Source organism: Shewanella carassii, from assembly GCF_002777975.1.
GTDB lineage: Bacteria > Pseudomonadota > Gammaproteobacteria > Enterobacterales > Shewanellaceae > Shewanella > Shewanella carassii.
Window position 1 is genome coordinate 422 of sequence record NZ_NGVS01000003.1, and the last position, 115343, is coordinate 115764.

The following is a 115343-nucleotide window of genomic DNA, read 5'->3' on the forward strand; positions in this document are numbered from 1 at the left end:
TCATTGGTGCCGGTGATGGTCACCGTGACGGTGTCGGTATCGGTGCCGCCGTTGCCATCATCGACCGTGACATCAAAGCTTAAGGTGATGGTCTCGCCGACGGCGAGGAACTGCACCAGGCTGTTGGCAATGTCATAGCTCCAGCCGGAGTTATCGACACTGAAGCCGGCCGCCAGTGCATCCTGGGTGGCTTGATCTAGGGCGCCGCCGCTCCAGAGTACATCGCCGTTATAGCTGCTGCCGACGCTGTGGCTGTCGTTGATATCGACATCGGTGAAGCTCAAATCGCCGCTGTCGCTGAGCATCCCGGCCACGACATCAACATCCTCGGTGACCGCGCCGCTCATGTCGATGCTCAGCACCGGTGCATCATTGGTGCCGGTGATGGTCACTGTGACGGTATCGGTATCGGTGCCGCCGTTGCCATCATCGACCGTGACATCAAAGCTTAAGGTGATGGTCTCGCCGACGGCGAGGAACTGCACCAGGCTGTTGGCAATGTCATAGCTCCAGCCGGAGTTATCGACACTGAAGCCGGCCGCCAGCGCATCCTGGGTGGCTTGATCCAGGGCGCCGCCGCTCCAGAGTACATCGCCGTTATAGCTGCTGCCGACGCTGTGGCTGTCGTTGATATCAACATCGGTGAAGCTCAAATCGCCGCTGTCGCTGAGCATGCCATTGATGACATCAATATCCTCGGTGACTGCGCCGCTCATGTCGATGGTCAGCACAGGTGCGTCATTGGTGCCGGTGATGGTCACAGTGACGGTGTCGGTATCGGTGCCGCCGTTGCCATCATCGACCGTGACATCAAAGCTCAGGGTGATGGTCTCGCCGACGGCGAGGAACTGCACCAGGCTGTTGGCAATGTCATAGCTCCAGCCGGAGTTATCGACACTGAAGCCGGCCGCCAGTGCATCCTGGGTGGCTTGATCCAGAGCGCCGCCGCTCCAGAGTACATCGCCGTTATAGCTGCTGCCGACGCTGTGGCTGTCGTTGATATCAACATCGGTGAAGCTCAAATCGCCGCTGTCGCTGAGCATCCCGGCCACGACATCAACATCCTCGGTGACTGCGCCGCTCATGTCGATGCTCAGCACCGGCGCATCATTGGTGCCGGTGATGGTCACTGTGACGGTATCGGTATCGGTGCCGCCGTTGCCATCATCGACCGTGACATCAAAGCTCAGGGTGATGGTCTCGCCGACGGCGAGGAACTGCACCAGGCTGTTGGCAATCTCATAGCTCCAGCCGGAGTTATCGACACTGAAGCCGGCCGCCAGCGCATCCTGGGTGGCTTGATCCAGGGCGCCGCCGCTCCAGAGTACATCGCCGTTATAGCTGCTGCCGACGCTGTGGCTGTCGTTGATATCGACATCGGTGAAGCTCAAATCGCCGCTGTCGCTGAGCATCCCGGCCACGACATCAACATCCTCGGTGACCGCGCCGCTCATGTCGATGCTCAGCACCGGTGCATCATTGGTGCCGGTGATGGTCACTGTGACGGTATCGGTATCGGTGCCGCCGTTGCCATCATCGACCGTGACATCAAAGCTTAAGGTGATGGTCTCGCCGACGGCGAGGAACTGCACCAGGCTGTTGGCAATCTCATAGCTCCAGCCGGAGGTATCGACACTGAAGCCGGCCGCCAGTGCATCCTGGGTGGCTTGATCCAGGGCGCCGCCGCTCCAGAGTACATCGCCGTTATAGCTGCTGCCGACACTGTGGCTGTCGTTGATATCAACATCGGTGAAGCTCAAATCGCCGCTGTCGCTGAGCATCCCGGCCAGCACATCAATATCCTCGGTGACTGCGCCGCTCATGTCGATGCTCAGCACAGGTGCGTCATTGGTGCCGGTGATGGTCAAAGTGACGGGTTGTGAATCACTGGCGCCAAAGGCATCGGTGACTGTTAGTGTGAAGCTCAAGGTGATGGTTTCGCCGACGGCGAGGAACTGCACCAGGCTGTTGGCGATATCATAGCTCCAGCCGGAGTTATCGGCACTGAAGCCGGCTGCCAGCGCATCCTGGGTGGCTTGATCCAGGGCGCCGCCACTCCAGCTTGCATCATTGTTGTAGCTGCTGCTGACAACATGGCTGTCACCAATATCCACATCGGTGAAGCTCAAGCTGCCGCTGTCGCTGAGCATGCCATTGATGACATCCAGATCTTCAATGACGGCTCCACTTGCGTCAGCGCTGAGAATGGGGGCGTCATTGGTACCTATGATGGTAATAGTGACCAGTTGTTCGGCGCTGGCGCCATACTCATCCGTTACAGTAACCGTAAAGGTTTCGGTGCGAATTTCGCCTTCCAGTAAACCATCAACGGCGGCGTTATCGAGCTGATAATTCCAGGCGCCGGTGGCGGCATCAACACTGAAGCTGCCCAGTGGGCTGTCGGCACTACCGGACCAAGTCAGATCTGCACCGTTGTCGACATCGCTGGCGCTGAGTTGGCCACTGACACCCGGAGTTCCGGGATCGACGCTGCTATCGTCAAATTGACCGGCTTCACGCACAGTGCCGTCGGCATCGCCCTCGCCAGGAGGGTTAATTATCGGGCCATCGTTGGTGCCATTGATAGTCAGAGTGACTAGCTGTGAATCACTGGCGCCAAAGGCGTCGGTGACCGTCAGTGTGAAGCTTAAGGTGATGGTTTCACCGACGGCGAGGAACTGCACCAGGCTGTTGGCGATGTCATAGCTCCAGCCGGAGTTGTCGGCGCTAAAGCCTTGGGCTAGCGCATCTTGGGTCGCTTGATCTAGGGCGCCGCCGCTCCAGCTTGCATCGCCATTGTAGCTACTGCTGACAACATGGCTGTCACCAATATCCACATCGGTGAAGCTCAAGGCACCACTGTCACTGAGCATACCATTGATGACATCAACGTCTTCGGTGAGGTTGCCACTGCTATCGGCGCTGAGAATGGGGGCGTCATTGGTACCTATGATGGTAATAGTGACCAGTTGCTCGGCGCTGGCGCCAAACTCATCCGTCACATTAACCGTAAAGGTCTCGGTGCGAATTTCGCCTTCCAGTAAACCATCAACGGCGGCGTTATCGAGCTGATAATTCCAGGCGCCGGTGACGGCATCTATGCTGAAGCTGCCAAGTGGGCTGTCGGCACTGCCGGACCAAATAAGCACGGCACCATTATCCACATCGCTGGCGCTCAGTTGTCCGCTGACACTAGGGGTGCCAGGGTCTATGCTGCCGTCATCAAACTGACCGGCTTCTCGTACAACACCATCGGCCTCACCCGGCTGAGGCGTGCTGATCACCGGCACATCATTGGTGCCTGTGATAGTGATAGTCAAGGTCTGGATGCTGGTATCGCCATCGGCATCGGTCAGCAGATAGGAGAAAGTTTCCGTCAGGGATTCTCCCTGAGCGAGCGCTTGAACGGCTTGCGCTGCAGAGTTAATTTGATAGCTGTAACTACCATCGGCATTGAGGGTCAGCAGGCCGTAGCTGCCTGAAACCTGGCTTTGATTGGATACGGCATTATCAAGGTTGCTGCCACTGCCAGCGGCTGTTACCTGTGCGGTATCGCCGCCCTGAACATCGTTGTCGAGCAGATTGCCGCTAATGGCTAGTAGTGAGTCTTCATCTACGCTGTTGATGTCATCCTGGCCGCTTGGAGCGTCATCCAGTACCGAGATGGTAAGGGTATTACCGACACTGTTTCCTTCTAGATCGGTCAATATCAGGTTGAAAGCCTGCGAGAAGTCATCACTTGAGCTGTGGTCAACCGCAGAATTGAGGGTAAAGCTATAGCTGATATTGCCGTTTATCAGGTCAACGGCGTTGATGGTGAGTACACCGTATTCAGTATTGATACTGACAGGGCCGTTAAATACGCCGCCAGAGACAATGGCAATCCCATCTAGGGTCAAGCTTGCCACGCCGGCCGCAGCGCTAAAACTCAAGTTACCGGTTTGGGTCAAGGCGGCGGGTGATGGAGTGGTTCCTGTCGGCAGGTTGGCATCTGAGAGTGTGGCTGCGCTACTGCTGAGTGTTGGGCCAGCCAAGGGGAGATCCTCAAGCAGTATCTCTTCTTGAGTGGTAATGGCGGTTTGATCGAAACCACTGGTGTCATAACCTGCACTTGCCAATAACTCAGAGCCGTCCCTGTCTACGGCGACATAACCGAAATCACCTTGGTTACCTGTTGTCCCGGCACCAGCTGCGGTAGCAGGCAGGTTTGCGGTAGGGTCGTCACCTGCAAGTATTTGTGCCTGCAGTGCGGCTATTTCGGCATCGACCCCTTCATTGGCGAATTGGGCGACATCTGCGGCCACGGCATCTGGCTGAGGTTGAGCGCTGGGTTGTGCATTTTGCTCTGTCAGCCTGGTACCATCGGCATATTCGATAGTGAAGGTATCGTTCGCGGTGAAGATGATCTCTTCACCATTGCGGATGAGATCCCCGATGCTCAGATCGCGGATATTGCCATTTTCGTCCTTGGCCTTGAGTTGTCCAACCAAATTGGTGACAACTGCGTCTTGCTTGCTGATTGCGACGCCCATAACTCATACTCCTTTGCACGCAAATACTGACGGCAAGGTACTCAAGACCATAAGCGTCAGTTATAAGTTCTAATATTAAGTCTGGGGTTGAAACGAAGGCTGTCAAATGCCTGTCTTTAAAGGCTGGCTGCAGATTAATAATGGCTGATTGATTTTAGATATGGGAATTTACCACCCATTCATAAGGTTACAGATGATGAGAAAGTGACTTTGCTTTTCGTAATAAAAAAGCCACTAAAATAGTGGCTTTTTTATTACGAAAAGGTCTAGCGATTAGCTGCTCTTGGCGGCCTGTTTGTAACTATTGAAGGCTCCCTGATGATCGGCCAACTGTTCCTGAAGTTTGGCCAAGGCCAGCCAATACTCCTTGCGCGGCAGCAAGTGACACAAGCGTTCCCATGCGGCTCGGGCCAGACTGAATTCACGGCAGAGCTCATGGATTTGAGCCATGCAGTGTTGGTAGTCGGCATGATTTTCGAGCTTGGGCTCCAAATTTTTCAGCAGCTTCAGGGTTTCGTTGTCTTGGGCTTCAAAAATTTTCGGCAAAACTTCAAGTACAGCGGAGCAAGGCTCTTTCTTTAGGGCCTTATTCAGCAGTTTCAGCGCTTCGTCACGGCGGTTGAAGCCGGCCAGACCCAATGCATATTGCGCCATATTGGGTTGCTGGCTGCGTTCCTGGCGGCTAAGCCAGTGCCAACATTTTTCCAGTTCTTGCTCGCTGCGAAGGGCCGCCTGCGCCAGCAAAGCGTTATTTACCCTCTGGTTCAGGAGCTCGTATTCTTCACTATCGAGGATCTGCTTTTTGCGCAGCGCCGGCAATAACAGTTTTAGAGCCTGCCAGTCCAGCTGGCTCTGGTAAAGCTCCAGTGCCAGCTGCAGTACCGGTGCCTTGCTCTTGCTGCTGGGTTGCAGTTTGTCCAGCTGCTCGCGGGCTTTTTCCAGCTCGCCTTGCTGCATGTAGTAGCGCACTCTGGTGGTGGTGACGGCTTGGGTCGCCAGTGGCAACTGGGCCGCCTTATTCAGGTATTCATCCCGCTGTTCATTCTTGAACTGTCTTTGGGCCGCTCTGGCGGCAGCCAGATAATTAAGAGCAGGCAGTTCACCGGCTTCGGCGCCTTTTTGCATCGCCTTTTCGGCCGCAGGCCAATCTTCTTCTGCCAGTGCCAGGGCACCAGTAAGAGTGTGCTTGCGGGCGGCATTGCGGCGCCAGCGCCGCGGCAGGTAGCGACTGCTAAGCACCAGATTCAGCACAGTGACAAGCAGCCATTCCAGTAGCTGCAACAGGGCAAAGAAGATGATGAGTGCCATAACGGCAAACAGCAGATTGGTTTCCAGTTGCCAGTCCAGAAAGGCGATATAGACATAGCCCGTCTTCCCGGCTAAGAGCGGGCTAAGGCAGGCACCAGCCAGAATAATCACCAGATAGATGAGTACTCTTATCATAGTTCCGCCCCCGGCATGAGTTCACCATAGGTGACCAACTGCTTGAGCTGGGCGCTGGATTCAAATTTGGTCAGATTAACGGGATCCAGTTGCAGACTGGACAAAGCATTGATTGCGGTCAGCACCTCTTCGGTGCGTGGATCGTCGAGATCGAAATATTGCTGGATCCACTTTCGAGCCATGGCCAATGACTGGCGGTAGTTGAGCTCATCATATTGATAGAGGGCCAGTTGCGACTGTAGTAGTTTATTGCGGATATTCTCGAATAAATACCATTCTTGCTGGGGAGACAGCAGCGGAGTGATATCTGAGCTTATCTTGCGAATAGTGAAGAAGTCTTCCTTCAGTGCGCTCCAGGTCTTGGCCAAGTTGCTTTGCCAATCTCCAATGGAGTCAGACATCTTGTTTTCTGTTTCCGGCTCCATTTGCTGGCTGCCGACACGGTTGAGTGGCAGCTTGTCCAGCTTGGTGATAATGCCATCCAGGGTGAACACAGTTCCTGCGATATCGGTATTCTTGATGGCGCTGACCGCTGCAATATCGTTGGCGAGGGCTCGACGCAGTGGCATAAGAGATGGCTCCTGCATGGCGGCAATACGCTCATCGGCGGCTTGTAACAGGCCGGTTGCTGTTTGCGGATCTTTCTCCAGCCACAGCTTACGTCCCGCCATCCGCACCAAGTATTCGGCTTCTGCCGCCATCCAATGGTTGGGACTACGTTGTGCCAGAGTGGCGATACGGTTTTGCATCTGCTGCTGGGCATCGCTCAGTTGGGCTATGGCACCTTGCAGCTGTTGATTTTGCTGCAGGTCGCTTCTCAGTTGCTGCTCCAGTGCCTGTAATCTGGACTCAGGAGCTTGTTTGACCTGTTCGAGGGTAGTTGTCAGTTGCGCATTGGCGGCTTGCTGTTGCTGCAGTTGCCAAAAGAGATAAGCACCTATGGCGCAGGCCAGCAGTGCCAGCAACAGGCTCAATAGCAGCGTCAGTCTCAGTGGCCATGAGCTGCGCTTGGCTGTCTCCGCTGGAGTTTCTTGCTCTGTGGTACCCAAGGTTTGGGTAGGCAGTGCGGGGGTATCGCTCCCGACTTCTGGCTTACTGTTATCCATTAATGCAGTCCTTTAACGCGACAATAGGGCTGGAAATCGGGAGGGGGAAAACTAGAGCCTCAATGCTTTGAGTACGGCCTTACTATTGGCTGCCGTGGCATCGGTCACTTGAGTTAATCCGGCGACCACGGCCTTATCTACCACCCGAATACTGGGAACTATAATATGACATGCTTGCAGCCAAGCAAAATACTCTTTTGGCAGCAGTCGGATAAGGTTCATCAGGCTTTCGGCGCTGCTGAGCACTATGGTGTCTATCCCGAAGGCTTGCCATTCTTTGACCAGTTGTATTGCATCGTAGGCGGGGCAGGTGCGGCGGTAGACTTCCCAGAACTTGACTGAAGCACCATATTGCTGGAGTGTTTGTCCCAGTACTTCCCGGCCACCGTTACCGCGAATTATGACCACTTGCTTGTGTTTTACTGCTTCGGGTTGCAGTCCTGGCAGGGTTAACAGGCCCTCGGTCTGTTGGTTGTCATCCGGAGCCTTATGGCCGTGGATACCATATTGCGCAAAGGCCTCGAAAGTCGCTTCGCCGACGGCAAAATATTGAATGTGTGACGGCCAGGGGGCATTGAGTGCCTGAGTACCGAAATGCACCGCATTGGTGCTGACAAACACAATAATGTCGGCGTCCAGCACCTCGGTAGGGGAAATAGTTTTGTCTTCCATGGCCTCGACTGCCAGCAGAGGGGTCACCATAAAAGGTATCCCTCTTTCTGTCAGCGCTTTTTCCATGGCGTGATTGCGCCCCTCGGGGCGCGTCAACAACACTCTCATGGTGCCGCCTTGTTATTTGCCGTAAACGGCATCCAATATAGTTTTGGCGCCTTTGCTCAGCAGTTCTTCTGCCAGGGCGTTACCCAAGGCTACCGCTTCGTCCTGATGACCACTTACCACTCCAGAGATCACTTCAGAACCGTCTGGATTACCCACCAGACCTCTCAATGTCAGCTGTTGGTCCTGGATCTCGGCATAGGCACCGATAGGTACCTGACAACCGCCTTCCAGACGAGTATTCATGGCCCTTTCTGCCAGTACGCGGTAGCGGGTTTCTTTGTGCTCAAGCGGTGCCAGCAAGGCTTTTACCCGCTCATCGTCAGTGCGGCATTCGATGCCGACAGCGCCTTGGCCGTTGGCCGGCAGTGATTCTTCGGCGCTGATAAAGCTGGCGATACGCTCCGACAGTTTCAGGCGGATAAGCCCGGCAGCGGCCAGAATGATGGCATCATATTCACCGGCGTCCAGCTTACCCAGACGGGTTCCCACGTTACCGCGCAGATCTTTGATTATCAGGTCCGGACGACGGGCTCTGAGTTGGCACTGACGACGTAGGCTTGAAGTACCGACAACCGCACCCTGAGGCAGTTCATCGATGCACTTATACTTATTGGAGACGAAGGCATCACGGGGATCTTCGCGTTCACAGATTACTTCCAGCCCCAAGCCTTCCGGGAAATCGACCGGCACATCTTTCATGGAATGTACGGCGATATCCGCCTGGTCTTCCAGCATGGCGACTTCCAGCTCTTTAACAAACAAACCCTTGCCACCCACTTTGGCCAGAGGGGTATCGAGAATAATGTCCCCCTTGGTGCTCATTGGCAGCAGTTCTACTGTCAGCCCGGGATGAATGCGTTCCAGTTCGGCTTTGACAAATTCTGCCTGCCACATGGCGAGAGGGCTTTTACGTGTTGCTATGCGAATGCGATTTTCTGACATGCCAGTCTTTTCCGTGAGAGTACATTAAATGCGCCAATGCTAACATTGCCTATTGGAGAATGGCACTGAGCGCTGCTCAATCTTTGAAGTGGGCACGTTAAATTTTCGTCAAATAGTGTGATCTTGATCTCATTACTTGCCTGTCGGCATAAAAGTGTTAGCATGATCATCTAACTGCTTCAGGAACAGTGAAATTCTGATGATCGAGCGTCAGCGACAATATGCCGAATGCGCCGAGCGCCTCAACCGAGTGCGTCTGGCCCGTGCTCAAGCGCTGTTCTCTCCCTTACAGCGGCATCTGTTTAATCTTATTCCGCTATTGTTGCATCAACATCACAACCGCTTGCCCGGATACAATGGTCCCATGACGCCTCGTGGTATCAAGGGATTCTCAAATACCATCTCGTTTAAGGAGTCGCTCGCTACCCTCAAGCTGCCACTGCTTGAAGACTCACCGCATGTCAGCCCGGTATTGGAAGGGGTTTACGTGATGGGTAGCACCGCCAGTTTTGGCCAGAATCCCAAGAGTGATGTGGATGTTTGGTTGGTCTATGACGCAGGGCTGACCCTGGAAGAAGTAGAGTTACTGAGGGACAAGAGCCTAAAACTTACCCAGTGGTTTGCTGGTTTTCAATTCGAGGTGAACTTTTATCTGGTACATCCGCGGCAATTTTGCCGTGATGATGCCTGTCATCAGGACGCCGAATGGGAGCTGTTGGGGCATGAGCACAGCGGCAGCGCCCAGCATTGGTTACTGCTAGAAGAGTTCTACCGCAGTCATATTCGCCTAGCAGGCAAGACGGTCGCCTGGTGGCCTAATGCCGAGCCTTGCAGCGATTTTCTGTTTCTTGGTGATGTGCACCAACTACCCGCCAATGAGTATTTTGGTGCCTCTTTATGGCAGCTCTACAAAGGCTTGGACAAGCCGCACAAGGCCCTGCTCAAGGTACTGCTGTTGGAAGCCTATGCCAGTAATTACCCACAAACCAATCTGGTCAGCGAGTGGGTGTGGTTGAGAACTCTGGCCGGTGACTTTTCCAACGCCAACGATGCCTACTTACTCCTGTATCAATATATAGAGTCTTATCTGCTCAAAGTGGGCGATAGGCGGCGACTGGAAATTGTACGGCGTTGCTTTTACCTCAAATGTGGTATCAGGCTGACTGATACAGAACAGTATCACGATTGGCGTTACCACAAACTCAGGCAGTTGGTAGAACAGTGGGAATGGCCTCAGAGTCTACTGACGACCCTGGATGATTGTGAACATTGGCACAGTGGCCAACTGCAGTGGTTCAATGCCCAGCTCAACGAGTTGATGCTGGCCAGCTATCAAACCCTGTTGCATTTCGCTTCGACCCACAGGCTGAGTGAGTACTTTAAAATTGAAGACTTGGGGCTGTTGACCCGCAAGTTACACACCTATTTCAGTGAGGACAAGCAGCAGATCCTACGGCTCAACCGGCTTTGGAGTCAGTCGCTGGCAGAGCCGAATCTGACCATAGTCCGCAGCGAACAGGATGGTCGCTGTCATCTCTATCGTCTGTCGCCGGAGCCGCGGCAGTTTATGGGCGAAGTAGCCATCTATCAGGCCGATGATGCCGCCTCTTTGATGATTTGGGCCTGCCTCAATGGGGTGGCAACCGCCAGCAGTCGTTGGTTTGAATACGGCGCGGGTCGTCTGCGCTGCCGGCGTCTCAATCAAGTGGTCGAACGGCTACTGCCTTACACCGAAGACAAGAAGTGGCGAGTGTCGAAACTGGATCTGTGTCAGCCTTGGCACTATCGCAAATTAGTGTGGATCCTCAATCTGGAGCAGGATCCCAGCGAACATTGGCAGGGCCAAAGCTTGATGCTGGAACTCATGGGCAGCAACCTGTTGGCGACAGGCAAACCGGCAGCTAGCCTGCTGGGTTCGGTGCAACTGATGAGCCTCAACTCCTGGGGCGAATGGCATTGTCACAGCTTTAGCGGTGAACAGGCGCTATTGGAGGCCATCGCCTTTGCCACTCCAGGCATGAGAAGGGCGCCACAACAAGTGGCCTTTGATGTCGTCAGCGCCTCGCAAAAGCTGCAGTCTCAGTTGGAACAAACTGTAGTGGATATTCTCAAGCAGGTGCACCGGCTGATAAGAGATGCCTGTCCTTCAAAGACCCTGGTGCAGCCACTGCAACTGGGTGAAAAGAAATATGGCCTGTTTTTCGATGCCAAGGGCATGAGTTACCGGGATCTTAGCGATGTAAAGTCCCTCTATCGTCAGTTGGCCAGAGGCGAACTACAGAGTTTGCCAAGGCCCGAGCTTGCCGACGACCCTTGGGTCAAGGTGCCCGAGGTTATCCAGAACTATGCGGTGAAGGGGGTGATCCAGTATTTCCTGCGCAGCCGGGAAGACGAGTTGGACGTGTTTGTACTGGATGAAGGAAATGGTCTGAGCCACTATGTGCACAGCAATCCGGATGTCAGTGAATTGGTGAATACTGTTACTCAGCATTACGCCTTCGGTGAAGTCCTGAACCTTAAAAATCAGTTCAACTTTCCGCAGTTTTTCCGCTTGGTGCGTCAAAACGGCAACCTGGACGTGGTGCCTTTCGGGGTCACGGCAAGGGCGGCGCAGACAGAGTTCTGACCGCCCCTAAATCATCAGAACGACAGTTCTATTCCGCCCTGGCGGCTGATGGACTCTCTGACGAAGGGCATAAACTCGCCGCCGTTGCGCTCATCTATCCATTTACCGTCGACATAGCCAAAGTGATAACCACCGAAACGGGTTGCTACCCAGATCTGGTGCAGCGGCTCCTGCTTGTTGATCACGATTTTGGAGCTGTCGGCGAACTCGAGCTGCAGCACATTGCCTGAAGCGTCGATATCAACATCGGCATCCTGCTCATCGATTGCATTCTCAATTGCGGTTTCTATCCGGTCGAACATTTCATCGGCGAGCTGATGATATTCGGTATCTGTCATGGCCATGGAATATCTGTCCTTTGCTTTCATCAAGATGAATGCGATTATAAGGCTAATGTAATCCTGCTGCCCAGATGTTGAGTAAAATGAGACTGTTTTTATCCCTGATGCTTGCTAGCCTGTTGCTGCTTGGTTGTGGTCAAAAAGGCGCGCTATACAAGAGCCCGGATCTGCCGGACAACCAATCCCAGGCGGAACAAACCGAGCAACCCCAGCAATCGACAGAGGAAAACTAATTGGATCATTTTCAGTATCAAGCTCAGGCTCTGTATGCCGAAGACTGCGCCGTAGCCGATTTGGCGGCTCAATATGGTACGCCTTTGTATGTCTATTCGCGGGCGACACTGGAGCGCCATTGGCATGCCTTTGATAGGGCCGTGGCCACTCATCCGCACCTTATCTGCTATGCGGTCAAGGCAAACTCCAATCTGGCGGTGCTCAATGTGTTGGCGCGTCTTGGAAGTGGCTTTGATATTGTCTCAGGCGGAGAACTGACCCGGGTAATCACCGCAGGTGGCGATCCGGCCAAGGTGGTGTTTTCCGGTGTCGGCAAGACAGCGGCGGAAATGAAACTGGCTTTGGAGCTGGGCATATATTGCTTCAATGTCGAGTCTCGCGCCGAGCTTGAACTGCTCAACGAAGTGGCAGGCTCTTTGGGTAAACAGGCGCCGGTTTCGTTGCGGATCAACCCGGATGTGGATGCCGGTACTCACCCCTATATCTCCACCGGCCTGAAAGAAAACAAGTTCGGCATCGCCATGGATGAAGCCGAGGAAGCCTTCCTGCAGGTGCAATCCTTGCCGCACCTGGTCATCAAGGGCGCCGACTGCCATATCGGCTCACAGCTTACTGAACTCAGGCCGTTTCTCGATGCCATGGACAGAATGCTGGCATTGATCGATAGGCTGGCAGAAAAAGGCATAGTGATTGAGCATCTGGACGTGGGCGGCGGTCTGGGAGTTACCTATGGTGAAGAAACCCCGCCACAACCGGACAAGTATGCCGCCGCATTGCTCGAGCGTCTGGGTGAACGACCACTGAAGCTAATTTTCGAACCGGGCAGGGCCATTGCCGCCAATGCCGGGATCTTTGTCACCCAGGTATTGTTCCAGAAAGAGAATGCCGGCAAGCATTTTTCGATAGTGGACGGTGCCATGAATGACCTTATCCGCCCGTCACTCTACAGCGCCTGGCAGCAGATTATCCCGGTGCAGCCAAGAGAGGGTGAAAGCCGGGAATACGACATAGTCGGCCCAGTGTGTGAAACCGGGGATTTTCTGGGTAAATCACGCGCCTTGGTATTGCAAGCTAAAGACCTGCTGGCGGTGCGTTCCAGCGGTGCTTATGGCTTTGTGATGTCCTCCAACTACAACACCCGTCCGCGAGCGGCCGAAGTCATGGTCGATGGCAGTGAACATTATCTGGTGCGTGAACGGGAAAAGCTGGAACAACTGTGGCAAGGTGAGCACTTGCTGCCGTAAACTAGTGTGAGTACTTTCCCGCTGTAGGCGTTGGAACCTAGGAGTAATCTTGATCCACTTCACTAAGATGCATGGTCTGGGCAACGACTTTATGGTCGTCGATGGCGTGACTCAGAATGTGTACTTTTCGCCGGAGCAGATCCGGCGCCTGGCCGACCGCAACTTCGGTATCGGTTTCGATCAACTGCTGCTGGTCGAGCCGCCCTATGATCCGGATCTGGACTTTCATTATCGTATCTTCAATGCCGATGGCAGCGAGGTCGAACAGTGCGGCAACGGCGCCCGCTGCTTTGCCCGCTTTGTTCGCAACAAGGGCCTGACCCAGAAATACAAGATCAAGGTCAGCACTTCATCCGGCAAGATGACCCTGCGCCTGGAGCGCGATGGCAATGTCACCGTCAATATGGGCGTACCTATCTTGGATCCGGCGCGGATCCCCTTTAAAGCCAAAAAGGCCGAAAAGACCTACCTGTTGCCTACCGAAGGGCAAACCTTCCTCTGCGGTGCCGTCTCCATGGGTAATCCCCACTGCGTGCTGGAAGTCGAGGATGTGGCTGCCACGGATGTCGATGTTATCGGCGCGCAGCTGACCAATCACGAACGCTTCCCCAAAGGGGTCAATGTCGGCTTTATGCAGGTGCTCAACAAGGGTCATATCAAGCTCAGGGTTTATGAGCGCGGCGCCGCCGAAACCCTGGCCTGTGGCAGTGGTGCCTGTGCGGCTGCTGTGGTGGGCCAACTGCAGGGTAAGCTGGGCAATACAGTGCGGGTCGACCTGCCCGGCGGCACCCTGACAATCAAATGGGACGGTGAGGGCAAGCCGCTGTGGATGACAGGCCCGGCCGAACAGGTATACGACGGACAGATACAGATATGACAGACGCCAAAGCTAAGCTCAATCCACCTTTCGATGAGCAGATCATCCGTGAATATCTGTTGGATAACCCGGAGTTTTTCTGCCGTCACCCCGAGCTGCTGTTGGCTATGCGTCTGCCCCACGGCGAGCGTGGCACAGTTTCTCTGGTGGAGCGGCGGCAGGAGCTGCTGCGCAGCCGGGTACAGCAGCTGGAAGAGGAGATCACCGCGCTGCTTGGCATGGCCAGCCGCAATGAGAAAATCTTCCGCTTTAACACCCAGCTTTCATTGAAGCTGCTCGATTGCGAAGATATGGGCGAGCTTAGGCAGGTGTTGTGCGCCGAGCTTAAAGAAGCCTTTAACTTCAGCCATGTACGCCTGATTACCGTGCATGATATCGACTCAGAACTCTCGGCCATCTGGCGTAAGCGCCTGCAGCACGGCTATTACTTTGGTCGCTTGACCAAGGAGGAGTCCAAGCGTTTGTTCGGCTCTGAAGTCGGCTCAGTGTCACTGGCACGGCTGTCGGAACAAAATGGCCAGGTGATCTTTGCTATCGCCAGTGCCGATGTGACCCACTTCCATCCGGAGATGGACAATATGCTGCTGGATCAGTTGCGGCAGCTGTTGGACCATCTGCTGCCCAAGCTCTGATGGCCGTTAAACAGGATTCTCCCTGGCTTGGCCGCTTCGAGCGCCATCTCAGTGCCGAGCGGCAACTGTCTCCTTACACAGCCCGCAACTATCTGCGCGAACTGCAACGGGTTGCCGGGCTGTTGCCGCAGGATATTGATTGGGATCAGGTAACCGATCCCCAGTTGAGTGCTGTGTTGGCCAAGTTACACCGTCAGGGGCTCAGCCCCCGCTCTTTGTCCCTGTGCCTGTCGGCGGTCAAGCAGTTCTACGAATTTCTGCTGCTCGAAGAGCTGGTCAAGAGTAATCCCGCCCGGCAACTGAGCGCCCCGAAACAGAATAAGCCGCTGCCCAAGAATCTCGATGCCGATAGCATCAGTCATCTGCTGGATATTGAGGTGACAGATCCCCTCAGTGCCCGTGACAAGGCGATGATGGAGCTGTGTTACTCCTCAGGGCTGCGTCTGGCCGAGTTGGCCTCGCTGGATGTACCGCAACTGGATTTCGCCCAGCAGCAAATTAAGGTGATGGGTAAAGGTGGCAAGGAACGGCTGCTGCCGGTGGGCTCGGTCGCCATTGCCGCATTGCAACAATGGCTGGATTACCGCCGGGATATTCCCTGTGAAGATCAGGCGCTGTTCGTGACCGCCAAGGGCAAGCGCTTGGCGCATCGCAGTATTCAGGCGCGCATGGCGCGCTGGGGGCAGGAGCAGGTGTTATCCGCCAGGGTGCATCCTCACAAACTCAGGCATTCCTTCGCGACCCATATGCTGGAGTCCAGCGGCGACTTGCGGGCGGTGCAGGAGCTACTGGGACACGCCAATCTGGCGACCACCCAAATATATACCAGTCTGGACTTTCAACATCTGGCCAAGGTGTATGACGGCGCTCACCCCAGAGCCAAAAAGGACAAGTGATGCAGGTGTTTCTTCGCCCCGGCGCTATCAAAGCCATCAGTTTTGATCTCGACGATACCCTCTATGATAATCGGCCCATTATCGCCGCCGCCGAAGGCGCATTGCTCGAGTGGCTGGCCAAAGAATACCCCCGGAGCGGCAATTGGCAGGCCGCAGACTGGCGGACATTGAAGCGCCAGCTGTTGCGGCAGCAAGCCGAGCTGACCCATGACACCAGTGCCGCGCGATTGGCGCTATTGCAAACCGGGCTGGAGATGCTGGGATATGAGAAAAACGAGGCAAAACTGGGCGCGAAAGCGGGTCTGGCCTTGTTCCTTGAGCGGCGCAGCGACTTTAGGGTGTCACAGGAAGTGCTCGCCTTACTTGCGCAATTGGCTGAGCGTTTTCGCCTGGTTGGGATCACCAATGGCAATGTGGATGCCGGCAGAATTGGTCTGGGAGAGATGTTGGAATTTGTGCTGCATCCGGGCAATGGCATCAGACGCAAACCTTGGGGAGATATGTTCCTGTTGGCCGCCGAGCGCCTGGCTTTACCCTCTGAGACGCTGCTGCATGTCGGCGACCACCCGCTGACTGATGTCGCAGGTGCCCGTAAGGCCGGTTGTCAGGCTGCTTGGCTCAATCCGGCATTTGCCGGTGACAACTGCAAAGCGGCCAATACCCTGCTGCCTCACATTCGGCTCCATTCTCTGAGTGAATTGGCACTTCTATTGTGATTTTGTTGCGTTTTTGTGTTTTCTGAGTAGATTGGCTGCGCCCGGCCGGGCTGTAACTACCTCTATGGATAAGAAGAAAATGACAAAACGACTCGCCATACTACTGCTTACATCTTTTTTGGGACTCAGTGCTTGCTCCATCAAACAACAGGTCGACCCCGTGGCACTGCATCAAGATGTAGGCCTCTGTATTCTGGAAAACCCGCAGGTGAGGGAAGGTTTCTTGCAGGAAGTAGAGAAGGTGTTGCGTGAAAAACAGATACGCTATCGACTGGTTCAAGAGTTAAACGCCGCCGATCAATGTGATTGGACTGCAACCTACAGCGCGAATTGGGCATGGGACTTGGCGCTTTATATGGTTTACGCCGAGATTAAGGTGTATCACCAGGGTAGACTCGATGGTCAGGCTATCTATGATGCCCGGATGGGCGGAGCCAATATGAACAAGTTCATTGATGCCGAACCTAAGATCCGTGAACTGATCAATCAATTGATCCAACAGAAACAGGCGCGGGTTTCCTGGGCACAGCCACTGACTCTGGCTCCCTGAAACAATTTCTCACCATTAAAGCGCGTATCAAAGCGCGCTTTTTAGTTTCTTATCATTTTTTTAACATTGACTTGATGTTAGTGTATAGCTTCTTGCCGTTGTGCTCTGAGGTTTAACCTATGCCATCCCGAATAATCATGCTGCTATTGCTGCTGTTGAGTCTGCCGATCTCTGCTCACGAGCTGCATGCGGATGGGAGTTTCTGGGATGGTTTCAATCACCCCGTGTTGGGGTTTGATCATCTGTTGGCCATGCTCAGTGTCGGTATTCTCAGTACCCAGTTGGGGCACCGCGCCATCTGGTCTGTACCGCTGGCCTTTCTGTTTTTTATGGGGTTGGGCGCCATCACTGGCATGCTTGCTACACCTATACCCTTCGTTGAACCCGGCATAGCCCTGTCGGTGCTGCTCTTGGGGCTGGCCATAGTGCTCAATCGCGAGATGCCTATCTCTTTTGCTATGGCCTTTGTCGGTGTCTTTGCGCTATTTCATGGTTATGCCCACGGCGTCGAAATGCCCGAGTTGGCCAGGCCGGGTATTTACGCCATGGGCTTTTTGTTGGGAACGGCGGCCATTCATGTGGCCGGGGTGATCATCGGTAGTTTGATAAACCCGGATGGCAAGCGTAAACGTGCGGTGCAACTCATGGGCTCGGCTATCGCTCTGGTGGGAAGTTATTTGATGCTGGATTTGTGGCTGGCTTGAGCACTGTGTCTCTGCTTACGTCTTAACATGCGTTTCACCTGCGCCGGGCTGGCGCGCATATCGGCATCTCCGACCCTGATATAGGTGCCGCCAATCGCTTCTGTTCCTAGATAGATGGGCTGCTGGCTATAGTCGGCCTGAGGTACTCGAAAGCGGATCAACTGCTTACCGGCCAGTTCTATTAGCTGAATGTCGGCCGGGCCAAGAATATTGGCGCTGATCTTTTGCGAATTATTGAGGATCTTCCAGGCTTCATCGATAAGGGGCCTGGGCTCGGCTATCCCTTCGATAAAAAACTCGCCCTTTTCCTCCCTGACACCGAGAATGATCTCGCCACCATTGGTATTGGCAAAGGCGCTGTAGCTTTCCCACAGTGCCTGTGGCAGTGCGCCCTTGCCATGGCGTCCGGCGGCGAGCTTGAACTCCACTGCGGCGGACTCACGCAGATTTTCAATATCGTCCAGAATGAAACCTGTAACCGGCATGACTGACTCCTTGTTTACTGCTGTTACTGCAGTTGTAGCAAGTCAGCCGGGATTTGAACAGCCCTCAATTCACCAGTGCCAGAGCCTTGGGAAATAAGAGGTTATTTTCCAGGTGGATGTGACGGTGCAGATCGGCTTCAAACTCGGCCAAGGTGGCATAACATACCCGCCAGGTAGTACAGGCATGTTCAGGAGCCTGGTAGTGATTGGTCAACTGCTGCAGCTTGGCCAGAATTTGTCCCGCCTCATCATGCTCATATTCCATTGCCCGGATAGGATTGCCTATATGGCCGAAACAGGCGTTGAACTCTTGCCCCTGACTCAGGGCGCGAATGGCCGGAAACAGTATCTGTTCCTCTTTTTGCAGGTGGGGTAAGAGGTCGTCCATCAGGGCGCGGATCCAACCGGCCAAGGGCTTGATCTCTTCATAATGCTCACCGTGGGCTCGTACCATCTTCTGGGCATATTCCAGCAGCAGCGGTGCGGTATCGCGTATGTACTTGTGGTGGGTCGCTTCGATATGCTCGATAAGCTCACCAAGTGGCAATTTGGCCAAGGCATCGTCCGGTGTGCCCTCTGCGGCCAGTTGGCTCAAGGCGTGCAACACCTCGGTAGGCTCGGCGCCGGCTCGCTCGCAGGCCGATGCCAATGAACGGCCACCGCCACAGCAAAAGTCGATACCAAAACGGCTGAAAACATGGGCGTTACGGAAGTCTTCGGCGACCAGTTCGCCGACTCTGCGTTCGAGGAGGATTTGCGCTGACATAGGATGCTCTCTGTATTACCAATTTACATGCATAATAAAAGCATCTTTAAGTACATCCAAGCTTAGGCCAATAAAACTTGACTGTTTTGCTTGGTTAATCACATTTTGCAGCAAATCGGCTAGAGCCTCAGGGGCTGTCCGTGAGGTAGTTTATCTGATTCAGCCACTGAGCCGCCGTCGTCTGGTATTCTCCCTGGTCGATCGCTTTAAGCAAGGTTTTGGCTTGTTGTAACTGCCCGGCTTCGTAGTGGCTCAGGGCTAGCAACAGCTGCCAGTAGCGGTTATCTGCATCTTGCTGCCGTAGCTGTGACAACAGCTGTTGTGCCAGCGGCCATTGCCCTAGGCTGTAAGCCAATTGTGCCCGCAGCGGCAGAGATTTTTGTCCTTGGGTTTCGTTTGATTTCTGCAGCAGGCGCAGCGCCTTGTCTCTTTGGCGTGACAACAGATAAGCCTGAGATAACAGCGGCTTATAGCTGGAGTGTTGTGCCAGTGCCTCGCTGTGTTGCTCCAGTAGATCTGCCGCCCGGCCGGGGGCCTGATGCAGCATCAATAACTGTGCCAGCAGCGGAATGCTGCGTGTGGGTAACTGCCCTGCCTTGTAGGCCGAGCTGAGGACATTGAGTGATTCCCGCTCTTGCCCCTGTTGCTGCAGGTTATGGCCCAGGCGTTCCCAGTAGAGGGGGCGATCCGGATAGGCGGCGATCATCTGCCTCAGCAGTTGTTCTTCTTCCGCCAAACGCTGCTGCCGCTGATACAGAGACTGCAGAAAGTGTTGCCGGGTTTCGGTGACTTCCCAATCCAGTGCCAGACGCATCTGTTCAGTGGCCCTTGGCAGCTGCTGCAACTGAAATTCGGCGTAGGAGGCCAGCGAGTGCATGGTGGCAAATTCAGTGGCGCCGGGTTTGAGCTCTTGTTCTTGCTCTATGATTTTGCTCGCCAGTTGCAGCCATTGCTTGCTGTATTCCAGGCTTTGGCGGTATTCGCTTTGCTGGTAGTTCAGTTGGGCTCCCAGTTTATAGAGATCCCGCTGCTGCAATGGTGTGACGGGTAAAGTCAGCAACAGCCGGGTTTGCTGCGCGGCGCACTGGTAGTCCTTGAGACTGATACAGGCCTGCAGATGCAGGTAGGCCGCCATCTGCTGCTCGTTGTCGCTGCCTTCGGCATACTGACGTTGAAAGCTTTCAATCGCCTTGAGCGCCGCAGCCGGATCCCGATGCAATTGAAACTGCAGTTGTTGGTAACGTTGCAGTGCATTGCTCGCCAGCAGCGGCGCGCTGAACAGAATGCAGCAAAACAACAGGCTATTTTTCAAGTTCATATCTGATCACTATCCGTTGCCATTGAAGCTGCTTGGGCGCCGCGAAGCGCCACCTGAGCACGGCCCTGGAAGCCGAGCGGTAAAACACGCCGCTGGGGGTTTCATCCACCAACTTGATATCTTCCACCCGACCGTCCGGGTTGATCGCTAAATCCAGAGTCACCTGTCCTTCAATGCCCCGCTGTTTGGCTTGCAGCGGGTATTCGGGCGGCATTTGAAACACCACCTGCGCCATGGCGATACTGGCTTGCATGGTATTGCCGGGGGCGCTGCCGCTTGGGCTGAAATTCAGCGTTGGTGGTTGGATTTGATGAATATCATCCGGCGTTGGCCACAGGGGATCCGGCACTGGAATACCCGTGTTGGCATCCAGCGCGCTGAGATCCAGTGTCATGGGTGGAGGCGGTGGCGAGGATGTCAGCGGCGCCGAGCTGAGGCGAACCTCAGGCAAGGGCTCTTGCGGCTTACTATCTTGCCTTTCGGGAAAGTAGACTCCGCCCAATGTGACCCGTTTAGCCGGCGCAGCGCCCTGTCCCAGAGTCAGGGCATAGATCAGGCTGGCCAATGCCAGATTGATCAGTATGGCACTGGTGAAAACCAGTCCTGTTTGGCTAGCTGGGGTCTTGGGTTGCGACGGCCACATTATTGACTCCTGCGATGCGTACTTTGTCGACCACTTCGATGAGCTTGCCGCTGGTGACATGCTTATCTACTTCGATAATGGCCGAACTCTGCTCTGAACTTGCCAGCGTGTGTTTCAGTCTGGCGGGCAGTTCAACCGCCTTGACGGCTTGCTGCTCCAGCCAGATCACATTGTGTTTGTCTATGCTGATTAAGATGGCGCGCTTATCTTGATTGTCTTGTACCTGAGCCGTGGGGCGTTCCAGCTCCAGCGACTGGGTCTTCTGAAATGACGCCGATAAAATAAAGAAGATCAACAGGATAAATACCACGTCTATCAAGGGGGTGAGATCGACATTGGCTTCTGTGCCTTGATCATCTGTGTGTTTGAATTGCATCAGTTACTCCGAAAGTATTCGGCGCAGCTCCGCCAGCAACCGCTGATTGCTCTGCTTGAGCTGATAGGCCAGATAGAGTCCGGACAGAGAGGTCACCAAGCCTGCCAATGTGGTCAGCAGTGCCGAGCTGATCCCGGATGACAGCTGTTTTTGGACATCGAGTTGCCCAAGCTCGGCAAAACTGCTGATCATCCCATCGACAGTGCCCAAGAGCCCCAGCAGCGGCAGTATCCTTATCAATGAATCTATCCAGTCGAGTCCGCGGTTCAAATTCAGGGCGGCGCGGCTGAGAAAGGCCTGTTGCAGCTGTGCCTTTTGCCATAAGTCATAGCGCGTAAGCCTGACGCTCAACTGATTTGCATCATCCAGCCAGCCGGGGCTCAGGCGGCGAATACGGCTAAAGCCCTTCAGCAGCAGATACCACATCAGACAAGAGAGCAGCAGTATCAGCCAAACGATGACGCCGGCTTGCAGCACAAAATCATAGAAGGCGCTCATTGACCGGGGTTACCTGTGTCGCCAAAGCGCTGTAATACCACCAGGGCAGCCGCTTCTTGCTCAAGCATCTGGGTCAGTTGCCGACTCTGGCTCTTGACCGCGCAGTGCAGTAACAGCAGCGGAATGGCTGTCATCAGTCCCAGCTGGGTGGTCAACAGTGCCTCGGCAATGCCACCCGAGAGCAGCTCTGTGTTGTTGCTGCCGAAACGGGTGATCACATCGAAGGTTTCAATCATGCCGCCAACCGTGCCCAGAAGCCCCAGTAGTGGTGGGATCCCCGCCAATACCGCCAGGGTGCCAGTGCCACGGGTCAGGCGGGGGACTTCGCTGAGTACGGCGGCGTTGAGCCGCGCTTCGAGTTGCTCCTCGGGGCAATCGGTTGCCGCCAACATCACCCGGCCGAGGGCATTGTCACTCTTGACTTGCTGGCTGGCCTGCTGTTGGGTCAGCCGCCGTTTTTCGCGGCGCAGTATCCACAGGCGGTTCAGGGCTATGCCTGAGGCTATCAGGGCTATCAGGCCGATAAAGACGCCGACTATTCCTGCCGGTTTGAGCTTGTCGAACCAGCCGTTAGCGTTTGCCGCCTGTTGCAGCAACTTGCCAAATGAGGGGTCGAGCCAGACACTCCCCTGAATGGGCGATAGCTTTGGCTGCTCAGCCAGCAGTTGCCAGCTTTGCTGCGCCGGCAAGTAGCGTACCCAGCCTTTATCGCTGAGGGCATTGAAAGGCCCATATTCGGTGACATTCAATAGCACTGGGGTGCCATCGGCATTGAGGCCTTCGCTGCTTTGCACTATGGGTTTGGCTGCCAATACGCTTTGTTCTGTCAATGCGCTCCAAAGCGCCTGCAGTCGCTGCAGGCCAAGTTGGTCAGTGGGTATCTCAGCAAGGCCGCTGCTGTCGTGGCGCCAGAGGCTGTGGGGTGCCACTGTGGTGAGCAGCAACTGCTCATGTTCCTGGATGGCGCGAAACACCCCGTCGAGACTGGCTTTCTCGGCGTTGAGCTGGGCCTGTTTGTCCTTAAGGCTTTGCTGCAGTGCCAGCAGTTGGTCTTCAAGTTCCAAGTTATTTGCCTGAGTCCGGGTGAGTTGCTGCTGCAGTTTCTTATGGTTACTGCGTACCTGCTCCAGGCTCTGACGACTCAGGTTCTCTTGTCGCTCGGCGGCCACTTGTTCCTGGCGACTGCCACTGCGAACCTGCTCCAGCACCTGTTGCAGACTCTCGGCCTGGCAGGGGAGGGATAATGAGAGCGACAACAGCGATAGCGCCCACAGTAATGCGGGACGCATCATGCTCTGGCGAGTGAGGGAAGACAATAAACTCATAATGCCTCCGTAATCAGAGGCAGTTGCAACAGTGCCGGTATGCCTTCTCCGGAGGCGACTCGGATGGCAGCGGCGACATTGCCAAGCTGCTCAGGCGCCAGCGCCTGCCAATTATCTCCCTGCCAGCGGCCACCGGCCTTGCCATCCAGGGTAAGGAAAAAGTACCCCAGGCGCCCGGTGCGCAGAAAATTCACCAGCCGACCGTCACCGAGTTTGCCCTGCCAGCTCTCCACGCTGTAGCCGTAGCTGAGCTCCACCTGATAGGCGTCCAACAGCCGGGTCAGTTTCTCGCCCTGGTTCAATTCGGCGCTTTGCAGCAGGAGTTGCAAGTTATCGAGACGCTGTTGCCGTTCCTGCTGCTGAAATGGCAGATCGGCCCGCACCAGTTGCGTGAGTGATAGCAGCATTTCGTCCATCATCGGGGCCAGTTGCATCCGGGTCTGGCGCAGCTGCCGACGCTGCTCGCCAAGCTCCTCCAGAGCAGAGTGCAGCTGCCCTATCTGCTGTTGCAACTGCTTTTGGTAATGGCTGGCCAGTTGGATTTCATGCTTGAGTTGGCGGTTTTCCTGGATCAACGATTGCTGCTCATCATCGAGTTTTTCTATGACTTGCTGAGCTTGTTGGCTGGCTTTTAATCCCTGACGGTCGGCCCTGTGGATCTCGTTGAGGTCACTCGGCGTGGCCGCCACCTGTAATACCCAGGCGGCCAAGACAGATACTGCTGTTTTAGTAAACATCTGAATGAAAATATTTTTTGTCTGGAATGCTGTGGTTTTACTCACATGATCACCAGAATGTTGACATGATTTGAGACATTATCAACAAATAGTAATGATAACAATTGTCATTTGTATTTGATCAAGTTATTTTGGCCAACCTCACACTTTAGTGGTGCGGGTTCAGCACCGGCATCGCTGTTTTTTTAACAATAAAGGGATTGAGGATGAAGAAACACGCGGCTGTAGTCTGTGGTCTGGCATTAGTGCCGGTAGCTCAGGCGCAACAGGTTGATGTGGCTGATCAACAGGAGATAATCGTCAGAGAGCAGGCCGACAATGGCCTGACCCAACATGAAACCCTGACCCGGGAAGATATCAAAAAACGCCCAACTGGTGACGGTAATCTGACCGACTTGCTCAGGTCCAATCCGGCGGTGCAGTTTTCCAACAGCGCCAACAGCAGTCTGAATCAGGGGGAGATCAAACCCGCCGACATTTCCATTCACGGCAGCAATGCCTATCAAAATGCCTTCCTGCTCGATGGCATGAGCATCAACAACGACCTGGATCCGGTCGATGGCAGCGTGGTCACCAATGCCCGTCTGTCCAGCGACGAGCAGGGCTTGTATGTCGACAGCCGCCTGATAGACAGCGTGACCCTTTATGATGCCAATATCCCGGTGGAATTCGGTGGCTTTACCGGCGGGGTAGTGGATGCAACAACCCGCAGTTGGCAAGGGGAAACTGCCGCCAGCGTCTATTTCCGCCAAACGGATGCCAGTTGGAACAAGGTGCATATAGATGACAAATTGCAGTTTGACTCGGCCAATAATGATCTGTCACAACCGGCCAGATTCCAGACGGATTACAGCAAGCGCAACTATGGCCTGAGCTTTGAAACCGGCATTACCAACGACTTGGGTTTTGTGGCTTCGGTTTCCCGGCGTGAGTCGAAAATCCCCATGATGAATGTACCTGCTACCGCCGTGGGACTGGATGCCAACGGTGAGTTGGTGGCGTTCAAGACAGGCGGCGGCCTCAAGCATCAGCGGCGCACCTCAGACAACCTGTTCAGCAAGTTTACCTGGTACGCGTCACCACGCACCACGGCGCATCTGTCGCTGGCCTATTCGGCCTATGAGGCGGACATGTTCTTCAACGGGGTGGCCAATTCAGACTACCGCGATGAACACAAGGGCTACAGTTCTACCCTGGAGATAGAGCATGGCTTTGACGCTTCGACACTGGAGTTGTCGCTCAACTATAACCGCATGACAGACAAGCGTGCCGGCGAGCAGACTTACTGGGTGCAATTGATGGACTGGCAGAGCAATCGCTCCTACTCCTCCGGAGGCCCGGGCGATCTGGACTCTACCCAGGAAACCAGTACCGCCAAGCTGAAGTGGAAATGGGATCCCCTCAAATGGGCCGGTATGAGCCACACCTTTACCCTGGGGGGCGAGGCCAGTTACACCGATGCCGAGTTCAACCGGGACAAGACTTACTACCGCAACAACTACGATGGCAGCCTGGAGATGATGGGTTGGTCACAACTGCGCCTCGATGCCTTTTTGGAAGGCAGATACAAGAGCACTCACAGCCAGTACGCCCTCTATGTTGAAGATGTGATCAACTGGGGCGATTTCAGCTTCAGGCCTGGTCTAAGGCTGGATCACGACGGCTTTGTCAATCGCAATAACCTGGCCCCTAGGTTCAGCAGCNTCAGGCCTGGTCTAAGGCTGGATCACGACGGCTTTGTCAATCGCAATAACCTGGCCCCTAGGTTCAGCAGCAGCTGGAACCTGTTTGGCGATGGCAACACCCTGCTGACCGCCGGGGCCAACCGTTACTATGGTCGCTCCATGTTGACTTACGCCCTCTACAGCGGCCAAAACGGTGGCCTGGTACATTGTTACTTTGACTGTAAGCCCAACTCTGCCGACAACGACTGGATGTCGACCCGGGATTATGAGGGAATGGAAGAGCTGCAAACGCCCTATAACGACGAGTTTACTGCCGGTGTTCAACAGATTTGGGGCAACAGCATCTGGAAGCTGAACTATGTGCACCGCAACGGCCGCGATGAAGTGCGCAGCCGTTATAAGTATCCCGGCACTGATGACTATGAACAACGCGCCATTCGAACCTTCGATAACAGCGGCAGCACCAGCCATGACAGCGTGATCTTCACCCTGATGAACCGGGAAACCCTTCAATTTTGGGGTGCCAATCACCAGGCCAAGTTCTCGGTCGCCTGGCAGGAAACCGAGAGCAACACCCCAAAAGATCAGGGTTACAGCTATTTCGAATCTGGTCTCAATGTGGATGCCGATAAGGTTTGGTATGACGGCAAGGTCATTGCCGCGGCCGATTTACCGGCCACCGACTTCAATGCGCCCTGGAAGATAGATCTGGAACTGACCCACGAGTTCGATGACTACGGCCTCACCTGGTATAACCTGCTGCATTGGACCTCCAGCCGTGAGCAGGCCAGCCGCGATCAGAACGGTTATTTCCGCGATCCCGAGACCGGCAAGGATCTGGTTAAGTACGCCAAAGTGGATTACGCCTCGACCTTCCGTTGGGATACCAAGTTGCAATGGCAGCCTGAGTTTGCCAAGGGCGCCTCTGTGTCGGTGGAGATCTACAACCTGCTCAACCGTAAAAATGCCAACGACTCCTTTGTTCACCAGGAACAGCTCTATTTCAACTATGAACCGGGGCGTCAGTTCTGGTTGCAGTTGAACTACGAATACTAAGCAGACCCTTTGGCGGGCGGCCCAGCGGCCGCCCGTTGCTATTGATGGATTTTCCAATATGAAACATCTGGCCATGTTCTGGCATTTGATAAAACCTTTTTGGTGTAATCGGCAACGGCTACCGGCTTTGGCATTGCTGCTGGTGGTGTTGACCTTAAGCCTCTCCTCGGTCTGGTTCAGCGTGCAGCTCAACCAGTGGAACGGCGACTTCTTCAACGCGCTGCAGCAGTTGGATGGCAGCCTGATTTACCCCCTGTTGCAGCAGTTTATGCTGATCATAGTCGCCTTGGTGCTGGTGTTGGTGTACGCCGACTACCTGAAGAAAAAACTCATCATTCAGTGGCGTGAATGGATGACCCGGGATCTCTGTAGCCGTTGGCTGTCGCCGGACAGTCGCCATTACCGAATCCAGCTTGGGCAGCAGGAGCCTGATAACCCGGATCAACGCATCGCCGAGGATGTTTATCTGCTGGTGGACACTTCACTGGATCTGCTGTTGTCCTTCCTGCGCTCTGTACTCACCATAGGTTCTTTTGTGGTGATCCTCTGGACGCTGTCCGGCGAGATCAGCATTCCCTTGGGCGATGCCGAGCTGACCATACCTGGCTACATGGTGTGGGTCTGCCTGCTCTACACCCTGATAGGCACCCTGATCACCCACAAGGTGGGTAGGCCATTGCACCGGCTTAACTTTCAGCAGCAAAAGCGCGAGGCGGATTTCCGTATCGCTCTGGTGCAGCGTCGTAACCATAGTGAGGCCATTGCCGGTCAGCGAGGTGAGGACTGCGAGCAGCAGGCATTGGCGCAAAGCTTCTCCCGGGTAGCCGGTAACTGGTACGCCTTGATGTCCAAGGAGCGTAATCTGGCCTTCTTCACAACAGGGTACAGCCAGGTCACCATGCTGGCGCCGATATTCTTTGCTCTGCCCAAGTTTCTTGCCGGGGCAATTCAGCTCGGCGGTTTGATGCAGATAAAGATGGCTTTCACCCAGGTGGCCAGTGCCCTCAGTTGGTTTATCTACGCCTATAAAGACCTGGCGCGCTGGAGCGCCACAATCGAGCGTCTGAGTCATTTTGAAGCCAGTCTGTTTGCCGATACGCCGCGGCCCGAGGCGGCAGTCGCCGCCAAGCCCTCAGCTGCAACCGATAGTGTCCCAGAGAAAAGTGTTAATGTGCTCGATTCACAGGCCGTGCCGCTGTTGCAGGCCAGTCTGGATCTCTTGTTGCCGGATGGTCGGCCGCTGCTGCAAAGACTGCGCCTTTCACTCTCACCGGGAAAGCTGCTGGTACTGCACGGCCGCTCCGGTATCGGGAAAACCAGTTTACTACGAACCCTGGCTGGCTTCTGGGATGGCTATTGCGGGGAACTGGCAACTCGGGTCAGTCCTTGCTGGATATCCCAGCGCCTTTATCTGCCGGAGGGTTCACTCAAGTCGCTCATCTGTTATCCGGCTGCCACTCAGAAGTTTAGCGACGAACGTTGCCGCCAGGTGTTGCAGCAGGTGGGGCTAGGGGAGCTGCAGGACACGCTCGAACAAACTGATAACTGGCTGCAGCGGTTATCGGGCGGTGAGCAGCAAAGAGTGATGTTTGCCCGGTTGCTACTCAACGCCCCTGAGCTGATCCTGCTGGATGAAACCACCTCGGCGCTGGACATAGCCGCCGCCACTTCGCTGCTGCAGCTATTGCGCGCCGAGTTGCCCAAGGCCGGCATAGTGTTGGTTAGCCATCAATTGCCACTGCATCAGTTGGCCGATGAGATTATCTCTCTGGAACGAGACAATCATTGCTTGTTGCCGCCAGCTACCATTACCCACTTAAGGGAGGTCTGAAATGAAACCCTTGATAGTCTGTTTGCTGGCCGGTTTGCTGCTGGCTTGCCAAAGCACTACTGAGCCGAAACCAGAGTCGCTGCAACAATCACAGCAGCCGCTTGCCGAGGGCAGTTTGCCACTGAGGCCAGAGCTGCAAACTTATACCTTGGAAAATGGTTTGCAGGTGATGCTGCTGCCCAGGAAAGATCCGCGGCAAAATGTGGAACTCAGGCTGCTGGTCAAGGCCGGCTCGCTGCAGGAAACCGACGCCCAGCAGGGCTTGGCCCATTTCGTTGAACATATGGCGTTCAAGGGCACAGAGGCGTTTGCGGATCAGCAAAGCTTTAAACAGTTGGAGCAGCAGGGGATCAGCCTTGGCAGTCATGTCAATGCGGTAACCAGCTTTGCTTCCACCGTCTATAAGTTGTCTTTACCCGCCGCCGATGAGCAACAAGTGGCGTTGGGACTGAAAATCTTATCCCAGTGGGGGCATAAGCTGACGTTCGATCCCCAAGCGTTTGAGCGCGAGCGGGAAGTGATTATCGAAGAGTGGCGTCTGCGTCAGGGGCTAGGGCAGAGGATCAACAGCGCCCTGGAGCAACTGCGTTATCAAGGCAGCGAACTGGCCGAGCGTAATCCCATAGGTCTACCCGAGGTGATCCGCACTGCGCCTGTGACCCTGGCCAAGCAGTATTATCAGGACTGGTATCAACCGCAAAATATGGTGCTGATGATGGCCGGTGAATTCGATGTCGAAGACGCTCGGCAGCATATCGAGCACTTCTTCGGGCCTATGGCGAAGGGCGACAGCAAAGTCACCGCCGACTGGGGTCGTTTCGATGCCTCTGCTGCCGAGGTGCAACTGCAAACTGTGTTGGATCCCGAGCAATCGCAGCGTTTCATCCAACTCATGCTGCAACAGCCCTTGCCCGCGCCGCTCAATAGTGTCAACGGCCAATGGCGGGATCTGCTCGACAGGCTCTGGCTGGCGGTACTGAACCGTCGTCTCGGCCTGATGGTGGATGAACAGCTGTTTGCCAAGGCGCAGCTCGGCGATCAGAGCGCGGTACTATCGCCCTCGCGAATTCAGCATCTGGCGATTCTGCACCCGCTCGATGCCGACTATGGCGCAGCGTTGCAGCGCTTTGCCACCGAGCTTAAACGTTTGGCGAGCCAAGGGGTGAGCCAAGCCGAGCTGGATGCGGTTAAGGGGCCCTTGTTGGCGCGCTTGCAACAGCAGGCGCTGAGCGAGTCGCGCTATGAAAGCGGTTATCTGCTTGAGCAACTGACCAATGCAGTCAGCTTTCAAATGCCTATGCTGAACAAGCAGCAAGAGTGGCAGATGACCCAGACCTTCCTCGCCGAGGTCACACCCGAGCATCTGCAGGCGGCGGTACAGTCTTTGCTGCAACAGGCCGAGGTCAAAATTGCCCTCATAGGGCCGGACACAGACGCCGAAAAGCTCAATAAAAATAGTCTGCTGACCGCCTGGCAGCAAGGGCTGGCGAGCACGCCTGGCGCCTTTGCGCTCAAACCCAGGCAACTGACACTGGACTTAACGCCGCCGGCGATGAATAAGGTTGTGGATAGAGCATCACTGCCGGCGCTTGGCGCCTTGCCCAAGGTGCGCAGCGAGCGCTGGCAACTGGCCAATGGCCTGACCTTGCTGCTGCACAGCGATCCTATGCTGACCGATAATATTCAGCTGGATCTGCGCCTTCCCGGGGGCCGCTCTCTGGAGAACCACAACACCAAGGGCTATGTCAGCCAGGCGCTTTACCTGCCATCCTCCTGCGGTATCGGCGAATATTCGGGCCGGGATCTGCTGGCTTTGCAGAAGCAATACGGCATCAGCATCACCCCCTATGCCGAGCTGCTGCATCATGGCCTGCGTGGTCAGGCATCCGCCGATACCCTGGCGCCGCTGCTCAAGCTATTTGCCCTGCGTTTGACTCAGCCCAAGTATTGCCAAGAGGCTTTGAGCAGGCAGCAGCAGGCCATTCAGCAACAGCGGAATCATATGCCCGCCGAGCGGCGCTTTATGGACGCCATCACACAAGCCGCCTTTGAGAACGGAGAGCTGCTCTTGATGCAGGGCAGTGAACCTGCATCAGAGCTGGCAAGGCTTGAGCAATTAGATAGGCAACTGTTGGGTGACCCGGGCGCCATGGTGCTGAGCATCAGCGGCAATCTGCCGCTCAAGCAATTGGGCGAGCAGGCCAACCTCTGGCTCGGTCATCTTGCCAAACAGGAGGGCAAAACGGCGCAGAGCTGGACTGATCGCAACATTCGCCCCAAGGCCGAGTCCATGGAGCGCCGTTACCCCTGGAGCAGCAGCCCGAAAACCATGGTACAGATCCAATACAGCCAGGATGCGAAGTGGAGTGCGGCAAACAGCATGGCGATGCAACTGATAGAGCAGGTGCTGAACCAAAGGCTGCGGCAGAAACTGCGCACCGAGGCTTCCGGTGTTTATGTGATCCAGATGTCGCAGCTATTGGCGCGTGACCCGGCGGCTTATTATCTGGGACGGCTCAATTTCACCGCGGCGCCTGAGCGGGCCGAGGCGCTGGCCGCAGACGCCGATACTGTAGTGCAGCATCTGGTGCGCGAAGGCATGAGTGTGGCCGAGTTCAAACAGGCCAAGCAAACCCTGGCCGTGTTGCAGCGTCAACAGCGCCAAAGCGCCGCCTTTTGGAGCGCCGCGCTGGCACAGACCATGGCCGATGAAGGGCGACTTCAGGAGCTGGCCGAGACTGATAACACGCTGAATGATCTGACATTGGAGCAGACCAATCAACTGCTGCAACAACTCATTGGACAGCATAAGAAGGTCTTTATGTTGGAGCCGGCAGCAACACAAGCGTAGCGAGAGAGAGCTTATCGATTGGTTCATGCCAAGGCTTAAGCCTTGGTCTTAGATTCTGAATGGAAAAGGCTGGTCGGAAACGATCAGCCTTTTGTTTGCGTGTCGTAGAAATGAGCCTTGCCACCAAGGGAGAGGGCTCAAGGCAGCATGTCTACTCGAAGTAGTCTGCTGGCGCTGCGGCCTTTGTCGTCGCTGACCGACAGTTGGAAGCGTCCTGCTCTGGGCGGGCGCCATTCCAGGGTTTGGCCCGGCAGGCTCTGGCCGAGCAGGCTGTTACCGGCAAACCAGTAGAGTATTTGGCTGTCGGAGGCGGCGTCGGCCTTGAGGGCGATGTGTTCATTGGCCACGCTTTGGCGCAGGCTGTAGGTGACACCCTTCAAGGGGGAGCGGATAAGCGGGGCCGAGTCGCTGACCGCGACTCTTTGGCTGCAGGCGGCCGGAAGCTCCGGTGGCCTCCTGCGGGGTAAACCTGCCTGCTCGAACAGGGCCGCCAAGTCTGATGGCCAGAAGGCAAACACCTCCTGGTGGTGAATTGCCGGATCGTAGGGCGGACAGACGGCGGCGCCGGTTTTGTTATCCAGCCACACCGGGCGATGCAAGGTGGAGACCTTGATGGGGGAAACTCCCGGGATATACCAGCCATCGACCAATTTGGGGCACCAAGGGTTGGGCAGCTCGCCGGAGGCGGCGCAGAAGGCTACCTTTTTTACTGTATCCGGCGGCGTGTTGGCCATGTCGGCCGTGCCGGGCAGCGCGCCCTGCAAGGCATCGCTGAGGGCGAAGAACAGGGGCCCGGCGGTACGGACGCCGACAAAGGCCGGGTTGGGGGTGGCATCGAAGTTGCCCACCCAGACCACCAACACATAGGGGCCTGTGATACCGGCGCTCCAGGCATCGCGATACCCCCAGGAGGTGCCTGTTTTCCAGGCCACTGTCCAGTTGCTGCCGGGCAGGCCGTCGGCGCGGGGGTTGTCCTTGAGTATGTCCCGCACCATAAAGGCGGCGGCCGGGCTCAGCAAGCTCTTTCCTTGCGGGCTGATGGGCTGGCTTTGTTGATCCCGCAGCGGATAGTCATGGCCCTGGCTCGCCAGCATCAGGTACAGCCGCGCCAGCTCAGCCATGGTCAGCTCGCCGCCCCCCAGCGCCAGGGATAAACCATAATGGCTTTCACCCCTGAGCCCCTGAATACCGGCCTGGCGCAGGAAGCCGTAGAGATTGGGTTGGTTTACTTGTCCTGCCAGCCACACGGCCGGCAGATTGCGGCTCTTGACCAGGGCGTCGTGGGCGCTGATGGGACCGGTAAACCTGTGGTCAAAGTTCTCCGGTTGGAAACTGCCAAAGGCGGTGGGCGCATCCTTGAGTATGCTCAGCGGGTGTATGAGCCCCTGATCTATGCCCAGGCCAAACAGAAATGGTTTCAGGGTTGAGCCCGGCGAGCGGCGGGCGCTGACGCCGTCCACCTGCCCTTGGATATCGGTATCGAAGAAGTCTGCCGAGCCTATCCAGGCCTTGATGCTCTGATCGCGGCTGTCCACCAGGATTGCGGCGGCATTTTTGACCCCTAGATGGCGCTGACTTTCGATATACAGCCCAAGGCGCCGCTCCAGCAAGGTCTGCAAGCCGACGTCCAGGGTGCTGTGAATTAGGGTGTCACTATTATCCCGCAGCAGGCGGCGGCTGAAGTGCGGCGCCAGAAATGGCAGCTCAGTGCGGTCATGGCCGATGGCGGTGAGGGTCAATAGGCCGTTGTTGCGGGGATCGTCGCGATAGCTTTGTTGCCAGAGCAACGCCAGACGGTCGCGGGCATCCTGAAAGTCGGCGCCGAAGCGGGCGCGGCGCGCCGGGCTTTGCGGCATGACCGCCAGGCTGAGGGCTTCACTGAGTGACAGTTCACCGGCGTCTTTATGAAAGTAGATGCGGCTGGCAGCGCCGACACCTTCAATATTGCCGCCCATGGGCGCCAGATTGAGATAGGCCTCGAGAATATCATGCTTGGAGTAACGCAGCTCCAGCCAGAGCGCCGCCAGCATCTGCTGCAATTTTCCGGCAACCTGGCGGCTGTTGATGTTGTAAACCCGCCGGGCCAGCTGCATGGTCAGGGTCGAAGCGCCTTGGCGATCATCCTTAAGATAGGTGGCGACTATCGCCCTGGCGGTGGCCGCCGGGTTGATACCGGGATGGAAGTAAAAATAGCGGTCTTCCTTGAGCAAGATGGCTTGCACCATGTTGTCTGAAACCCCTTCCAGGGGTTGCCAGAGCCGATACTGGCCATCACTGGCCAGCGTCAGCCGCAGCAGACTGCCATCGGCGGCCAACACCATGCGGGAGCTGGGTGCCAGCTTGGAAAAAGGTTGTGCCGGCCAGAGTCTCAGCCCCAGCAGCAAGGCTGCCAGGGCCAGCAGGCACAAATAGCGGCGTTTCATGGCGCTTCGATCACCAACTCACCACTTGGGCCCTGAGCCTGAACCAGGGGATCATACAGCCCCTCGGCGTAGGCGGGCGGCACCTGGAACTGGCCAACATTGGTGGCCCTAACCTTGTAGACAAAGGTTTTGGCATCGCGCCAGGCGGTACCGTAGAGCACCAGGCGGTCTTCACGTACATTGAGCCACTGTGGCGACCAGTCGCTGTGCTGAGCCATCCCCACAGGCGGCTGCCAGCCATCGAAGCTGTCATCCTTGTCACGATAAACCGGCTCCACGCCGCCGGGCAGCAGATCTATTAGAACCACCTGCTGCAACTTGTCCATATCTGTGGCGCGCAGCCGCAGCCTGACCAGGAATTCATCCCCGACCTTGACCTTGGCAAGAGGTTGCTGCTCCAGGGTCAGATAGTCGCGGCTCACCTCCAGCCCCTGGCTGAAAGGCTTGGCCGGGCTTTGGTCAAATCCCTGCTGGCTGAGAAGATAGAAGGCATCGTTGCTGCCGGTTTTCTGGTATTTCACCTCTTCACTGCCGAGGGGCAGCTGGGTCTTGGGTAGACTCAGTGCCTGCCAGGCCTTATCGACCAAGGCTTGCATGGCCAGCCCCTGATCGCCGCGGGAGTTATCCAGGGCGGTCAGTGCCCGCATCAGAGTACCGGCAGACAGCGAGCTGTAACGCTGCTCGCTGAGCCACTGGCCCATGCGCGGCAACAGTTGTTCCGGCAGGTCATCCAGGCGCTGTGGCGCCTGACGGGCGATGAGTGTCAGCAGCTGGGCATCGTGCACCATGGGATCCAGGTAGAGGCCGAGGCGCTTGGGCTTGTCCTCAAGCAGCTGCCACTTCTGCGCCTGCCACAGCGGCTCGGCCAACTGTTGCTGCTGCATCAGGGTAAAGCTGGCGGCCAGCCAGGCACTGGCGATGTCCGCTTGCCAATCCTTGGGATAGTAGCGCTGCAAACGCTCGCGGATGTCGGCCAGGGCGCCGCTAACCTGCACGCCCTGGCGGGCCAGCAGATACGCGCCATAGGCACGCTCGCGCAGCTCATCCAGGCCGCTGCTGGGGCCGGAGCTTACGCTCGACAGATAGCTGTTGGCCTTGTCCAGTAGATCCTGGGGCACGGGGTAACCCTGGGCCTTGGCGTCCAGCAGCATGTCTACCACATACAAGGCCACCATAGGCTCGACTATCGGGTTGGCGGCCCAGAGACCGAAGCCGCCGCTGCTGTTCTGGCGGCTACGCAACTGGCCAATGAGTTGGTTAAAGTCATTGAGATTATCCTGGGGCTTGCCCAGCAGCAGCGCCGGTACGGCTTTGGATACCAACTGCTCGGTACAGGCGTGAGGATAGTTGTCCAGATAGTGGCTCAGCCCCTGAGCCCAAACCAGCGGGCTGTTGCCGAGGGCCGCTTCCACCTTGCTGAACGGCGTAAACAGCTGACGGTCAAGTTTGAGCTTGGCTTCGGCACGGTCGAGCACCGCCGTGGCCAGGGTTAAACGGTGGGGCGTTAACGGCCGCACCGAGATGCTCTCACTGATCTTGAGCTCGCCTTCGCTGGTGGCCAGCTTCCAGTGGAGCTCCCCTTGACCCAGATTTTCGCCTGCCTTGACTGCAAAGTGCGCCGTGGCCTCTCGGCCCGGTTCGATATGGAACTGCTGCGGTTGCAGGTCGCTGCGAAGGGCGCCGCTCAGGCTGAGGGTCAGGGTAACATCCTGCGCCTCGGCTTCTGTGTTATAGAGTCCCACAGTCACATCGGCGCTGTCGCCGGGTGCCAGGAAAGCCGGCACATTGGGGCTCATCACCACAGGCGCCTTGACCGCGACACTGGCCTCGCTGGTGCCTATGCCGCTTTCGGTGGCACTGACGGCAAAGAAGCGGATACTGCCGTTGAAGCTGTCGGGCACTGTATATTGCAGCCGCTGCTCTCCGGCGGCCAACTCACGAATACCCGACCAGTAGACCACAGGCTTGGCGCGCTTGCGCTTGAAAGGGTTGAGGTTGGCTGCCAGCAGCGCGGCGGCGTCACCTCCGGGGGCAGCCTGGCGCATCAGCACTTTGAGATCCGGCAGCAGCAGGTCGAGAATTTGGCTCGAATCTACGCTGAGAGCCTTCTTGTCGAAGAAGTGCGCCAGTGGATCCGGCGCTTCATAGCGGGCCACCTGCAAAATACCGGCATCAACCCCGAATACTACGACTCTGGCTTTGCTTGGCAGCTTGAGGTCGATATCCAGTTGCGTCCCGGGTTTAACCTTTTCCGGCAGGCTCAGGGCTATGGCTTGACGCCGCTCACCGAGATCCACCTTAAAGGGTTTCACGGCATAGGACAGCGGGCTCATAAAGACTTCTTCCGAGTCCGGTGCCCGCAGGAACTGCACATTGATATAGGCATTGCCCTCAATGCCTTGCGGCAGGGTAATGCTTTGCAACGAACGAGTGCTGTCGGTCTTGAACCATTTGAAGGCGTAAACCTTGTCTCTCTCTATGGTGACGAGTCCGGCGCCGCTGTAAGGGGCCTGAATCGCCACCTGAATGCTTTCACCCGGCAGATATTCTGCCTTGTTTAGCGTCAGTTCCAGCTCGGCGTTGCGCTCCAGCGTGCGACTGGCGTTGCCGCTGCCGGCAACGCTGTAATCTATTTGGTTCAACTGGCGGCCGTTTTCACCCAGCAGTCGCAGGCGGTAGTCACCCGGCTCCCTGGTGTCGAGTTCCAATTGGCCACCGCTTGCGGCCAGACTCAGGGCGCTGCTGCCCAGCAGTTTGTCTTTGCGGCGCGATTCATAGCGATAGGTGCCGTCATTCTGTTTCACCAACACAGACACCCAGCGCCGGGCGATACGCTCGACTTTGAGCTCGGTAGCCACACCTTGAAGGTCCTGGCCAACGGCTTGCAGGTTGAGCACACGCTTGCCGTCTTTGCTGATGAAGTCCAGATCGCCATCGCTCTTGTAGCCCAGTAACCAGTCGGCATCGGATACCAGTAGCTGGTCTTGGGCGCTGACGCCGTGGCCTGAACCGGCTTCAAATACCCGCGCCAGCAAGTGCAGCTTGTAAGTGCTGCCGGCAAAGCGGTCCAGCGCCAAGTCCAGGCTAGCCTTGCCTTCGCCGTCTGTGGTGGTTTCGCTCAAGTCTTCGCGGAACGATTCCTTGAGCTTGCCCAATACCCCAAAGCGATAGCCGGGCCAGGCTTTGAAGCTGATATCGGTTGGTGACAGCACCATTTCGCCGCTGACTCGACGATCGCTCGCCGGGCCGCCGAAGAGTTGCTCGGCCAAGACCTCGGCCTTGAGTTGCTGCGGCTTGCGCCAGCCTTCAAATTGCTTGTCGGTGCCCAGAGAGACTCGCACCTTAATGCGATCCGGCTCGAAGTCGCGCACCTTGAAGGTGACATCCCCAAGACGCGTGAGGCGGTATCTGTCTTTGATGAGGGATAGAGTGGCGAGATAGTCACCGGCAACCGCGGTTTCACCGGCGCTGAAGTCCAGGCTGTCAAAGCCGCTGCCATCGAGTTTGAAGGTGCGATCCAGCACGGTTACACCGCGGGGGTCGGTGATCTGCATTTTTACCGGCAGACCACCCAGGGCGGTACTCCAGTCCTGCCCCCGCACCAAACTGGCGATATGAGCAGTTTCACCGGGGCGATACAGCCCGCGGTCGGTGAAGAGGTAGGCTCTCAGGGCGCCGGGATCGTCGCTCTCATAGCTGCCGCCGGTGTCGAAACGGGACAGATTGAGCTGGCGACGCCAATCAGCCAGCGGCAGGAAGGAGAGATCGCCATCCTTTTCGACCCGATAGTAGAGCGGGGTCTTTTCCCGGCGCAGATCGCCAAGCTTGGCAAAGCTTGCATGACCGCGTTCATCTGTTAAAGCCTCGGCTACCGGCAAACCGTTGCGGCCGATGACGGCCACACGGGCTCCGGCCACTGGAGTCCCCTTGCCGAGGGATTGCACGAACAGATCCTGGCTGCCATCACGGCTGCGTTTGGCGAGTATCCCCAGATCTGTCACGACCACAAAACGCAGATCGTGGGCCTCGGTTTGGTAATAGTCGAAGGTTTGGCTGTCTCTTTCATCGGCCGGAGTCAGCTTGACCACAAAGATGCCACGCTTGTCCTTGAAGAAGGGCTTGAGGTCGACGCTGCCGTAGAGCGTCTTGCTGGGATCGCGCCCGGCAAGCTGTTGCTTGAACACCTGACGGGTGACCAAACGGTCGAAATCTGTGTTGTTGAGGTAGGGCTCGGCAAAGCTGCCCGAGCTTTGATCTATCAGGGCATTGAGCTGATCAGGCAGCAACTGGGCGACTTCAATCTGTACCTTTTGCACCCCACGGGCCAGATAGCCGAGGCGTTGATCTTCGTCCAGAGTCAGCAAGGAGCCTTCGCCGAGGAAGTTGAGCGCCTTGGGATATTGCGGCATTCGCAGCACAGTCAGCACGGCATCGCGGGACAGATAACCCCCTTGGCCTTCGACTTCCTTATCCACCATTACCGCCACGTAGCGATCGACCGGAGCTTTCAGCTTGAAGCTGTGCAACTGGTTGAGGCCTTCGGCACCGGGGATCTGAGTCAAGGTCAGTTTGTCGGCCTTGGCCAGTACCTGCTCGGTGACATTTTCCTGATACCAGTGACGGCTTCCCTTGGGATTTTTCAGCGGCAGCAACCAGGCATGTACCTTGCCTTGAAGCGCTTCGTCGTTGACCGGACGTGAGCTTTCCATTGTCAGTACCGGCTCGGGTTCATCCTTGTCGTTGTAGGCGAAGTTGACCTGAGCCTGTTTAAAGCTCAGCTGATAACGGCCGGGAACCTCTACTTGCCATTGGCTCTTGTCCGCCTTGTTGCCGCCCTTAGCCGCCTGGATCCCTTTGCTGACTTCCAGGGTTACAGTGCTCTGCTCAAGTGGCGTGGCGAGCGCAGGAGAATGTATGTAAGCGAACAGATGCTTGTCGTCGAAGGTGACTTCGGTATCGCCATTGCCACTGTAGGTCAAGCCGGGGCTCAGCAATATCGCCAGTTGGGGTTTGACCGAGGCCGTGTCCACCGGGTGGCTGAAGGCCAGGGTGGCGACCAGCTTTTGAATACTCGGCTGGGCCGGATCCTGGTACAGACGCCCCTCAGAGATGGTGGCGGTGAAGGCGGCTGTGCTGAATTCGCTCTGGTATTTATCCAGTAAGATATGGTCTGCCAGCAGCTGCTTCTTATCTAGGCTGACCGCGAACTTTTCCGCAATCGGCCAGTCGTTATCCGGAGTAAATTGCAGATGCTTGTCACTGGCCCAGCGCCACTGTCCGGCGAGTTGGGGGCTGAGACTGACGCCCTTGGAGACAGGTTTGCCTATGACATCCAAAGGCGCGACCGAGCCACTGAAGGTCAGGGTCAAGGGAGCGACCTGAGGTTTGGCTTGGTGGTAATCGGTCAGCCGCGGCGCCTTGAGCGTATAATGCAGGGTATAGGGCTTGGGTAAATGCTGGTACCAATACCAGCCGCCCCAGCAAAGCACAGTCAATACAGATAGCAGCAGTAGGCTTGCCAATGCTTTAAAGGGATGTTTTATGCACCAATGCATCCAGGGCGGAGCCTGCCAGTGACCAAAAACGGCAGCGAGAACTCGCCAAACTACCGAGAAGAAATTTCCTATAAGCTGTCCCATCAGTCCATGTCCTTGCTGTGTCTCGTAGCGCTATCGCCAAGTTGGGTGACGTTTTAAAGATGTCAGTCGCCGATGTCAATCAGACCGGGCCGATGCTGTGATGCCCTATTCGATATCGCCTCTGTAACTGTGGCTATATGGTACAACAATCAGGCTGATTTTCATCTGTGTTGCTTTGATAAGTCGGTGAGGATCAACAATATAGTGTCTTCATGGAGGGTAAAACAAAAAAGGCTTACCGTTTTATGGGTAAGCCTTTTTTGTTACAGCATCTAGCGAACTGGTTATCAGTTCATGCCGTATTTTTTCAGCTTCTTGCGCAGTGTGCCGCGGTTGATGCCCAGCATGTTAGCGGCGCGGGTCTGGTTGCCACGAGTGTGCTGCATAATGATATCAAGCAGAGGTGCTTCAACTTCGCATAGCACCATTTCATAAACTTCCTGAGCTTCTTGACCGTCCAACTGAGCGAAGAAGTTGCTGACAGCGCGCTTTACAGCATCGCGCAGTAACTGGGGCTTGATGGTGCCGTTAGCGGTTTCGATTTTGCCTACGGTAAGCTGATGAGCTTCTGTGTGAGTTGTCTGATCAAACATTCGTATTCTGCTCTTTATTTATCTAGTACACATTCATCAAAAAAACGTTCCACCATGGAACATTGTTCTGCAGCGGTTTCCAGCCGGTTAAAGTCGGCACGGAACTGGCGCTGTTCTTCCTGGTCCAGGTACCATCCCATATGTTTTCTGGCGAAGCGGACGCCCTTTACTTCCCCATATAAATCATAAAGTTTGGTTAGATGTTCCAGCATCACTTGACGCTGCTCTGCCATCCCTATGGGCGCTAGCTTGCTACCTGTGTCCAGGTAATGCTGGATCTCTCTGAAAATCCAAGGCCTTCCCTGGGCACCCCGTCCTATCATCAGGGCATCGACACCTGTGTAATCCAGCACAAAACGCGCCTTCTCCGGACTATCGATGTCCCCGTTAGCGATAACAGGAATCGAGACATTCTGTTTGATCGCCTTGATGGTGTCGTACTCGGCATGACCCTTGTACATGCATTGGCGAGTGCGGCCATGAACCGCGAGCGCCGTAATGCCACTCTCTTCGGCAATCCGGGCGATTTGAACACCATTTCTGTGCTCTGGAGCCCAACCCGTGCGAATTTTCAGCGTCACCGGTACATCCACGGCGGCAACCACGGCATCCAGTATTTTCTTTACCAGTTCCGGCGATTGCAGCAGGGCAGAACCCGCGAGCTTTTTATTCACTTTTTTTGCCGGACAACCCATGTTGATATCTATGATCTGGGCGCCTTGCTCTACGTTGTAGCGGGCGGCCCAAGCCATATTATCGGGGTCAGCCCCGGCGATTTGTACTGAGCGTATGCCTTCTTCACCCGAGTGCGTCATTCTCTGGCGGCTCTTGTCTGTGTCCCAAAGGTCGGGATTGGACGAAAGCATCTCTGACACTGCCATGGCAGCACCATAACGGATACAGAGATTGCGGAAGGCCTGATCGGTGACACCTGCCATTGGTGCCACGATCAGCTGATTCATCAGTTGATAGGGTCCAATCTGCATTTTACTGTTTCACCTTGCTCTTCAAAGGGGCGCTATAGTACGCCTTTTTGCCAGCGGTGAAAAGGTCAATAAATGACCTGAGCAAAACTTTTTTACTTGACTTTTGACAGGCAGGAAGTCAGCGCCAGTGCGCTCTGGCGCCGCCTTTAACGCTATTTGCGCACTCCTGTCAAGCGGCTCCAATCTTCTTTGTGAACCGCTTCGTCCATCTCGAACCATTGAGCGTAAAATTCGCGGATTTCTTCGGCTTGTTCCTGCAATAAGCCGGACAGTGCCAGTTTGCCACCCGGGCGCACCAACTCGGCGATCAGGGGGGCCAGTTCCCGCAGCGGTCCTGCCAGAATGTTGGCAACCAACACATCGGCCTGAATGCCTTTGGGTTGATCCTCAGGCAGGTAGAGGCTGAGTCTGTCATCCACGCCGTTGCGTTTGGCATTGTCGCGGGAGGCGTCTATCGCCTGGTAGTCTATGTCTATGCCTATGGCGTTGGTTGCGCCCAGCTTGAGACCGGCGACCGCCAGAATGCCGGAACCACAGCCGAAGTCGACCAGCTGTTTACCCTGCAGATCCAGGCCATCAAGCCACTCAAGGCACAGGGCCGTTGTGGGATGAGTGCCTGTGCCGAAGGCCAGGCCGGGATCCAGGATCACGTTGACGGCTTCGGGATCCGGGATTTCACGCCAGCTGGGACAGATCCACAGACGCTTGCCGAATTGAATGGGGTGGAAGCTGTCCATCCATTCGCGGACCCAGTCTTTATCTTCTATCTGCTCTATCTTGTAGTTCAGCTTGCCTTCGAGGAAGGGCAGTTGCTTGAGCATCTCGACCGTAGGAGTCAGATCTGTGCCGGCATCGAACAAGGCGACTACCACAGTGTCGGCCCACAGCGGGGTTTCGCCCAGTTTGGGCTCAAAAATCGGCGTATCTTTACCATCTTCAAAGGTGATGGACACGCTGCCTTCCTCCAGCAACAGGTCGCTGAGCGTTTCGGCGTGCTCGCTGCTGCTGTGGATGCGTAACTGGATCCAGGGCATGGAATCTTCTCTCGTGGGGGACAATAAAGCGCTATTGTAAGCCATAGGCCATCGGCCTTGCCAGCACGGCGGGGTAAAGAGGGCGGAGTGAAACCCGGTTTCAGCTTTGCTCGGTCAGCGGTTGGATTTACGGTAATTTGCTGTCTTTTTCGTTTCAAATTTTCAAATAAACGTTTGATTTATAGTGGATAATTGGTATTACCTCTGTTTTGCTAAAAGCGGCTTATTTGTGAGCGAGATCGAATTAACCCCTACTTTCGGGTGAGGCAGGTCACACTCAGACTCTTTGGCCATTGGCGCAGTTTGGCTGTGAGTTATGTTGTAGATCCCAAGGATCTGTACCCAAAAAACATGCTGACAAAATATCACATCCCTGAGCGCTGGCTCGGTCATGCCAACAGCCATTACTGGTCGGCCAGAGCCGATCGCCTGCAGAGTGCCACCGGCATTTTGCTGGGCATGTTTCTGTTGGCGCATCTTCACTTCGAATCCAGCATCATGCTGGGCAAAGAGGCTTTCTATAGGGTAGTGCAGGTGCTGGAAGGCGGTTGGTTCAGTGCCAGTGGTCACGGTTACCCACTGCTGACGCAACTCTTCTCTGTGTTCATTCTGCTGGTGGTGATACTGCATGCTGCCATGGCGCTCAGGCGCTTTCCGGCGCAGCTTGGCCAATGGCGGGCGCTGCGCAGCCACCTGCATCTGATCAAACACCGCGATAGTCACGCCTGGTTTTGGCAGTTGGCCACCGGCTTTATCCTGTTCTTCCTGGTGCCCATGCACCTGGTCACCATGATAGCCAATCCGGAAATCGGCCCCAATATGTCGGCCTACCGGGTTTGGCACGACAACACCTGGCTGCTGTATATCCTGCTGCTGCCTGCGGTGGTGATCCACGCCATGATAGGCCTGTATCGGGTGGCGGTGAAATGGGGCCTCAGCTTTAACCGCAGTGGCCTGAGAAAAATAGCCAAGCTATTGATTGTATACCTTATTGTGCTTGGTTTAGGCAGTTTGGTGACCTATATGCTGCTAGGTAATGATCTGAGCCTGCCGCTACAGCCGTTCGTTCCCGGTTAACTCAATATCAGTTAAAGGTAAATTAAGCGGCAGAAGTTTGATCTGCCTCAGGGTTCGTTCGCCCTTTGTGATCCACATTGGTTTGACTATCTTTAAGCGGTTAAGCCATTGGATGACAGGGAGAATATGGATGATACGACTGAATGAGCGCTGGGGAGGTTGGTTGGATCTGGGGCAGAGTGCTTCAGGCGTGTTGTTGGCGCTGTTTTTGTGGACCCACCTGTTGCTGGTCTCTTCAATACTGCTGGGGGCGCCGGCAATGGAGTGGGTGGCCCGCAATATGGAGCTGAGTTTTCTCAGTGACGATGGCCACGGCTATCCCTGGGTGGTGAGTCTGATAGCCATAGCCGTTGCCGGGTTGGCGTTGCTGCACGTGCTGGTGGCTTTGCACAAGTTGCCTCTATCGCTCCGGCAGCAAAAGGTTCTGAAACAGCAACTAGTGCAAATTGATCATGGCGATACCCGCTTGTGGGTGTGGCAGGCCGCGACCGGAGTGGTGATTTTGCTGTTGCTTCCTGTGCATCTTTGGTTGGTGGGTTCGGCCCCGGAAACCATAGGGCCACAGGGCTCGGCCGACAGGATTTGGAACCAGTATGCCTGGGCCTTGTATCTGCCACTGCTGCTGACAGTGGAATTGCATGCCGCCATAGGACTGTACCGGGTGGCATTGAAATGGGGCGCGGCGCGGGATCTCAACAGCCGGGCGCGCCTTAGAAAAATTAAAACCATACTCAGTGTGGCGTTTGTCGCCGTAGGTCTGGCGTCCTTGCTGGCCTTTTGGCCCCACGCGAGCTGAGTATCGATAACCCAAACAGATAGCTTTCGGGCAAACGGCATTGGGCCGTCCCATAAGGAGTGTGTGTGAAACTCATCTATACGGATTCGTTGGTTGTCGGCGCCGGATTGGCGGGTCTGCGGGTAGCCATCGCTTCCAAAGAGCGTGGCCTGGATACCCTGGTACTGTCGCTGATCCCTGCCAAGCGTTCCCATTCGGCTGCGGCCCAGGGCGGCATGCAGGCCAGTCTCGGCAATACCGTCAAGGGCATGGGCGACAGCGAAGATGTGCATTTTCAGGACACGGTCAAAGGCTCAGACTGGGGCTGCGATCAGCAGGTGGCGCGAATGTTCGCCCACTGTGCTCCCAAGGCGGTGCGTGAGCTGGCTAACTGGGGCGTACCCTGGACCAGGGTGACTGCCGGGCCGCGTCAAGTAGTGGTCAATGCCGAAAAGGTGACTCTGGAAGAAGCCGCCGAGGCTCACGGGCTGATCAACGCCCGCGACTTTGGCGGTACCAAGAAATGGCGCACCTGTTACACCGCCGATGGTACCGGCCACTCGCTGCTGTATGCGGTGGACAATAAGGCGATCTCCATGGATATCCCGGTGCATGAGCGGGTCGAGGCGCTGAAACTCATTCACGACGGCAGCCGCTGCCATGGGGTTATTGCCCGCTGTTTGATCACAGGTGAACTCAGGGCCTATATCGCCCGGGCCACCACCATAGCCACAGGTGGCTATGGCCGTATCTATGAGGTGTCCACCAATGCGGTGATCTGTGAGGGGATAGGCCAGGCGCTGGCGCTGGAAACCGGGGTCGCGACCCTTGGCAATATGGAAGCCGTGCAGTTCCACCCCACGGCCATAGTGCCCGTGGGCATTCTGACCACAGAGGGCTGCCGTGGAGACGGTGGCTTGCTGCGGGATAAAGACGGCTACCGCTTTATGCCTGACTATGAGCCGGAAAAGAAAGAGCTGGCCTCCCGTGACGTGGTATCACGGCGGATGACAGAGCATATGCGCAAGGGCAAGGGAGTCGACAGCCCCTATGGCCCTCATCTGTGGCTGGATATCACCCTGCTGGGGCGCAAGCATGTGGAAACCAACCTGAGGGAAGTCAAAGAGATCTGCGAGAACTTCCTCGGTATAGATCCGGCCGAAGAGTGGATCCCGGTGCGGCCGACCCAGCACTATTCTATGGGCGGTATTCGCACCAATCACACAGGGGAGAGCCCGCAGCTCAAGGGGCTGTTCAGTGTCGGTGAGGCGGCCTGTTGGGACATGCATGGCTTTAACCGTTTGGGCGGTAATTCGCTGGCGGAAACCGTGGTCGGCGGCATGATCATAGGTAAATATGTGGCCGACTTCTGCGAGCAGGAGGAGCTGGTGCTGGATACGGCGCTGGTGCAGCGTTTCCGTGATGAGCTCAACCAGGAGATAGACGAGCTGCTGGCTCGGGAGCAGGGCGAGAGCCCGTTTGAGCTCAAGCGCCTGATGCAAAGAGTGATGATGGACTATGTCGGCATCTTCCGTAACGGCCCAGAGCTGGAAAAGGCGGTGGCCGAACTCAAGGATTTGCTGGCTCGCTCGCGCAATATTGTTGTCACCTGCAAGAAGCGCCACGCCAACCCCGAGTTGGTCGAGGCCTTACGGGTCAGGCGTATGCTTAAGGTGGCACTGACAGTTGCCTGCGGCGCCCTGGCGCGCACCGAGAGCCGTGGCGCCCATGCCCGCGAGGATTACCCGCAGCGTAACGACAAAGACTGGCTCAGCCGTACCCTGGCCAGTTGGCCGGACGCCGATGCGCTGGAGCCTGTGCTCAGCTACGAGGCGCTGGATGTGATGCAGATGGAACTGCCGCCCGGCTATCGCGGCTATGGTGCCGACAATGCCATTGCCCATCCGGATACCGCCAAACGCGAGCAGGAGATTGCTGCCATTCTCGCGTCTTTGGGGCCGGATGCCGGCGCTGAAGACAAGCAGCGGGCGCTGATGCCGTTCGAACTGCCGGAAAGCCTGCGCCCCGGCAATGAGCGCCTGAGCGACCGCCTGGCTTACCCACAGACTTCAACCCCTTCTCAGCCTAACCCTGCCGGAGATGACAACGCATGAGTGGCCGCACTTTAACCTTCAGGATCTTCCGTTACGACCCACAGCAAGCGGGAGACAAGCCACAAATGGTGGACTATCAGCTGCAAGAAACCCCGGGGATGACGGTATTTATCGCCCTCAATCGCCTCAGGGAGGAGCAGGACCCATCGTTGCAGTTCGACTTTGTCTGTCGCGCCGGGATTTGCGGCAGCTGCGCCATGGTGATCAACGGCTTTCCTACCTTGGCTTGCCGCACCTTGACCGCCAAATATCCAGATGGACTGATCACCCTGATGCCGCTGCCAGGCTTTGAGCTGATAGGGGATCTGTCGGTCAACACAGGCAAGTTTATGCGTGAGCTGGCTGAAAGGCTCAAGCTGTGGCTGCACCCCAAGCCGGATCAGCAGGATATCCACCATCTGGAAGCCCCGATGGACCCGGAGGAAGCCGCCAGACTCTATGAACTGGAGCGCTGTGTGGAGTGCGGTGTCTGTGTCTCGGCCTGCGCCACCAAGCAGATGCGCGACACCTTTGTCGGCGCCGTCGGCATGATGAAAATCGCCCGCTTCGAGCTGGATAGCCGCGATGCCCGCAGCGCCGAGGACTTCTACCATGTGATAGGCAATCAGGATGGGGTGTTCGGTTGTATGACCCTGCTGGGATGTCAGGACAACTGTCCTAAAGACTTGCCCCATATGCAGCAGATAGCCTACCTGCGCCGCAAGATGGCCAGCACCTTGCTTTAAAGCAAGTGACTAAGCCTTCAGAAAAGAAAGTGACTAAGCCTTCAGAGAACTAAGCCCTCAAAGAGCTAAGCTGAGGTTCAAACAAAAAGCCCGGAAAATTCCGGGCTTTTCTGTTGACTGTTGAGTCTGGCTAACTGAGTGAAAGCCGTTATGCCTGCTCGCGGGCGATGGCGCGATAGCCTATGTCGGTTCTGAAATAGACATCGTCCCAATGGACTTCATCCACCAAGGCATAAGCGGCCTGCTGGGCCTCGGTCACTGTGTTGCCCAACGCGGTGGCGCACAATACCCGGCCGCCATTGGTGACTACATGGCCATCGACCATCTTGGTACCGGCGTGGAACACCTTGGCTTCATTATTGCCGAGTGACAGCCCTTCGATAACATCACCCTTGCGGTAATCATCCGGATAGCCCCCAGCGGCCATGACCACACCGACGGCGGCACGCTGATCATATTCGGCGCTGACCTTGTCCAGCTCACCACGGCAGGCGGCCAGGCAGAGCTCCACCAGATCTGACTTGAGGCGCATCATGATAGGTTGAGTCTCGGGGTCGCCAAAGCGGCAGTTGTATTCCAGCACCTTGGCACTGCCATCGGCGGCAATCATCAAGCCGGCATAGAGGAAGCCGGTGTAGACATTGCCTTCGGCGGCCATGCCGTCAACCGTTGGCCGGATAACATTGGCCATGACCCAATCGTGCACTGTTTGGGTGACGACCGGCGCCGGGGAGTAAGCACCCATGCCGCCTGTGTTGGGGCCGTTGTCGGCGTTGTCACGGGCCTTGTGATCCTGGCTGGTGGCCATAGGCAGAATATTGTTGCCGTCGACCATCACGATAAAGCTGGCTTCTTCGCCGCGCAGAAACTCCTCAACGACCACTCTGGAGCCGGCTTCGCCGAACTTGTTGCCTGCCAGCATATCGTCGATGGCGGCATCGGCCTCGGTTTGATCTTGGGCGATGATCACCCCTTTACCTGCGGCCAGACCATCGGCCTTGATCACCACAGGGAAACCAGTGCGACCGGCAAGCTCGGCGACATAGGCCTTGGCCGGGGCAATTTCAGTGAAGTTCTGGTAGTCGGCGGTTGGGATCCGGTGGCGGGCAAGAAAGTCTTTCGTAAAGGCCTTGGAGCCTTCCAGTTGCGCTGCCGCTTCGGTGGGGCCAAAGATATTCAGGCCTTCGGCGCGGAAGGCATCGACCACTCCCAGTACCAGAGGGGCCTCTGGGCCGACTATGGTGAGGGCTATCTGTTGTTGCTTGGCAAAGGCCAGCAGTGCCGGGATATCCGTGGCTTCTATCGCCAGGTTTTCCAGCTTGGGCTCCAGCGCTGTGCCGGCATTCCCCGGAGCAACAAATACGGTTTCCACGGCGGCAGATTGCGCTGCCTTCCAGGCCAGGGCATGTTCACGACCGCCACCACCAATCACGAGTACTTGCATCTTCTTATCCTTTTTCGCTTAACGCCTTGCGGGCAGGTTCAGGCCGGGCAGGGCTTTGTTACGGCGAATCGCCGGAGGTTATTCCGGCGATAAGTTCATTGCATCAGTGCAGGCCAGTTTGGGCCTGCTGACTATCAGTGACGGAAGTGGCGCATATTGGTAAATACCATGGCCATTCCATGCTCGTCTGCAGCGGCAATCACCTCTTCATCGCGGATGGAGCCACCGGGTTGAATGATGCAGCTGATACCGGCAGCAGCAGCGGCATCGATACCGTCACGGAAGGGGAAGAAGGCATCGGATGCCATCACAGAACCTTCCACGACCAGGCCTTCATCGGCGGCCTTGATACCGGCGATTTTGGCGCTGTAGACCCGGCTCATTTGACCTGCGCCCACCCCTATGGTCATGCCGTCTTTGGCATAAACAATGGCGTTGGACTTAACGAACTTGGCGACCTTCCAGCAGAACAGCAGATCTTTGATTTCTTCGGCAGTAGGTTGACGCTTGCTGACCACCTTGAGGTCGGCCTCGGTCACCATGCCCTGATCTCTGTCCTGGATCAGCAGACCACCGTTGACCCGCTTGTAATCCAGGCCCTTGGTACGGCCTTGCCACTGACCACATTCAAGCAGACGGACATTGGCTTTCTTGGCAACCAGCTCGCGGGCTTGCTCGCTGACTTTAGGCGCGATGATCACTTCAACAAACTGACGCTCGACAATGGCCGCCGCAGTGGCGCCATCCAGCTCACGGTTGAAGGCGATGATGCCGCCGAAGGCCGAGGTAGGGTCTGTCTTGAAGGCGCGGTTGTAAGCGTCCAGCAGATCGCTGCCCAGGGCGACACCACAGGGGTTGGCGTGCTTGACAATAACGCAGGCGGGTTGCTCAAACTCCTTGACGCATTCCAGCGCGGCGTCGGTGTCGGCGATATTGTTGTAAGACAGCGCCTTACCCTGCAGCTGTACGGCAGTGGCGACCGAGGCTTCGTCTGTGTTGAGGTCAACATAGAAGGCGGCACTCTGGTGGCTGTTCTCGCCGTAACGCAGATCTTGTTTCTTCAGCAGCTGAGTGTTGAAGGTGCGCGGGAACTTGGAATCCTGATGACACTCGTCCTTGCTGTGGGCCGGAACCTGAGTACCGAAGTAGTTGGCTATCATGCCATCATAGGTGGCCGTATGTTCAAAGGCGGCAATGGCCAGATCGAAACGGGTCGCCAGAGTGGTTGAGCCCTGGTGGGCCGCCATTTCTGCCAGTACGCGTTGATAGTCAGAGGCATTGACCACTATGGTGACATCTTTATGGTTCTTGGCCGCGGCGCGCACCATGGTCGGGCCGCCGATATCGATATTCTCGATGGCGTCTTCCAGGGTGCAACCCGGCTTGGCAACGGTTTCGGCGAAGGGATAGAGGTTAACGGCCACCAGGTCAATCGGGCCTATGCCGTTGGCTTCCATGACGGCTTCGTCCTGGCCACGACGGGCGAGAATACCGCCATGCACTTTGGGATGCAGTGTCTTGACCCGGCCATCCATGATCTCTGGGTGACCTGTGTAGTCTGAAACTTCAATGACAGGTATAGCGTTATCCGCCAGCAAGCGGGCGGTGCCTCCGGTGGACAGCAGTTCAACGCCCTGGGCATGCAGCGCCTTGGCGAACTCCAGGATTCCGGTCTTATCAGATACGCTCAAGAGCGCGCGACGTATGGGTCTGGCATTATTCATTTGGGTACAGTATTCCACTTTTTTATATTCAAGGATCTTTCGGAAAACCAGGCAGTTCTGATTGGCATTGTTTTCCAAAAGTCCCTCGAATGGTCCGGGAACCCTCAAGGCGCGCTGTATTTTAACGTAAAACAATTTGTGGCGGTGTTTTTTCTACGCGTTTCACAATATTGCTCTGCGAACAAGCCAATGCCTCAAAGGAGGATAAAAAACACTTGACCTTGGATTAAGCTCCAAGCTTTATACTTGAATAGGAATTATTAGCAGGAACTGCATATGTACAGGATAGGTGAACTGGCCAAGCGCTTTGATATCAAGGCCGATACCCTGAGGTTTTACGAGAAACACGGCCTGCTGGCACCCTCTATGCGCACCGACTCCGGCTACCGGGTCTACAGCGACAGGGATGCCGAGCGGCTGAAGTTTATTCTCAGGGCCAAGGCGGTGGGTTTTACCCTGGGGGAGATAGCCGAGCTCTTGTCCATTGAACTGGATAAGTCCAACCGTGCCTGCAGCGATGTCAAAGGCATGGTGGACGACAAGTTGGATAAGGTGCAGCAGAAAATTGCCGAGCTTAATCAGTTCCGCCAGTCTTTGCAGTTACTGTCGGATACTTGCTGTGGCGGCCCTGAAAGTGCCGAGCATTGTTCGATTTTGGAGGCGTTGGAGTCCTGTGACGACGAGCTGTCCCCCAGAGTCGAAACCGGCAAGGGTCACAATCACAGTCATGCCAATAGCCGTGCAAGTAGGGGCGCAAAATCATGTTGATGGATAATTTTATTGAGCTGTTTCTCGAGTCGGCACCCTGGCTGCTATTGGGGCTGGTGCTGGCGGGGCTGCTGAAGGTTTTTGTTCCCATGAGCTGGATGCAAAAACAATTGGGGGGCCATGGCCTCAAGACCACGGTTAAGGCGGCCCTGCTGGGCGCGCCTTTGCCGCTGTGTTCCTGCGGCGTTATCCCGGCCGCCGTTGGCCTGAGACGCAGTGGCGCCTCCAAGGCGGCCACCACCTCTTTTCTGGTATCGACCCCTGAAACCGGTGTCGATTCGGTCACTGTGTCCTATGTTCTGCTCGGCCCCTTTATGGCGATTGTCAGACCTATTGCCGCGGTATGCAGTGCCATAGTGGCGGGTTTGCTGGTTGGTCGCGATGATGAGCCGGTTTTGCCCTCTGAAGCAGTGAAGATGAGCGAGCCGGAGAAGGCTCAAGCCAAAACCGTGGCTCAGTTCAAGCTGGCAGCTGCCGAGAACTACAGTCCTCTCAAGGCCGCGCCGACACAAGCTCAGAGTTCCTGTTGTGCCCCGGCCAAGGTGCAAGAGGCAGACTGCTGCAGTACGGTTAAGATCAGTACCGCTAAGGTCAGCACCGCCGGCGGGTCTTGTTGCTCTTCGGTCAAGGGGGAAGCCACTCAGTCCTGCTGCTCGCAACCCAAGGTAGAGACGGCTTCATGTTGTTCTTCATCACAATCGGCCTCAAGCTGCTGTGACAGTGATGACATGGCGGCTGAACTTAAGTCGAAGTCTGTCTTGCATAGAGTGCTGGCCGGTCTCAAGTATGCCGCCACGGATTTGGTGCGTGACACTGCCATCTGGTTGCTGGTGGGGTTGTTCTTTGCCGCGCTGGTACAGACCTATGTGCCGGGAGACTTCCTGGCCCAATGGGGCGGCGGTATTCTGGCCATGTTGGTGATGGTTCTCATCTCCATCCCCATGTATATCTGTGCCACAGCTTCGACGCCGATAGCGGCAGGTTTGCTGCTGGCCGGGGTTTCTCCGGGCGCTGTATTGGTGTTTATGCTGGCGGGACCAGCCACCAACATAGCCACCCTAGGCGTAGTCGCCAAAGAGATGGGTAAACGGGCGCTTTACGGCTATCTTGGCGGGGTACTCGGAGTGGCGCTGCTGGCTGGAATGCTGGTGAACTTGCTGGTGGCGAACTTTGGTTTTGAAGTGATGCCGCAGATAGGGGAAGAGCACCAGTTACTGCCACAGGCCGTGGTCAACTGGTCGGGGATTGTTCTGGCGCTGCTGATGGCCAAGGTGATTTACGACAAGATCCCCAGGCGTTGGCTGCGGCGGGATTGCTGCTCCGGCTGACACTCCACTGCACAAGGGAAAGGCGCTCGATTGAGCGCCTTTCGTTTTATCTATTGCCAAACAGGGGCTGTGAAGGGAGGGGGTCATTTGCCTTGTTTGATATTCTCCACAGGATTGAGTTTGGCCTGTTTCTTGGCCATTTTGGCGGCCCGCTTCTCCTTGGCAGAGTGCATGGGTTTCTTCTTTTGCTCTTTGCTGTTTCTGTGCTCTTTCATGGTGTTGATTCCATTGATAGCGGAAGCCTGGCTGGGGTTTCTCTCCCCGCTTCCTGCAATTTAAGATCCACTTACAGCTGGCATACCGGTCAGTCAGACACCGGCGTAATTCAACCAGTTGGTCGGCCTGAGCCGACCCGGATATTTTACGCCTGTTGCCGAAATACTGCTGTCGGCTTCAATAGAATATTTGAGAATAAGTTTTTGTTTTTGAGATGGTATTTGACTAAGGAGCGAGAACAAGTTTTATCTGAGCTCTGCGTCGGCTTGCATGCCTATATGCAAGCCGTATTTCGCAGCCACAACCCTTCTTTAAAGTGCTTCCGCCTTGAGCATGGCTCTTGGGCGTCTTGCTCGGTACTGCACCAGGCTGACCCCGGTCAGCACTAAAGCACCGCCGACATAGTGAGGGACTCCCAACTGCTCACCCAGTAACGTGGATGCCAGCACGGCAGTGAAAATTGGCATCAGGTTCATAAAGATGGCGGTTCTCTCTGTGCCCAGTAGGGCTATTGCTTTGATCCAAGCCCAGGGTGCCAGAATCGAGGCACAGATAGCGGCATAGGCTATCAAGGGCAGTGAAGCCTGGGTGATGCTGATACTGCTGGCAAAGAGCAGCAGGGGCGACAGCATGAACACGGCGAACAGTATCTGCATATACAGCAGGTCCCAGGTCGGCAGTTGCAGCGACCAGCGTTTTAACAGCACGCCGTAGAGGGCATAGACCACGGCGGCCAGCAGTAACAGGAGATCGCCGGGAACCACTGAGGTGGACAGCCGGGCCAAGTCGCCTTGGCTGAGCATAAACAGCAAACCACTGAAGGAGATAAAGGCGCCAAGCAGTGCCAATTTGGAGAGCCTTACTCCGAGTAAAGGCACCGCCAGTAGCAGGCTGAGAACCGGCACCAGAGAAGTGAGCAATGCCATATTAGTGGCGCTGGTGGTCGCGGCGGCAAAATACGCCAGGCTTTGGTTCAGCACCATTCCCAGGCTTGCCAGCACGGCGAGTTTGCCAAGATGAGGACGGATCATGGCGCGGCGGCGCCAAACCCCGGGGAGCAGCACTGGGGTCAAGAGCAAAAGTGCAAAAGCCCAACGGTAGAAAGAGATGGCTTCCGGCGCTATGACACTGGCGGAGAGTTTATTGACCAGACTATTGCCGGCCCAGATGGCTACGGCCAACAAGGGAAACAGATACAAAACAGGGCTCCTCAGAACTAAGAGCAAGGCTCAACAGACAAACCTGGGTTGGATAATACGGGGCAGATTATTCCACGTCTTATGTGATATACATATCTGTTATCAGACAAAGTCAACCCGCCTTCGGACATTTGCATATGGCCAACATCTATCATCCGCCTGAACAGCATCCCGGTGACGGTTCGCAGGTGTTCTTCTACTACCAGCAATTTTCACCCGATACGCTGACGCCCATGCACAGTCATACTTGGGGGCAACTGCAACTGAGCCGCGGCGGTTTGATGGAGCTGGTGGCTCAAGGACGGCGCTTTATGTCGTTGTCGCAGTGCGGTATCTGGATCCCAGCCGGAGTAAAGCATGAGAGTTACATGCGCCGCTGCGTGCAGTACAGTTCAATGAATGTGCCGCAGGAACTGGCTGCCAGGCTGCCCAAGCACATCTGCCTGCTGGAATTGAGCCCGATAGCGGAAGCTATTTTGATGGACTTGAACTCAAGAGGCGTCGAGCTGGCACATACACCTGAGGATCAAAGACTGCTTAAGGTGCTGTTGGATCAGCTGAGTCAGGCCAGGGAAGTGCAACCCTTTTTACCGGTAACCGACCATCCCATGTTGCAGGCCATCGCTGCCGAGCTGGAAGCCGAGCCTGAGGGCGGGCGCAGTTTTGCCGCCTGGGCCAATACCTTAGGTACCACAGAACGCACTTTGGCGCGCTTGTGCCAGGCAAGGCTTGGAATGAACTATACCGAGTGGCGGCAACGCTATCGTTTCATCCACAGTTTGCAGCTGCTGCGACAAGCGATTTCAGTGAAGGAGGTGGCACTGACGTTGGGTTACCACCAGACTTCGCCCTTTATCAGCCTGTTTCGCAAGTACGCAGGTTGTACACCGCAGGCCTACAGGCAACAGCTGGCCCAAGGAAGTGCGCTTGTCTTACCTTGAAAAAAGGGGCGCCCTAAGGCGCCCAAAAAGGTGGCTCGAAACTAAGTAAGCTATCGGAGTAGTTTGGGATTACTCCTGATCTGCGCGTTTTTCGCGTTTTTCCCGTCGTTTTTCTTTCAGGGATTTAGTCGGTTTTTTCTTTGCTTTTTCTTTACTCATGAGCATATCTCCTCTTGAATACCCTCACATCATGCCGCCGCTTTGCTCAATGTGAGGGCAAGCTCCTTATCTCCCGGCCGGGAAAGAATCGGCGGTCAATAAGATGTAAGCCATAACCCAAATCAGTTGAACTGGGTCGTTCACGGCTGAGTTAAATCCTTCAAGGCACTATCTCCTCTTATTTCAGTGTGATAAGCATGCAATTAGGTCGGTAGGCAGGGCCTTGGTTGATTCAGCGATAAGATCTGAAACAGTACTGGGCCACCTGGGACATCCACTTCAATTAGGTCATTCAAGGTACATCCGAGCAGGGCTTCGCCCAGGTCGGACAATACTGAATAGCGGCCTGAGTTGGGGTCGTGTTGTTCTGGATATACCAGCTCTACTTCGAGAGGCTCGCCGGTTTTGAGATTTTGCAGGCGTGCTTTGGTACCGGGATGGACCACACCACCGCCGGGACAGGGCTGTGCCAGCCTGGCGATCACCGATGCCAGGGTCAGCGGTCTCAATGACACATTGAACGAGTTTTGCAGATAGAGCTGCGATGTTTTGAATGAAAATAGATCTGCCAGTGCAGACAAAGACTTATACACCACCACAACCTCACAGGCTGAAACGGAAAATGAATAGGAAACTTTGTTACTGCCGGATGCGCGGCCGCACCCGGCTTACACTGGAAATGTCAGTGAGGTGCTCTTGAGAGGTAAAGTGTGACTGTACATAATGAGCCTCCGCAACATCAATGCAAGTACTTAAAAATAAGGGAAAAAATTTAACCAACGTCCACCATAGCCCAAGGAGATCGGAAAAGCAAACCCTCAGTGGTCGCAGCAGATATTGGTCGGGCTCATCTGGGCCCAATTCTCCGGTGGAATGACATAGGGGGGCACGTCCAGTACCAAGTTGCCCCAACGTTGGAACAAGGCTTCATAGAAGTATTCGATAAATGTGCGGCATTTTCTCGGTAGATAGGCGCGTTTGGGATAGATGAGATTGACAGTGACATGTTCCATGGGGAAATCTTGCAATATGGGGACTAAGTCGCCGCGTTGCAGTGCGTCATAGGCAATCATCATAGGTAGGCTAGCGATCCCAAGACCATCTATGGCAGCTTCTCTGGCCAGGGTGATATTGTTGACCTGAAGGCGGCAGTCGGGAATGATCTCTTGCCATTGCTTGCCATCAAAAATCCGCCAGTTGCCATCTATGTAGGGCGATGCCAGACGTATTCCTCTGTGGTCGAACAATTCTGCCGGAGTGAGCGGTGTACCGAATTTTTGCAGATATTTCGGACTGGCCATTAGCACCTTGTGGGCATTTATCAAACGGAAATTTTCTAGTCTGGGATCATCGACTCTCTGGACATGGAACATGATATCGATCCCTTCTTCGACCATATCCACCTTGCGGTTGGTCAGCTCGGCTTCTATTTGCATTTGCGGATAGTCTTCCAGAAACCTGGCTATCACAGGGCCGAGCACTTGCTGACCAAACTCTATCGGGCAAACGATACGCAAGTTACCGCGGATAGTCTGTTGGCTGGCGCTGAGTTGATCTTCGGCGCTGCGCAAATCTGTGAGTATTTTATTGACCTTGTTGAAGTAAATGGAACCGGCCTCGGTGAGTTTCAGGCTGCGGGTGGTGCGCAGCAGCAGTTGCACCCCGGTGTTGTGCTCTAACTCGGCTATCTTGCGGCTAACGGTCGCTTTAGTAATGCCCATCGCCTTGGCTGCGGCAGTAAAACTCCCTTTATCAACAACTTGAGCAAAAATTTGTACCCGATTGAGATCCATTTTATTGTTGCACCTGTGAAACAGTGGGTTGAGTGTATGGCATCTAATAAACTTGCTGAGACAGTTGTAAAATACCACCGCAAAAATCAGGAGTCTAATAATGCCCATGTTCAAGGTTGCCGACGTTATTTTCGGCTTTCTTCGAATGTGGTTACAGCTATAGGTTGTCAGACTTATTGAAGGCACAGAGCGTGCTTATATTAAAACTGATATTGCTTTTGCTCGACTCTTGGTGCCGGATGGGTTAACTGGGTGGAAAACTGAATAGTTTCCGATCCTCCCATCTATGACCCGGTTAGCCGATACAGGTTTATCTCGATGCGTTTCCCGACCATACCTTTACAGGTGTTATCGAGCGCTTGCTATCGGCTTCCGGCACCAAACCTATCCTGCCTGCTGCAGGTTAATTCGCTTTTTCTCACCCATTGGTTCTCGGCTGCGTCGAGAGATGGTTTTGCGTAACAACCAAAGCCGGTTACTTTAACGGCCGGGACGGGCGTTCACTGTTTTATCGACCAGTTCGTGGGGTTGGTCAATGATTGGAGCGTGCGTCTATTGAGCATACATATTCACCCCTCTCATCGTACTCATTGCTGAGATATTTTGCGCCTGATTTCAGCCTGGTGTAGGCTGAGTGGCCGATAAATAACAGAGTACTATCCGTGCAGTGGCAATTATTACCCTTTGCTGAGTTAACCCTGGACACCCTCTATGAATTGATGAAACTGAGGGTGGACATCTTTGTGGTAGAGCAAAATTGTCCCTACCCCGAATTGGATGAAAAAGACAGAGCGGTGGGGGCCATGCACCTGCTTGGCCGCAGCAACTCCGGAGAGTTGTTGGCCTATGCCAGGCTGCTGCCAGCCGGGGTCAGTTATTCCCAAGTCAGTATCGGCCGGGTGGCCGTTGCCGCTAAAGCCCGAGGGGGTGGCCGTGCCAGACAGCTGATGCAGGAAGCGATTGGCGGCTGCCATAAGCTGTGGCCCGCTGAAGATATCAAGATTGGTGCGCAGGAGTATCTGCGGGCGTTTTATCAGAGTTTGGGGTTTGAAGCGGTTTCAGAGGTCTATCTGGAAGATGGCATTCCCCATCTGGATATGTTGTTGCACTCTCAAAAGAAGGACACTTGAATGTCGTTATATCGTATAAACCAGCGTCAAATCGTTTGTGTGGCCAGCTTTCTGGCCAAGCCGGGTAAGGAGCAGGCCTTGATTGAGGCTCTGGGAGCGCTGATCCCGGACACCCGCAAGGAGGATGGCTGCATTCGCTACGAATTGAACCAGAGCCGCGACGAGCCCCGCCGGATCACTTTCGTTGAGAAGTTTGTCGACATCGAATCTTTCGACCAGCACTGCGCCAAAGACGCTATCCAGCACTATTTCCATCAGCAGATGCCTGAGCTGGTAGAGTCCCATCACGTAGAGACTTATCAGGAAATCATCGTCTGATATTTCTGGTATGAGTTGAAAACAGCTGCAACTAAAAATGCCCCGTTAGGGGCATTTTTCAGGCTCGGAGGCGAATATCCGGCTGCAGATCCAACTCACCTGCCGAGGAGATAGTCGCCAGCAGGGTATGCTGGGCTATGATGGCCAAAGGGCCGCTGAGCAGGTTACGTACAAACAGTAAGCGGTATCCATATCCCTGAATGCGATAGAAGGCGAGTTGTTGCTCGGCAGTCATGGCATGCCAATGAATGCTGTTGCCAACCTGGTCGGCATCCGGCTTTCGTCTGTCAGGTACTTGTGTGGCGATCATAGTGACTCTTACCCCGGGAAACCATCGCTGACTAAAAGGAGCTGCAGCTGTTACGTATTTGGCTAATATAACAGGCTTGCGCGGGGTAAAATATGATTTTGTGCAAAAAACGTGCAAATTAGCGCTTTGGGATTAGCATCAGGGCTTAAGCCTGCCGCCTCCGACAACCGGGGCAAAATCGATTGAGTCATAAACAAGGAGCAGCATGTTGTCATATATTGAACCTGTGTTTCGGCCGCCATCGGAGTGGAAATCTCTCATACTGCAGGTGACCAATGGTTGCAGCTGGAATCGCTGTGCCTTTTGCGACATGTATACCCAGGAGCAGAAGCGTTTCAGGGCGTTCAAGTTGGAAAAGGTGGAAGCAGACCTGCGCCGGGTTGCGGCCTCCGGCGCCCAGGTGAGCCGGGTGTTTCTGGCCGATGGTGATGCCATGACGTTGCCGTTTTCCAGGCTGGAACAGATTTGTGAGCTGATCCATCACTACTTGCCCAATGTCAGTCGTATCAGCAGCTATTGTTTACCGCGTAACCTAGGCAACAAGAGTGGGGAGCAGCTACTGCGGCTGCGGCAACTCAAGTTGTCCTTACTGTATGTCGGTTGTGAGAGTGGCGATGATCAGGTGCTGAATCGTATCGGCAAGGGTGAGAGTTACGCCTCCTCGCTGGCGGCGCTGGAGAAAATTCGTGCCGCCGGAATAAAGTCATCTGTGATGATACTCAATGGTCTGGGTGGCGTGGCTTTATCGAGGCAACACGCACTTAATTCGGCGCGGCTGATGAATGCGGCGCAGCCGGATTATCTCAGTACCCTGGTGGTGACTCTGCCACTTGGCAAGGAAAGAATGGATAGTGCGTTTGATGGCGACTTTCAAATGCCGGACCAAAGACAACTGTTGCAGGAGATGCGTTATTTGCTGCAGGCGCTGGAGTTAGAGCAGACCATTTTCCGCTCGGATCATGCTTCCAATTATTTGGTGTTGAAAGGCATACTTGGCCGGGACAAGGCCAGATTGTTGGCGACGGTTGAGGAGGCGCTCGCAGGACGCTTCGTCCTGCGAGCCGAGTGGCAAAGAGGTTTGTGATCAGTCCTCTTGCCGCTCAGTGATCCTTATGTCCCGTGCCGGACAGGGGATCTGGATCCCTGCTTGTTGCAACCCTTGCCAGATTTGCAGATTTATTTGGTACTTATCCTGGAAATAGCTGGCAGTGGGGACCCAATAGCGCACACCTATATCTATGCCTGTACTGTTGAAGCCATTGATACCCACCTGTGATGGGGAGTTGGCATCGACACTGGGATGGCTGCCGAGCACCGCCTGGGCTATGGCTATCGCATGCTGGGGATCGGCCTTGTAGTCGATATTGAAGTGGGTTTCTACCAATTTGTTGGCAAAGGAGTTGTGCAGTATCTCGCCGATAATGTGTTTGTTGGGAATGCTGATCTGCTCGCCCTCCTCGTTGGTGAGTATGGTCAGCCCCAAATGAATATCTTTGACCAAACCCGTGACGCCTTTGACCGTGATGGTGTTGCCCACGATAAAGGGGCGGGTGACGATAATGGTCACCCCGGCGGCATAGTTGGACAGCATGCCCTGAATCGCCAACCCGGCACCCAGTGACGCGGCGCCTATGGCTGCCACCATGGGAGTGACGCTGATCCCCAGTTTGCCCAAGGCAACGATGGCGATCATTATGACAATCAGTATCCGTACCAGATGGGTGACAAAGGTCGCTAGGGTGACATCGACATTGTGTTTTTCCAACTGACGGCCGACCGTGTTGGCTACCTTGGCGGCCAGCCACAACCCCAGCAGAAAGATGATCAGCGCTCCCAGGAGTTGGAAGCTGTATTTCACCAAAAATTCGGTTATCAGATCATAGACATTTTGCAGCTGTGCCAATTCCTGTTCCAACCCGGTATTCTTCATTGCTTGGCTCCTTTCCTGAAATGCCGCAAGATATGGAAACGATATTCCTGAGTCATGTCACTCACTTGTATATAACAACAAGGTATTCTGCCTCTTTGCCGTGGCAAATTAAAAGGAAACTATATGAAGTCTTTTGCAATACTGCTCTCTGCGTGTTTGACCCTGTTTGTCAGCCCTATGATCCAGGCTTCCGAATATGCCGTGGGAGATAAGCTGGAACCCATTTCGCTGCAGGATCAGCACGATGCCGCCAGAGTGATGGACAGCTCGGCCAAGTATCTGTTGTTTGGCCGTAGCATGAAAGGCGGGGAGATCATCAAAACCGCACTCGAAGGCCGTGATAATCAGGCGTTGCAACAGGCGGGTATCTTTTACCTGGCCGATATCAGCGGTATGCCATCCTTGATCGCTAAATTTGTTGCCATCCCACAAATGCAGGATCTGACTTTCAGTATTGCTCTGGACAAAGAGGGTGAGATCAGCAAATTACTGCCCGCTGCCAAGGATGCCGCCAGCCTGATCTCTCTGGACCAGTTGACCATCACCAAGCTGCAATACTTTGATGACGCCGAAGCCCTGAAGCTGGCTCTCAAAGACGCCGGTCTGCAAGACTGAGTCCTTGGCAGCTCAAGCTTCAGCCGAGCTGCAGACTCAACATACTGATAGCCCCCATCTCCAGGCTGTTGTTGAACAGCAGCCTGCGCTCTCCCGGGAAGGCGCTTCCCAACAAATAAAACAGGGGCTGCAGATGCTCATCTGTTGGATGACACAGCTCGGCCGTGTCGGCATCGACCAAGGTTTTGTAGTCCAGCAGCGCTGAGTATTCTTCTGTCATTAAGCTCTCGGTAACCGCCTGATTAAACCGGGAGGCCCAAGGCCATGGTGGGTTACCAGGTGCCAGGGCTCGCAGATTGTGGACCACATTGCCTGAACCCATGAGCAGTACGCCTTGCTCGCGCCAGCGCCTTAACTCGCGTCCCACCTGGAACTGCTGTTGCGGGCTGAGGTTTTGATCCAGACTCAATTGAAATACCGGAATATCGGCCTCGGGGTAGAGGTGAACCAAGGCCGACCAACTGCCATGATCCAACCCTTGCGAGTCGATACGAGTGACAGGAATGCTCAGACTGGCAGCAATCTGCTCCGCCAACTCCGGCGCGCCGATGGCCGGGTACTGCATGGCAAAGAGCTCGGCGGGAAAACCGCCGAAATCATGTATGGTTTGCGGCCGACTAGCGGTGGAAATAGCTGTGCCCCGTGTCAGCCAATGGGCCGAAAGTAGCATTATCGCTCTGGGCCTGGGAAGTGTTTGTCCTAGCGCTTGCCACTGCTTTGTGATGGTGTTGTTTTGCAAGGCGTTCATCGGGCTGCCATGGCCCAGAAACAGCGCCGGCATTATCTGTGTTGCGGACATAGAGTCTCCAAATCAGCGGTAGAATGCAGTATGCCGTTCCTGACATATCTGCCTTCAGCTTACCCGGATGCTCGATTGAAAATAATCGCAAAATACTCGCCATACTCTCCCATTAAATCGAATATCCCCTGCTCTCTTGCTTGCCGCTATGCTTTACCTGTAGCCGTTTGCTTTGAAGCGCCTTCAAGCGAGCAGCAATCATGGTGTGTATTTGAGGGTGAAAGTAGTAATTGCATGATTCTTAATGCTTTTATTTTGTAGTCGCTGTGACTTGGATTCGTGGAATAAAAAATTGGTTTTAATGTATAAAAATTCATTGCGTGAGCGGCGGAAATAGCGTTTACTGCGCTGGATTTTAACCCGCTTCGGCGAGGCTGTTCGCCGCACTTGAATGTCGAGGAGACACAGGGCCAATGAGCCAATTTCAATCTATTGATGTTGCTGATTACTATGACAATGAAACCTTTGAGCGTATCAAAGCTTTTGCCAGTGATAAGGTGACACCTTTTGTGGTGATAGATACCAAGATCATCGCGAAACAGTATGATGATATGGTGCAGAGCTTTCCCTTTGCCAGCGTTTATTATGCAGTAAAGGCCAACCCGGCACCTGAGATCCTCAGCTTGCTGCGTGATAAGGGAGCCAATTTTGATATAGCTTCCATCTATGAGCTGGATATGGTGATGGAGTTGGGTGTTTCCCCCGAGCGGATAAGCTATGGCAATACCATTAAAAAACGCAAGGATGTCAGAGCCTTCTACCAGCGTGGCGTGACTATGTTTGCCTCTGACTCAGAGGCCGATCTGCGGATGATTGCCGAAGAAGCCCCCGGGGCCAAGGTCTATGTGCGGATCCTCACCGAAGGGACAGAAACCGCCGATTGGCCTTTGTCGCGTAAGTTCGGCTGCCAAAATGAGATGGCCTATGAGCTTTTGGTGCTGGCCAAGGCGTTGGGGTTAAAGCCTTACGGCTTGTCGTTCCACGTGGGCTCTCAGCAACGGGACATCGGGGCTTGGGACGCGGCTATAGGCAAAGTGAAGGTGATCTTTGACCGGCTCAAAGAGGAGCACGGCATAGTGCTGGAGATGATCAATATGGGCGGCGGCTTTCCGGCCAACTATATCGACAAGACCAATAGTCTCACCACTTACGCCGAGCAGATCATTCACTTCCTCAAAGAGGATTTTGGTGAGCAGTTGCCCAAGATAGTGTTGGAGCCCGGGCGCTCCTTGATTGCCAATGCCGGTGTGCTGGTCTCTGAGGTGGTATTGATCAGCCGCAAGTCCAACACGGCACTGGAGCGCTGGGTATTTACCGATGTCGGTAAGTTTTCCGGGCTGATTGAGACTATGGACGAAGCGATTAAGTTTCCGATTTACACCGAGGCTCAAGGGGAGCTGCAACCTTGTGTCATAGCCGGGCCTACCTGTGATAGCGCCGATATCATGTATGAACAGTACAGTTACGGTTTGCCAGAGGAGCTAGCCATAGGTGACAGACTCTATTGGTTGACCACTGGCGCTTATACCACCACCTATTCGGCGGTGTGCTTCAATGGTTTTCCCCCCTTGCAAGACTACTATTTATAATCTCGGCGAAGAGTGAGACTTTAGCTGAGATCGATTTAGACAGGGCGCCAATAGGCGCCCTGTCTGTTTTAGATTAACTGTTGGCCTTAAGGATGGCGAACACTTGTTCTTTCAGCTCCAGTTTACGCTTTTTCATCTCTTTGACTTCCTGAGTATATTCACTGGATAGCTGGCTCTCCTTATGCTTGATCTCTTTGTCCAGCAGATTGTGTTCATCAAAAAGCTTCTGAAAATGATTATCGCTGTTCTTGAGACTGGTGATCTGATCGCGGTATTCCGGAAACATTGGCGCACTCCTGTTGGCTGGGGGATTAGTATTAACCCTAACTCGTTTGAAGTGGTGAATATGTGACCTTGATCAACTGAGAACCGAGTCATTTGTTGCAGGTGAGTCGAGGTTTTTGCTGCTATGCTTTTGATTAATATGTTGTAAGAAATGCTCCGATATCATTGAAGTTTGGTAACTGTTTTACGATTTGGTGTTTGGTTGTTGTCATAAAATCTGTGATCAAGTTAATCTTATCTGTCTGCTGACTGGGTTAGAGTCTGAATAAGACGAATTTTATAATCAAATTTGAAAGAGGTTTTCACTATGGCTGATGTATTTCACTTGGGTCTGACCAAAGATATGTTGGATGGCGCCACTCTGGCTATTGTGCCCGGCGACCCTGAGCGAGTTAAACGTATCGCTGAACTGATGGACAAACCGACCTTCCTGGCCAGCCATCGTGAGTACACCAGTTATCTGGCATATCTTGATGGTAAGCCTGTGGTGGTTTGCTCTACCGGTATTGGTGGTCCTTCGACCTCTATCGCAGTGGAAGAGCTGGCGCAACTGGGGGTTAATACTTTCTTGCGTGTTGGCACCACAGGTGCGATTCAGCCCCACGTGAATGTCGGGGATGTGATAGTGACTCAGGCTTCGGTGCGTCTCGATGGCGCCAGTTTGCACTTTGCACCTATGGAGTTCCCCGCTGTGGCCAACTTTGAGTGTACCACTGCCATGGTTGCTGCCTGTCGCGATGCCGGTGTTGAACCACACATTGGGGTTACAGCCTCATCCGACACCTTTTACCCGGGGCAGGAGCGCTATGATACTGTCAGTGGCCGGGTAACCCGCCGTTTCGCCGGTTCAATGAAAGAGTGGCAGGAGATGGGCGTACTCAACTACGAAATGGAGTCGGCGACTCTGTTCACCATGTGTGCCTCTCAAGGCTGGCGTGCTGCTTGTGTCGCCGGTGTGATTGTCAACCGTACCCAGCAAGAGATCCCCAATGAGGCAACCATGAAACAAACTGAAGTCAGTGCGGTTTCCATTGTGGTCAACGCCGCCAGAAAACTGCTGGCCTAGGCCTAATAGGTAAAAATGGAAAAGGCGCTCAACGAGCGCCTTTTTTAAGGTAATTTTTCGGCTCAGAAATGGTACTGAGCTATCACCGAATAGGTGTTCTGGTCGATACCGTCCACACCATACTTATTCTGCCAGTAATCATATTCGATACCCACCAGGAGTTTATCCTTCTTGGCTTCACCAAAGAGTGTGGCGCCTAGGTCATATTTTATCTGGGGATTGAAGTGGATATTTTCTTTATAACCGTCTTCATCGGCGGCGAATACCCAGTCAATAAAGCCATCGAAGACAATCTTGCTGTTGCCCACTGGAATATCCATGCGGAACACAGGAGTCAATTGCCAGCCATCGCTGATATTGGCGCTGTTTTGGGCGTCGCGGCGATAGGTGTTCAGCTGGAAATAGGTGAAGTAGGGCAGTTTGAGATCCATGCCGACACCGTAGAGTAGTGTCTCAACCGGGCCTTCACCCTCTTCAAACGTCAGTGCCAACGACAGGTCGGTTACCGGACCGAAACCTACAGGTTCGCCGAGAATTTTACCGGCGCTGAAGCGGGTAGAGATCTCGCCATAGGTCGTATTGTCTTTGCCGCCATTGTGACCGTTGAAGTTGATAAAATCTTGAAACACAAACCAATCACCGTATTTCCAGCCGCCGGCGGTTTCCAGAGTAAAAGTGGTTTGCTTATCGGATGGTGCCAGATCGTAGTCTTGGCCATAGAGCGCCGTTACACTGAGATCCCACCATTGCACCAGAGGTTCGCTGAATGCTTGAGGTGAGAGCAGCAGAGCTGCGCACAGGCAGATTTTTTTCATCTTAGAGTATCCCTTTGGTAGAGTCAGAAGCGATTTGCTGTTATGCCGACAGCTGTTGGTTGACGAAACGTTTCGCCAAGGTTGAATTCTCTGATTCGATTGCCGGTCAAAAAGCCATGGCAATATAGGGAAAAACCGCGTCGGACTCAAAGCTTTTTTAAGCTGCTGGATCACGGTTGAGATAATGATATTTTTTGATTCTGAATCAATATTTTATGTTGTATTTTGTGAGCGATTGTTATCATTTGCCTCTGTCTGGACTTAAGGAAAAGTTGCATTTTGTGAGCTGAAAGTCATTTGTGGCGTTCATCTAAGGCCGTTTCAACGGGAATGTGATGACATATTATGTCGCAAAGGGGCAAAACTACTGATATAGTGCCTGCAATGGACACTTGATTTCTGGGGGAGGGATATATGGCGTCTTCGGATCCCATGCTTTATTGGGCCTTAGTCGGTATAGTACTGATGCTGGCCGAACTGATACTGCCTGGCGGGATAGTGGTATTTCTCGGTGCCGCCTGTCTGGTGGTCGCCGGGGCTATCTGGGTGGGGGTGGTCGAGGGATTGGCACAAAGCCTAACCCTGTGGTTTATCTCCTCAATCGTCTTGTTGTTGAGCTTCAGGCAATTGACTCAACGCTTGGTGGGGGGCGACTCCCACGTTGGCAATACCGACGAGGAGCTGGATCTGTTTAATCTGCCGGCTCGGGTCAAGGAAACCATTGGACCGGGTGAAAAAACCGGTCGCGTCGAATTTCAGGGGGCGGATTGGCCAGCACTGGGAGACGGCTCGGAGATCCCGGCCGGTACTCGGGTGAAGGTTATCTGTCGCGATAATATCGCTCTGGTAGTGGAACCGCTCGACGACTCTGAATAATCAATCAAGCAGGAAGGACTCTATGTTTGCATTTACCATTTTTATACTCTTTGTTCTGTTCATTCTCTATAAGTTGATGTTGATTGTGCCCATGCGTGAGGTGCATGTCATTGAGCGTTTGGGAAAATTCCGTACTGTACTGCAGCCTGGCTTTCACTTTTTAATCCCCTTCTTCGATCGAGTCGCATATCGGCACGATACCCGTGAGCAGGTGCTTGATGTACCGCCGCAGAGCTGTATCTCTAAGGATAATATCCAACTGGAGGTTGATGGCCTGGTCTATCTCAAGGTGATGGATGGCAAACTGGCCAGCTATGGCATTGAGGATTATCGTCTGGCGGCGGTGAATTTGGCACAAACCACAATGCGTTCCGAGATAGGTAAGCTGACACTGAGCCAGACTTTCTCCGAGCGTGATGCGCTCAATGAGGCAATTGTCCGCGAAATCGACAAGGCGTCCGATCCCTGGGGGATCAAGATGCTCAGATATGAGATCAAAAATATCAGCCCATCCAGGCATGTGATCCACACCCTGGAGAAGCAGATGGAAGCCGAGCGCCGCAAGCGCGCCGAAATCACCCTGGCCAGCGCCGAGAAAGAAGCGATGATCAACCTGTCTCAAGGTGAGCGTCAGGAAGCGATTAACATCTCTGAGGGTCAGAAGCAGAAGCGCATTAACGAGGCTCAAGGTACGGCGCAGGAGATTGCGATTGTTGCCAATGCCCAAGCCGAGAGCATGGCTATGATCGCCAAGGCGCTGGCGGTCAATGGCGGTAACGAGGCGATGAACATGCAGCTCAAGGAGCAGTTTATCGAACAGGTCGGTGAGATCTTGCAAAAGGCCGATATTTCAGTGGTTCCCACTGAACTGGCGAAGATGGAAGGTTTTTTCGAGGGTATTCAGCAAGTCAGCAATACAGCTGCCGGTAGCAAAGGAGCGCGCAAATGAATCTAGGACAGATAGATACCGACATGGTCGTACTGGGGATCTGGGGACTGATTTTCCTAGTCTTTATCATCAAGCTGTTTCAGTCGATTCGCTTGGTGCCAACCAAATCCGCCTACATTGTGGAGCGTTTGGGTAAATACCATATGACCCTGGACGCCGGTTTCCACGCGCTGCTGCCATTTATCGATAAGGTTGCCTATATCCATGACCTTAAAGAAGAAACCATAGATGTGCCGCCTCAGGAGTGTTTCTCCAGCGATGAAGTGAATGTCGAAGTCGATGGGGTTATCTATATTTCTGTGGTGGATCCGGTCAAGGCCAGCTACGGGGTAACCGATTACCGTTATGCTGCTATTCAACTGGCGCAGACAACCACCCGCTCTGTGATAGGCACTCTGGAGCTGGATCGCACCTTTGAAGAGCGCGACTTGATTAGTGCCAAGGTGGTAGAGGTATTGGATCAGGCCGGTGCCACCTGGGGGATTCGGGTGCATAGATATGAAATCAAGAATATTACGCCGCCGGAAACTGTGAAAAATGCCATGGAGATGCAGGTCAATGCCGAGCGTGAGCGCCGGGCATTGTTGGCCAAGAGTGAAGGCGATAAGCAGAGTAAGATCAATCGCTCCGAGGGTTTGAAGCAGGAGATGATCAACCACTCCGAGGGTGAGATGCAGCGCCGAATCAACGAGGCCGAAGGTAAGGCCGAGGAGATACTGGCGATTGCACGCGCTACAGCAGGTTCGATAGAGAAGTTGGCCGAAGTGATCGCTGCGCCCGGTGGCAAAAACGCACTGCGGATGCAACTGGGTGAGCAGTATCTGGCGCAGCTCAATGGTCTGAGCAAGCCTGGCAGTAAGATAGTCTTGCCGGGTAACATGGTGGACTTTGAATCCTGGATGGCCTCAATTGGGCTGACGGAAGAGAAAAATCCTAACGTTTGATACAACTGACGGGATCAAAAAAGCCGCTCTTGGAGCGGCTTTCTTATGGTGTTAAGTTGCTGAGTCAGACTATCAAGACTTGGTGCGTTTCATCGCGGTGAAGAACTCTTCATTGGTCTTGGTCATTGCCAGCTTGTCGATCAGGAATTCCATCGCGCTGACTTCATCCATAGGATTGAGGATCTTACGCAGGATCCACATCTTCTGCAGCTCATCCGGTGTAGTCAGTTTCTCTTCACGGCGGGTACCACTGCGGTTGAAGTCAATGGCAGGGAACACCCGCTTTTCAGCGGCCTTGCGTGACAGATGCAGTTCCTGGTTACCTGTACCCTTGAACTCTTCGTAAATTACTTCGTCCATCTTGGAGCCGGTATCGATAAGCGCAGTGGCGATAATGGTCAGACTGCCGCCATTTTCGATATTACGGGCTGCACCGAAGAAACGCTTGGGTCTGTGCAGTGCGTTGGCATCCACACCACCTGTCAGTACCTTGCCTGATGAAGGCACAACCGTGTTGTAAGCCCGAGCCAGACGGGTGATAGAGTCCAGCAGGATCACTACGTCTTTCTTGTGTTCAACCAGGCGCTTGGCCTTTTCGATAACCATCTCTGCAACTTGTACGTGACGGCTTGCAGGTTCATCGAAGGTGGAAGCGATCACTTCACCCTGAACCAGACGCTGCATTTCAGTCACTTCTTCAGGACGTTCGTCGATCAGCAGCACCATCAACACCACTTCAGGGTTGTTGTAGGTGATTGACTGGGCAATGTTCTGCAGCAGCAGAGTCTTACCGGCTTTAGGCGGCGCAACAATCAAACCACGTTGGCCCTTACCCACAGGGGAACAGAGATCCAGAATTCGGGCGGTGATATCTTCGGTGGAACCGTTACCGCGTTCCATACGCAGACGCTCTTCTGCGTGCAGTGGGGTAAGGTTTTCAAACAGGATCTTGTTGCGGGAGTTTTCAGGCTTATCGAAGTTAACTTCGTTGACTTTCAGTAGAGCAAAATAGCGTTCGCCTTCTTTGGGGGGGCGAATTTTGCCGAAAATAGTGTCACCCGTTCGCATGTTGAAACGGCGGATCTGGCTTGGAGAAACATAAATATCATCGGGACCGGCCAGATACGAACCATCGGAACTGCGCAGGAAACCAAATCCATCCTGAAGTATTTCCAGAACGCCGCCGCCGAAGATGTCTTCACCGCTCTTGGCATGGGCTTTCAATATAGAGAAGATGATATCCTGCTTGCGGGCACGAGCCATATTCTCCAGCTTCATTTCTTCGGCCAGTGCAACTAAGTCAGCAATAGACTTGTTTTTTAATTCAGTTAAATTCATTTTTGGTGGGTCTTGTTTCACGCGACAAAGCTTACGCGCTCAATCTCTCAAATTGGACTTGATGGATGTTGATTGAACAGCGAGAAGTGGGTTAGTAGAAAGAATCTGGTTATTAAAGTAGCACTATCAAGGCAGGGCGTCCAGAAGTTTAACTGAACCCGGCACATTTTTATTTCGGGGGCGTGCCGGGTGTCACTTATTTGATTTGAGTGATCAAATCTGGGCGTCAATGAACTCTTTCAATTGAGTCTTGGATAGCGCGCCCACTTTAGAAGCCAGTAGTTCACCGTTTTTGAATAACAACAGAGTAGGAATACCGCGAACACCATATTTAACCGGTGAAGCGTTGTTCTGATCTATGTTCAATTTGGCGATAGTCAGTTGACCTGCATACTCTTCGGCGACATCGTCCAAGATTGGAGCGATCATTTTGCATGGACCACACCACTCGGCCCAAAAGTCCACTAAGACAGGCAGTTCTGATTTCAGAACGTCGTTTTCGAAGCTGTCGTCGCTCAGGTATACAATTTTATCGCTCATGATGTTCTCCAGTTGGGTTGCCATTGCTGGTTTGTTAATGGCTTAACCTGTATATTGGGTTGGATTGACGGCAATTCAAGTTACCGTTTTTTTCTTGTCGCTATTTCAAACGATCGAGTATCTTATTGCAACCCTAACTGGTATGCTTGCGCTATGAGCGAAACACATTTATCCCAACAAAAATTTGCCGAACTGCCACTACATCCTGAAGTAATTCAGGCACTTGCAGAAAACGGTTTCGAATATTGTACGCCTATTCAGGCGCTTTCCCTGCCAGTACTTTTGCAGGGCAAAGATATCGCCGGTCAGGCTCAGACAGGTACGGGCAAGACCCTGGCCTTCCTGGTCGCAACTTTTAACCACTTGTTGTCCACCGAGATCCCCGCAGAACGCCAAATCAATCAGCCCAGAGCCATCATTATGGCCCCCACTCGGGAATTGGCGATTCAGATAGCCAAAGATGCCACCTTGCTGTCCAAGCACACCAAACTCAAGGTGGGGATAGTCTATGGCGGCGAAGGCTATGATGCCCAGCGTAAGGTGCTGGACAAGGGTGTGGACATATTGATTGGTACCACAGGACGCATCATAGATTACGTGCGTCAAGGGGTTATCAACCTCAGCGCCATTCAGGCCGTTGTGTTGGATGAAGCCGATCGCATGTTCGATCTGGGCTTTATCAAAGACATTCGCTTCCTGTTCCGCCGTATGCCGGATGCCAAAGACAGACTCAATATGCTGTTCTCGGCAACCCTGTCGATGAAGGTGCAGGAGCTGGCTTACGACCATATGAATGATCCGGTCAAAGTCGAAATTGCGCCGGAAGAGAAGACCTCGAAAAATATCAAGGAAGAGCTGTTTTATCCTTCGATGAAGGACAAGATCCCGCTGCTGCTTACCCTGATAGAGGAAGATTGGCCGGATAAGGCGATAGTCTTTGCCAACACCAAGCATCAGTGTGAAAACCTCTGGGGATGGCTCGAAGGTGATGGTCACAGGGTTGGTCTGTTGACCGGTGACGTGCCACAAAAGAAACGTCTCAAAATCCTGGAGCAGTTCACTAAGGGCGATCTGGACATCTTGGTGGCAACAGACGTGGCGGCCCGTGGCCTGCATATTTCTGATGTATCCCATGTCTATAACTTCGACCTGCCCGATGACTGTGAAGACTATGTTCACCGCATTGGCCGTACTGGCCGCGCCGGTGCCAAAGGGGTTTCGGTCAGCTTTGCCTGTGAAGAATATGCCCTCAATCTGCCGGCCATCGAAGACTATATCAAGCACTCGATTCCGGTAACCTCATACGATGCCGAAGCTCTGCTCGATGATATTCCAGCTCCGGTTCGTGTTCATCGTAAGCATGCTGGCCCGCGAAATACCCGCGACCGTACTCAGGGACGCCCTCAAGGGGCTCATCGTAGTGGCGGCCGTCCACCTCGTCACGACAGGACCCGCAGACATTCCTGAATGCCGAAACCCGCCTACGCTGCCATAACCCTTGGCTCCAATAGCTTCAATATGCTGGTTGCCCGCACAGTCGGCGGCCAGCCCAAGGTGCTTGCCAAGTATAAGCGTAAGGTGAGGTTGGCCGAGGGAATCGAGGCCGATGGCAGTCTTAATCAGGCGGCATTCGAACGAGGCCTTGATTGCCTAGCCATGTTTGCCAATATGCTCGTCGAGCATCAAGTCGATGATGCCAATGTGGCCGTCATTGCTACCGCAACCCTTCGCTGTATCAGTAATGCGGATGAATTCAATCATCGTGCCTTGCAAATATTAGGGCACCCGATAGAGATCATCTGTGGTATGCGTGAAGCCGAACTTATCTATCAAGGCATGGTAGCGACCACTCATGGCGAAGGGCGACGCCTAGTGATTGATATCGGTGGTGCCAGTACTGAGTTTATTGTGGGTGACGGTGAAAAGGTGCTGTTTAAAACCAGTCTGCCGATAGGCTGTGTCACCTACAATCAATGCTTTTTCACCTCTGCCCCTCTGCAACCGCTGGACTTTGACGATGTTCGCGTCAGGGTGGATCTGGCCTTGGCTGAACACAAATCGACTTTGAAAGCGCTGGGCTGGCATTCGGTGGTCGGCGCTTCCGGAGCGGTACAATCTGTGGTTGAAGTGTTGCAGCACAGGCAGGAGTCGGAAACCCTGACTCTGACGGTGCTGGAGTCGCTGAAACAGGAGTTGTTGGCTCAGGAGAGTCTGACTCTGGATGGCATAAGTGGCCTTTGCCCCGAGCGGGCGCCGACCTTTGCATCCGGTGTTGCCATTTTGCTGGCGCTGTTTGAACTGCTGGGTATTGAGCGGTTGCACTTATCCGGCGGTGCTTTGCGCGAAGGAGTATTGCAGATGTTAGCTAAACGGCAATCTTTAGCCCCGGCACAATAAAAAGGACCTTCACCAGGTCCTTTTTACTATCTGATTTTTTTACTGCTACGGTCCTAATGCACCATAGGTTACCCGGCATAGTGGCTTGAAAGATCACTTGAGGATCTTGGCCAGATCTTGTTCCAGTGATACTTCCGGGCGTTCAACGATACGGCCAATCTCTTTACCATCCTGAAGCACGATAAAGGTTGGAATGCGTTGGAAGTCATATTGAGCGGCAAGACCTTCTGGATCTTGCTTCTGGCGGTCGACGCCTATGTAACGCACTTGAATATTAGGGTTGGCCACTTGCTCCATGATCCGGATAAAGCGCGGGGTTTCTCTGTGGCAATCCGGGCACCAAGTACCTATGATCACCACTATCTCAGTGGCTTTATCGACCGCTTTTATCGGCGCCAACGAGTCCGTATCTACATTGTAATTCTTATAGTTTTCAATAAATTCAGGTAGCTCTGATACTAATTTCTGTGCATCTACTGCGCCCACAATAATCACTTCCTGTTTCTCCTCACTGCAGGTGGCGATAAAGCCTTCCTGTTTGCCTTCAAAACCACAACCGCCATTGGCCATAACCTGACAACTGAAAAAGAGCGCGGTGGTGGCGAGTAACGCTTTTACATTCTGACGCATCATACTACCTCGGGTGGGGTGACTCCATTGCTTGATTCAATCATCAGTGTGAATTTAGACAAAGACATAAGTTTCATGTGTGTTATCAAGATCACTAAATAATTCTAATCTGAACAATATGTCTGACCCAGGATAGCGAGATACGAAAAAGCCGCCATAACGGCGGCCTTGAGTTAGGTTTGGACAGCCTAAGTGGTTACTTAGCGTCTTTCAGCCATTGAGCAGCTTGCTTGGCAAAGTAAGTGAGAATGCCATCGGCGCCTGCGCGCTTGAAGCAAAGCAGCGACTCCATCACTATGGCTTTTTCTGCCAGCCAGCCATTTTGAATTGCTGCCATGTGCATGGCGTATTCACCGCTGACCTGATAGGCAAAAGTCGGCACACCCAGCTCGGTTTTAACTCTGCGCACTATATCCAGATAAGGCATGCCTGGTTTAACCATCACCATATCGGCACCTTCCTGGATATCCAAGGCGACTTCGTGCAGTGCTTCGTCTGAGTTGGCAGGATCCATTTGATAGCTATGCTTGTTGCCACCCTTGAGGTTGCCGGCAGAGCCGACCGCATCGCGGAAGGGGCCGTAATAGCTGGAGGAGTATTTGGCGCTATAAGCCATTATCTGGGTGTTGACGTGGCCTGCAGCCTCAAGTGCTTGACGTATGGCACCGATGCGGCCATCCATCATGTCTGACGGTGCCACCATATCTGCACCGGCTGCGGCATGGGACAACGCCTGCTTCACCAAAATTTCAGTGGTAATGTCATTGATGATATAACCCGTCTCATCAATGATGCCGTCTTGGCCGTGAGTGGTATAGGGGTCCAGCGCGACATCTGTCATTACGCCCAGCTGAGGGAACTCGGCCTTGAGCTCACGAACGGCTCTTTGTACCAAACCATCCGGATTGTAGGCTTCTTCGGCCATCAGAGATTTTTTCTCTGCCGGCGTGACGGGGAAGAGGGCAATCAAAGGGATCCCCAGTTCTACCAATTCTTCGGCTTCCTTGAGCAGCAGATCTATGCTGTAACGCTCAACGCCTGGCATGGAGGTTACAGATTCGGTGCGCTTGTTGCCTTCGAGAACAAACATAGGGTAGATGAGATCATTGACCGTCAGTTGGTTCTCAGCCATCAGGCGGCGGCTGAACTCATGTTTGCGCATACGGCGCATACGACGCTGTGGGTAGGCACTGGTAATTATGTTCAATTTTGACTCCTGACTGGATCTGAAAGGGTATCTTGCGTGGGATCGAATGCACATACGCGATCCCTGCCTGAATTCTTGGCTCGATACAGGGCTTTGTCGGCTTGCTCCAGCAATTGGGTAATATGTAAATCCGACTCTATGATAGCAATACTGACTCCGATGCTGGCCGTCATGGGAATCACTCGTTCGCCCCAACTGACATTCAAAGATGCTATGGCGTGGCGTATCTGCTCCGCGATGCTCAAAGCTCCGTTAGTATCAGTATTGGGCAATATAATAGCAAACTCTTCACCACCAAAACGTGATACCAGATCGCTTGGCCGTTTGAGTATGTTTCTCAATGTATCGGCGATACACTTCAGAGTTTGGTCGCCGGCCAGATGGCCATGGTTATCATTGATGGTCTTGAACTTGTCGATATCCAGCATCAGTAGCGCCAGCGGCGTTTGTTGGCGGCGGCTGATACGCCCTTCTGCCTGCAGACGCTTATCGAAAGTGGCGCGATTTTTAACTCCGGTAAGACTGTCTATTGTGGCTTGCTCGGTAAGCTTCTGGTTGGCCTCGTTCAACTCCCTGAGTGCAATTTCCAGCTCAAGCGTGCGTTCTTGCACCATACGTTCCAGCTTCTCGTTGCTCTCGGCTTCCATCCTCAAGGTTTCTTCCCGGGCTTCACGGATCCGCTCAGCTTGTCTCAAGGCCTCTTGTTGAATTCTCTGTTTGGATTTGCGTTCATCGTTATAACGTATCGCCAATACCGCCGCCATAAACACCACTTCGAAGGTGAGTCCTAGTAATACAGGGGTTTGTGGCATTAAAGGCAGTTTGATAAGCCCCAGGTACATGAGGCAGGAAATGAAAATACCCAGAGTCATTCCACTCCAGGAAATCGTATAGAGTTTAGCAAGTTTGTTGCCGCGTAAAGCCTGCAATATGCTGAAAAACAGCAACATTATGCTTACTGTCATCACAGCGTAAAGCTCTATATAGATAGCTAGACTGTAGTTGAGCAGCACTGAGGCAAACATCAGTATGATTGCGCTGGCGGCGGTATAGCGGCATGCCCTCAGCATACGAATATTGTTGTACTTGAGTTGCAGTACTTTTTCAGTAAATAGAATGCCAAAGGCGATAACCAGAGGAACCAGCAAAGGAATAATGTGTTGTTGTAATTGCGGCAGGTTGGGCCAAAGGTAGCGGAACGCATTCCCGTTGATACAGGCGACCAATAGGGTCATGGTCAGCACATAGCCGGCATAGTAGCTGTAGCTGAAGGAGCGGGTAGTTAAGGCGATAAACAGTGCAAACAGGCCTATAGCAGCCAGGGCGCCGAGTTGGATGCCATTGAGTAAGTTGCGGGTTTCATGGCTTTGCAACAGTACATGGGGTTCCCATAGATGGATTGGCAGATAACTGCTGCCGGATGTGGTCAGTTTCAACCAAAATTGATGTTTTTCCGGATATTTGATTTCGAAAGCATAGAGAAAATCGGTACTCAATATATTTCTGTAGCTAAAGGGCTGGCTATCTCCCAGGGTAAGCTGGCGTTGCAGACGGTCATCTATGAAATGATAGATTTCCAGTTTATCTAGGCTGGGATTATTAAAAGTCAGTAAGCGGCTGTAATTGCCGGGTTCCGTGGCGATAAGGGTAAAATTGAACCACAGGCCATGGGGCTTCAAGTTGACAAATCTATAGTCATTGGCTGCTCGCCACGCCGATGCTGGCAATTTTTGTACTAGACCGAGATGACTGTCAGTTGTCATTTCGTAAATCTTAGTGCTGGGACGCAGGTCTAAATCCAGCCCCTTTGAAGCGGAAATTTCTACTTCCGGGGCGGCGTTAACTGCCAGTGATAACAAACTACAGAAGAGCAGCAGTACAGAGTACGCATTAGCCATGAGTGCTCTCCAGTTTGAAGAAACGCAGGCTGTTGCTATAGCACTGGCGCGCGAGACTGTCCAGTGACTGGCCGCGGATCTCGGCGATAGCCTGGGCGATGTAAGGCAGATATTTGGGCTCATTACGGCCGGATTTTGGCTTAGGCCGCATACTGCGTGGCAGTAGATAGGGACTGTCGGTTTCCAACAATAATCTGTTGTCCGGGATTAAGGGCAGGGCACTGACCAGATCCTGTCCCCGGCGTTCATCGCAAACCCAACCTGTTACGCCCAGATACAGATCCCTGGCAATGTAGTCTTCGGCCTGTTTGGGGCCGTCGGTAAAACAGTGCAGTAGCGCCGCCGGTAGGGCTTCCAGATAGTCATCCAGAATAGCCAGAAAATCCTCATGGGCATCACGCTGATGCATCAGTACCGGATACTGCAGTTCTACCGCCAGAGCCAACTGGGCTTCAAAAGCCTGGCGCTGCTGCTGGCGCGGCGAAAAGTCTCTGTTGTAGTCCAGGCCGCATTCCCCTATGGCAACCACGCCCGGTTGCCTGGCCAGCTGCTTCAGTTCGGCGGCGCTCTCCGTCTGCCACTCGCTGGCATGATGGGGGTGGACACCAGCTGTGGTGTAGACTTTTTGGGGATATTGTCGGCAAACCTGGATGCAGCTTCGGCTTTCATCCAGATGGCTGCCAATAAGGATAAGCGGCGAGACGCCTTCGCTTGCCGCTTCATTGATAACTCGATTGAGATCTTGTTCCAGGTGGCTGCCAATCAGATTGACAGCAATATCCAGGTATTGATTCACTGCAGACGCTTGACCCTGATAGTACTATTGCGCCCTTCAGTTCCCAACAGGAATGAGCCTAAGGCGGCTTTTTCGATATAAACTTTCTGTCCGGAGTCCAGACGGAAATTGCGGCTGTCGGTCTGTTTCCATACTTGGCCGTTGCTGAAGCTGATCCTGAGGGCGCCATAGGGGTCTTTATCGACCTCGCTAATGGTCAGGAAAATTTTCGTCACTTCATTTTGCTTGCTGTTTTGGAGAGTGGATTCCAAGTTGTCGGCACCAAAGTCGGCCACAGGATCGGCCTGGACATTCTGGGTAACTGGTGCTGCGACAACTATTGCGGCAGTTTCGGCAGAACTGACTTCGGGGCTTTTTACATGGGGGACTCTGGCAGCCAGCTCATCGTAACAGATGAGCCGTTCTAGCTTGTCAGAGAGTGAAGCGCATTGAGCCAACTCCTGTTCAATTCCAGCCTGAGCCTGAAAACAAAGCAATGCAGCAGAGGCAGCAATCCAGGTTAAACGCATGAATATCATCCTTCTTTTATTCTTGTTTTACCCTTGCTGCCCGCCGATTATGCCTGTTTTTCTTCGGACTCGTCCTCGTCTGATTCATCCGAAGCCTTGCTGTAGAAACGGGCAGCAAAGAGTCCGCCCTCAAACAATAACAGCATTGGCACGGCCAGCATAGTCTGAGAGATAACATCCGGCGGTGTCAGTAACATACCCACCACAAAAGCGCCGACCACAATATAAGGGCGTTTGGCTCTTAGGTCTTCGGGGGTAGTGACACCGGCCCAGCACAGTAGGATCACGGCGACCGGGATCTCGAATGCTAAACCAAAGGCAAAGAACAGTTTCAGAATAAAGCTCAGATAACTGCTGATATCGGTCGCGACCTGAACACCTTCTGGAGCCACACTGGTAAAGAAACCGAATACGACTGGGAACACCACGTAATAGGCAAAGGCGATCCCTAAATAAAACAGTAAGGTACTGCTTACCAATAGCGGGATAACCAAGCGTTTTTCATGTTTATACAGTCCGGGCGCAACAAAAGACCAGATCTGATACAGCACATAGGGCACTGCAATGAAAAAAGACAATACCAGCGTTAATTTAAAGGGAGCGAAAAATGGCGCGGCCACATCCGTTGCAATCATGCTGCCGGTATCCGGCAGTGACTGCATCAACGGGATCGCCATATAGTGATAGATGTCGTTAGCCCAGTAAACCAGGGCGATAAACACGATAAGCACACTTGCGATAGCTCTGAGCAGTTTAGTGCGCAGTTCCAGCAAGTGGCTGATTAATGGTTGCTGTTGCGACATGCGTTACCCATTATTTAGTATCAGTACCTGTAGGCTTGGTTGCCGCTTCCGAGGCCGGTGCCTTGTCTCCGGCGGGCATCTCTGCCTTGGGAGTTTCCTGAGTGCGGGCGGTATCTTCAACTTGATAGGGGCGGTTAACCGATTGGGCCGCTTCCTTGAGTTGATCGATAGACTCTTGCAATTCAGGTGACAGATTGCTGAGGCCCTTGCTCTCGGCCTTCTTCAGGTCTGCATGTAACTGCTCGATCTTGAGCTCTTGCTCAAGTTCATCTTTGACCGAATTGGCCATGCGTTTCATGGCACGGATCCAACCGGTAATTGAACGCACTGCTACCGGGAGACGTTCGGGGCCGAGAACGACCAGCCCCAATACCCCGATGAGCAGCAGCTCCATAAAGCCGATACCATCGAACATAGGGAATTACGCCTGTTCTTTGTCCTTGGACTCTGGCTTCTTGTCAGCCGCCTGTGCTTTTGGGTCTGCCTGAGTATTCTGTGCAGAAGTGTCCTCGATGGCTTTCTTGTCCTCGTCACTGGACATGGCGTTCTTGAATCCCTTAACTGCTCCGCCGAGGTCGCCGCCCAGTGAACGCAGCTTCTTGGTGCCGAACAGCAGCACTACAATTAACGCGATGATGAGAAGTTGCCAAATACTGATACCACCCATGAAGGTTTCCTCTTAGATAATCTTGGTTCAATTATGAACCTTTAATTAAAATGTACTAATTAAAATTTCTTAATTTTGGGCCTGGATCGCCATCCAATAAACCACAGGATTGCTCCGGCTCCCATAGTGACATAGGAAGGCCACAGTGTAGCGTCCTGACTGAGTGAAATCGTGCCACAGATCAACAAAATTGCGGATGTGATTAACAAATAATTGCTCTTGTGCGCTTTCTGCTGGTGCTTCAGATATTTGTCCAACATCTGCTGCTGAGCTCCAAGGAGATTTCGCCCCAGCTTCAGATTGTCATATATCAGCTCCGGAAACTCTGGAAGTTTATCAGACCAGAAGGGCAATTGTGTTTGCACTTTTTTGAACATTGCCTTGGGACCGACCTGTTCGGCCATCCACTGCTCGAGGAAAGGCTTGGCCGTTTGCCACAGATCCAGCTGAGGATAGAGCTGACGTCCCAAGCCTTCGATATAGAGCAAGGTCTTTTCCAGCAAGACCAGCTGCGGCTGTACTACTATATGGAAGCGGCGGGCGGTACGGAACAGTTCCAGCAGCACATGGCCGAAGGAGATCTCATCCAGCGGCTTGTTGAACATGGGTTCACACACCACTTTGACTGCTTGCTCGAAGGCCTGAATGTCGGTATCGGCCGAAACCCAACCGGATTCCACATATAGCTGGGCGATACGGCGGTAATCACGATTGAAGAAGGCGAGGAAGTTTTCCGCCAGATAGCGTTTATCCGTGTCGTTGAGCGTTCCCATGATGCCGCAGTCCAGACCTATATAGAAAGGATCTTCCGGGTGCTCACGAGAAATAAAGATGTTGCCCGGGTGCATGTCGGCGTGGAAAAAATTATCGCGAAAGACCTGGGTAAAGAAGAGCTCCACCCCACGCTCGGCCAACAGCTTGAGGTTGGTGCCCTGGGCCTTGAGCGCGGCTATATCAGATACAGGGATCCCCTCGATACGCTCCATCACCATCAAGCGCTGATAGCTCAGTTCTTCATAAACATAGGGAATGTAGAGGGCGTTGGAGTCGAGAAAATTGTTGCGCAGCTTAACTGTGTTGAGCGCTTCCAGTTTAAGGTTGAGCTCTCCCAGAATGGTAGTGCGGTAGTCTTCCACCACTTCGGCTGGGCGCAGGCGATTATCCGGGCCGAGAATGGTTTCCAGCAGCTTGGCACTCTGGCTCATTAGCTGCAGGTCGGCGAGAATGTTTTGCTCTACATTGGGGCGTAATACCTTGAGAACCACGGGCTTGCCGTTGGACTTGAGCGTTGCCGTATGTACTTGGGAAATAGATGCCGAGGCCAGCGGGGTATCATCAAAATCGTCAAACAGGGTTTCTATGGGGACCTTGAGCTCGGCTTCAATGGCTTGCCGCGCCAACTTGGAGTCAAATGGCGGGACCCTGTCCTGCAGCATGGCCAATTCGTGGGCCCAGTCATCGCTGAGCAGATCGCGCCGGGTGGAGAGCATCTGGCCGAACTTGATATAAACCGGCCCCAACTCTTGCATGGCCAGTTTCAGCCGTTCACCACCTGCCTTGGATTTATGTTTGTTGCGCAGCCAGAACAGACTGCGACGCCAGAGCTTGAAGTACCAAGGGGTCAACTTTTTCGGCAACAGCTCGTCCAAGCCATAATGCAGGGCAATGCTGATAACCTGATATCCTCTCTTGATACTGGCGAAACTCATGGGCTTTTCTTGTCCTTCAAATTGGCGAGTCGTTGTTCTAAGGCGTCCGTGGCGGCCGCAAGTTCGTCAATTTTGTCGCAATGGTGAATAAATTCAAGCCGATGAGGGGCTAATCCGTATTCTTCGGTAGTTAATTGCACCAGATGGGACTGGGTCTTGCTAAACACCCGACTTAAATCTGCTTTGGCACGCTGCAGAGCGCTAAACAAGATATGCGTCGGGGCATCGCCCAGATACCGGGACAAAGGCTCGGCAAAGTCAAACCTGACCTGCTGCAGAAAATGGCTGAATGTTTGCAGCAGGGCGAGTTCGCCTTCGATGACCAGCTTGTCTTGTTTGATAAGCTCGGTGAGGCTTTCGCCTTCACCCAAGCGATATAAAGTGGTGGCATCGGCCTTGACGACCACGGCCACCTCGCCTTCATAGCTGGAAAGCACCTGAATTTTCTTGGCAAACACTAAATAAAGCGGCCAATTCAATTGACTGAGTTGCAGGCACAGGACTTTACCGTGCAGCGACTTCAACCGGGCGTATTCCCCCTCGGCTTGGTCGATGACTTTTTCAAGCGCCATCTCCAGAGCGGCGCAGCACAGCAGCCGTCCCTGGGATGTCAGGCTCAACTCATTCATCTCAGAACTTATAGCCTCGGTGCAGAGCCACTACGCCGTCGGTCATATTGATGTAATCCACCTGCTCCAGACCAGCGTCTAGCATCATCTGCTTCAGGGTTTCCTGATCCGGGTGCATGCGGATAGACTCGGCCAGGTATTCGTAGCTGTCGGCGTCATTGGCAACCAACTGACCCATCTTGGGCAGGATCTTGAATGAATACAGATCGTAGGCCTTGCGCATGATCTCATGCTGGGGCTTGGAGAACTCCAATACCAGCAGCTTGCCGCCCGGTTTCAGGACTCGTTGCATGGAGCGCAGCGCCGCGTCTTTGTCGGTCACATTACGCAGACCAAAGGCGATGGTGATGATATCGAAGTGATTGTCCGGGAAGGGCAGCGCCTCGGCGTTGGCCTGGACATAACTGACGTTACCCACAATGCCTTTATCACGTAGCTTGCTGCGGCCGACTTTGAGCATGGAATCATTGATATCGGCCAGAATAACCTGGCCCTTGTCACCCACCAGGTGCGAGAATTTGGCGGTTAAATCACCGGTACCACCGGCAAGATCCAATACCTTCATTCCCGGACGAGCACCGGCGCATTCTATGGTGAAGCGTTTCCAGAATCTATGGATACCAAAGGAAGCGACATCGTTCATGATGTCGTATTTAGCGGCAACGGAATGGAAGACTCCGGCTACCAGGTCGGCCTTCTTTTCGGCTTCGACAGTTTTATACCCGAAATGTGTACTCTTTGGTGAGCCTTCAGACATCAGTGTATTCCTATGACTAACTTGTATTGCAGCGAGTGTAAGCTATTGGTGCGGCTTGCTGAATCTTTGCGCGACCAAGCTGTGATCGCCGCAGTAAAAAACGCTGTTGGCCCAATGGCCAGACTGCGCATTAGACCACAATATCAGCCGGGGGTGAATAGTCCCGGCGGCTATCGTATTCTGGACAATGGTTGAGAATGCCGTGGCCATGGGTATATGGCTCGAGCCAGTGATGCCGCTGCGACGCTATGACGAGGATTGGTGCTGGTTCTCAAACCTGTTTGGCCTGTAGATAGGCGTAAATCAGTTCGGCAAGGCACTGACCCACGGCCTTGTAACCGGCGGTTAGGCCTGCATCGTGGCATGCCGGGGCGCCTTCGGCCAGATGCAGATAGACACTCGGGGTGTGGCGCGCCATATGGCTGACATAGTGGGCGGCATCCAACAGCGGAATACCGGCAACGGTTGAGGCACTGGAAGGCATCTGGGTTATGGCATCCAGATCCAGCTCTATGGCGACAGGTAGTCCCGTATGGCGCAGCTGGCGAGCGATGTCGCTCAGAGCCTGTTCCAAGCTCAGCTCGCGGCGTACCCAAATCTGCTGCAGGCTGTGCCAACTGCCTCCAAATGCCGTAAGTTGTTCCAGATTGGCTTCACTGTTTTTCAGTTCATGCAGCCCGAGCACGTGATAATGCCCCAGGGCGCCGTTGGCCGCCGCGTAACTGAAACCATTGCCACTGTGGCGGCCTTCCCGCAACCTGAAGTCTGAATGAGGATCCAGATTGACCGCCGCCAGCGGCTTGGATAATGCCGCCCGGGCGGCGCTAAGTATGCCAAAAGCGTTGTTGTGGCCACCGCCGATGACGATGGGCTCAAGTCCAGCGGCAAAAACCGGAGTTAGCGCCTCGATAACCTGCCGATCCAGCGACTCCACCTCTTGTCTGAGTTGCTGACAATCATTGGCAGCATTGGCAACCGGGGTGATCTCCCCTAGCAGCAGGCATTCTTCACCACTGAGAAAGCGGTTGGACTGCAGATTGAGCAGCGCCGGCAACATAGCATCAAAGGCCTGATTGGCACCACCTTGCCCCAGATTGGCCCTGGGCCCAAGATCTTCCTTGATACCGATAATGGCAAAACGGGCGCCTGCGGCTTTGGCCTGAGTCAGTGCATCCATATAGCTTGCCGCGCCTGGCAGCAGGCGCACTTTCTGACCAAGGCGGGTTTCACCTTCTCTGGGGCTGAAAGATTGAGCCAGCTTGGCTTGCGTGATGGGGGAGAGCGGCAGTTCCATAGAATATCCCTTTCTCTGACGGGGCAAGAATAGTCTCTATTCTGGCCGAGGCTGAGCAAAAGGCAACAAAAAAGCCGGCGGAAGCCGGCTTTAGTTCAACAGAGATTATCAGTCGATATCTAAGGGTTCGGGAGAGAGGATCACCCCAGTGTTATCGGCGTAGATATGATCGCCCGGCAGGAAGGTGACACCACCGAAGTTCACCGGAATGTCCACTTCACCAATGGCATTGCCATCTGCACCAACAGGAATGGAGGCCAGAGCCTGGATACCTATATCCAGCTCTTCGAGGGCATCAACATCGCGCACGCTACCGTAAACGATAATGCCTTCCCAGTTGTTATTGACCGCAACCTCGGCAATCGAGGCATCGATCAGAGCCCGGCGCAGAGAACCCCCGCCGTCTACCAGCAGAACCTTTCCTTCACCATCGTCCTGCAATACATCGAGAATGAGGCCGTTGTCTTCGAAACACTTGATGGTGCTAATGGAGCCGCCAAATGAACTACAGCCACCGTAGTTGCTGAACATAGGCTCGACGACATCGACAACATCCAGGTACATGTCACAAAGTTCTGAGGTGTTGTATTCCATATTTACACTCCTGTTGAACCGCAGGGTCTGACAAGACCGCGGGATAACGCACTAAATGCCAGTATATAAGGGATTCTTGAAAAGAAAAGTGTTATCAATCACGGTATTGCTGGATTTTCTCTCCGTTAACATTTGCGTGGTAATATTTCGTAACTCCTGTCTATATATGCAGCGTTTTTTGATGTGAGTCATTAAATAACGTATTTTTATTACAACTCTGTTGTGACTTTTGTTAGCATTGGTGCCATTCAAACTTACTTAACTTTAACCTGCTTTAGGGGCACGGATCCCCCGTCAGGCTTACGGATGGCAGAGAGCCTGAATGAGGTGCCTTATGGAAGCTCTTAACACAATTGAAATTATTGGCTATTTTGCCTCCATCATGGTGGCCATTTCTCTGATGATGAAGGACATCATCTGGCTGCGTTGGATCAACTTTACCGGTTGTACCCTGTTTGTGATTTACGGTGCCGCTATTTCTGCCTGGCCAGTAGCAGGGATGAACGCCTTTGTGGCCTGTATTAACATCTATCATTTGATCAAAATCTATCGCGGTCGGGCTACTGTCACCGCCTGATGTCATAAAAGCTTAGGGCAGGTGTCACCTGTCCGTCACACCCCTTGACTAGGCTCTTTACTGCTACACAGGTTGGAGCCCTTGCCCCGGCTCCTTACTGTCCACAGAAGGAGCCTCAGCCATGTTTACCTACCTTGCTGAACTCGATCTTCGAACCTTTCGCGCGCTGACACAATTTGGCCGCAAATATGACTTGGAAACCTGTGCCCTGAAGTTGTCTGCATCGGGTAATGGTCCGCTTTACCTGTGTCTGGCGCTGCTCATGTTGCTGGAGCAGGATGGGTCGCGTTTCTTCGCCTTGTTGCTGTTGGCGTACGCTGTGGAATTGCCTTTGTACCTGCTGCTGAAAAATGCCATTCGCCGTAAACGCCCATGCCATCAGGTTATGGTGGGCTTCAGGGCCAGCTTTGAGCCCTCTGACAAATTCAGTCTGCCGTCCGGCCATACGGCGGGTGCCTTCGTGTTCGCCAGTGCGGTATGGCAAATTTACCCGCAGCTGGCAGTGCCGGCATTTATCTGGGCTGGCCTGGTTGGGGTTTCCAGAGTGTTTCTCGGTGTTCATTACCCTCTCGATATCTTGGCCGGTGCCCTTTTGGGCAGCAGTGCCACTCTCATAGCAGTAGTTTGGATATAAGGACTATCAATGCGGATACTTTACGGCATTCAAGGCACAGGGAATGGCCATTTGAGTCGCGCCAGAGTAGTAGCCAAAGCCTTGGCAAAGCACGATATTCAGGTTGATTATTTCTTCAGTGGTCGCCAGCCGGAGCAGTTTTTTGATATGCAGGCCTTCGGCGATTACCGAGTCTGTGCCGGGCTGACTTTTGTGACTCAAAAGGGACGGGTCAGCATCCCCAAGACAGTGATGCACAATTCCGCCATTGAGCTTTGGCGGGACATTCGCGAATTGGATCTCAGTGGCTATGATCTCTTGCTCAATGACTTTGAGCCGGTTTCGGCTTGGGCCGCCAGGCGTCAGGGAGTGCCCAGTATAAGCATCAGCCATCAGGCTTCCCTCAGATATCCGGTGCCCAAAGTAGCAAACTCCTGGTTCAATAACTGGTTGCTGGAGAACTTTGCCCCGGTGGATCAGGCATTGGGGTGTCACTGGCATCACTTTGGTTATCCGATATTGCCGCCCTTTGTCGATGTCAGTCGCTGCGCCGTGGAACATTCGCACGATATTTTGGTGTATCTGCCGTTTGAGAGCCCACAAGCTATTGCCGAATTGTTGCACCCTTTCCATGACTACCGTTTTATGGTGTATCACAGCCAGGCGGCGCCAGTTGCTTTACCTGAGCATATTCTGTGGCATGGTTTTGATCGTGAAGGCTTCAAGGCCGATCTCGCCAGTTGCGGTGGGGTGATAGCCAATGCCGGATTTGAACTGGCCAGTGAAGCCCTGACCTTGGGTAAAAAGCTCTTGGTTAAACCCTTGCTTGGGCAGTTTGAACAGCTGTCGAATGTGGCCGCCCTGGAGCTGCTGGCAGCGGCCGACAGCATGATGACGCTGGAGCCGCAAACGGTGAAACGTTGGCTCAAACGGGGTAGCCCTGAGCCGATTAACTACCCGGATGTGGGCGATCTGCTGGTGCCTTGGCTGTTGGCAGGCAATTGGCAGGACAGTCAATCGCTGTGCCGGGAGCTGTGGCAGCAGGTGACATTACCCGACACCTGGTTTTCCAAGCAGGATGCCAGGGCGCTCAGCGGACTGCCTTTGGGCTCGCTGATCCGCTAGCAAAGGTACGAATAACTCCTCGCGGAATTTGTTCGCATCTTCCTCAGTTATATTTGATATTCATGCTGATCAGGGCTTCACGGCTGCCCTTTTCGGCACGCAATCGCGCCAAATACTGTTCCCAGAGTTCAGTTTGTTGGGTGCAGAGCTGGTGCAGTATCTGCCAGGAATAGAGGCCGGTATCATGGCCGTCGTCGAAGACCAGTTTCACCGCATAATTGCCGACCGGCTCGATGGCGCTGATATTGACCTCTTTCTTGTGAGTCACCAGCTTGGGGTTGCCATGGCCGTGAACTTCGGCCGACGGAGAGTGAACCCGCAGAAATTCGCAGCTCAGCTGATACTGACTACCATCATCGAAGCCTATCTCGAGCAGTTTGGATTTACGCTTCAGTTTCAGTGATGTGACTTGAGGGTGACTCATGGGAACTCCATTGTATCCGGCGTTGCTGTGTATCTGCTTATTCTATGTCAGAGCGCTTGGGCTGTGCACCCCGATGGATGAGAGCTGACACACATTAATGGTGGCAAAAAATAGCGGCCGCATGCAGCGGCCGTGATTGATAATGGGGGAATAACCTATTTGATAAAGGCGAAGGCATCGCCGTAGAGGTGGGCTTCATCCAGTCCCATCTCGCGGAATTGTTCGCGCGCAGCCCCGACCATGTCGAAACGACCGGCAATATAGATGTCATAGCCCACCAGGCTGACAAAGTCTGAACGTATCTGCGCCAGTAGATTGGCTTGTTTCCCAGCCCAACCGGCCTCTGCCTGCTCTACGACCGGCACGAAATGTAACCAGGGGTATGTTTGCTGCCACTCTCTGGCGATGGCTTCGTAGTACATGGCTTCTGGGTTGCGGCAGCCCCAATAGAGCAGGGTTTCCACCTTTTGCCCCAAGGCGATTTGCTGCTCCACCAGGCTCTTGATATAGGAGAAACCTGTACCACCGGCAATCAAGAGCCTAGGCCTGACACTCTGGTGCCTGAGGAAGGCTTCGCCGCCCGGGGCTTCGATATCGATATGGCTGCTGTTTCTCAGCCGCTCGACCACCTGCATGGGGTAGTTTTCACTGACGGCCGCACCTATGTGAAGTTCTATGAGTTCGCTGCCTGGAGCCGAAGCTATGGAGAAAGAACGTTTGTCTTTCTCATCCATTACTACACGCAGGTACTGACCGGCCTTGAACTCCAGCGGTTTTTCGGGGCGCAGCAATACTTGGTACACAGCGTCATTGAATGGGGCAATTTTCTCTATCTTACAGCGGATACTATTCATCGAACTTCCTTTTTTACCTCTCTGTTGAAGGCTTATTTTTAGTTTCGGTTTAAAGCAGTCATTGTGATTAAAGGGTCGCTTGGTCTTCTATGCCCAACTGTTCCCAAATCTCGTCCACTCGCTGTTTAACCTCTTGATCCATCACTATGGGGGTGCCCCATTCGCGGTTGGTTTCACCTTCCCATTTATTGGTGGCATCTAGGCCCATCTTGGATCCCAGCCCTGCCACGGGCGAAGCGAAATCCAGATAGTCAATGGGGGTGTTGTCTATCATCACAGTGTCGCGGCTGGGATCCATCCGAGTGGTTATGGCCCAGATAACGTCCTGCCAGTCGCGGCAATTCACGTCTTCATCGACTATGACAATAAACTTGGTATACATAAACTGACGCAGGAAAGACCAGGCTCCCATCATCACCCGCTTGGCATGGCCGGGATATTGTTTGCGGATGGAGATCACCGCCATCCGGTAGGAACACCCCTCCGGAGGCAGGTAGAAGTCAACGATTTCCGGGTACTGCTTGCGCAGGATAGGAACGAAGACCTCATTGAGTGCTACCCCGAGCATGGCCGGTTCATCCGGTGGCCTTCCCGTGTAGGTGCTGTGGTAGATGGCGTCTTTTCTGTGGCTGATATGAGTTACGGTAAACACAGGGAAGCTGTCGGTTTCATTGTAGTAACCTGTGTGGTCACCGTAGGGGCCTTCCACCGCCATCTCTTCGGGATCGATATAACCTTCGAGAATGATTTCGCTGGTGGCCGGTACTTCCAGATCGCAACTCAAGGCCTTGACCACTTCGGTGCGCTCACCGCGCAGCAGTCCGGCAAAAGCATATTCACTCATGGCATCGGGGACTGGAGTTACGGCGCCGAGGATGGTGACAGGGTCGCTGCCCAGCGCCACTACCACGGGATATTTTTCACCTGGGTGCTGCTGCTTAAAGTCGGCAAAGTCCAATGCGCCGCCTCTGTGTGACAACCAGCGCATGATTAGCTTGTTCTTGCCCAGCAGTTGTTGGCGGTAGATCCCCAGATTCTGGCGTTTCTGTCTCGGCCCCTTGGTGATGGTCAAACCCCAGGTCACCAGCGGTGCAACATCGCCGGGCCAGCAGTGCTGAATGGGCAGGGCGGTCAGGTCGACCTGATCGCCTTGCAACACCACCTCTTGGCAAGGGGCGTTACGCACTGTTTTGGGCGGCATGTTCAGTGCTTGCTTGAACATGGGGATCTTGGCAATAGCATCCTTGAAGCCCCTGGGGGGCTCGGGCTCCTTGAGAAACGCCAGCAGTTCGCCCACGTCTCGCAGCGCCATGGGATCATCTTTACCCAGTGCCATGGCGACCCGTTTCGGAGTCCCGAAGAGGTTAACCAGCACAGGCATTTGTTTGCCCTTGGGGTTTTCAAACAGCAGGGCCGGGCCACCGGCGCGCAGCACCCGGTCGGCTATCTCGGTCATTTCAAGATAAGGATCAACCGGATAGCTGATACGCTTGAGCTCACCCTGACTCTCAAGGTGATCGATAAAACTGCGTAAATCCTTAAAACTCATGTGGAAATAGCCTCCGCTGCCGAATGCATTAATGGCGCGCACTATAGCATTAATCATAGCGGTGGTTAACTGTTAAGCTTTAATCCTTAAGCTTCAGAGATCTTGTGTGCCTATATGTTTATTTGGGGCTGAAGACTCCTCTGGTCCCAGATGAAACCAAGCGCTAGGCGTAGTAGCATGCAAGCAGTGGGCCTTGAAGCCTGGAGGCTATATGAAACGAGCTATTTTCCTGAGTCTGATACTGATGAGTTTGCCACTGTTGGCTGCTGCCGGAGATAACTCCCATGCCGAGCGCCACTATCAAAGGGATATTCATAGAGAAGATTATAACCGTCACCATAACCATGGCTCTAGGAGTCACTGGGGCCTGTATTGGGGCGTCAATAATCCCTGGCTATCGCCCTGGCGCTATGACCCGTGGAATCGCTGGCAGTGGGATGAACCTTGGTACAGAGATCGCTGGCAGCGCCCCTATGTATATCGCAGGCAACCCAAGCCGGAGCCTGTGGTGGTTGCGCCACCGCAGCGATTCACGACTCACTTCGAAACCTTGGCGGACACCGAGAGTCGCGCCAGCCTACCGGCCAACACCAGGGTGATACAACAAGGTAATCGCACCTTGTATCAATGGCAGGGCAAGACTTATCAATTTGACTGGCAAAGCCAAACCTATCGGCCTCTGCCGCAGTCCCCATCTGAAGTTGGAGAGCAAAACAAATGAAATTGATCACCGGAGCCAGCAGTGGCTTGGGGGCCGCGCTGGCGAGGCGCTATCATACTGAAGGTGAGTCCTTACTGTTAACCGGCCGCAGTGAACAGAGGTTGCAGCAACTGGCGGCAGAGTTGCCCGGTGTCAGTTGCCAAGCCACAGATTTAACCAATCCGAGCGCGATTGAGGCTCTGCTCGACACTTTGGGCGAGGCCCCCGAAATGCTGCTGCACTGTGCCGGCAGCGGTCGCTTCGGTAACCTGGAAACTCAGTCACCGGCCGAGATCAAGAGCCTTATCGACAATAATCTGTTGTCTACTCTATTGCTGCTCAGAGCCATGCTAGCTCGTTGGCGGCAAGAGAGCATGACACTGGTGATTGTCATGTCTACCGCGGCGCTGCAACCCAAGGCCGAAGAGAGCAGTTACTGCGCGGTAAAGTGGGCCGTCAGAGGCATGTTGGAGTCCTTACGCTTGGAACTCAAAGGCAGCAAAATAAAACTGATAGCCGTCTACCCCGGTGGAATGGCAACCGGTTTTTGGCCCAGCAGCGGTAAGTTGGTGGATACATCGAGTTTTATGACGGCCGATGAAGCGGCAATCATGTTAAGCAACGCCTTACAAAACTGCGATCACGGCTATGTTTCGGATATCACCCTGACCCGGGGCTAGGATACATAGTTAACAGTTAAAAAAGATTTTGCACTGTGAGTCGGGGCCGCCAAGAAGTAACACAGCCAAGGGAGGCGCTATGATATTTCAATGGAACCTTAATCGCCTAGGCGCAGGCTTTGGCCTGCATTCGGGTTTGATAAATTGCTTGTTGTTGCTGGGCACTCTGCTGTCTACGGGATGGGTGCAGGCCAATGCCGCAGACAATCTGTGCATTCCCTATACTGCCAGCGAAACGGTTACACTCGCCTATATCAATGATGGTGATACCCTCACTCTCAAAGATGGTCGCCTGATACGCTTGATAGGCGTCAATGCCCCCGAGATAGATCATCAGTATCCGGGCCTCTCCCAGCCCTACAGCTTGGAGGCCAGAGCCTTTGTCGCCTCTAAGCTCAACGTGGGGGACAAGCTGGCGCTGATGTATGGCCCGACCCAACTAGACCCTCATGGTCGCACTCTGGCCTATGTGTTTACTGCGGATGGTTTATTATTGCAGCAGGCGTTGCTGCAACAGGGTTTCGCCATGGCCAGGGTCTATCAGGAACATCCATTTTGGGAATGCTTTGCCGAGTTGGAGCAACAAGCGCGCACTCAGAATGTCGGCTTGTGGCAGTTTGACGACTATGCGCCCAAGGCGACTTTGGCTATCGGCCAGCAGGATTTAAATCAATATCGCCTGGTCAGAGGTGTAGTGACAGATTTTGAAAGAAAGGGACAGTATTTGTGGCTTATTCTGGATGATAACTTCTATGTCGGCATACCTCAGGCCGGATCTGGTAATTTTAGCAATGTTTTGGCGCTGAACTCGCTTAAGAGAGCCGTTGTGGTGCGGGGTAGGTTGTATTTTTCCTACAAAAAATGGCAGATGATTGCCACTCATCCTTCACAGATAAGTTTGGAAAATCCCCCTTAGAAGCAAAAAGCCTGACTTAATTGGAAAATTTGCCATCCACTGTTTTAAAATCGCGCCTTTTCGCGTATCTTTAGCGCCTTGTGATTTGAGTCACTGTGGTGAGAGTTTCGCAGTGATCCAGACCTGTGTTTGTACGGTTTTTTACTTAATATCATTCCGCATTTCAGGATTTTAAAATGACAGATTTCCGTCAAAAAGCGCTCGACTATCATGAGTTTCCCGTTCCAGGCAAAACTGCAGTCATGCTGACCAAGCCCGCCGAGACCAGTATGGATCTGGCGCTGGCCTACAGCCCGGGGGTGGCGGAGCCGGTACGTGAAATCGCTTCCAATCCTGCCAATGCGTACAGATACACCAACAAGGGCAACACGGTTGCCGTGATTTCCAACGGTACCGCCATTTTGGGACTGGGTAACCTCGGCCCCTTGCCATCCAAGCCGGTAATGGAAGGAAAGGCATTGTTGTTCAAGCACTTTGCCAATATCGATGCCACTGATATTGAAGTAAAACACCGTACAGCTGAAGAGTTTATTCATACGGTTGAGGCGATTGCCGACTCCTTTGGCGGTATCAACCTGGAAGATATCAAGGCGCCCGAGTGCTTTGAAATTGAGCGTGAACTGATCGAGCGCTGTCAGGTTCCTGTGTTTCATGATGACCAGCACGGTACGGCAATCGTTACTGCCGCCGGGATGATCAATGCCCTCGAGATCCAAGGTAAGAAATTGGAAGAGGCGGTATTTGTCTGTATGGGCGCAGGCGCAGCGGCTATTGCCTGTATGAGCATGTTGGTCAAGTGTGGTGCCCAGCGTGAAAATGTCTACATGCTGGATAGAAAAGGCGTGATCCATACTCGCCGTGAAGATCTCAACGAGTACAAGGCGCTGTTTGCCAACAACACAGACAAGCGCACCTTGCAGGATGTGATCAAGGGCGCCGATGTGTTCCTGGGACTGTCCGGCCCTGATGTTCTCGGCGCCGAGGAAGTGGCCATGATGGCCGAGAAGCCGGTGATCTTCGCCTGCTCCAATCCGGATCCCGAGATCAAGCCTGAGCTGGCCCATGAGATACGTAAGGATCTGATCATGGGAACCGGTCGTAGCGACTATCCTAACCAGGTCAACAATGTGCTCTGTTTCCCATTCATCTTCCGTGGCGCCCTGGATGTGCGTGCCAGCCGCATCAATGATGAGATGAAGATAGCTGCGGTTTATGCCATTGCCGAACTGGCCAAGGAGCCTGTGCCTGAATCTGTGTTGGCGGCTTACCCCAATGTCAGCGAGTTGAGCTTTGGCCCTCTGTATGTGTTGCCCAAGCCGATGGACCCAAGATTGCTACCTAAAGTCGCCAAGGCTGTGGCCCAAGCCGCCATAGACTCTGGGGTGGCGCAGATAGACACACTGCCGCAATATCAGGAAGTCTGATCGGCGCATATTTCAAGTACCATTTCGCTTACGTTTACCGAGTCAAACTTTATCGGAAATGGTATCAGGGGCCTAGTTGGCCCCTTTGTTGTTTCTGTGGGGTAACCAAAGCATTTGTTTGCGTCGGTTGCCTTTTGTGCATGGCTACTGAATAATCAACCCACTGAGTTCCCGCAGTGAGGCGGCTCAACACCCAGAAGAATAAGAAGACTGGCAGGAACGCCCTCGATGAAACTCACCCGAATTCTCACCAAAAAACTCACCAGCTTTTGGCTGTTGTCGCTGACGACTGTGGCATTTGTATTTTTGCTCTGTGCCATGATGAGTTTTCTGCAGCTGACCTATAAGTTCCAGCAACAGAAGGTCACAGAGCTGGAAACCATGTTGGCCAATCAATACCAGCCCAGCAACAACTGGGAGCTGGAGTCCTGGCTGCCCCCCATGTTACTCGCCTACAATGCCGCCAGCTTTAAGCTCTGGCATCACGATAAATTACTGTTTGAATACAAAGGTAATATAGCTTCAGAGAGCCTGGTCTATTATCACGCTCAGCTTAAAGGCAAACCTGGGTTAAGGATGGAATTGGAACTGCCGCAGCCGTTTTCACAGCACAGGCCCGGTTGGTACGAAGTCTTGATTATTCTTGTTGGTGTGGGGGCCGTACTGGCGTTTGTTCGCTTCGGCTATCTCTGGTACTCGCGGCAACTGGAGGGGATTGAAGAGTTGGCACAGCGCAGCCGTTTGATCCTTCTGGGTGAGCACGAAAAAGCACTGGCGATGCCGGGCAAGGGGAAGCCGAGGTTGATTAACCGCGCCCTCAGTCGTTTGCTGGAAGAGCTGGCCGATGCCCAGAAAGAGCGTGCCAGATTTGACAAGTTTATCCGCAGTAATACCTTTTTGGATCCCGACACCCGCATAGGTAACCGCTTGTTTCTCAATAATCGCCTCGATGCCCTGAGCAATGAGCAGGGCATGATTGCCCATGGGGTGCTCTACCTGCTGGAGTTGGAGGATCTGGATCTGTTGCAACAAAAGTTGGGGGACAGCCTGACGCTGGAGCTGCTCAGACAAAACGTCAACGGCATCAGTCAAATCCTGCAGTCTCAACCCAATAGTTTCTTTGCCCGCCGCTCCCATAACCAGTTTGCGATAGTGGTGACCCAAATTTCCCTGGCTGAGGCTGATCAACTGGCAATCCGTTTGTTAAAAGTCTGCCAAAGCCAAGTGTTGCCCAAGCTGGACAACGCCGACAACTTCTATCATCTCGGCGGCGCTTACTTCAAGGTGGGGGATGGTCAGCAGCAGTTGTTGGAAGAGGCAGAAATGGCGCTGAGAGCCGCGCAGTTGCAGGGGATCAACACCTGGTTCATGTATGATAAGGGCGCGGTGGATCAGGAGTTTGCCAAGGGCTCGGTGCGTTGGCGCAGTTTTTTGGAAATGGCCTTGGTCAACAAGCGTTTTCTGGCTTATACCCAGCCCGTGATGGATTGTGATGGCAAGCTGCATCACAGAGAGGTGTTTACCCGAGCTAGAGATCCCGAGGGCAACCTGGTGCGGGCGACCCTGTTTTTGCCGATGGCAGTTAAATGCGGCTTGATGCCGCAAATCGAACGCCAGACACTGGAAAGAGTCTTGTTTGAGTTATTGCCGAAAGAGGCGGACAAGAGGGTCTGTTTCAGCATCAACCTGAGCCTGGATTCGTTGATGAGCCGCGCCTTTATTCGTTGGTTGCGCACGACTTTATTGGAATATCGTGATCTGACCGGTAGATTGATCTTTGAGATCAGTGAGGATATTGCGGCGCCCAACCAGGAGAAAATCGCCTCCCGGCTGCAGATGATCCGTAAAATGGGCGCGCGCCTGTGTGTCGATCATGTGGGGCAGCAGGTGATCAGTACCCAATATATTCAGGACACGGGGTTCGAGCTGATAAAATTGCACAGATCCATAGTGCGGCAGATCCATCTACGGCCGGAAAATCAGCTGTTTGTTCGTAGCCTGATAGGTGGACTCTACCGCACCGAAGTACAGGTTTGTGCCGAAGGGGTGGAGCTGTTCGAAGAGTGGCAAACGTTGAGAATACTCGGGGTCAGTGCCGCCCAGGGCAGTTGGTTCAGTGAACCTGTATCTGAAATAGCCTGATTGACTTGTTTATCAGCAATGGCAGACCTATCTTTAAGAGCAGTTCTCAGTTTGAGAAGATTTGCCTATAAAATGAAGTGATTAGTCTTTAAAATAGTCACGCCAAAATATTGACTTAAATCTTTAGGGGCCGTAGACCCTGTCTTTGTCTGCGGTTTCACCAGTTTTTCACAGGGACTCAGGGGTTATCTATGACAAATATGTCATTTATCAGTCGCCTTTTTCACTTTGGCTCGCCCCACTCAGGTGCCGCTACCGGCCTCTTCCTCGCGGCTAATCAGGCCTGGGTCTTTCGTCCCGCTAGTGATAATCAGGATACCCTTTGTCAGAGCTATCCCATTGAACAGGATGATTGGAATGCCCTGTTTGCTTCCATTTATGCCGACTTTGGCCCCTCCAAGCTGCAGTTAACTCTGGGCTTTGGCCGCTATCAACTCCTGAATGCCGACCGGCCCAGAGTGACTGAAGATGAGATGGCCCAGGCACTGGTGTGGGCTATCAAAGATATGGTCAGTATTCCACCGGCCGATATTCACCTGGATTACTTTGAATCGCCGATAAAAAGCAGTGACAAACTCAATGTGGTGGTTTGTTCCCGCAGTGGTTTATCGGCCTTGGCCCAAGAAATAGACCAGGCTGGCATGGAGCTGGCGGGGATCAGCATCGAAGAGTTATTGCCCACTAACCTCTTTAACCAAGACCCTTTGGCCAGGTTGGTGATAAGCCAAGTGCCGGGACAGGAGTTATTGCTCACAGTGGTGCGTGAAGGTGAGCTCTATATGCAGCGACATATCCGCGGATTCTCTGAACTGCATCAGACCGATGCTGAATCCTTGGGATTTGGTATTGCCGATACCTTGAGCCTGGAGATCCAACGTTCGATGGACTTTTTTGAAAGTCAGCTCAGGCAAGCACCGGTGGCCTCAATCGACCTCATGGTTCAGGGGCAAACCGATGCCTTGGCTCAGTTGATATCCCGTAACTTTAATCAACAAGTGCGTCCGGTCAATGGCATGGATGTTGGTATGAAAATGGCTGAACTCAGCTATCAGGAACTTAAGCGGGGAAGCAAATGAGCAAGACCCGGATTAACCTCTATTCCTCTTCACTCCTGCCCCCCAGATTAAGGTTGAGTTTCACCCGCCTGCTGGCTGTTGCAGGTGTGCTCTTGTTGTTGGGAGGAGTGCTTATCGGCCTGGGATGGTGGCAACAACAGTCTCTGGCCAAACAGTTGGTCGAGATCAATGCTCAGCGGCAGCTACTCGATGTTGAAAAGCAGCAGTTAGAGGCCCAACTGGCCAAGCGTCAGCCGAGTGCCGAGCTGGTCATTGAACTGGAACGTCGAACTCAGGAACGTGAGCTCAAGCGCATGCTGCTGACCGAACTTGGGCAGCGGGAGCGTATGACTTCCAAGGGGTTTGCACCTGTATTGCAGGAGTTGGCCCAAGTGTCCGATGGCAGTGTGTGGCTGAGTCGCATCAAGCTGGAAGACGATCTGCTGGAGTTTGAAGGTTTCGGCCAATATCCACAGAGCCTACCGCGCTGGATAGACAAGCTCAAACAAACCGAGAGCCTGAGAGGGCGCTCGTTTGCCTCTATGACTATGGCTCGTGAGCCTGGTCAGCCGCTGGGCTTTGTTTTGACCAGTAACGCTCCGGAGGTGAAAAAATGAGTTTCCTTCGGCGCCTAGGGCAGGCTTTTAATGGCCTGAGCCAAAGAGAGAGAGGCATGGTGGCAGGAGCCGCCCTGTTGTTGCTGTTATTACTACTATATCTGCCGCTGGAGTCTTTCTGGCTGGAGCGCCAGAGCAATTTGCAACGCCTGCATGCCGACCAGAGTAGCATCAAGCTCAGTCAACAGCAGCTGGCACTCTATCGCCAACGTCTGGCGGAAGACCCTGATACGCCGCTCAAGGCAAGTTTGGCGCAAGTGAATCGTGATATCGCTGCGCTGGATCAACAGCTGGACAGTCAGATGGTCGACATGGTGCCAGCCAACTATATGCCAGCCCTGCTCACCGCCTTGTTAGAGCGGGTTCAGGGTATACAGTTGACCGGCTTCAAGTCTATTGCACCAACGCCTTTGCTGGTGGTGGGTAAGGACGATGAGCAGCAGATGAATCTCTATAGTCATGGGATAGTGCTGGAGTTTGAGGGCGACTATTTTGCTGTGCTTAAGTTTATGCTGGCAGTGGAAAATATGCCGGATAAGCTCTATTGGAAACGCCTGGATTACCGGGTGTCTGAGTATCCCAAGGCCAGTGTGCAACTCGAGTTATATACGCTCAGCATCAATGAGGACTTTATCAGTGTGGCATCTACTCGCTAAGGGCATAATCTTATTGGCGCTGCTCTGTAGCCAGGAGCTCGTTGCCGCCAGTTTACGGGATCCCACCATGCCGGCACAGGGATTGAGCCTTTCGACCAAGCAGCCGGGCGAGCAGAGCCTAGTGCTTAACAGCCTGCTCAAGGGGCCACAGGGCAAGCGGGCCGTGATCAATAATCAAATTTACCGCCAGGGAGACAGAGTTCAGGGAGTGGTGTTAAGCCTTATCGATCAGAACAGCGTTTTGCTGGCCGATGGTCGCCGTCTCTATCTGTTTCAAGCGATTACCGAGCGCAAGGAAAAACATTAATGAAAACCAGACTCGCCTATATGCTGCCGTTGTTGGCTTTGGGCCTGGCGGCCTGTCAAACCACGGATAGGCCCAACCCAGCCGCCTCCAAAGAGGCGTTACGCGACTCTTTGGCACAGCAAAATGCCAAGGCGGTGGTGCCGCCTCCGGCCAGCCTGCCTCCCGGTGTGCAGCAGGAGTTGAATGCCAATAGTCTCCTGAGTGGACTGGCAACCCCCATGCAGACCGAGCGACGCTTCGATGTCTCGGCTAATGATGTCGATGCCAGGGTATTTTTTCCGAGTCTGGTGGAAGGCACGCCCTTCAGCGTGGCTGTGCACCCACAAGTGAACGGCAATATCTCTCTGTCGCTCAAGGGGGTGACCCTGAGTGAAGCCTTACAGGTAGTGCAGGACATTTACGGCTATGAAATCAGCCGTGAAGGACGAGTCTTGAGGGTTTATCCCGCTGGCCTTAGAACCGAGACTTTCCCGGTCAATTACCTTTATATGGAACGCATCGGCCTGTCGCTGACCTCGGTCAGCTCGGGTAGGATCTCTGACGACAATAACGGCAATAATAACAACCAGAACAACAGTCAGGGTAACGACAGTAACAGTAATTTCAGCAATAACACCAGTAACAACGGCAACAACCAGAACAGCAATAACACCAACGGTACCTTTATCAGTTCCCGCACCAAGACAGATTTCTGGGGCGAACTGCAACAGACCCTGGAATCGATTCTCGGCAGCCGCGGTGATGGTCGCTCAGTGGTGGTGACACCTCAGGCCGGCTTGGTAACCGTCAGAGCCTATCCGGACGAGTTGCGGCAAATTCGCAGTTTCCTTGCCACCGCTGAGAGCCATCTGCAGCGGCAGGTGATTCTGGAAGCCAAGATCCTCGAAGTCACCCTCTCCGATGGTTATCAGCAGGGGATCCAATGGCAGGATGTGCTTGGCAGCGCTTTGGCCGACGGTAATACTGATATCAAATTTGGCACCAGCGAGGGCTCGTTTGGCAATCAGATCACCGAAGCGATCGGAGGGGTAACCTCTTTATCACTCAAAGGCACAGATTTCGCCGCTATGATTACCCTGCTCGATACCCAAGGCGATGTCGATGTGCTCTCCAGTCCCAGAGTGACAGCGTCCAACAACCAGAAGGCGGTGATCAAAGTTGGCCGTGATGAATACTTTGTCACGGATGTCTCCTCCACCACTGTGGCCAGTACCACGCCGGTGACTTCGCCTGAGGTGGAGTTGACGCCTTTCTTTTCGGGGATCGCTCTGGACGTGACGCCTCAGATAGACAAAGACGGCAGTGTGCTGCTGCATGTGCACCCTTCAGTCACGGATGTGAAAGAGCAGAACAAGAGCATCAAGATCAGTGACTCGGCGTTGGATCTGCCCTTGGCCCAGAGTGAAATCCGTGAGTCCGATACTGTCATCAAGGCGCTGTCCGGCGATGTGGTAGTGATAGGCGGCCTGATGAAGAGCGAGAATACCGAAGTGGTATCCAAGGTGCCGCTGCTTGGCGATATTCCCTTTATCGGTGAAGCCTTTACCAATCGCAGCAAGTTAAAGCGCAAGACTGAGCTGGTGATTTTGCTCAAGCCGACTGTGGTGGTTGATGGCACCTGGCAAAAAGAGCTGCAACGCTCCCAGAGCTTGCTCGACCGCTGGTATCCACAGGAATAGCCGCCACTATGTATCTGCAGCATTTTGGCATGCAGAGCATGCCTTTTGCCCTGACCCCCAACACAGGATTTTTTCTGGGGTTGGCTCCCCATGTGGAGGCCTTGCAAGTATTGCAGGTGGCGCTGCAAACCGGTGAGGGTTTTATCAAGGTTACCGGCGAAGTGGGAACCGGCAAAACCTTGCTGTGCCGTAAATTGCTCAACGAGCTGCCGCAGCGGTTTTGTTGCGCCTGGTTGCCCAACCCTTATCTGACCCCGGCAGAACTCAGGCTGGCGATTGCCGAAGAATTGGGGATCGCCGTGAATGACGTGAAAGATCAGCAGCAACTCAGTGGCTTGATCCAACAACAATTGCTGGCGCTTAGCGCTCAGGGACTCAATATTGTTCTCTTACTCGATGAAGCTCAGGCCTTGCCGGATGAGAGCCTGGAAGCCTTGCGGCTGCTGACTAATTTGGAAACCGAGAGTCGCAAGCTGCTGCAGGTGGTGATCTTCGGCCAGCCCGAGCTGGATGCGCGCCTAGCACAGCAAGAGTTTCGCCAGTTACGCCAGAGGATCACCTTCAGCTATCGTTTGCGGCCGCTGACCCGGGACGAAGTCTACGCCTATCTGCGCCACAGGGTGGCGGTGGCCGGTTATCAGGGGCCAGCGTTATTCAGCGCCGCAGACAGTAAGCGTATCGCCATCGCCGCCAGAGGGATCCCCAGATTGGTGAATATTTTGGCGCACAAGGCGCTGCTGCTCTGTTTCGGTGAAGGTAAACAGCAAGTGACATCTACGCATATCAAGGGCGCCATCAAGGATACCGAAGATGCTTCTCATTATGGCAACTGGCGTTGGTTTTGGCCGACTCTGGCACTGCTCCTTGCTTCAGTCGGCGCCTCGGTCGGGGTTTATGCCATGAAGGGAGCCGGACTATGAGCGTAGTCAATCAGATGCTCAAAGATCTGGATAAACGTCAGCAGCCGCACAACTTAGCTCATGTGCCGATAGGGCAGGCCAGTCAAGCGGCCAATCCCTGGTGGTTGCTTCTGGGTGGCACGCTGCTTGGCATTATTCTGTTGGCGCTGGGATTATGGCTGGGCGGTTATCTGGGAGATAACAATCCAAGCTCATCCCAAACTCAAAACCTAAGCGGTAGCCGAACCGAGCCATCGCAGACAGTGCCGTATGAGCCTGGTCCCTCTGGCCGTCATCGATTGCCGCAGGTGGTTGCCGGTATCAGCGACGACAACCGCGGCTTAAGTCCTGTGCCAGAGACGCACACCTCGGCGTTGCAACTGCCCAGCAAGAGCCTGGCGCCAAAGCTAACAAGTGAAGAGTCTAGCGAGCTTAATGCAGCATTGAACGCCCAGGGCCCAGACTCAGAAACGAATGACTCAAAAGCCGTTAGCTTAAACTCGAACCGTGCCGCCTCTGGGAAGCTTGATACCAAGGCCGTTAGTGATATTCCGGCCGCCAAGGTTGATGCAAGACTCGAGCAACAGCCCGAACAAGAGTCCGAACAAGAGCCTGCTCATTCAATGCAAGCCGAAAGCCTCGGTCGCCATGAAGCATCAAGTCGGCCAGCCGATCTTGGGCGGCAAGAAAATACCCAGTTCCCTGGCGCGGAAGCCTCCAAGCCCAGTCAGACGAAAATGAGCGTGACTCAGGTTTCTCTGACCCCGGCGGAACTGTCGCAGAAAAAGTTACAACAGGGACTGCAGGCCAAGGAACTGGGCCAGACAGACAAGGCGATGTCGGCCTTCGCCGATGCACTGCGCTCGAATGATGCCAACCACAGTGCCCGTCAGGAGCTCGCGGCGCTGTTTTATGGCCGCGGCGAGCTGGACAAGGCGGCAGTATTGCTGCGTCAGGGCGCCGAACGTTATCCGCAGCAACCTGTGTTTTGGTTACTGCTGGCCCGGGTGCAAAAGGCCCGCAGCGAGTTGCCTCTGGCGCTCGCCAGTTTGCAACAGATAGCCGATGGCAGCGAGCTTGGCCGGGAAAAATGGTTGCTGCAGGCCGAAATAGGCCAAAGCCTCAAGGATTGGCCCTTGGTACAGCAAAGTTATCTTAGCCTGATCCAGCAGGATGCCTCTCAGGGTCGCTGGTGGCTGGGGCTGGCTTATGCCCAGGATGCGAGTGGCGCTTATGATGCCGCGAAGGCCAGTTACCAGGAGGCACTCAAGCGCCAGGGCTTGTCCGCGGATGCCCGTGATTACATAGAAAACCGACTCGCCCAGATAGGAGGCCGCCAGTGAAACCCAAGTTGAAAATGCGCCTCGGTGATCTCCTGGTACAGGAGCAGATTATCAGCGAAGTGCAGCTGCAAAACGCGCTGTCGCAACAAAAGCAAACCGGCCGCAAGTTGGGGCGCACCCTGATAGACATGGACTTTATCAGCGAGGAGCAGCTGTTGCAGTTCCTCTCGCATCAGCTGAATATTCCCTTTATTGACATCAGCAAACGTCCCATTCCTACCGAGGTGGTCAACCTCTTGTCTGAAGTACAGGCACGGCGTTTTCGGGCGCTGGTGATTGAGGCCGATAACGATTCTGTGCTGGTGGCTATGAGCGATCCAGCCGATCTGCAGGCGTTGGATGAGCTGGATGCGCTGTTGGCTCCAAGGCGCCTGAAACTGGCGGTAGTTAAAGAGCAACAGCTGTTTGATGCCTTTGATAACCTCTATCGCCGCACCGGCCACATCGCCCAGATGGCCGGTAAGTTGGAGGAGGAATACGCCGCCGATGATCAGTTCGATCTCGCCAGTCTGACCGAAGGCGACAGCGATAATGAGACCACAGTGGTTAAGTTGCTGCAGTCGATTTTCGAGGATGCGGTGCAGATCCGTGCCTCGGATATTCACATTGAGCCCGGCGACAAGTCGCTCAGGATCCGCCAGCGGGTAGATGGTCTGTTGCAGGAAAACGTGCTCAAAGAGGTCAATATCGCCGCGGCGCTGGTGCTCAGACTCAAGCTGATGGCCGGTTTGGATATCTCGGAAAAACGCTTGCCCCAAGATGGTCGTTTTCATATTGAAATCAAAGGTCATCAGATAGATGTGCGTATGTCTACCATGCCCATCTATCACGGCGAATCTGTGGTGATGCGGCTGTTAGACCAATCGGCTGGCCTCTTGACCCTGAACGAAACCGGGATGCCGCCGCATATTCTCGAGCGGGTACGGCGGCAGATAAAACGCCCCCACGGCATGCTGTTGGTTACAGGTCCCACCGGCTCGGGCAAGACTACGACACTCTATGGCATTCTCAGTGAACTGAATAAGGCTGAGAGCAAGATCATTACCGTGGAAGACCCGGTGGAATACCAACTGCCGCGGATCAACCAGGTGCAGGTCAATCACAAGATAGGCCTGGATTTTTCCAATGTACTGCGCACCACCCTGCGCCAGGACCCCGACATCATAATGGTGGGGGAGATGCGGGATCAGGAAACCGTCGAAATCGGCTTGCGCGGCGCCCTGACAGGTCACTTCGTGCTCTCGACCCTGCACACCAATGATGCAATTACCAGTGCCCTGCGTTTGCTCGATATGGGGGCGGCCAGTTATTTGGTGGCCAGTGCCCTTAGAGTCATTATCGCCCAGCGCCTGGTGCGGCGGGTGTGTAAGAACTGCGCCACCGATTATCAGCCCACGCCGCAGGACAGAGTTTGGCTCCAGAGCATCAGCAAGCGCGACTTTTCCGATGCCAGGTTTAGAGTGGGCACTGGGTGTCAGAGTTGTTCCGGCACCGGCTATCGTGGCCGGATCGGGGTATTTGAACTCCTCGAGCTGGATGAAAACATGATAGAGGCGATGCGCCGCGGGAATCCCCATGAATTTGCCCGCGCCGCCTATGCCAGCGAGCAGTTTACCCCCTTGGCTGAATCGGCTCTGGAGTACTTGCACTCAGGCCTGACGACCATAGAAGAGGTTGCCAAACTGGTGGAAGATGTTTCCGAATCTCAAGTGCCGTTGGCGGCCGAGATGATGGAACGGGATGAGGTCTGACTATGCCGCTCTATGCCTATCGGGGCCGAGACGCCCGCGGTGAACCGGTCAAGGGACAGCTGGATGCCGCCTCCGAGAGTGCGGCGGCCGATCTGTTGCTCGCCAGAGCCGTGATCCCGTTGGAACTCAATGAGGTCAAAGCGGGCCGGGATCTCAGCCTCAAGGGCCTACTCAAACGCAGAGTCAGCCTGGAAGAGCTGCAGATCTTCACCCGACAGATGTATTCCCTGACTCGCTCCGGCATTCCTATTCTGCGCGCCATTGCCGGGCTAGCGGAGACCACCCACTCCAAGCGGATGAAAGAAGCGCTGCAGGACGTCTCTGAGCAACTGACCGCCGGGCGGCCGCTGTCATCGGCGATGAACCATCACCCGGATGTGTTCGATTCGCTGTTTGTGGCCATGGTGCATGTGGGTGAGAACACCGGCAAGCTGGAAGATGCCTTCCTACAGCTGTCCGGTTATATCGAGAGAGAGCAGGAAACCCGTCGGCGGATCAAATCCGCCATGCGTTATCCCATGTTTGTTCTATTGGCAGTCGCACTGGCATTGGTGATCCTCAATATCATGGTGATCCCCAAGTTCGCCGAAATGTTTTCCCGCTTCGGTGCCGAATTACCCTGGGCGACCCGGTTGCTTATCGGTACTTCCAACTTGTTTGTCAATTATTGGCCCTTGATGTTGCTGGGGTTGGTCGCAACTGTGCTTGGACTGCGTTATTGGCACAAGACAGAGCAAGGGGAAAAGCAGTGGGATCGCTGGAAACTGCATATTCCGGCGGTGGGTTCCATCATAGAACGCTCGACCCTGGCCCGTTATTGCCGCAGCTTTGCCATGATGCTGAGTGCCGGGGTGCCCATGACTCAGGCGCTCAGCTTGGTGGCCGATGCCGTGGATAACAGCTATATGCACGACAGAATCGTCAATATGCGCCGCGGAGTCGAAGCGGGGGAATCCATGCTGAGGGTTTCCAACCAGAGTCAACTGTTTACGCCATTGGTATTGCAGATGGTTGCCGTCGGCGAAGAAACCGGCCGCATAGATCAACTGCTCAACGATGCCGCCGATTTTTATGAGGGTGAGGTAGATTATGATCTCAAGAACCTCACCGCCAGGCTGGAGCCGATCCTGATCGGCATAGTGGCTATCGTGGTGCTGATCCTGGCTCTGGGCATCTATCTGCCGATGTGGGACATGCTGAATGTGGTCAAGGGTGGGCGTTGATGCCAAACCAACACCAGGCAGAGGAAGATCTGCTGCGAACCTTCGCCAAACTGGCCGCGTTGGTGATATTGTTGATCGTTCTGGCGGTGCTGGGCGTCCGTTATTTTTCCGCTGTGGATCAGGTATCGGCCAGAGGCTTACAGCTTGAACACCATAGGTTGCTGAATGTGTTGGCCATGGTGAGGTCCCAGTGGTTGAGTCTGGGGCGCCCGGAGCAGATGTTGCTCGATTGGCAAACCCAGGGGCAGTCACCACCATTAAGCCAATTGACCATGAATCAGGCCGGTTGGCCACAGGCGCCCAGTCGTGATGACAGTGGCTGCGCGGCGCTTTGGCAGCAGCTTCTGGGGGGCGTACCGGATAAGGCCGTGATTCAGGCACAATTTATTCAACAGGATCAAAGTTGTCGCTATTTTAGTTCCTCAGGCGAAAGCTTGAACTATCAGTTGGAAAGCGGACGGGTCATTTTTTTGACGGTTAATACAGATTATTGACCGAGGCGGTATTTTCTCTCGATGGAACTGCTAAAATCCATGATAAATGGGTGGAGGAAACCTGGATGAAAAGACAGATACAAGGCTTCTCGTTAATCGAGTTGGTGATAGTGATAGTGATCTTGGGGCTATTGGCCGCGACCGCTATTCCGCGTTTTTTAAATGTGACCGATGATGCCGAGGATGCCAGTCTCGAAGGCGTGACAGGTGGCCTGGCCACCGCGGTGAGTTTTGTTCGTTCTCAATGGGAGGTCGATGGTCGCCGCAATACTTCGGTTATCCTCGATGGTACGACTGTGTCTCTGGATACCCGTTTTGGTTATCCCACAGGAGTCAGTAATACTTCGGCTACCGCTATGGATGATGCCAGTTGCCAGCAAGTATTCAACACAGTACTGCAGAGTGCCCCTAAGAATGTGCTCTATACCGCAGATGCCAGGGATCAGCGTTATACCGTCAGAGTCTTGGAAGGCGCAGGTGCCAGCGCCACAGCCATTGATGGTACTGTGGTGACCGGATTGGATCTCTGTGTCTACCATCAAGTGGCGTCTCTGGCCTTGAACCAAAATTCAGGTGTGGCAACTCCCGCGCCGGATTTGACAACGCCTGGCGCCAAAGGGATTACCTATAACCCGGGAACTGGCCAGGTCTTGAGTTTCAACAACTGATTGAATTGTATTTTTTGAACCAAAGGAAAGCGCTATGCAAAGGCAACAAGGTTTCACCCTGATCGAGCTGGTTGTGGTGATCATTATTCTCGGTATCTTGGCGGTGGTAGCAGCGCCTAAGTTTATCAATCTGCAATCCGATGCCAGGGAGTCCACTCTCCAGGGAATGAAGGCGGCACTTCAGGGAGCCAACGCCATGGTGTACTCCAAGGCAGCCATTCAAGGCAAAGAGGGGACTGCGACAGCTTCAATCATCATTGATGATAAAGGTAATGCGGATGCCAGTGATGACATCAGCGCTAACGTTGCGTTTGGCTATATTCAACAGAATCAAGCAGATTTGACTGCAATTCTGGATATTGACGCTGCAGAGTGGGCCATTATTGGAGCGCCTTCAGTTACAACGACACTGAAAGGTGCGGCAATTATTCATCCAGCAGACCTGACACCTTCTGATACTGCTAAATGTTGGGTGGAATATCTCCAATCATCAGCAAAAGGTGCTTTGCCCAGCTACCATGTTGAAAAATCAGGCTGTTAATCCAGAGGAATAAAAATGAATAAACAACAAGGTTTTACGCTAATTGAATTAGTGGTGGTTATTATTATTTTGGGGATCTTGGCTGTCACTGCTGCGCCTAAATTTTTGAATCTACAGTCTGATGCCAGAGCTTCAACGATTAAAGGTTTGGAGGCTGCTATCAAAGGGGCTGATACTTTGGTTAACTCCAAATCCTTGATTGCTGGCAATGAAAAAGTTGCTTCGGGCACTTCGCCTGCTCCGAGTATAACTGTGGATGCAGGTAACTCTGTATTGTTGAACTATGGGCATGCACTTCCTCAATGGACGGGCTCTTTAGCCAATGCATTGGACATCAATGCTTCTGATAAAGGTACATCAAGCGAATGGCTTTATGTTGAAGATTCTAAAGCCAAAACGATTTACTTTTATCCCCAGAGAAGTAACAGCCCCAAGGCCGCGAATGAGCCTGGGACTTGCTATGTTGAATACATCAACAATCTTACCTCATATGGTCCAATTACTGTGAATGCAGTTACTACAGGCTGCTGATAGCCCGTAGCTGAAAAGGCCTGCCAAGCAGGCCTTTTTTACATCAGGATTCAAACTATTGGGCTTATTTGCCATACTTGAGCGGGTATAGCATTGGCGGGAAATCATATGGCTGCGACCAAGGGCACAAGCACCCAGGGGTTTACTCTGGTGGAGTTGGTAGTGACTATCATGTTGCTGGCCATACTTGCCGTCGTGGTGTTGCCCAAATTGGTATCTTCCAGCAGTTACAGTGCTTGGACGCTGCGACAGGAGTTGATTGCCGAGTTGCAAAAGACCCAGATGTTAGCACTCAATAATCCCGACCGCTGTTATCGGCTCACTATCAGCAACAGCGCCTATCAACTCAGCCATTTGACCCAGGATTGCACGAGCGTCATCCGCAGTAATCGCGCCGAAAGCTTGCCGCGCAATACTCAAATACGGCTTCAGAGTAACGGCGCTAACAATTTTCAGATCCAGTTCGATGCTTTAGGCCGCACCAACCTTGCTTGCAATGGCGCCTGTCTCTCCGTGGTCGCCGATGACACCCTGACTATCGCCATAGAGTCCGAGGGCTATATCCATGAAGGCTAAAGCGCGGGGATTCACCCTGATAGAACTAGTGATCGGCATGTTGGTGCTCGGCATTGCCCTAGTGCTGTTGACCAGTGTGTTGTTTCCTCAAAGCGATCATGCGGCGCAGACTCTGCACCGAGTGCGCAGCGCCGAGTTGGCTCAGGCTGTGATCAATGAAATCTGGGGCAAGCGTTATGATGAGCGCAGCGGCGCCAACGGTGGTCTGCCCGCCTGTGACGGTGTGGGTGGCTTCCCCTGTACCCAGGAAACCCATTATGGACCGGATGGCGAGAGCCGGGAGCAGTTTGATGATATCGATGATTATCAAGGTCTTAACGAACAAAGTCTGATGCTTAACTCCAGCCAGAGTTACCAGAGCATTTATCCCGGTTATGGTCTCAGCGTTCGGGTATCCAGTTATCAAGCCAACAGTAAATTGGTGACAGTTACCGTCACCACTCCTGCAGGCGAGGCAATCCGTTACGATGTGCTGAGGAGTAATTTCTGATGCGCAGCAGGCAGGGTAAGAGATTCATACAGATCAAAGGACAAGGTTTCGCCAAGGGCTTTACCTTGGTGGAATTGGTCACTGTGATACTCATTCTGGGCATTCTGGTGGTCGGTGTCAGCAGCTTTATTATCTTTGGTACCCGTATCTTTGTGGATTCTACCGCCGTCGACCGAGTGTTGGGCAGCAGCCGTTTCGTGATGGAACGTTTGAACCGTGAGCTGCGTAATGCAGTGCCTTCCAGCCTTAGGCTGCAGTCGAGCTCTCAGCTGCAGTGTTTGGAGTTTGTGCCTATCAGTGCCAGCGGCAGCTATCTGTCATTGCCTTTGGCACCGGATATCCAAGCAGACAATGCCACAGTATTTGCCCCGGCGACGGCGATTTCGGCCGGTGAACAATTGCTGGTTTATCCGCTGACCCATGCAGATATTTATGCCGCAGCCAGCAACAAGCGCCACACCATAGATGAGGTCACGGCCAATGGCTCACTGCTGAGGTTGCGGTTTGCCGCCGCGGTTAACTTCGCCGAAGCCTCACCGGCGAAGCGTTTCTATGTGGCCAAGCAACCCGTCAGCTACTGTTTTTCTCAGGCAGATGGCAGCATTCGCCGTTACAGCCACTATGGATATCGAACCAATCAGCCCTTGCCGGATAGTATGGGGCAAGGAGTTCTAATGGCCGAAGGCTTGAGTAACAATCTGGCCATCGACCCGGCGGTGCGGTTGCTGCCGGCGACTCTGGTCAACAATGCCATAGTGCAGTTGCAGCCGCAGTTTTCTGTGGTTGGTGAAAAATTTCAGTATCAACATCAGGTGCAGGTGATCAATGTTCCCTAGTCGAAATTATCACTATCATATGCAAAGACATCAGCGCGGCAGTGCCCTGGTGATAGCCATCTTTGTGATCCTGGTGATGTCATTGTTGGCCGCGACCTTATTGAGAGTGGGCGGCGATGCCGATGAGGGGGTTAATCTGGAGGTCTGGGGATTGAGGGCATTCAATGCGGCCAATAGTGGCGCCGATGCGGCCTTGGCCCGCCTGTTCCCATTGAGCGGCGGTACGGCAGGCTGCGCCGCAGTAGGCTCAAGCTGGGCGGTACCGGATGTGAGTGGATTTCACGGCTGCAATGTACAGCTCAGTTGCGAGACTTTGAGCCAGGATGCAAGCCCAGATAGCGCTAAACTTTACCGTATTCGCAGTCTGGCCGTGTGCGAGAGCGGCAGTTGCGGCGCGGCAGCGGTAGCAGACAGCCAATGTCTGAGGGTAAGTCGGGTTGTGGAGGTAGAAGCCCGTGAATAGTCGCATACTGCTGTTACTCGGGATCTTGCTTGGCGCTTGGCCTATGGCGGCCTTTGCCGTGCCTCTTTGCAGTGATATTTTTACCGATCCGCCTAGTGGTAACCATCTAAATGACGGTTTTGTTCCGCCACCCAATCTGCCTCCAACGCGGGGGGTGCTGCATTGTCCTTATAACGGCACGTTTTGTAGTCAACCCCTGGCGGCCGGCGATATTAATTTTAGTCATGGCAGTTTTTTTCATGGCCGTTTTTTGTATCCAACCACGACCACGACCAGGTTCTATTTCGATAGTTTGACTCTGAATAATGCCACCCTGAACCCAGGAGGAAAGGCTGAGAACCTGATCATCTATGTGCGCGGTTCGTTGGATATTACCGGGCAAAATACGGTGAATGCCATCATCTATGTGGCGGGCTCGGTCAAAGTGGCCGGTGGGGCTTCCATCAGCGGTGCCCTGGCTTCCGGCGGGGCCTTGGACATCAAGGGCAACTCGGATGTAAATATCGACCTCGGTGCCGTCGAAGAGGCCGATTTCGGTGGCATGTGTAGTAATGAGCCAACGCCAGTTTTAGGTTGTTTCAGTGATGACTTCCGGGCGGCTTCGCTGTCGATGGATGACTGGGCCACTAAGGTGCTGGGGTATTCGGTGACGCCGCACATAGTCGATGGCCGTTTGCGTCTGACTCAGGCGCGGGGCAATCAGGCCACTTCCAGCACTTATCAGCGCTTGTTTCCGGCCGAAGGCAACCTGGTCACGGTAGAGTTCGATTATTACTCTTGGTCGCCCCAGAGTGGCACCGGCGGTGATGGGGTGGCGGTGATCCTCTCGGATGCCGCCGTGACGCCGCAGCCGGGCAGTTTCGGTGGCGCCTTGGGGTATGCCCAGCGTAATGATGGTACCCCGGGGTTTGCCGGTGGCTGGCTGGGGGTTGCTCTGGATGAGTACGGTAATTTTTCCAACCCGATCGAAGGGCGTGTGGGTGGGCCGGGTTTTCGGCGTCAATCTGTGTCCATTAGAGGTGCAGAGGCGGGCGCTTATCGTTATCTGAATGGCACCGGGGCTTACATCACCCCCAGGATAGATGTTCGAGGCACTCAGTATCCCGCCCCAGGGCACAGGTATAAGCTTACTCTCGACTCTCGTCGGGTGGGTACCACTATGGTGTCTGTCGAGCGAGATATAGGAAACGGCTACCAAAAGTTGGTGGACTCATTCAACGTGCGCCGATTCTGGGGGCAAAGCCGGGTTCCGGAAGATTTTTACCTGTCATTTACCGGCTCTACCGGTGATGCCTACAACAACCATGAGATCGACAATTTCAAGGTTTGTGCCCTGGAGTCAAAACCCGTGGGCGAGCAGGTGCATCATTTTGAGTTCGATTACAGCGCCTCACCTTTTACTTGCCGTGCCGAACCCATCACCTTGAGAGCCTGTAAAAATGCCAGTTGTTCGCAACTCTTTACCGGTACAGTCACGGCGAATTTGAGCCCGAATCCTGTCGGCAACGGGCGTTGGTTACCGGCAAGTTCGGTCACCTTCAACGGTGGCAGTACCCAAATTCAATTGCAGAAGTTTGATCTATGGCCGCTGACTCTGGGGGTTTCCTCCTCGACTCCGGCCACCCGCCCCGGTAGTGATACCCTTTGCCGCAGTAGCAATGGTCCCTTGAGTACGGCGGCCTGTCGCCTGAGTTTTGCTTCCAGTGGTTTCATCTTTGAGGTGGCAGATAAGCTGGCCAACAAGCCAGAGACGAGCGTGCTTGTGAAGGCGATGAAGTCTGATGGCACGGCTCAATGTGTGCCGGCCTTTGCCAATACCTACAAGACCCTGGCTTTCTGGAGTGAACCCCTATCGGCGGTTGTCGGTTCCCCCAAGGTGGCGTTGAAGCAGACGGGAGCCTGGCGTTGGCAGGAGATCGGCAATAATCAAACCATAGCCATGCCGTTGACCTTGGCCTTTGACAGCCAGGGGCAGAGCCGAATCGATGTTAACTATCCCGATGCTGGCCGGGTTGAGCTCAATGCCCTTTATCGTGGCAGTAGCAGAGGGGGGGATGCCGGATTGGTGATGCATGGCGCCGATGATTTTGTCAGCTTCCCGTTGGGGTTCTGTGTCGAGGCCGAGCAATACTGTCAGGCGGCTGATGCTTCCTGTGCGCCTTTTCGGCGAGCGCAGGAAAATTTCCCACTCAGCATCAGCGCCAAGGCTTGGTCTGAGTATGGTAATACCAATCTCTGCAATAACCCCACCACACCATCCTATCAGCAGGCGGGTCTCTCCTTATGGCATAAGCTGATTGCCCCGGCATCGGGTCAAGCGGGTGAACTGCAACTGCAGCAGTATGATCATCTGCGCCAGCAAACGCCTGAGAATAATCGGCTCGCTCAAGCGGTCAGTGAGGTTGGGGTGTTTGAGTTTGGGGTCACGGCGCCCTTGCCCTACGAGGGCAGCATGGCCTTCCCGAGTCTGGTGGGCAGCAGATACTGGCAGGGGCCGAGTGGCAAAACTGCAACGCCGGTCGGGCGCTTTGTGCCGGCCTTTTTCCGTGTCGATGACGCTAATTTGCTGCCGGCCTGTTATGGTTTCAGCTATATGGATCAGCCCTTTGATGTCCGTTATAGCGTCAGTGCTCTGTCGCTGGATAGGCAGTTAACCCGAAATTATTTCGGTGACTTTGCCAAGGCTTACAGCCGTTATCAGGCGGCAAATCAACTCGACGGAGTGGCCCTAGATAGTCGGGTTTTCGGTGGAGAGATATTCGCAGATAGCTGGAACCAAGGTCAGGCAGCGTTTCGCGGGCAACTCAAGTTTGCCCGCAAGGGGCCGTTGCAGGCTGATGGACCTTTCCCACTCTTGGATATAGGCCTGGAAGTGCGGGATCCGGACAAGATTGCCAAGTTGCTGGACAGCGATATGCAAAGTAACTTCATTGGTGATTGTGCCGTGGGGGGCAACTGCAGTGCCGTGCGTCTTGGTAGCCAGCAGATGCGCCATGGTCGCCTGGCGCTGGAAAATACCTTTGGCCCGGAAAATCAGACCTTGAATATGGCGGCGCGGACAGAGTATTGGGATGGCAGCGGCTGGCGCCTGAATGACCTGGATAACTGCAGTGTGTTCAATACGTCGCTTGAGTCTCAGCTGGATTTGCCGGCACTGGGTTACCAGTTTGAACCCGGACTCAGCGCCGGTCAGTATGTGAGCCGATTTAGTTATAGCGGTAATTATGTTCGCGCCGAGAGGGGCGAGTTTGAACTTCTGTGGCGGGCACTCGGCAGCTCGGCTTATCGCGGTAAGGTGACGGCTCCTCTCAAGGTGCCCGAATGGTTGCAATGGTACTGGAATTGGAATGGACTCAATGATGGCGCTCTTAGCGACCCCAGAGCCAGCGTCTTCTTTGGCCGCTATCGCGGCAATGACAGGATCATAAGCTGGCGTGAAGTTAACTGAAACCGATTGACAAGAGTGTGAAGCGAATCACTAAAGTGTCAACATGTAGATAATTTAACTTTGTGTTCAACTCACATTGAGCATAATCGACAGCCTCTGCTGTTTTAGGCTGGTTAAATTATGTTGGAAGCGCTTGCGGGTTTGGGGTGGGTCTGGTCTTTAGGACTGATCTTTGCGGTACTTTTTGTCTTGGCATATGAGTTTATCAATGGCTTCCATGACACCGCCAATGCGGTAGCCACTGTGATTTATACCAATGCCATGCCGGCCAGAGGCGCCGTGCTGGCCTCGGCGCTGTTCAATTTCGCCGGGGTGTTGCTGGGAGGGCTCGGCGTAGCTTACGCCATAGTGCATCTGCTGCCAGTCGGGCTCTTGCTGGACATGGACTCATCACAAGGGTTGTTGCTGGTGTTTTCCTTGCTGTTCTCGGCCATCGTCTGGAACTTGGGCACCTGGTTCTTCGGTATTCCCGCCTCCAGTTCCCACACTCTGATTGGTTCCATCATGGGGGTTGGTGGCGCCTATGCCTGGCTTAACGGTCAATCGCCGCTGGATGGAGTCAATACCGGCAAGGCGATAGATATCATGCTCTCCTTGCTCTTGTCTCCAACTCTGGGTTTTATTCTGGCGGCGATTTTGCTGTTGGCAATGAAGCGTATCTGGCGTAAGCCCAAGCTACATCGTACTCCGGCGGAGCAAATGGCGGTCAATGGCAAGAAGCACCCGCCGTTTTGGGCCCGGATTACCTTGATAGCCTCGGCCATGGGGGTCAGTTTTGCCCATGGCTCCAACGATGGTCAGAAGGGTATAGGTCTGGTGATGTTGGTGCTTATCTGCATGGCGCCGGGTTATTTTGCCCTGGACTTGAACAGTCAAAGCTTCGATATGGATAAGGCTCAAGATGCCAACCGGCGCATCATGGCTCTGTATGAGCGCAACCCGCAACTGGTGGCTAACCTGGGTGAGCACGCTGCCGACAGTCGCTGTCAGGACTCGGCCATCGCTTCGATGCAAAGCCTGGATAGGCTCCTTGAACAAGGGAATACGGTTAAAGAGCTGACTCAGGAACAGCGTCGGCAAGCACGGCAGTTGATCCTTTGTATCGATGACAGCACCCGCAAGTTGGCCAAACAGCCATTGCCCGCTGCCGAAGTCAGTCAGTTAAAACACTGGCGTGGTCAGCTCAATGCCATTACCGAATATGCACCACTATGGGTCATAGTGGCCGTTGCTCTGGCACTGGGTTGCGGTACCATGGTGGGCTGGCGCCGGATTGTGCACACGGTTGGCGAGAAAATTGGTAACGGTGGCATGACCTACAGTCAGGGGATTGCCGCGCAGTTGACCGCCGCCGGTTCTATCGGTATCGCCAGTATGACAGGCATGCCGGTATCCACCACCCATATCCTGTCTTCGGCCGTGGCCGGCACCATGGTGGCCAATGGCTCTGGAGTACAGAAAAATACCATCAAACAGATCCTGCTGACCTGGGTACTGACACTGCCTATGACCATAGTTTTGTCGGCCGGGCTCTTTATGCTGGTGCAAACCCTTTTTGCTTGATAAATGCACAAATCATGTCAAGGGATTGGCATGATCCAAGCTTTTGGCAACTTTATTTCAGCGCATTCCGATCTCTTTTACCGAGATATGCTAAAAACCCTCACGGATTAGCGAATGTTAACTCCGTGAGTCTTGTGGAATGCCGGAGGCATTGATAAAGTTAGCTGATTTTCATTTCTTCTGACTCCACAGAATACAGGCTAGTTACATGTTCAAGAAGCTGCGTGGCATTTTTTCTAACGATCTGTCGATCGATTTGGGTACAGCTAACACTCTCATTTATGTTCGTGAAGAAGGCATTGTATTGAATGAGCCTTCCGTGGTCGCCATCCGTGGCGAACGAAGCAGCTCTGGGCAGAAATCCGTGGCCGCCGTCGGTACTGAGGCGAAGCAGATGCTGGGACGTACCCCCGGTAATATTCAGGCCATCCGCCCAATGAAAGATGGGGTTATCGCCGACTTCTACGTGACCGAGAAGATGCTGCAGCACTTTATCAAGCAAGTGCACAACAACAGCTTTTTCCGTCCAAGCCCTCGGGTACTCGTGTGTGTGCCTGTGGGTGCCACTCAGGTTGAACGCCGCGCGATCAAGGAGTCAGCGATGGGCGCCGGCGCCCGTGAGGTTTACCTGATTGAAGAGCCAATGGCAGCCGCCATAGGGGCCGGCCTGCCGGTTTCCGAAGCCACAGGCTCCATGGTGGTGGATATCGGTGGTGGTACCACTGAAGTGGCCATTATCTCGCTCAACGGGGTGGTTTACTCCTCTTCCGTGCGTATTGGTGGTGACAAGTTTGACGATGCCATCATCAACTATGTGCGCCGCAACTACGGCAGCCTGATTGGTGAAGCCACTGCCGAACGCATCAAGCACACAATCGGCACGGCTTATCCAGGTGATGAAGTACTGGAGATTGAAGTGCGCGGCCGTAATCTGGCCGAAGGGGTACCGAGAAGCTTTACCCTGAACAGCAATGAGATCCTCGAAGCGCTGCAAGAGCCGCTGTCGGGCATTGTCAGTGCCGTGATGGTCGCACTGGAGCAGTCGCCTCCAGAGTTGGCGTCCGACATCTCTGAGCGCGGTATGGTGCTCACAGGTGGTGGTGCCTTGCTGCGGGATCTGGACCGTCTGCTGATGCAGGAAACCGGGATCCCTGTAATGGTTGCCGAAGATCCGCTTACCTGTGTGGCCCGCGGCGGCGGTAAAGCACTGGAGATGATCGATATGCACGGCGGTGACCTGTTCTCAGAAGAAAACTAATACTTTCCAGCACAGGCGGTATCTTACCGCCTTAGCTTTTCTATGAAGCCTATTTTTGTTCGCGGTATTTCAAATCAGTTCAGGTTGACATTGGCAGTGGTCATGTCGGTGATCCTGCTGGTTGCCAATGATCGTCTCGAACCTGCGAGACAGTCGCTGGCATCCTTACTGAGCCCTCTACAGTACCTAGCCAATGTGCCCGGTGAGCTGCTGGATTGGTCTGCCCAGAGTCTGGCGACCCGTGACATGCTGGAGCAGCAAAACAAAGAACTCTTGCGCCAGCAACTGCTGATGAGTGAAAGACTGCAGCGTTTCGAACACCTGCGCCAGGAAAACCAACGCCTGCGTGAACTGCTGGGCTCGCCGGTGCATATGGACTCGCGTAAGATGGTGGCCGAGGTGATGGAAGTGGCCA

The 115343-nt window shown here is 54.1% G+C and carries 108 protein-coding genes (1 of these 108 cut by a window edge); 60 read left to right on the forward strand and 48 right to left on the reverse strand.

What is annotated here, in order from left to right:
- The 5 genes from CBE72_RS00230 to hemC form a co-directional block, all read right to left on the reverse strand.
- The coding region (locus CBE72_RS00230; protein WP_100141802.1) for a retention module-containing protein at positions 1-4532 on the reverse strand (4532 nt) is incomplete at its 3' end.
- 273 nt (positions 4533-4805) lie between these two features.
- Positions 4806-5975, reverse strand: a complete 1170-nt coding sequence (locus CBE72_RS00235) for a heme biosynthesis HemY N-terminal domain-containing protein (RefSeq protein WP_100141803.1) — start codon at positions 5973-5975, stop codon at positions 4806-4808.
- Complete coding sequence (locus CBE72_RS00240; protein WP_100141804.1) at positions 5972-7081, reverse strand: uroporphyrinogen-III C-methyltransferase; 1110 nt, start codon at positions 7079-7081, stop codon at positions 5972-5974. The genes CBE72_RS00235 and CBE72_RS00240 overlap by 4 nt, the downstream gene beginning before the upstream one ends.
- A 51-nt stretch (positions 7082-7132) precedes the next feature.
- Positions 7133-7861 (reverse strand): uroporphyrinogen-III synthase, encoded by a 729-nt coding sequence (locus CBE72_RS00245; protein ID WP_100141805.1) that lies wholly within the window; start codon positions 7859-7861, stop codon positions 7133-7135.
- A 12-nt stretch (positions 7862-7873) separates the two neighbouring features.
- Positions 7874-8803, reverse strand: a complete 930-nt coding sequence (hemC, locus tag CBE72_RS00250) for a hydroxymethylbilane synthase (RefSeq protein ID WP_100141806.1) — start codon at positions 8801-8803, stop codon at positions 7874-7876.
- A gap of 202 nt (positions 8804-9005) precedes the next feature.
- Between hemC and CBE72_RS00255 the strand changes: the two genes are divergently transcribed.
- The gene (locus CBE72_RS00255; RefSeq protein WP_100141889.1) at positions 9006-11429 is read left to right on the forward strand and encodes a class I adenylate cyclase; all 2424 of its coding nucleotides are present in this window, start codon (positions 9006-9008) and stop codon (positions 11427-11429) included.
- 14 nt (positions 11430-11443) lie between these two features.
- Here the strand turns inward: CBE72_RS00255 and cyaY are convergent, their stop codons facing one another.
- Positions 11444-11773: an iron donor protein CyaY gene (cyaY, locus tag CBE72_RS00260; RefSeq protein ID WP_025011356.1), complete on the reverse strand. Its 330-nt coding sequence runs from the start codon at positions 11771-11773 to the stop codon at positions 11444-11446.
- 80 nt (positions 11774-11853) lie between these two features.
- On the opposite strand from cyaY, the gene lptM reads away from it, so the two are divergent.
- The 8 genes from lptM (at position 11854) to CBE72_RS00295 (ending at position 17623) form a co-directional block, all read left to right on the forward strand.
- Positions 11854-12003, forward strand: a complete 150-nt coding sequence (lptM, locus tag CBE72_RS20205) for an LPS translocon maturation chaperone LptM (protein ID WP_162887842.1) — start codon at positions 11854-11856, stop codon at positions 12001-12003.
- On the forward strand, positions 12004-13248 hold the full coding sequence (lysA, locus tag CBE72_RS00265) for a diaminopimelate decarboxylase (RefSeq protein WP_100141807.1): 1245 nt from the start codon (positions 12004-12006) through the stop codon (positions 13246-13248).
- Positions 13249-13297: 49 nt separating this feature from the next.
- The gene (dapF, locus tag CBE72_RS00270) at positions 13298-14125 is read left to right on the forward strand and encodes a diaminopimelate epimerase (RefSeq protein ID WP_039034028.1); all 828 of its coding nucleotides are present in this window, start codon (positions 13298-13300) and stop codon (positions 14123-14125) included.
- Positions 14122-14757, forward strand: coding sequence for a DUF484 family protein (locus tag CBE72_RS00275; RefSeq protein ID WP_025011355.1), 636 nt, complete (start codon positions 14122-14124; stop codon positions 14755-14757). Before dapF ends, CBE72_RS00275 begins: the two co-directional genes overlap by 4 nt.
- Positions 14757-15653: a tyrosine recombinase XerC gene (gene xerC / locus CBE72_RS00280; protein ID WP_100141808.1), complete on the forward strand. Its 897-nt coding sequence runs from the start codon at positions 14757-14759 to the stop codon at positions 15651-15653. Before CBE72_RS00275 ends, xerC begins: the two co-directional genes overlap by 1 nt.
- A complete protein-coding gene (locus CBE72_RS00285) occupies positions 15653-16369 on the forward strand; it encodes an HAD-IA family hydrolase (protein WP_100141809.1) in 717 nt (238 codons plus the stop codon). The genes xerC and CBE72_RS00285 overlap by 1 nt, the downstream gene beginning before the upstream one ends.
- Before the next feature lie 79 nt (positions 16370-16448).
- Positions 16449-16919: an Sbal_3080 family lipoprotein gene (locus CBE72_RS00290; RefSeq protein WP_100141810.1), complete on the forward strand. Its 471-nt coding sequence runs from the start codon at positions 16449-16451 to the stop codon at positions 16917-16919.
- A 119-nt stretch (positions 16920-17038) separates the two neighbouring features.
- On the forward strand, positions 17039-17623 hold the full coding sequence (locus tag CBE72_RS00295) for a HupE/UreJ family protein (RefSeq protein WP_100141811.1): 585 nt from the start codon (positions 17039-17041) through the stop codon (positions 17621-17623).
- Here the strand turns inward: CBE72_RS00295 and CBE72_RS00300 are convergent.
- The 8 genes from CBE72_RS00300 to CBE72_RS00335 form a co-directional block, all read right to left on the reverse strand.
- Positions 17593-18108, reverse strand: coding sequence for an AlbA family DNA-binding domain-containing protein (locus CBE72_RS00300; protein ID WP_100141812.1), 516 nt, complete (start codon positions 18106-18108; stop codon positions 17593-17595). The two genes, CBE72_RS00295 and CBE72_RS00300, sit on opposite strands and share 31 nt — an antisense overlap.
- 64 nt (positions 18109-18172) lie before the next feature.
- Positions 18173-18874, reverse strand: a complete 702-nt coding sequence (gene ric, locus CBE72_RS00305; protein ID WP_100141813.1) for an iron-sulfur cluster repair di-iron protein — start codon at positions 18872-18874, stop codon at positions 18173-18175.
- A 127-nt stretch (positions 18875-19001) separates the two neighbouring features.
- Positions 19002-20192 (reverse strand): tetratricopeptide repeat protein, encoded by a 1191-nt coding sequence (locus tag CBE72_RS00310; protein WP_100141814.1) that lies wholly within the window; start codon positions 20190-20192, stop codon positions 19002-19004.
- A complete protein-coding gene (locus CBE72_RS00315; protein WP_157929011.1) occupies positions 20176-20835 on the reverse strand; it encodes an energy transducer TonB in 660 nt (219 codons plus the stop codon). The genes CBE72_RS00310 and CBE72_RS00315 overlap by 17 nt, the downstream gene beginning before the upstream one ends.
- Entirely contained in the window at positions 20804-21211 is a 408-nt protein-coding gene (locus CBE72_RS00320) for an ExbD/TolR family protein (protein WP_025011347.1), read from the reverse strand. Before CBE72_RS00320 ends, CBE72_RS00315 begins: the two co-directional genes overlap by 32 nt.
- Positions 21212-21214: 3 nt before the next feature.
- Complete coding sequence (locus CBE72_RS00325) at positions 21215-21709, reverse strand: MotA/TolQ/ExbB proton channel family protein (protein ID WP_100141816.1); 495 nt, start codon at positions 21707-21709, stop codon at positions 21215-21217.
- Positions 21706-23034: a MotA/TolQ/ExbB proton channel family protein gene (locus CBE72_RS00330; RefSeq protein ID WP_100141817.1), complete on the reverse strand. Its 1329-nt coding sequence runs from the start codon at positions 23032-23034 to the stop codon at positions 21706-21708. The genes CBE72_RS00325 and CBE72_RS00330 overlap by 4 nt, the downstream gene beginning before the upstream one ends.
- Positions 23031-23771, reverse strand: a complete 741-nt coding sequence (locus tag CBE72_RS00335) for a DUF3450 domain-containing protein (RefSeq protein ID WP_100141818.1) — start codon at positions 23769-23771, stop codon at positions 23031-23033. Before CBE72_RS00335 ends, CBE72_RS00330 begins: the two co-directional genes overlap by 4 nt.
- Before the next feature lie 206 nt (positions 23772-23977).
- Between CBE72_RS00335 and CBE72_RS00340 the strand changes: the two genes are divergently transcribed.
- Genes CBE72_RS00340 through CBE72_RS00350 form a run of 3 tightly spaced genes read left to right on the forward strand, consistent with a single transcriptional unit; the run spans position 23978 to position 31194 of the window.
- Positions 23978-26512, forward strand: a complete 2535-nt coding sequence (locus CBE72_RS00340) for a TonB-dependent receptor plug domain-containing protein (RefSeq protein ID WP_100141819.1) — start codon at positions 23978-23980, stop codon at positions 26510-26512.
- Between the two features lie 58 nt (positions 26513-26570).
- Positions 26571-28343: an ABC transporter ATP-binding protein/permease gene (locus tag CBE72_RS00345; protein WP_100141820.1), complete on the forward strand. Its 1773-nt coding sequence runs from the start codon at positions 26571-26573 to the stop codon at positions 28341-28343.
- Position 28344: 1 nt separating this feature from the next.
- The gene (locus CBE72_RS00350; protein ID WP_100141821.1) at positions 28345-31194 is read left to right on the forward strand and encodes a M16 family metallopeptidase; all 2850 of its coding nucleotides are present in this window, start codon (positions 28345-28347) and stop codon (positions 31192-31194) included.
- A 137-nt stretch (positions 31195-31331) separates the two neighbouring features.
- On the opposite strand, the gene pbpC is transcribed toward CBE72_RS00350, so the two are convergent.
- From pbpC to prmA, 5 genes are all read right to left on the reverse strand, one after another.
- Entirely contained in the window at positions 31332-33617 is a 2286-nt protein-coding gene (gene pbpC, locus CBE72_RS00355) for a penicillin-binding protein 1C (protein ID WP_100141822.1), read from the reverse strand.
- A complete protein-coding gene (locus CBE72_RS00360) occupies positions 33614-39256 on the reverse strand; it encodes an alpha-2-macroglobulin family protein (protein WP_100141823.1) in 5643 nt (1880 codons plus the stop codon). Before CBE72_RS00360 ends, pbpC begins: the two co-directional genes overlap by 4 nt.
- A 287-nt stretch (positions 39257-39543) precedes the next feature.
- On the reverse strand, positions 39544-39849 hold the full coding sequence (fis, locus tag CBE72_RS00365; protein ID WP_025011339.1) for a DNA-binding transcriptional regulator Fis: 306 nt from the start codon (positions 39847-39849) through the stop codon (positions 39544-39546).
- Positions 39850-39863: 14 nt separating this feature from the next.
- Positions 39864-40835, reverse strand: a complete 972-nt coding sequence (gene dusB / locus CBE72_RS00370; protein ID WP_100141824.1) for a tRNA dihydrouridine synthase DusB — start codon at positions 40833-40835, stop codon at positions 39864-39866.
- Between the two features lie 152 nt (positions 40836-40987).
- Positions 40988-41869 carry a 50S ribosomal protein L11 methyltransferase gene (gene prmA, locus CBE72_RS00375; RefSeq protein WP_100141825.1) on the reverse strand — a complete coding sequence of 294 codons (882 nt, stop codon included), beginning with the start codon at positions 41867-41869 and terminating at the stop codon, positions 40988-40990.
- 351 nt (positions 41870-42220) lie between these two features.
- Between prmA and CBE72_RS00380 the strand changes: the two genes are divergently transcribed.
- The 4 genes from CBE72_RS00380 to CBE72_RS00395 all read left to right on the forward strand — a co-directional run bounded on the left by CBE72_RS00380 (position 42221) and on the right by CBE72_RS00395 (position 46560).
- Positions 42221-42946, forward strand: a complete 726-nt coding sequence (locus CBE72_RS00380; protein WP_100141826.1) for a fumarate reductase cytochrome b subunit — start codon at positions 42221-42223, stop codon at positions 42944-42946.
- 130 nt (positions 42947-43076) lie between these two features.
- Positions 43077-43742, forward strand: coding sequence for a fumarate reductase cytochrome b subunit (locus CBE72_RS00385; protein ID WP_100141827.1), 666 nt, complete (start codon positions 43077-43079; stop codon positions 43740-43742).
- Between the two features lie 65 nt (positions 43743-43807).
- On the forward strand, positions 43808-45835 hold the full coding sequence (locus tag CBE72_RS00390) for a fumarate reductase flavoprotein subunit (RefSeq protein ID WP_100141828.1): 2028 nt from the start codon (positions 43808-43810) through the stop codon (positions 45833-45835).
- The gene (locus CBE72_RS00395; RefSeq protein WP_028781383.1) at positions 45832-46560 is read left to right on the forward strand and encodes a fumarate reductase iron-sulfur subunit; all 729 of its coding nucleotides are present in this window, start codon (positions 45832-45834) and stop codon (positions 46558-46560) included. Before CBE72_RS00390 ends, CBE72_RS00395 begins: the two co-directional genes overlap by 4 nt.
- Positions 46561-46708: 148 nt before the next feature.
- On the opposite strand, the gene purD is transcribed toward CBE72_RS00395, so the two are convergent.
- Together purD and purH are read right to left on the reverse strand one after the other, a co-directional pair.
- Positions 46709-48004 (reverse strand): phosphoribosylamine--glycine ligase, encoded by a 1296-nt coding sequence (gene purD, locus CBE72_RS00400; protein ID WP_071476006.1) that lies wholly within the window; start codon positions 48002-48004, stop codon positions 46709-46711.
- Positions 48005-48138: 134 nt separating this feature from the next.
- Complete coding sequence (purH, locus tag CBE72_RS00405) at positions 48139-49728, reverse strand: bifunctional phosphoribosylaminoimidazolecarboxamide formyltransferase/IMP cyclohydrolase (RefSeq protein ID WP_100141829.1); 1590 nt, start codon at positions 49726-49728, stop codon at positions 48139-48141.
- A 276-nt stretch (positions 49729-50004) separates the two neighbouring features.
- Between purH and zntR the strand changes: the two genes are divergently transcribed.
- Together zntR and CBE72_RS00420 are read left to right on the forward strand one after the other, a co-directional pair.
- Positions 50005-50496 carry a Zn(2+)-responsive transcriptional regulator gene (gene zntR / locus CBE72_RS00415; RefSeq protein ID WP_039035242.1) on the forward strand — a complete coding sequence of 164 codons (492 nt, stop codon included), beginning with the start codon at positions 50005-50007 and terminating at the stop codon, positions 50494-50496.
- Positions 50490-51824, forward strand: a complete 1335-nt coding sequence (locus CBE72_RS00420; RefSeq protein ID WP_100141831.1) for an SO_0444 family Cu/Zn efflux transporter — start codon at positions 50490-50492, stop codon at positions 51822-51824. The genes zntR and CBE72_RS00420 overlap by 7 nt, the downstream gene beginning before the upstream one ends.
- A gap of 83 nt (positions 51825-51907) precedes the next feature.
- On the opposite strand, the gene CBE72_RS20535 is transcribed toward CBE72_RS00420, so the two are convergent.
- Together CBE72_RS20535 and CBE72_RS00430 are read right to left on the reverse strand one after the other, a co-directional pair.
- Positions 51908-52039 carry a hypothetical protein gene (locus CBE72_RS20535; RefSeq protein WP_096141150.1) on the reverse strand — a complete coding sequence of 44 codons (132 nt, stop codon included), beginning with the start codon at positions 52037-52039 and terminating at the stop codon, positions 51908-51910.
- A gap of 312 nt (positions 52040-52351) precedes the next feature.
- On the reverse strand, positions 52352-53239 hold the full coding sequence (locus tag CBE72_RS00430) for a DMT family transporter (RefSeq protein ID WP_229672034.1): 888 nt from the start codon (positions 53237-53239) through the stop codon (positions 52352-52354).
- 137 nt (positions 53240-53376) lie between these two features.
- Here CBE72_RS00430 and CBE72_RS00435 point away from each other — a divergent pair, with 137 nt between their 5' ends.
- On the forward strand, positions 53377-54180 hold the full coding sequence (locus tag CBE72_RS00435; RefSeq protein WP_100141832.1) for an AraC family transcriptional regulator: 804 nt from the start codon (positions 53377-53379) through the stop codon (positions 54178-54180).
- Between the two features lie 362 nt (positions 54181-54542).
- On the opposite strand, the gene CBE72_RS00440 is transcribed toward CBE72_RS00435, so the two are convergent.
- Both CBE72_RS00440 and CBE72_RS00445 read right to left on the reverse strand, forming a co-directional pair.
- Entirely contained in the window at positions 54543-54932 is a 390-nt protein-coding gene (locus CBE72_RS00440; RefSeq protein WP_167387625.1) for a GreA/GreB family elongation factor, read from the reverse strand.
- Positions 54933-55157: 225 nt separating this feature from the next.
- Positions 55158-56132 carry a LysR family transcriptional regulator gene (locus CBE72_RS00445; protein ID WP_100141892.1) on the reverse strand — a complete coding sequence of 325 codons (975 nt, stop codon included), beginning with the start codon at positions 56130-56132 and terminating at the stop codon, positions 55158-55160.
- A 662-nt stretch (positions 56133-56794) separates the two neighbouring features.
- Between CBE72_RS00445 and CBE72_RS00450 the strand changes: the two genes are divergently transcribed.
- Positions 56795-57262 carry a GNAT family N-acetyltransferase gene (locus CBE72_RS00450; RefSeq protein WP_167387626.1) on the forward strand — a complete coding sequence of 156 codons (468 nt, stop codon included), beginning with the start codon at positions 56795-56797 and terminating at the stop codon, positions 57260-57262.
- Positions 57263-57580: a putative quinol monooxygenase gene (locus CBE72_RS00455; protein ID WP_025011549.1), complete on the forward strand. Its 318-nt coding sequence runs from the start codon at positions 57263-57265 to the stop codon at positions 57578-57580.
- Positions 57581-57638: 58 nt separating this feature from the next.
- On the opposite strand, the gene CBE72_RS00460 is transcribed toward CBE72_RS00455, so the two are convergent.
- Entirely contained in the window at positions 57639-57890 is a 252-nt protein-coding gene (locus CBE72_RS00460) for a hypothetical protein (protein WP_100141833.1), read from the reverse strand.
- A gap of 205 nt (positions 57891-58095) precedes the next feature.
- Here CBE72_RS00460 and CBE72_RS00465 point away from each other — a divergent pair, with 205 nt between their 5' ends.
- A complete protein-coding gene (locus CBE72_RS00465) occupies positions 58096-58974 on the forward strand; it encodes a radical SAM protein (protein ID WP_100141834.1) in 879 nt (292 codons plus the stop codon).
- Here CBE72_RS00465 and CBE72_RS00470 read toward each other — a convergent pair whose 3' ends face one another.
- The gene (locus CBE72_RS00470) at positions 58975-59820 is read right to left on the reverse strand and encodes a mechanosensitive ion channel family protein (RefSeq protein WP_100141835.1); all 846 of its coding nucleotides are present in this window, start codon (positions 59818-59820) and stop codon (positions 58975-58977) included.
- A 123-nt stretch (positions 59821-59943) separates the two neighbouring features.
- Between CBE72_RS00470 and CBE72_RS00475 the strand changes: the two genes are divergently transcribed.
- Positions 59944-60435: a hypothetical protein gene (locus tag CBE72_RS00475; protein WP_100141836.1), complete on the forward strand. Its 492-nt coding sequence runs from the start codon at positions 59944-59946 to the stop codon at positions 60433-60435.
- 19 nt (positions 60436-60454) lie between these two features.
- Here the strand turns inward: CBE72_RS00475 and ygiD are convergent, their stop codons facing one another.
- A complete protein-coding gene (ygiD, locus tag CBE72_RS00480) occupies positions 60455-61234 on the reverse strand; it encodes a 4,5-DOPA-extradiol-dioxygenase (protein ID WP_100141837.1) in 780 nt (259 codons plus the stop codon).
- A gap of 413 nt (positions 61235-61647) precedes the next feature.
- Between ygiD and CBE72_RS00485 the strand changes: the two genes are divergently transcribed.
- Complete coding sequence (locus CBE72_RS00485; protein ID WP_100141838.1) at positions 61648-62823, forward strand: type III PLP-dependent enzyme; 1176 nt, start codon at positions 61648-61650, stop codon at positions 62821-62823.
- Between the two features lie 73 nt (positions 62824-62896).
- Here CBE72_RS00485 and CBE72_RS00490 read toward each other — a convergent pair whose 3' ends face one another.
- The gene (locus CBE72_RS00490) at positions 62897-63109 is read right to left on the reverse strand and encodes an HP1242/YdcH family protein (protein WP_100141839.1); all 213 of its coding nucleotides are present in this window, start codon (positions 63107-63109) and stop codon (positions 62897-62899) included.
- Between the two features lie 306 nt (positions 63110-63415).
- On the opposite strand from CBE72_RS00490, the gene udp reads away from it, so the two are divergent.
- Complete coding sequence (gene udp / locus CBE72_RS00495) at positions 63416-64174, forward strand: uridine phosphorylase (protein WP_100141840.1); 759 nt, start codon at positions 63416-63418, stop codon at positions 64172-64174.
- Positions 64175-64236: 62 nt separating this feature from the next.
- On the opposite strand, the gene CBE72_RS00500 is transcribed toward udp, so the two are convergent.
- Positions 64237-64989, reverse strand: a complete 753-nt coding sequence (locus CBE72_RS00500) for an outer membrane protein OmpK (RefSeq protein WP_100141841.1) — start codon at positions 64987-64989, stop codon at positions 64237-64239.
- A 414-nt stretch (positions 64990-65403) separates the two neighbouring features.
- Between CBE72_RS00500 and CBE72_RS00505 the strand changes: the two genes are divergently transcribed.
- From CBE72_RS00505 to CBE72_RS00515, 3 genes are read left to right on the forward strand one after another with little or no spacing between them, the layout of a single operon-like run.
- A complete protein-coding gene (locus CBE72_RS00505) occupies positions 65404-65865 on the forward strand; it encodes an NfeD family protein (protein ID WP_100141842.1) in 462 nt (153 codons plus the stop codon).
- A 22-nt stretch (positions 65866-65887) separates the two neighbouring features.
- Positions 65888-66814 (forward strand): SPFH domain-containing protein, encoded by a 927-nt coding sequence (locus CBE72_RS00510; RefSeq protein ID WP_100141843.1) that lies wholly within the window; start codon positions 65888-65890, stop codon positions 66812-66814.
- Entirely contained in the window at positions 66811-67758 is a 948-nt protein-coding gene (locus CBE72_RS00515; protein WP_100141844.1) for an SPFH domain-containing protein, read from the forward strand. The genes CBE72_RS00510 and CBE72_RS00515 overlap by 4 nt, the downstream gene beginning before the upstream one ends.
- 72 nt (positions 67759-67830) lie before the next feature.
- Here the strand turns inward: CBE72_RS00515 and rho are convergent, their stop codons facing one another.
- Both rho and trxA read right to left on the reverse strand, forming a co-directional pair.
- Entirely contained in the window at positions 67831-69096 is a 1266-nt protein-coding gene (gene rho / locus CBE72_RS00520; RefSeq protein WP_039034049.1) for a transcription termination factor Rho, read from the reverse strand.
- Positions 69097-69309: 213 nt separating this feature from the next.
- A complete protein-coding gene (gene trxA / locus CBE72_RS00525; RefSeq protein WP_100141845.1) occupies positions 69310-69636 on the reverse strand; it encodes a thioredoxin TrxA in 327 nt (108 codons plus the stop codon).
- A 153-nt stretch (positions 69637-69789) separates the two neighbouring features.
- Here trxA and rhlB point away from each other — a divergent pair, with 153 nt between their 5' ends.
- Positions 69790-71103 (forward strand): ATP-dependent RNA helicase RhlB, encoded by a 1314-nt coding sequence (gene rhlB, locus CBE72_RS00530; RefSeq protein ID WP_100141846.1) that lies wholly within the window; start codon positions 69790-69792, stop codon positions 71101-71103.
- Positions 71104-72033 (forward strand): Ppx/GppA phosphatase family protein, encoded by a 930-nt coding sequence (locus tag CBE72_RS00535; protein ID WP_100141847.1) that lies wholly within the window; start codon positions 71104-71106, stop codon positions 72031-72033. It abuts the gene before it with no gap.
- 93 nt (positions 72034-72126) lie between these two features.
- On the opposite strand, the gene CBE72_RS00540 is transcribed toward CBE72_RS00535, so the two are convergent.
- The 11 genes from CBE72_RS00540 to ubiE all read right to left on the reverse strand — a co-directional run bounded on the left by CBE72_RS00540 (position 72127) and on the right by ubiE (position 81638).
- On the reverse strand, positions 72127-72663 hold the full coding sequence (locus CBE72_RS00540) for a DUF6568 family protein (RefSeq protein ID WP_100141894.1): 537 nt from the start codon (positions 72661-72663) through the stop codon (positions 72127-72129).
- 196 nt (positions 72664-72859) lie between these two features.
- The gene (gene hemB, locus CBE72_RS00545; protein ID WP_100141848.1) at positions 72860-73870 is read right to left on the reverse strand and encodes a porphobilinogen synthase; all 1011 of its coding nucleotides are present in this window, start codon (positions 73868-73870) and stop codon (positions 72860-72862) included.
- On the reverse strand, positions 73867-75768 hold the full coding sequence (locus tag CBE72_RS00550) for a sensor domain-containing diguanylate cyclase (RefSeq protein WP_100141849.1): 1902 nt from the start codon (positions 75766-75768) through the stop codon (positions 73867-73869). Before CBE72_RS00550 ends, hemB begins: the two co-directional genes overlap by 4 nt.
- Positions 75761-76564, reverse strand: coding sequence for a TatD family hydrolase (locus tag CBE72_RS00555; RefSeq protein WP_100141850.1), 804 nt, complete (start codon positions 76562-76564; stop codon positions 75761-75763). The genes CBE72_RS00550 and CBE72_RS00555 overlap by 8 nt, the downstream gene beginning before the upstream one ends.
- The gene (locus CBE72_RS00560) at positions 76561-77073 is read right to left on the reverse strand and encodes a hypothetical protein (RefSeq protein WP_100141851.1); all 513 of its coding nucleotides are present in this window, start codon (positions 77071-77073) and stop codon (positions 76561-76563) included. The genes CBE72_RS00555 and CBE72_RS00560 overlap by 4 nt, the downstream gene beginning before the upstream one ends.
- Positions 77074-77120: 47 nt before the next feature.
- Entirely contained in the window at positions 77121-77876 is a 756-nt protein-coding gene (gene tatC / locus CBE72_RS00565) for a twin-arginine translocase subunit TatC (protein ID WP_100141852.1), read from the reverse strand.
- Positions 77877-77886: 10 nt separating this feature from the next.
- Entirely contained in the window at positions 77887-78291 is a 405-nt protein-coding gene (gene tatB / locus CBE72_RS00570) for a Sec-independent protein translocase protein TatB (protein WP_100141853.1), read from the reverse strand.
- Between the two features lie 6 nt (positions 78292-78297).
- Complete coding sequence (tatA, locus tag CBE72_RS00575; RefSeq protein WP_044735310.1) at positions 78298-78543, reverse strand: Sec-independent protein translocase subunit TatA; 246 nt, start codon at positions 78541-78543, stop codon at positions 78298-78300.
- A gap of 59 nt (positions 78544-78602) precedes the next feature.
- Positions 78603-80252: a ubiquinone biosynthesis regulatory protein kinase UbiB gene (gene ubiB / locus CBE72_RS00580; protein WP_100141854.1), complete on the reverse strand. Its 1650-nt coding sequence runs from the start codon at positions 80250-80252 to the stop codon at positions 78603-78605.
- On the reverse strand, positions 80249-80881 hold the full coding sequence (locus tag CBE72_RS00585) for a ubiquinone biosynthesis accessory factor UbiJ (protein ID WP_100141855.1): 633 nt from the start codon (positions 80879-80881) through the stop codon (positions 80249-80251). Before CBE72_RS00585 ends, ubiB begins: the two co-directional genes overlap by 4 nt.
- Position 80882: 1 nt before the next feature.
- Positions 80883-81638 carry a bifunctional demethylmenaquinone methyltransferase/2-methoxy-6-polyprenyl-1,4-benzoquinol methylase UbiE gene (gene ubiE, locus CBE72_RS00590; RefSeq protein ID WP_100141856.1) on the reverse strand — a complete coding sequence of 252 codons (756 nt, stop codon included), beginning with the start codon at positions 81636-81638 and terminating at the stop codon, positions 80883-80885.
- A gap of 12 nt (positions 81639-81650) precedes the next feature.
- Between ubiE and CBE72_RS20035 the strand changes: the two genes are divergently transcribed.
- Positions 81651-81833, forward strand: a complete 183-nt coding sequence (locus CBE72_RS20035) for a hypothetical protein (RefSeq protein WP_157929012.1) — start codon at positions 81651-81653, stop codon at positions 81831-81833.
- Positions 81834-81909: 76 nt separating this feature from the next.
- Here CBE72_RS20035 and CBE72_RS00595 read toward each other — a convergent pair whose 3' ends face one another.
- Positions 81910-82932 (reverse strand): formimidoylglutamase, encoded by a 1023-nt coding sequence (locus tag CBE72_RS00595; RefSeq protein ID WP_100141857.1) that lies wholly within the window; start codon positions 82930-82932, stop codon positions 81910-81912.
- Positions 82933-83040: 108 nt separating this feature from the next.
- The gene (gene rraA / locus CBE72_RS00600) at positions 83041-83526 is read right to left on the reverse strand and encodes a ribonuclease E activity regulator RraA (protein WP_025011574.1); all 486 of its coding nucleotides are present in this window, start codon (positions 83524-83526) and stop codon (positions 83041-83043) included.
- A 334-nt stretch (positions 83527-83860) separates the two neighbouring features.
- Here rraA and CBE72_RS00605 point away from each other — a divergent pair, with 334 nt between their 5' ends.
- The 3 genes from CBE72_RS00605 (at position 83861) to CBE72_RS00615 (ending at position 85841) form a co-directional block, all read left to right on the forward strand.
- The gene (locus CBE72_RS00605) at positions 83861-84103 is read left to right on the forward strand and encodes a YgjV family protein (RefSeq protein ID WP_100141858.1); all 243 of its coding nucleotides are present in this window, start codon (positions 83861-83863) and stop codon (positions 84101-84103) included.
- Between the two features lie 121 nt (positions 84104-84224).
- Complete coding sequence (locus CBE72_RS00610) at positions 84225-84737, forward strand: phosphatase PAP2 family protein (RefSeq protein WP_100141859.1); 513 nt, start codon at positions 84225-84227, stop codon at positions 84735-84737.
- A 9-nt stretch (positions 84738-84746) separates the two neighbouring features.
- Complete coding sequence (locus tag CBE72_RS00615) at positions 84747-85841, forward strand: MJ1255/VC2487 family glycosyltransferase (protein WP_100141860.1); 1095 nt, start codon at positions 84747-84749, stop codon at positions 85839-85841.
- A gap of 43 nt (positions 85842-85884) precedes the next feature.
- Here CBE72_RS00615 and CBE72_RS00620 read toward each other — a convergent pair whose 3' ends face one another.
- The 3 genes from CBE72_RS00620 to ubiD form a co-directional block, all read right to left on the reverse strand.
- Positions 85885-86265 (reverse strand): gamma-butyrobetaine hydroxylase family protein, encoded by a 381-nt coding sequence (locus CBE72_RS00620; protein ID WP_100141861.1) that lies wholly within the window; start codon positions 86263-86265, stop codon positions 85885-85887.
- Between the two features lie 155 nt (positions 86266-86420).
- A complete protein-coding gene (fre, locus tag CBE72_RS00625; protein WP_100141862.1) occupies positions 86421-87119 on the reverse strand; it encodes an NAD(P)H-flavin reductase in 699 nt (232 codons plus the stop codon).
- Between the two features lie 67 nt (positions 87120-87186).
- Positions 87187-88668, reverse strand: coding sequence for a 4-hydroxy-3-polyprenylbenzoate decarboxylase (gene ubiD / locus CBE72_RS00630; RefSeq protein ID WP_054744491.1), 1482 nt, complete (start codon positions 88666-88668; stop codon positions 87187-87189).
- A gap of 211 nt (positions 88669-88879) precedes the next feature.
- Between ubiD and CBE72_RS00635 the strand changes: the two genes are divergently transcribed.
- From CBE72_RS00635 to mreC, 26 genes are all read left to right on the forward strand, one after another.
- On the forward strand, positions 88880-89389 hold the full coding sequence (locus CBE72_RS00635; protein ID WP_100141863.1) for a hypothetical protein: 510 nt from the start codon (positions 88880-88882) through the stop codon (positions 89387-89389).
- Positions 89386-90048: an SDR family NAD(P)-dependent oxidoreductase gene (locus tag CBE72_RS00640; RefSeq protein WP_100141864.1), complete on the forward strand. Its 663-nt coding sequence runs from the start codon at positions 89386-89388 to the stop codon at positions 90046-90048. Before CBE72_RS00635 ends, CBE72_RS00640 begins: the two co-directional genes overlap by 4 nt.
- A 79-nt stretch (positions 90049-90127) precedes the next feature.
- Entirely contained in the window at positions 90128-90964 is an 837-nt protein-coding gene (locus CBE72_RS00645; protein ID WP_100141865.1) for a thermonuclease family protein, read from the forward strand.
- Between the two features lie 176 nt (positions 90965-91140).
- Entirely contained in the window at positions 91141-92388 is a 1248-nt protein-coding gene (locus CBE72_RS00650) for a malic enzyme-like NAD(P)-binding protein (protein WP_100141866.1), read from the forward strand.
- Positions 92389-92616: 228 nt separating this feature from the next.
- A complete protein-coding gene (gene csrD, locus CBE72_RS00655; RefSeq protein ID WP_100141867.1) occupies positions 92617-94530 on the forward strand; it encodes an RNase E specificity factor CsrD in 1914 nt (637 codons plus the stop codon).
- A gap of 191 nt (positions 94531-94721) precedes the next feature.
- On the forward strand, positions 94722-95606 hold the full coding sequence (locus tag CBE72_RS00660; RefSeq protein WP_229672033.1) for a type IV pilus biogenesis protein PilM: 885 nt from the start codon (positions 94722-94724) through the stop codon (positions 95604-95606).
- A complete protein-coding gene (locus tag CBE72_RS00665) occupies positions 95603-96202 on the forward strand; it encodes a PilN domain-containing protein (RefSeq protein WP_100141868.1) in 600 nt (199 codons plus the stop codon). The genes CBE72_RS00660 and CBE72_RS00665 overlap by 4 nt, the downstream gene beginning before the upstream one ends.
- Entirely contained in the window at positions 96199-96858 is a 660-nt protein-coding gene (gene gspM / locus CBE72_RS00670; RefSeq protein WP_100141869.1) for a type II secretion system protein GspM, read from the forward strand. Before CBE72_RS00665 ends, gspM begins: the two co-directional genes overlap by 4 nt.
- Positions 96839-97165, forward strand: coding sequence for a general secretion pathway protein GspB (locus CBE72_RS00675; RefSeq protein ID WP_229672032.1), 327 nt, complete (start codon positions 96839-96841; stop codon positions 97163-97165). Before gspM ends, CBE72_RS00675 begins: the two co-directional genes overlap by 20 nt.
- Complete coding sequence (mshL, locus tag CBE72_RS00680) at positions 97165-98844, forward strand: pilus (MSHA type) biogenesis protein MshL (RefSeq protein ID WP_100141870.1); 1680 nt, start codon at positions 97165-97167, stop codon at positions 98842-98844. The genes CBE72_RS00675 and mshL overlap by 1 nt, the downstream gene beginning before the upstream one ends.
- An 8-nt stretch (positions 98845-98852) precedes the next feature.
- Positions 98853-99764 (forward strand): ExeA family protein, encoded by a 912-nt coding sequence (locus CBE72_RS00685; protein ID WP_100141871.1) that lies wholly within the window; start codon positions 98853-98855, stop codon positions 99762-99764.
- Complete coding sequence (locus tag CBE72_RS00690; protein WP_100141872.1) at positions 99761-101086, forward strand: tetratricopeptide repeat protein; 1326 nt, start codon at positions 99761-99763, stop codon at positions 101084-101086. Before CBE72_RS00685 ends, CBE72_RS00690 begins: the two co-directional genes overlap by 4 nt.
- Positions 101083-102837, forward strand: coding sequence for a GspE/PulE family protein (locus tag CBE72_RS00695; RefSeq protein ID WP_100141873.1), 1755 nt, complete (start codon positions 101083-101085; stop codon positions 102835-102837). The genes CBE72_RS00690 and CBE72_RS00695 overlap by 4 nt, the downstream gene beginning before the upstream one ends.
- Before the next feature lie 2 nt (positions 102838-102839).
- Complete coding sequence (locus tag CBE72_RS00700) at positions 102840-104060, forward strand: type II secretion system F family protein (RefSeq protein ID WP_100141874.1); 1221 nt, start codon at positions 102840-102842, stop codon at positions 104058-104060.
- Positions 104060-104554 (forward strand): MSHA biogenesis protein MshF, encoded by a 495-nt coding sequence (locus CBE72_RS00705; protein WP_100141875.1) that lies wholly within the window; start codon positions 104060-104062, stop codon positions 104552-104554. The genes CBE72_RS00700 and CBE72_RS00705 overlap by 1 nt, the downstream gene beginning before the upstream one ends.
- A gap of 65 nt (positions 104555-104619) precedes the next feature.
- On the forward strand, positions 104620-105222 hold the full coding sequence (locus CBE72_RS00710; protein WP_100141876.1) for a prepilin-type N-terminal cleavage/methylation domain-containing protein: 603 nt from the start codon (positions 104620-104622) through the stop codon (positions 105220-105222).
- 34 nt (positions 105223-105256) lie between these two features.
- The gene (locus tag CBE72_RS00715) at positions 105257-105763 is read left to right on the forward strand and encodes a prepilin-type N-terminal cleavage/methylation domain-containing protein (protein ID WP_100141877.1); all 507 of its coding nucleotides are present in this window, start codon (positions 105257-105259) and stop codon (positions 105761-105763) included.
- Positions 105764-105778: 15 nt separating this feature from the next.
- On the forward strand, positions 105779-106294 hold the full coding sequence (locus CBE72_RS00720; RefSeq protein WP_100141878.1) for a type II secretion system protein: 516 nt from the start codon (positions 105779-105781) through the stop codon (positions 106292-106294).
- A gap of 108 nt (positions 106295-106402) precedes the next feature.
- Positions 106403-106870 carry a pilus assembly FimT family protein gene (locus CBE72_RS00725; RefSeq protein ID WP_100141879.1) on the forward strand — a complete coding sequence of 156 codons (468 nt, stop codon included), beginning with the start codon at positions 106403-106405 and terminating at the stop codon, positions 106868-106870.
- Positions 106860-107360: a type II secretion system protein gene (locus CBE72_RS00730; protein ID WP_100141880.1), complete on the forward strand. Its 501-nt coding sequence runs from the start codon at positions 106860-106862 to the stop codon at positions 107358-107360. Before CBE72_RS00725 ends, CBE72_RS00730 begins: the two co-directional genes overlap by 11 nt.
- Positions 107360-108196: a PilW family protein gene (locus CBE72_RS00735; protein ID WP_100141881.1), complete on the forward strand. Its 837-nt coding sequence runs from the start codon at positions 107360-107362 to the stop codon at positions 108194-108196. The genes CBE72_RS00730 and CBE72_RS00735 overlap by 1 nt, the downstream gene beginning before the upstream one ends.
- A complete protein-coding gene (locus CBE72_RS00740) occupies positions 108186-108659 on the forward strand; it encodes an MSHA biogenesis protein MshP (protein WP_229672031.1) in 474 nt (157 codons plus the stop codon). The genes CBE72_RS00735 and CBE72_RS00740 overlap by 11 nt, the downstream gene beginning before the upstream one ends.
- Entirely contained in the window at positions 108652-112107 is a 3456-nt protein-coding gene (locus CBE72_RS00745) for a DUF6701 domain-containing protein (RefSeq protein WP_100141883.1), read from the forward strand. The genes CBE72_RS00740 and CBE72_RS00745 overlap by 8 nt, the downstream gene beginning before the upstream one ends.
- A gap of 120 nt (positions 112108-112227) precedes the next feature.
- Positions 112228-113670, forward strand: coding sequence for an inorganic phosphate transporter (locus CBE72_RS00750; RefSeq protein WP_100141884.1), 1443 nt, complete (start codon positions 112228-112230; stop codon positions 113668-113670).
- A 208-nt stretch (positions 113671-113878) separates the two neighbouring features.
- Entirely contained in the window at positions 113879-114928 is a 1050-nt protein-coding gene (locus tag CBE72_RS00755) for a rod shape-determining protein (protein WP_025011854.1), read from the forward strand.
- Between the two features lie 42 nt (positions 114929-114970).
- A protein-coding gene (gene mreC / locus CBE72_RS00760; protein ID WP_100141885.1) for a rod shape-determining protein MreC crosses the window boundary here: on the forward strand, positions 114971-115343 show its 5' portion. The gene runs 506 nt beyond the window's last position; only the first 373 of its 879 coding nucleotides appear in the window; its start codon is at positions 114971-114973; its stop codon lies beyond the right edge, outside the window.

Excerpts from the sequence above, each read along its gene's own strand:
- gspM (WP_100141869.1), top strand. The coding sequence starts at position 96,199 with ATGAGTTTCCTTCGGCGCCTAGGGCAGGCTTTTAATGGCCTGAGCCAA.
- CBE72_RS00385 (WP_100141827.1), top strand. The coding sequence starts at position 43,077 with ATGATACGACTGAATGAGCGCTGGGGAGGTTGGTTGGATCTGGGGCAG.
- CBE72_RS00650 (WP_100141866.1), top strand. The coding sequence starts at position 91,141 with ATGACAGATTTCCGTCAAAAAGCGCTCGACTATCATGAGTTTCCCGTT.
- CBE72_RS00460 (WP_100141833.1), bottom strand. The coding sequence starts at position 57,890 with ATGATCGCCACACAAGTACCTGACAGACGAAAGCCGGATGCCGACCAG.
- CBE72_RS00275 (WP_025011355.1), top strand. The coding sequence starts at position 14,122 with ATGACAGACGCCAAAGCTAAGCTCAATCCACCTTTCGATGAGCAGATC.
- CBE72_RS00725 (WP_100141879.1), top strand. The coding sequence starts at position 106,403 with ATGGCTGCGACCAAGGGCACAAGCACCCAGGGGTTTACTCTGGTGGAG.
- rho (WP_039034049.1), bottom strand. The coding sequence starts at position 69,096 with ATGAATTTAACTGAATTAAAAAACAAGTCTATTGCTGACTTAGTTGCA.
- CBE72_RS00640 (WP_100141864.1), top strand. The coding sequence starts at position 89,386 with ATGAAATTGATCACCGGAGCCAGCAGTGGCTTGGGGGCCGCGCTGGCG.
- CBE72_RS00360 (WP_100141823.1), bottom strand. The coding sequence starts at position 39,256 with ATGGGACAGCTTATAGGAAATTTCTTCTCGGTAGTTTGGCGAGTTCTC.
- CBE72_RS00685 (WP_100141871.1), top strand. The coding sequence starts at position 98,853 with ATGTATCTGCAGCATTTTGGCATGCAGAGCATGCCTTTTGCCCTGACC.
- CBE72_RS00500 (WP_100141841.1), bottom strand. The coding sequence starts at position 64,989 with ATGAAAAAAATCTGCCTGTGCGCAGCTCTGCTGCTCTCACCTCAAGCA.
- tatC (WP_100141852.1), bottom strand. The coding sequence starts at position 77,876 with ATGTCGCAACAGCAACCATTAATCAGCCACTTGCTGGAACTGCGCACT.
- purD (WP_071476006.1), bottom strand. The coding sequence starts at position 48,004 with ATGCAAGTACTCGTGATTGGTGGTGGCGGTCGTGAACATGCCCTGGCC.
- CBE72_RS00310 (WP_100141814.1), bottom strand. The coding sequence starts at position 20,192 with ATGAACTTGAAAAATAGCCTGTTGTTTTGCTGCATTCTGTTCAGCGCG.
- CBE72_RS00240 (WP_100141804.1), bottom strand. The coding sequence starts at position 7,081 with ATGGATAACAGTAAGCCAGAAGTCGGGAGCGATACCCCCGCACTGCCT.
- CBE72_RS00485 (WP_100141838.1), top strand. The coding sequence starts at position 61,648 with ATGAGCCAATTTCAATCTATTGATGTTGCTGATTACTATGACAATGAA.
- CBE72_RS00585 (WP_100141855.1), bottom strand. The coding sequence starts at position 80,881 with ATGAATGAGTTGAGCCTGACATCCCAGGGACGGCTGCTGTGCTGCGCC.
- ubiB (WP_100141854.1), bottom strand. The coding sequence starts at position 80,252 with ATGAGTTTCGCCAGTATCAAGAGAGGATATCAGGTTATCAGCATTGCC.
- CBE72_RS00735 (WP_100141881.1), top strand. The coding sequence starts at position 107,360 with ATGCGCAGCAGGCAGGGTAAGAGATTCATACAGATCAAAGGACAAGGT.
- CBE72_RS00245 (WP_100141805.1), bottom strand. The coding sequence starts at position 7,861 with ATGAGAGTGTTGTTGACGCGCCCCGAGGGGCGCAATCACGCCATGGAA.
- CBE72_RS00505 (WP_100141842.1), top strand. The coding sequence starts at position 65,404 with ATGGCGTCTTCGGATCCCATGCTTTATTGGGCCTTAGTCGGTATAGTA.
- CBE72_RS00475 (WP_100141836.1), top strand. The coding sequence starts at position 59,944 with ATGAAGTCTTTTGCAATACTGCTCTCTGCGTGTTTGACCCTGTTTGTC.
- hemC (WP_100141806.1), bottom strand. The coding sequence starts at position 8,803 with ATGTCAGAAAATCGCATTCGCATAGCAACACGTAAAAGCCCTCTCGCC.
- udp (WP_100141840.1), top strand. The coding sequence starts at position 63,416 with ATGGCTGATGTATTTCACTTGGGTCTGACCAAAGATATGTTGGATGGC.
- trxA (WP_100141845.1), bottom strand. The coding sequence starts at position 69,636 with ATGAGCGATAAAATTGTATACCTGAGCGACGACAGCTTCGAAAACGAC.
- tatA (WP_044735310.1), bottom strand. The coding sequence starts at position 78,543 with ATGGGTGGTATCAGTATTTGGCAACTTCTCATCATCGCGTTAATTGTA.
- CBE72_RS00610 (WP_100141859.1), top strand. The coding sequence starts at position 84,225 with ATGTTTACCTACCTTGCTGAACTCGATCTTCGAACCTTTCGCGCGCTG.
- CBE72_RS00465 (WP_100141834.1), top strand. The coding sequence starts at position 58,096 with ATGTTGTCATATATTGAACCTGTGTTTCGGCCGCCATCGGAGTGGAAA.
- ubiE (WP_100141856.1), bottom strand. The coding sequence starts at position 81,638 with ATGTCTGAAGGCTCACCAAAGAGTACACATTTCGGGTATAAAACTGTC.
- CBE72_RS00550 (WP_100141849.1), bottom strand. The coding sequence starts at position 75,768 with ATGGCTAATGCGTACTCTGTACTGCTGCTCTTCTGTAGTTTGTTATCA.
- CBE72_RS00715 (WP_100141877.1), top strand. The coding sequence starts at position 105,257 with ATGCAAAGGCAACAAGGTTTCACCCTGATCGAGCTGGTTGTGGTGATC.
- cyaY (WP_025011356.1), bottom strand. The coding sequence starts at position 11,773 with ATGGCCATGACAGATACCGAATATCATCAGCTCGCCGATGAAATGTTC.
- fre (WP_100141862.1), bottom strand. The coding sequence starts at position 87,119 with ATGAATAGTATCCGCTGTAAGATAGAGAAAATTGCCCCATTCAATGAC.
- csrD (WP_100141867.1), top strand. The coding sequence starts at position 92,617 with ATGAAACTCACCCGAATTCTCACCAAAAAACTCACCAGCTTTTGGCTG.
- CBE72_RS00705 (WP_100141875.1), top strand. The coding sequence starts at position 104,060 with ATGCCAAACCAACACCAGGCAGAGGAAGATCTGCTGCGAACCTTCGCC.
- CBE72_RS00755 (WP_025011854.1), top strand. The coding sequence starts at position 113,879 with ATGTTCAAGAAGCTGCGTGGCATTTTTTCTAACGATCTGTCGATCGAT.
- CBE72_RS00330 (WP_100141817.1), bottom strand. The coding sequence starts at position 23,034 with ATGAGTTTATTGTCTTCCCTCACTCGCCAGAGCATGATGCGTCCCGCA.
- CBE72_RS00620 (WP_100141861.1), bottom strand. The coding sequence starts at position 86,265 with ATGAGTCACCCTCAAGTCACATCACTGAAACTGAAGCGTAAATCCAAA.
- ygiD (WP_100141837.1), bottom strand. The coding sequence starts at position 61,234 with ATGTCCGCAACACAGATAATGCCGGCGCTGTTTCTGGGCCATGGCAGC.
- ric (WP_100141813.1), bottom strand. The coding sequence starts at position 18,874 with ATGTCAGCGCAAATCCTCCTCGAACGCAGAGTCGGCGAACTGGTCGCC.
- CBE72_RS00635 (WP_100141863.1), top strand. The coding sequence starts at position 88,880 with ATGAAACGAGCTATTTTCCTGAGTCTGATACTGATGAGTTTGCCACTG.
- CBE72_RS00540 (WP_100141894.1), bottom strand. The coding sequence starts at position 72,663 with ATGCGTCAGAATGTAAAAGCGTTACTCGCCACCACCGCGCTCTTTTTC.
- CBE72_RS00235 (WP_100141803.1), bottom strand. The coding sequence starts at position 5,975 with ATGATAAGAGTACTCATCTATCTGGTGATTATTCTGGCTGGTGCCTGC.
- CBE72_RS20035 (WP_157929012.1), top strand. The coding sequence starts at position 81,651 with ATGACTAACTTGTATTGCAGCGAGTGTAAGCTATTGGTGCGGCTTGCT.
- CBE72_RS00290 (WP_100141810.1), top strand. The coding sequence starts at position 16,449 with ATGACAAAACGACTCGCCATACTACTGCTTACATCTTTTTTGGGACTC.
- rhlB (WP_100141846.1), top strand. The coding sequence starts at position 69,790 with ATGAGCGAAACACATTTATCCCAACAAAAATTTGCCGAACTGCCACTA.
- CBE72_RS00300 (WP_100141812.1), bottom strand. The coding sequence starts at position 18,108 with ATGCCGGTTACAGGTTTCATTCTGGACGATATTGAAAATCTGCGTGAG.
- CBE72_RS00380 (WP_100141826.1), top strand. The coding sequence starts at position 42,221 with ATGCTGACAAAATATCACATCCCTGAGCGCTGGCTCGGTCATGCCAAC.
- prmA (WP_100141825.1), bottom strand. The coding sequence starts at position 41,869 with ATGCCCTGGATCCAGTTACGCATCCACAGCAGCAGCGAGCACGCCGAA.
- tatB (WP_100141853.1), bottom strand. The coding sequence starts at position 78,291 with ATGTTCGATGGTATCGGCTTTATGGAGCTGCTGCTCATCGGGGTATTG.
- CBE72_RS00420 (WP_100141831.1), top strand. The coding sequence starts at position 50,490 with ATGTTGATGGATAATTTTATTGAGCTGTTTCTCGAGTCGGCACCCTGG.
- CBE72_RS00395 (WP_028781383.1), top strand. The coding sequence starts at position 45,832 with ATGAGTGGCCGCACTTTAACCTTCAGGATCTTCCGTTACGACCCACAG.
- CBE72_RS20535 (WP_096141150.1), bottom strand. The coding sequence starts at position 52,039 with ATGAAAGAGCACAGAAACAGCAAAGAGCAAAAGAAGAAACCCATGCAC.
- CBE72_RS00455 (WP_025011549.1), top strand. The coding sequence starts at position 57,263 with ATGTCGTTATATCGTATAAACCAGCGTCAAATCGTTTGTGTGGCCAGC.
- CBE72_RS00490 (WP_100141839.1), bottom strand. The coding sequence starts at position 63,109 with ATGTTTCCGGAATACCGCGATCAGATCACCAGTCTCAAGAACAGCGAT.
- CBE72_RS00730 (WP_100141880.1), top strand. The coding sequence starts at position 106,860 with ATGAAGGCTAAAGCGCGGGGATTCACCCTGATAGAACTAGTGATCGGC.
- CBE72_RS00435 (WP_100141832.1), top strand. The coding sequence starts at position 53,377 with ATGGCCAACATCTATCATCCGCCTGAACAGCATCCCGGTGACGGTTCG.
- CBE72_RS00315 (WP_157929011.1), bottom strand. The coding sequence starts at position 20,835 with ATGTGGCCGTCGCAACCCAAGACCCCAGCTAGCCAAACAGGACTGGTT.
- CBE72_RS00595 (WP_100141857.1), bottom strand. The coding sequence starts at position 82,932 with ATGGAACTGCCGCTCTCCCCCATCACGCAAGCCAAGCTGGCTCAATCT.
- pbpC (WP_100141822.1), bottom strand. The coding sequence starts at position 33,617 with ATGAAACGCCGCTATTTGTGCCTGCTGGCCCTGGCAGCCTTGCTGCTG.
- fis (WP_025011339.1), bottom strand. The coding sequence starts at position 39,849 with ATGTTTGATCAGACAACTCACACAGAAGCTCATCAGCTTACCGTAGGC.
- CBE72_RS00510 (WP_100141843.1), top strand. The coding sequence starts at position 65,888 with ATGTTTGCATTTACCATTTTTATACTCTTTGTTCTGTTCATTCTCTAT.
- purH (WP_100141829.1), bottom strand. The coding sequence starts at position 49,728 with ATGAATAATGCCAGACCCATACGTCGCGCGCTCTTGAGCGTATCTGAT.
- CBE72_RS00560 (WP_100141851.1), bottom strand. The coding sequence starts at position 77,073 with ATGCGTTTAACCTGGATTGCTGCCTCTGCTGCATTGCTTTGTTTTCAG.
- CBE72_RS00750 (WP_100141884.1), top strand. The coding sequence starts at position 112,228 with ATGTTGGAAGCGCTTGCGGGTTTGGGGTGGGTCTGGTCTTTAGGACTG.
- CBE72_RS00615 (WP_100141860.1), top strand. The coding sequence starts at position 84,747 with ATGCGGATACTTTACGGCATTCAAGGCACAGGGAATGGCCATTTGAGT.
- CBE72_RS00710 (WP_100141876.1), top strand. The coding sequence starts at position 104,620 with ATGAAAAGACAGATACAAGGCTTCTCGTTAATCGAGTTGGTGATAGTG.
- dusB (WP_100141824.1), bottom strand. The coding sequence starts at position 40,835 with ATGCAGATTGGACCCTATCAACTGATGAATCAGCTGATCGTGGCACCA.
- zntR (WP_039035242.1), top strand. The coding sequence starts at position 50,005 with ATGTACAGGATAGGTGAACTGGCCAAGCGCTTTGATATCAAGGCCGAT.
- CBE72_RS00295 (WP_100141811.1), top strand. The coding sequence starts at position 17,039 with ATGCCATCCCGAATAATCATGCTGCTATTGCTGCTGTTGAGTCTGCCG.
- CBE72_RS00325 (WP_100141816.1), bottom strand. The coding sequence starts at position 21,709 with ATGAGCGCCTTCTATGATTTTGTGCTGCAAGCCGGCGTCATCGTTTGG.
- lptM (WP_162887842.1), top strand. The coding sequence starts at position 11,854 with ATGAGACTGTTTTTATCCCTGATGCTTGCTAGCCTGTTGCTGCTTGGT.
- CBE72_RS00605 (WP_100141858.1), top strand. The coding sequence starts at position 83,861 with ATGGAAGCTCTTAACACAATTGAAATTATTGGCTATTTTGCCTCCATC.
- CBE72_RS00645 (WP_100141865.1), top strand. The coding sequence starts at position 90,128 with ATGATATTTCAATGGAACCTTAATCGCCTAGGCGCAGGCTTTGGCCTG.
- CBE72_RS00690 (WP_100141872.1), top strand. The coding sequence starts at position 99,761 with ATGAGCGTAGTCAATCAGATGCTCAAAGATCTGGATAAACGTCAGCAG.
- CBE72_RS00660 (WP_229672033.1), top strand. The coding sequence starts at position 94,722 with ATGACAAATATGTCATTTATCAGTCGCCTTTTTCACTTTGGCTCGCCC.
- CBE72_RS00535 (WP_100141847.1), top strand. The coding sequence starts at position 71,104 with ATGCCGAAACCCGCCTACGCTGCCATAACCCTTGGCTCCAATAGCTTC.
- CBE72_RS00665 (WP_100141868.1), top strand. The coding sequence starts at position 95,603 with ATGAGCAAGACCCGGATTAACCTCTATTCCTCTTCACTCCTGCCCCCC.
- CBE72_RS00700 (WP_100141874.1), top strand. The coding sequence starts at position 102,840 with ATGCCGCTCTATGCCTATCGGGGCCGAGACGCCCGCGGTGAACCGGTC.
- xerC (WP_100141808.1), top strand. The coding sequence starts at position 14,757 with ATGGCCGTTAAACAGGATTCTCCCTGGCTTGGCCGCTTCGAGCGCCAT.
- rraA (WP_025011574.1), bottom strand. The coding sequence starts at position 83,526 with ATGGAATACAACACCTCAGAACTTTGTGACATGTACCTGGATGTTGTC.
- CBE72_RS00335 (WP_100141818.1), bottom strand. The coding sequence starts at position 23,771 with ATGTTTACTAAAACAGCAGTATCTGTCTTGGCCGCCTGGGTATTACAG.
- CBE72_RS00285 (WP_100141809.1), top strand. The coding sequence starts at position 15,653 with ATGCAGGTGTTTCTTCGCCCCGGCGCTATCAAAGCCATCAGTTTTGAT.
- CBE72_RS00515 (WP_100141844.1), top strand. The coding sequence starts at position 66,811 with ATGAATCTAGGACAGATAGATACCGACATGGTCGTACTGGGGATCTGG.
- CBE72_RS00445 (WP_100141892.1), bottom strand. The coding sequence starts at position 56,132 with ATGGATCTCAATCGGGTACAAATTTTTGCTCAAGTTGTTGATAAAGGG.
- mshL (WP_100141870.1), top strand. The coding sequence starts at position 97,165 with ATGAAAACCAGACTCGCCTATATGCTGCCGTTGTTGGCTTTGGGCCTG.
- CBE72_RS00740 (WP_229672031.1), top strand. The coding sequence starts at position 108,186 with ATGTTCCCTAGTCGAAATTATCACTATCATATGCAAAGACATCAGCGC.
- CBE72_RS00345 (WP_100141820.1), top strand. The coding sequence starts at position 26,571 with ATGAAACATCTGGCCATGTTCTGGCATTTGATAAAACCTTTTTGGTGT.
- CBE72_RS00350 (WP_100141821.1), top strand. The coding sequence starts at position 28,345 with ATGAAACCCTTGATAGTCTGTTTGCTGGCCGGTTTGCTGCTGGCTTGC.
- CBE72_RS00470 (WP_100141835.1), bottom strand. The coding sequence starts at position 59,820 with ATGAAGAATACCGGGTTGGAACAGGAATTGGCACAGCTGCAAAATGTC.
- ubiD (WP_054744491.1), bottom strand. The coding sequence starts at position 88,668 with ATGAGTTTTAAGGATTTACGCAGTTTTATCGATCACCTTGAGAGTCAG.
- CBE72_RS00720 (WP_100141878.1), top strand. The coding sequence starts at position 105,779 with ATGAATAAACAACAAGGTTTTACGCTAATTGAATTAGTGGTGGTTATT.
- CBE72_RS00320 (WP_025011347.1), bottom strand. The coding sequence starts at position 21,211 with ATGCAATTCAAACACACAGATGATCAAGGCACAGAAGCCAATGTCGAT.